The organism is Globicatella sp. PHS-GS-PNBC-21-1553 (assembly GCF_033564055.1).
GTDB lineage: Bacteria > Bacillota > Bacilli > Lactobacillales > Aerococcaceae > Globicatella > Globicatella sulfidifaciens.
Genome location: NZ_CP085470.1, coordinates 1,903,155 through 2,018,497, shown reverse-complemented (window position 1 = coordinate 2,018,497; position 115,343 = coordinate 1,903,155). Strand labels below are relative to the sequence as shown.

102 protein-coding genes, 1 tRNA gene, 5 pseudogenes and 1 other annotated feature (2 of these 109 cut by a window edge) are annotated in these 115,343 nt (G+C 36.0%); of the genes and pseudogenes, 25 read left to right on the top strand and 83 right to left on the bottom strand.

Features of this window, described 5'->3' with window-relative positions; all coding sequences use genetic code 11:
• From rpe to atpC, 12 genes and pseudogenes are all read right to left on the bottom strand, one after another.
• Window positions 1-313 (bottom strand): annotated as a pseudogene (rpe, locus tag LB888_RS09690) (ribulose-phosphate 3-epimerase) (it extends 328 nt beyond the left edge of the window).
• 4 nt (window positions 314-317) lie between these two features.
• Window positions 318-1,259 carry a ribosome small subunit-dependent GTPase A gene (rsgA, locus tag LB888_RS09685; protein ID WP_078756031.1) on the bottom strand — a complete coding sequence of 314 codons (942 nt, stop codon included), beginning with the start codon at window positions 1,257-1,259 and terminating at the stop codon, window positions 318-320.
• A 76-nt stretch (window positions 1,260-1,335) separates the two neighbouring features.
• A complete protein-coding gene (gene pknB, locus LB888_RS09680) occupies window positions 1,336-3,324 on the bottom strand; it encodes a Stk1 family PASTA domain-containing Ser/Thr kinase (protein ID WP_318752785.1) in 1,989 nt (662 codons plus the stop codon).
• Window positions 3,321-4,073 carry a Stp1/IreP family PP2C-type Ser/Thr phosphatase gene (locus tag LB888_RS09675; protein ID WP_318752784.1) on the bottom strand — a complete coding sequence of 251 codons (753 nt, stop codon included), beginning with the start codon at window positions 4,071-4,073 and terminating at the stop codon, window positions 3,321-3,323. The genes pknB and LB888_RS09675 overlap by 4 nt, the downstream gene beginning before the upstream one ends.
• Window positions 4,074-4,100: 27 nt before the next feature.
• Window positions 4,101-5,468, bottom strand: a complete 1,368-nt coding sequence (gene rsmB, locus LB888_RS09670; RefSeq protein WP_276646706.1) for a 16S rRNA (cytosine(967)-C(5))-methyltransferase RsmB — start codon at window positions 5,466-5,468, stop codon at window positions 4,101-4,103.
• Between the two features lie 11 nt (window positions 5,469-5,479).
• Complete coding sequence (gene fmt, locus LB888_RS09665; RefSeq protein ID WP_318752783.1) at window positions 5,480-6,430, bottom strand: methionyl-tRNA formyltransferase; 951 nt, start codon at window positions 6,428-6,430, stop codon at window positions 5,480-5,482.
• A gap of 14 nt (window positions 6,431-6,444) precedes the next feature.
• On the bottom strand, window positions 6,445-8,862 hold the full coding sequence (priA, locus tag LB888_RS09660) for a primosomal protein N' (RefSeq protein ID WP_318752782.1): 2,418 nt from the start codon (window positions 8,860-8,862) through the stop codon (window positions 6,445-6,447).
• Between the two features lie 171 nt (window positions 8,863-9,033).
• The gene (locus LB888_RS09655) at window positions 9,034-9,840 is read right to left on the bottom strand and encodes a hypothetical protein (RefSeq protein ID WP_318752781.1); all 807 of its coding nucleotides are present in this window, start codon (window positions 9,838-9,840) and stop codon (window positions 9,034-9,036) included.
• A 312-nt stretch (window positions 9,841-10,152) separates the two neighbouring features.
• Window positions 10,153-11,004: a sugar ABC transporter permease gene (locus LB888_RS09650; RefSeq protein WP_311920907.1), complete on the bottom strand. Its 852-nt coding sequence runs from the start codon at window positions 11,002-11,004 to the stop codon at window positions 10,153-10,155.
• Between the two features lie 5 nt (window positions 11,005-11,009).
• The gene (locus tag LB888_RS09645; RefSeq protein ID WP_318752780.1) at window positions 11,010-12,317 is read right to left on the bottom strand and encodes a carbohydrate ABC transporter permease; all 1,308 of its coding nucleotides are present in this window, start codon (window positions 12,315-12,317) and stop codon (window positions 11,010-11,012) included.
• Between the two features lie 91 nt (window positions 12,318-12,408).
• Window positions 12,409-13,650: an extracellular solute-binding protein gene (locus LB888_RS09640; RefSeq protein WP_318752779.1), complete on the bottom strand. Its 1,242-nt coding sequence runs from the start codon at window positions 13,648-13,650 to the stop codon at window positions 12,409-12,411.
• A 569-nt stretch (window positions 13,651-14,219) separates the two neighbouring features.
• On the bottom strand, window positions 14,220-14,669 hold the full coding sequence (gene atpC, locus LB888_RS09635) for an ATP synthase F1 subunit epsilon (RefSeq protein WP_257876905.1): 450 nt from the start codon (window positions 14,667-14,669) through the stop codon (window positions 14,220-14,222).
• A 515-nt stretch (window positions 14,670-15,184) separates the two neighbouring features.
• Between atpC and LB888_RS09630 the strand changes: the two genes are divergently transcribed.
• The gene (locus LB888_RS09630; protein ID WP_318752279.1) at window positions 15,185-16,438 is read left to right on the top strand and encodes an IS110 family transposase; all 1,254 of its coding nucleotides are present in this window, start codon (window positions 15,185-15,187) and stop codon (window positions 16,436-16,438) included.
• Between the two features lie 149 nt (window positions 16,439-16,587).
• Here the strand turns inward: LB888_RS09630 and atpD are convergent, their stop codons facing one another.
• The 8 genes and pseudogenes from atpD to atpB form a co-directional block, all read right to left on the bottom strand.
• The gene (gene atpD, locus LB888_RS09625) at window positions 16,588-18,045 is read right to left on the bottom strand and encodes a F0F1 ATP synthase subunit beta (RefSeq protein WP_318752778.1); all 1,458 of its coding nucleotides are present in this window, start codon (window positions 18,043-18,045) and stop codon (window positions 16,588-16,590) included.
• Window positions 18,046-18,062: 17 nt separating this feature from the next.
• A pseudogene (atpG, locus tag LB888_RS09620) lies at window positions 18,063-18,985 on the bottom strand (ATP synthase F1 subunit gamma).
• Between the two features lie 20 nt (window positions 18,986-19,005).
• Window positions 19,006-20,499: a F0F1 ATP synthase subunit alpha gene (atpA, locus tag LB888_RS09615; RefSeq protein WP_318752777.1), complete on the bottom strand. Its 1,494-nt coding sequence runs from the start codon at window positions 20,497-20,499 to the stop codon at window positions 19,006-19,008.
• 11 nt (window positions 20,500-20,510) lie between these two features.
• A complete protein-coding gene (locus LB888_RS09610) occupies window positions 20,511-20,861 on the bottom strand; it encodes a F0F1 ATP synthase subunit delta (RefSeq protein WP_318752776.1) in 351 nt (116 codons plus the stop codon).
• Entirely contained in the window at window positions 20,858-20,992 is a 135-nt protein-coding gene (locus tag LB888_RS09605) for a hypothetical protein (protein ID WP_318752775.1), read from the bottom strand. The genes LB888_RS09610 and LB888_RS09605 overlap by 4 nt, the downstream gene beginning before the upstream one ends.
• Window positions 20,992-21,501: a F0F1 ATP synthase subunit B gene (atpF, locus tag LB888_RS09600; protein ID WP_318752774.1), complete on the bottom strand. Its 510-nt coding sequence runs from the start codon at window positions 21,499-21,501 to the stop codon at window positions 20,992-20,994. The genes LB888_RS09605 and atpF overlap by 1 nt, the downstream gene beginning before the upstream one ends.
• A 43-nt stretch (window positions 21,502-21,544) precedes the next feature.
• Window positions 21,545-21,757: a F0F1 ATP synthase subunit C gene (gene atpE / locus LB888_RS09595; RefSeq protein WP_066125333.1), complete on the bottom strand. Its 213-nt coding sequence runs from the start codon at window positions 21,755-21,757 to the stop codon at window positions 21,545-21,547.
• A gap of 27 nt (window positions 21,758-21,784) precedes the next feature.
• Entirely contained in the window at window positions 21,785-22,504 is a 720-nt protein-coding gene (gene atpB / locus LB888_RS09590; RefSeq protein WP_276649735.1) for a F0F1 ATP synthase subunit A, read from the bottom strand.
• Window positions 22,505-22,879: 375 nt separating this feature from the next.
• Between atpB and malQ the strand changes: the two genes are divergently transcribed.
• Entirely contained in the window at window positions 22,880-24,526 is a 1,647-nt protein-coding gene (malQ, locus tag LB888_RS09585; protein ID WP_318752773.1) for a 4-alpha-glucanotransferase, read from the top strand.
• A gap of 41 nt (window positions 24,527-24,567) precedes the next feature.
• Window positions 24,568-26,832, top strand: a complete 2,265-nt coding sequence (locus LB888_RS09580) for a glycogen/starch/alpha-glucan phosphorylase (protein WP_318752772.1) — start codon at window positions 24,568-24,570, stop codon at window positions 26,830-26,832.
• Window positions 26,833-27,154: 322 nt separating this feature from the next.
• Here LB888_RS09580 and LB888_RS09575 read toward each other — a convergent pair whose 3' ends face one another.
• Window positions 27,155-27,661 (bottom strand): PTS glucose transporter subunit IIA, encoded by a 507-nt coding sequence (locus LB888_RS09575; protein WP_276649741.1) that lies wholly within the window; start codon window positions 27,659-27,661, stop codon window positions 27,155-27,157.
• Between the two features lie 275 nt (window positions 27,662-27,936).
• On the opposite strand from LB888_RS09575, the gene LB888_RS09570 reads away from it, so the two are divergent.
• Entirely contained in the window at window positions 27,937-28,155 is a 219-nt protein-coding gene (locus LB888_RS09570; RefSeq protein WP_318752771.1) for a hypothetical protein, read from the top strand.
• 241 nt (window positions 28,156-28,396) lie between these two features.
• On the opposite strand, the gene LB888_RS09565 is transcribed toward LB888_RS09570, so the two are convergent.
• From LB888_RS09565 to pyrR, 11 genes and pseudogenes are all read right to left on the bottom strand, one after another.
• Entirely contained in the window at window positions 28,397-28,645 is a 249-nt protein-coding gene (locus LB888_RS09565) for a UPF0236 family transposase-like protein (RefSeq protein ID WP_318752770.1), read from the bottom strand.
• The gene (locus LB888_RS09560) at window positions 28,576-29,556 is read right to left on the bottom strand and encodes a UPF0236 family transposase-like protein (protein ID WP_318752769.1); all 981 of its coding nucleotides are present in this window, start codon (window positions 29,554-29,556) and stop codon (window positions 28,576-28,578) included. The genes LB888_RS09565 and LB888_RS09560 overlap by 70 nt, the downstream gene beginning before the upstream one ends.
• Window positions 29,557-29,691: 135 nt before the next feature.
• Window positions 29,692-30,315 carry an orotate phosphoribosyltransferase gene (gene pyrE, locus LB888_RS09555; RefSeq protein WP_318752768.1) on the bottom strand — a complete coding sequence of 208 codons (624 nt, stop codon included), beginning with the start codon at window positions 30,313-30,315 and terminating at the stop codon, window positions 29,692-29,694.
• 2 nt (window positions 30,316-30,317) lie between these two features.
• A pseudogene (gene pyrF / locus LB888_RS09550) lies at window positions 30,318-31,008 on the bottom strand (orotidine-5'-phosphate decarboxylase).
• 3 nt (window positions 31,009-31,011) lie between these two features.
• A complete protein-coding gene (locus LB888_RS09545; RefSeq protein ID WP_276649745.1) occupies window positions 31,012-31,923 on the bottom strand; it encodes a dihydroorotate dehydrogenase in 912 nt (303 codons plus the stop codon).
• The gene (locus tag LB888_RS09540; RefSeq protein WP_318752767.1) at window positions 31,923-32,699 is read right to left on the bottom strand and encodes a dihydroorotate dehydrogenase electron transfer subunit; all 777 of its coding nucleotides are present in this window, start codon (window positions 32,697-32,699) and stop codon (window positions 31,923-31,925) included. The genes LB888_RS09545 and LB888_RS09540 overlap by 1 nt, the downstream gene beginning before the upstream one ends.
• Before the next feature lie 2 nt (window positions 32,700-32,701).
• A pseudogene (gene carB / locus LB888_RS09535) lies at window positions 32,702-35,889 on the bottom strand (carbamoyl-phosphate synthase large subunit).
• Complete coding sequence (locus LB888_RS09530) at window positions 35,882-36,973, bottom strand: carbamoyl phosphate synthase small subunit (protein WP_318752766.1); 1,092 nt, start codon at window positions 36,971-36,973, stop codon at window positions 35,882-35,884. The pseudogene carB and the gene LB888_RS09530 overlap by 8 nt, the downstream one beginning before the upstream one ends.
• The gene (locus LB888_RS09525; RefSeq protein WP_318752765.1) at window positions 36,973-38,247 is read right to left on the bottom strand and encodes a dihydroorotase; all 1,275 of its coding nucleotides are present in this window, start codon (window positions 38,245-38,247) and stop codon (window positions 36,973-36,975) included. The genes LB888_RS09530 and LB888_RS09525 overlap by 1 nt, the downstream gene beginning before the upstream one ends.
• A gap of 12 nt (window positions 38,248-38,259) precedes the next feature.
• Complete coding sequence (locus LB888_RS09520) at window positions 38,260-39,138, bottom strand: aspartate carbamoyltransferase catalytic subunit (protein WP_318752764.1); 879 nt, start codon at window positions 39,136-39,138, stop codon at window positions 38,260-38,262.
• Window positions 39,139-39,526: 388 nt separating this feature from the next.
• Entirely contained in the window at window positions 39,527-40,072 is a 546-nt protein-coding gene (pyrR, locus tag LB888_RS09515) for a bifunctional pyr operon transcriptional regulator/uracil phosphoribosyltransferase PyrR (RefSeq protein WP_318752763.1), read from the bottom strand.
• Window positions 40,073-40,396: 324 nt separating this feature from the next.
• Here pyrR and LB888_RS09510 point away from each other — a divergent pair, with 324 nt between their 5' ends.
• The gene (locus LB888_RS09510) at window positions 40,397-40,633 is read left to right on the top strand and encodes a hypothetical protein (protein WP_318752762.1); all 237 of its coding nucleotides are present in this window, start codon (window positions 40,397-40,399) and stop codon (window positions 40,631-40,633) included.
• Window positions 40,634-40,809: 176 nt separating this feature from the next.
• Entirely contained in the window at window positions 40,810-41,652 is an 843-nt protein-coding gene (locus tag LB888_RS09505; protein WP_318752761.1) for an undecaprenyl-diphosphate phosphatase, read from the top strand.
• 167 nt (window positions 41,653-41,819) lie between these two features.
• Here LB888_RS09505 and LB888_RS09500 read toward each other — a convergent pair whose 3' ends face one another.
• From LB888_RS09500 to LB888_RS09445, 12 genes and pseudogenes are all read right to left on the bottom strand, one after another.
• Entirely contained in the window at window positions 41,820-42,404 is a 585-nt protein-coding gene (locus tag LB888_RS09500) for an ATP-binding cassette domain-containing protein (protein WP_318752760.1), read from the bottom strand.
• Window positions 42,385-43,407 carry a hypothetical protein gene (locus LB888_RS09495; protein WP_318752759.1) on the bottom strand — a complete coding sequence of 341 codons (1,023 nt, stop codon included), beginning with the start codon at window positions 43,405-43,407 and terminating at the stop codon, window positions 42,385-42,387. Before LB888_RS09495 ends, LB888_RS09500 begins: the two co-directional genes overlap by 20 nt.
• Window positions 43,408-44,304 (bottom strand): hypothetical protein, encoded by an 897-nt coding sequence (locus LB888_RS09490; RefSeq protein WP_318752758.1) that lies wholly within the window; start codon window positions 44,302-44,304, stop codon window positions 43,408-43,410.
• 20 nt (window positions 44,305-44,324) lie between these two features.
• Window positions 44,325-44,771, bottom strand: a complete 447-nt coding sequence (locus LB888_RS09485; RefSeq protein WP_318752757.1) for a hypothetical protein — start codon at window positions 44,769-44,771, stop codon at window positions 44,325-44,327.
• A gap of 317 nt (window positions 44,772-45,088) precedes the next feature.
• Entirely contained in the window at window positions 45,089-46,519 is a 1,431-nt protein-coding gene (gene zwf, locus LB888_RS09480) for a glucose-6-phosphate dehydrogenase (protein WP_318752756.1), read from the bottom strand.
• Between the two features lie 289 nt (window positions 46,520-46,808).
• Window positions 46,809-46,991 (bottom strand): hypothetical protein, encoded by a 183-nt coding sequence (locus LB888_RS09475; RefSeq protein WP_318752755.1) that lies wholly within the window; start codon window positions 46,989-46,991, stop codon window positions 46,809-46,811.
• A gap of 86 nt (window positions 46,992-47,077) precedes the next feature.
• On the bottom strand, window positions 47,078-48,028 hold the full coding sequence (locus tag LB888_RS09470; RefSeq protein WP_318752754.1) for a DEAD/DEAH box helicase: 951 nt from the start codon (window positions 48,026-48,028) through the stop codon (window positions 47,078-47,080).
• A 69-nt stretch (window positions 48,029-48,097) separates the two neighbouring features.
• A complete protein-coding gene (locus LB888_RS09465; RefSeq protein ID WP_311920893.1) occupies window positions 48,098-49,114 on the bottom strand; it encodes a Gfo/Idh/MocA family oxidoreductase in 1,017 nt (338 codons plus the stop codon).
• An 11-nt stretch (window positions 49,115-49,125) separates the two neighbouring features.
• Window positions 49,126-49,703, bottom strand: a pseudogene (locus LB888_RS09460) (TIGR01906 family membrane protein).
• A gap of 37 nt (window positions 49,704-49,740) precedes the next feature.
• Window positions 49,741-50,511 carry a TIGR01457 family HAD-type hydrolase gene (locus LB888_RS09455; RefSeq protein ID WP_318752752.1) on the bottom strand — a complete coding sequence of 257 codons (771 nt, stop codon included), beginning with the start codon at window positions 50,509-50,511 and terminating at the stop codon, window positions 49,741-49,743.
• Window positions 50,512-50,523: 12 nt separating this feature from the next.
• Window positions 50,524-51,231: a YutD family protein gene (locus LB888_RS09450; RefSeq protein ID WP_318752751.1), complete on the bottom strand. Its 708-nt coding sequence runs from the start codon at window positions 51,229-51,231 to the stop codon at window positions 50,524-50,526.
• A gap of 595 nt (window positions 51,232-51,826) precedes the next feature.
• Window positions 51,827-52,450 carry a hypothetical protein gene (locus LB888_RS09445; protein WP_318752750.1) on the bottom strand — a complete coding sequence of 208 codons (624 nt, stop codon included), beginning with the start codon at window positions 52,448-52,450 and terminating at the stop codon, window positions 51,827-51,829.
• Between the two features lie 283 nt (window positions 52,451-52,733).
• Between LB888_RS09445 and LB888_RS09440 the strand changes: the two genes are divergently transcribed.
• On the top strand, window positions 52,734-53,579 hold the full coding sequence (locus LB888_RS09440; protein ID WP_318752749.1) for a DegV family protein: 846 nt from the start codon (window positions 52,734-52,736) through the stop codon (window positions 53,577-53,579).
• A 334-nt stretch (window positions 53,580-53,913) separates the two neighbouring features.
• Here the strand turns inward: LB888_RS09440 and LB888_RS09435 are convergent, their stop codons facing one another.
• Together LB888_RS09435 and gorA are read right to left on the bottom strand one after the other, a co-directional pair.
• Window positions 53,914-54,132, bottom strand: a complete 219-nt coding sequence (locus LB888_RS09435; protein ID WP_200803007.1) for a GlsB/YeaQ/YmgE family stress response membrane protein — start codon at window positions 54,130-54,132, stop codon at window positions 53,914-53,916.
• Between the two features lie 142 nt (window positions 54,133-54,274).
• The gene (gorA, locus tag LB888_RS09430; protein ID WP_318752748.1) at window positions 54,275-55,621 is read right to left on the bottom strand and encodes a glutathione-disulfide reductase; all 1,347 of its coding nucleotides are present in this window, start codon (window positions 55,619-55,621) and stop codon (window positions 54,275-54,277) included.
• A gap of 138 nt (window positions 55,622-55,759) precedes the next feature.
• Here gorA and LB888_RS09425 point away from each other — a divergent pair, with 138 nt between their 5' ends.
• From LB888_RS09425 to LB888_RS09410, 4 genes are all read left to right on the top strand, one after another.
• Complete coding sequence (locus LB888_RS09425; RefSeq protein ID WP_318752747.1) at window positions 55,760-57,139, top strand: MATE family efflux transporter; 1,380 nt, start codon at window positions 55,760-55,762, stop codon at window positions 57,137-57,139.
• A 100-nt stretch (window positions 57,140-57,239) separates the two neighbouring features.
• On the top strand, window positions 57,240-57,506 hold the full coding sequence (gene rpsP / locus LB888_RS09420) for a 30S ribosomal protein S16 (protein WP_066126553.1): 267 nt from the start codon (window positions 57,240-57,242) through the stop codon (window positions 57,504-57,506).
• A 144-nt stretch (window positions 57,507-57,650) separates the two neighbouring features.
• Entirely contained in the window at window positions 57,651-60,230 is a 2,580-nt protein-coding gene (locus tag LB888_RS09415; RefSeq protein WP_318752746.1) for a DUF1002 domain-containing protein, read from the top strand.
• 345 nt (window positions 60,231-60,575) lie between these two features.
• Window positions 60,576-61,979 carry a hypothetical protein gene (locus LB888_RS09410; RefSeq protein WP_318752745.1) on the top strand — a complete coding sequence of 468 codons (1,404 nt, stop codon included), beginning with the start codon at window positions 60,576-60,578 and terminating at the stop codon, window positions 61,977-61,979.
• Between the two features lie 344 nt (window positions 61,980-62,323).
• Here the strand turns inward: LB888_RS09410 and LB888_RS09405 are convergent, their stop codons facing one another.
• The 23 genes from LB888_RS09405 to LB888_RS09295 all read right to left on the bottom strand — a co-directional run bounded on the left by LB888_RS09405 (window position 62,324) and on the right by LB888_RS09295 (window position 91,125).
• Window positions 62,324-63,595: a toxic anion resistance protein gene (locus LB888_RS09405; protein WP_318752744.1), complete on the bottom strand. Its 1,272-nt coding sequence runs from the start codon at window positions 63,593-63,595 to the stop codon at window positions 62,324-62,326.
• 3 nt (window positions 63,596-63,598) lie between these two features.
• On the bottom strand, window positions 63,599-64,642 hold the full coding sequence (locus LB888_RS09400) for a 5-bromo-4-chloroindolyl phosphate hydrolysis family protein (protein WP_318752743.1): 1,044 nt from the start codon (window positions 64,640-64,642) through the stop codon (window positions 63,599-63,601).
• Between the two features lie 70 nt (window positions 64,643-64,712).
• Complete coding sequence (locus LB888_RS09395; protein WP_311920881.1) at window positions 64,713-65,984, bottom strand: competence/damage-inducible protein A; 1,272 nt, start codon at window positions 65,982-65,984, stop codon at window positions 64,713-64,715.
• Between the two features lie 262 nt (window positions 65,985-66,246).
• On the bottom strand, window positions 66,247-66,447 hold the full coding sequence (locus LB888_RS09390) for a cold-shock protein (RefSeq protein ID WP_066123681.1): 201 nt from the start codon (window positions 66,445-66,447) through the stop codon (window positions 66,247-66,249).
• Window positions 66,448-66,887: 440 nt separating this feature from the next.
• Complete coding sequence (locus LB888_RS09385) at window positions 66,888-67,163, bottom strand: JAB domain-containing protein (RefSeq protein WP_318753976.1); 276 nt, start codon at window positions 67,161-67,163, stop codon at window positions 66,888-66,890.
• 519 nt (window positions 67,164-67,682) lie between these two features.
• The gene (gene radC / locus LB888_RS09380) at window positions 67,683-68,204 is read right to left on the bottom strand and encodes a RadC family protein (protein ID WP_318752742.1); all 522 of its coding nucleotides are present in this window, start codon (window positions 68,202-68,204) and stop codon (window positions 67,683-67,685) included.
• Window positions 68,205-68,267: 63 nt separating this feature from the next.
• The gene (locus LB888_RS09375; RefSeq protein WP_318752741.1) at window positions 68,268-69,578 is read right to left on the bottom strand and encodes a bifunctional folylpolyglutamate synthase/dihydrofolate synthase; all 1,311 of its coding nucleotides are present in this window, start codon (window positions 69,576-69,578) and stop codon (window positions 68,268-68,270) included.
• A gap of 528 nt (window positions 69,579-70,106) precedes the next feature.
• The gene (locus LB888_RS09370) at window positions 70,107-72,833 is read right to left on the bottom strand and encodes a cation-translocating P-type ATPase (protein ID WP_318752740.1); all 2,727 of its coding nucleotides are present in this window, start codon (window positions 72,831-72,833) and stop codon (window positions 70,107-70,109) included.
• A 678-nt stretch (window positions 72,834-73,511) separates the two neighbouring features.
• Window positions 73,512-74,279, bottom strand: coding sequence for a 5-oxoprolinase subunit PxpA (locus LB888_RS09365; RefSeq protein WP_318752739.1), 768 nt, complete (start codon window positions 74,277-74,279; stop codon window positions 73,512-73,514).
• A gap of 12 nt (window positions 74,280-74,291) precedes the next feature.
• Window positions 74,292-75,638 carry an acetyl-CoA carboxylase biotin carboxylase subunit gene (gene accC / locus LB888_RS09360; RefSeq protein WP_318752738.1) on the bottom strand — a complete coding sequence of 449 codons (1,347 nt, stop codon included), beginning with the start codon at window positions 75,636-75,638 and terminating at the stop codon, window positions 74,292-74,294.
• Window positions 75,639-75,665: 27 nt separating this feature from the next.
• Entirely contained in the window at window positions 75,666-76,094 is a 429-nt protein-coding gene (gene accB, locus LB888_RS09355; protein WP_318752737.1) for an acetyl-CoA carboxylase biotin carboxyl carrier protein, read from the bottom strand.
• Between the two features lie 13 nt (window positions 76,095-76,107).
• Window positions 76,108-77,112, bottom strand: a complete 1,005-nt coding sequence (locus tag LB888_RS09350) for a biotin-dependent carboxyltransferase family protein (protein WP_318752736.1) — start codon at window positions 77,110-77,112, stop codon at window positions 76,108-76,110.
• On the bottom strand, window positions 77,102-77,839 hold the full coding sequence (pxpB, locus tag LB888_RS09345) for a 5-oxoprolinase subunit PxpB (RefSeq protein WP_311921100.1): 738 nt from the start codon (window positions 77,837-77,839) through the stop codon (window positions 77,102-77,104). The genes LB888_RS09350 and pxpB overlap by 11 nt, the downstream gene beginning before the upstream one ends.
• A 336-nt stretch (window positions 77,840-78,175) precedes the next feature.
• The gene (locus tag LB888_RS09340) at window positions 78,176-79,375 is read right to left on the bottom strand and encodes an NRAMP family divalent metal transporter (RefSeq protein WP_318752735.1); all 1,200 of its coding nucleotides are present in this window, start codon (window positions 79,373-79,375) and stop codon (window positions 78,176-78,178) included.
• Between the two features lie 210 nt (window positions 79,376-79,585).
• Window positions 79,586-81,019 (bottom strand): Asp-tRNA(Asn)/Glu-tRNA(Gln) amidotransferase subunit GatB, encoded by a 1,434-nt coding sequence (gene gatB, locus LB888_RS09335; RefSeq protein ID WP_318752734.1) that lies wholly within the window; start codon window positions 81,017-81,019, stop codon window positions 79,586-79,588.
• 12 nt (window positions 81,020-81,031) lie between these two features.
• Window positions 81,032-82,489 carry an Asp-tRNA(Asn)/Glu-tRNA(Gln) amidotransferase subunit GatA gene (gatA, locus tag LB888_RS09330; protein WP_318752733.1) on the bottom strand — a complete coding sequence of 486 codons (1,458 nt, stop codon included), beginning with the start codon at window positions 82,487-82,489 and terminating at the stop codon, window positions 81,032-81,034.
• A gap of 1 nt (window position 82,490) precedes the next feature.
• Window positions 82,491-82,787, bottom strand: a complete 297-nt coding sequence (gene gatC / locus LB888_RS09325; protein ID WP_311921104.1) for an Asp-tRNA(Asn)/Glu-tRNA(Gln) amidotransferase subunit GatC — start codon at window positions 82,785-82,787, stop codon at window positions 82,491-82,493.
• Window positions 82,788-82,802: 15 nt separating this feature from the next.
• A complete protein-coding gene (locus tag LB888_RS09320; protein WP_318752732.1) occupies window positions 82,803-84,014 on the bottom strand; it encodes a CamS family sex pheromone protein in 1,212 nt (403 codons plus the stop codon).
• 18 nt (window positions 84,015-84,032) lie between these two features.
• The gene (gene ligA, locus LB888_RS09315; RefSeq protein ID WP_318752731.1) at window positions 84,033-86,039 is read right to left on the bottom strand and encodes an NAD-dependent DNA ligase LigA; all 2,007 of its coding nucleotides are present in this window, start codon (window positions 86,037-86,039) and stop codon (window positions 84,033-84,035) included.
• 1 nt (window position 86,040) lies between these two features.
• Complete coding sequence (locus tag LB888_RS09310) at window positions 86,041-88,458, bottom strand: UvrD-helicase domain-containing protein (RefSeq protein WP_318752730.1); 2,418 nt, start codon at window positions 88,456-88,458, stop codon at window positions 86,041-86,043.
• 453 nt (window positions 88,459-88,911) lie between these two features.
• Window positions 88,912-90,405 carry a signal recognition particle protein gene (gene ffh, locus LB888_RS09305; protein ID WP_318752729.1) on the bottom strand — a complete coding sequence of 498 codons (1,494 nt, stop codon included), beginning with the start codon at window positions 90,403-90,405 and terminating at the stop codon, window positions 88,912-88,914.
• A gap of 19 nt (window positions 90,406-90,424) precedes the next feature.
• Window positions 90,425-90,727, bottom strand: coding sequence for a YlxM family DNA-binding protein (gene ylxM, locus LB888_RS09300; RefSeq protein ID WP_376713562.1), 303 nt, complete (start codon window positions 90,725-90,727; stop codon window positions 90,425-90,427).
• 35 nt (window positions 90,728-90,762) lie between these two features.
• A complete protein-coding gene (locus LB888_RS09295) occupies window positions 90,763-91,125 on the bottom strand; it encodes a metal-dependent transcriptional regulator (RefSeq protein WP_318752728.1) in 363 nt (120 codons plus the stop codon).
• A gap of 168 nt (window positions 91,126-91,293) precedes the next feature.
• Between LB888_RS09295 and LB888_RS09290 the strand changes: the two genes are divergently transcribed.
• The 5 genes from LB888_RS09290 to LB888_RS09270 all read left to right on the top strand — a co-directional run bounded on the left by LB888_RS09290 (window position 91,294) and on the right by LB888_RS09270 (window position 95,168).
• Window positions 91,294-92,208, top strand: a complete 915-nt coding sequence (locus LB888_RS09290) for a metal ABC transporter solute-binding protein, Zn/Mn family (protein WP_318752727.1) — start codon at window positions 91,294-91,296, stop codon at window positions 92,206-92,208.
• Window positions 92,209-92,341: 133 nt separating this feature from the next.
• Window positions 92,342-93,094: a metal ABC transporter ATP-binding protein gene (locus LB888_RS09285; protein ID WP_318752726.1), complete on the top strand. Its 753-nt coding sequence runs from the start codon at window positions 92,342-92,344 to the stop codon at window positions 93,092-93,094.
• Complete coding sequence (locus LB888_RS09280) at window positions 93,075-93,944, top strand: metal ABC transporter permease (RefSeq protein WP_318752725.1); 870 nt, start codon at window positions 93,075-93,077, stop codon at window positions 93,942-93,944. Before LB888_RS09285 ends, LB888_RS09280 begins: the two co-directional genes overlap by 20 nt.
• A complete protein-coding gene (locus LB888_RS09275) occupies window positions 93,941-94,789 on the top strand; it encodes a metal ABC transporter permease (protein WP_318752724.1) in 849 nt (282 codons plus the stop codon). The genes LB888_RS09280 and LB888_RS09275 overlap by 4 nt, the downstream gene beginning before the upstream one ends.
• An 88-nt stretch (window positions 94,790-94,877) precedes the next feature.
• Window positions 94,878-95,168 carry a KH domain-containing protein gene (locus tag LB888_RS09270; RefSeq protein ID WP_318752723.1) on the top strand — a complete coding sequence of 97 codons (291 nt, stop codon included), beginning with the start codon at window positions 94,878-94,880 and terminating at the stop codon, window positions 95,166-95,168.
• A gap of 306 nt (window positions 95,169-95,474) precedes the next feature.
• On the opposite strand, the gene LB888_RS09265 is transcribed toward LB888_RS09270, so the two are convergent.
• From LB888_RS09265 to LB888_RS09260, 3 genes are all read right to left on the bottom strand, one after another.
• Complete coding sequence (locus tag LB888_RS09265) at window positions 95,475-95,777, bottom strand: metallophosphoesterase (RefSeq protein ID WP_318752722.1); 303 nt, start codon at window positions 95,775-95,777, stop codon at window positions 95,475-95,477.
• The gene (locus LB888_RS12230) at window positions 95,774-95,986 is read right to left on the bottom strand and encodes a TOBE domain-containing protein (RefSeq protein WP_412928332.1); all 213 of its coding nucleotides are present in this window, start codon (window positions 95,984-95,986) and stop codon (window positions 95,774-95,776) included. Before LB888_RS12230 ends, LB888_RS09265 begins: the two co-directional genes overlap by 4 nt.
• Before the next feature lie 96 nt (window positions 95,987-96,082).
• A complete protein-coding gene (locus tag LB888_RS09260; protein ID WP_318752721.1) occupies window positions 96,083-96,388 on the bottom strand; it encodes a hypothetical protein in 306 nt (101 codons plus the stop codon).
• 29 nt (window positions 96,389-96,417) lie between these two features.
• On the opposite strand from LB888_RS09260, the gene LB888_RS09255 reads away from it, so the two are divergent.
• Entirely contained in the window at window positions 96,418-97,128 is a 711-nt protein-coding gene (locus LB888_RS09255; RefSeq protein ID WP_318752720.1) for a tyrosine-protein phosphatase, read from the top strand.
• 274 nt (window positions 97,129-97,402) lie between these two features.
• On the opposite strand, the gene LB888_RS09250 is transcribed toward LB888_RS09255, so the two are convergent.
• Both LB888_RS09250 and LB888_RS09245 read right to left on the bottom strand, forming a co-directional pair.
• A complete protein-coding gene (locus LB888_RS09250; protein ID WP_318752719.1) occupies window positions 97,403-100,426 on the bottom strand; it encodes an SEC10/PgrA surface exclusion domain-containing protein in 3,024 nt (1,007 codons plus the stop codon).
• Between the two features lie 222 nt (window positions 100,427-100,648).
• Window positions 100,649-100,774: a hypothetical protein gene (locus LB888_RS09245; RefSeq protein WP_318752718.1), complete on the bottom strand. Its 126-nt coding sequence runs from the start codon at window positions 100,772-100,774 to the stop codon at window positions 100,649-100,651.
• 184 nt (window positions 100,775-100,958) lie between these two features.
• On the opposite strand from LB888_RS09245, the gene LB888_RS09240 reads away from it, so the two are divergent.
• The 5 genes from LB888_RS09240 (at window position 100,959) to LB888_RS09230 (ending at window position 103,934) form a co-directional block, all read left to right on the top strand.
• The gene (locus tag LB888_RS09240; RefSeq protein WP_318752717.1) at window positions 100,959-101,576 is read left to right on the top strand and encodes a LexA family transcriptional regulator; all 618 of its coding nucleotides are present in this window, start codon (window positions 100,959-100,961) and stop codon (window positions 101,574-101,576) included.
• Between the two features lie 14 nt (window positions 101,577-101,590).
• Complete coding sequence (locus LB888_RS09235; RefSeq protein ID WP_318752716.1) at window positions 101,591-102,748, top strand: hypothetical protein; 1,158 nt, start codon at window positions 101,591-101,593, stop codon at window positions 102,746-102,748.
• Window positions 102,749-102,861: 113 nt separating this feature from the next.
• Window positions 102,862-102,966, top strand: coding sequence for an Arm DNA-binding domain-containing protein (locus LB888_RS12225; RefSeq protein ID WP_412927943.1), 105 nt, complete (start codon window positions 102,862-102,864; stop codon window positions 102,964-102,966).
• Between the two features lie 60 nt (window positions 102,967-103,026).
• Window positions 103,027-103,308 carry a phage integrase central domain-containing protein gene (locus LB888_RS12220; protein WP_412928331.1) on the top strand — a complete coding sequence of 94 codons (282 nt, stop codon included), beginning with the start codon at window positions 103,027-103,029 and terminating at the stop codon, window positions 103,306-103,308.
• 50 nt (window positions 103,309-103,358) lie between these two features.
• Window positions 103,359-103,934 (top strand): site-specific integrase, encoded by a 576-nt coding sequence (locus LB888_RS09230; protein ID WP_318752715.1) that lies wholly within the window; start codon window positions 103,359-103,361, stop codon window positions 103,932-103,934.
• A gap of 61 nt (window positions 103,935-103,995) precedes the next feature.
• On the opposite strand, the gene serS is transcribed toward LB888_RS09230, so the two are convergent.
• The 5 genes from serS to LB888_RS09205 all read right to left on the bottom strand — a co-directional run bounded on the left by serS (window position 103,996) and on the right by LB888_RS09205 (window position 108,659).
• The gene (serS, locus tag LB888_RS09225) at window positions 103,996-105,270 is read right to left on the bottom strand and encodes a serine--tRNA ligase (RefSeq protein WP_318752714.1); all 1,275 of its coding nucleotides are present in this window, start codon (window positions 105,268-105,270) and stop codon (window positions 103,996-103,998) included.
• A gap of 48 nt (window positions 105,271-105,318) precedes the next feature.
• Window positions 105,319-105,542 (bottom strand) — a binding site (T-box leader).
• A 317-nt stretch (window positions 105,543-105,859) separates the two neighbouring features.
• A tRNA-Val gene (locus LB888_RS09220) sits at window positions 105,860-105,932 on the bottom strand.
• 335 nt (window positions 105,933-106,267) lie between these two features.
• A complete protein-coding gene (locus LB888_RS09215) occupies window positions 106,268-106,795 on the bottom strand; it encodes a tRNA (cytidine(34)-2'-O)-methyltransferase (RefSeq protein ID WP_276649647.1) in 528 nt (175 codons plus the stop codon).
• A 3-nt stretch (window positions 106,796-106,798) separates the two neighbouring features.
• Window positions 106,799-107,980, bottom strand: a complete 1,182-nt coding sequence (gene queG / locus LB888_RS09210) for a tRNA epoxyqueuosine(34) reductase QueG (protein WP_318752713.1) — start codon at window positions 107,978-107,980, stop codon at window positions 106,799-106,801.
• Window positions 107,981-108,044: 64 nt separating this feature from the next.
• Window positions 108,045-108,659 carry a 50S ribosomal protein L25 gene (locus tag LB888_RS09205; protein WP_318752712.1) on the bottom strand — a complete coding sequence of 205 codons (615 nt, stop codon included), beginning with the start codon at window positions 108,657-108,659 and terminating at the stop codon, window positions 108,045-108,047.
• Between the two features lie 146 nt (window positions 108,660-108,805).
• Between LB888_RS09205 and LB888_RS09200 the strand changes: the two genes are divergently transcribed.
• Window positions 108,806-109,213, top strand: a complete 408-nt coding sequence (locus tag LB888_RS09200) for a NusG domain II-containing protein (protein WP_311921205.1) — start codon at window positions 108,806-108,808, stop codon at window positions 109,211-109,213.
• A 160-nt stretch (window positions 109,214-109,373) separates the two neighbouring features.
• Here the strand turns inward: LB888_RS09200 and mgsA are convergent, their stop codons facing one another.
• Entirely contained in the window at window positions 109,374-109,766 is a 393-nt protein-coding gene (mgsA, locus tag LB888_RS09195) for a methylglyoxal synthase (RefSeq protein ID WP_318753975.1), read from the bottom strand.
• 725 nt (window positions 109,767-110,491) lie between these two features.
• On the opposite strand from mgsA, the gene LB888_RS09190 reads away from it, so the two are divergent.
• Both LB888_RS09190 and LB888_RS09185 read left to right on the top strand, forming a co-directional pair.
• Window positions 110,492-111,418 (top strand): nitronate monooxygenase, encoded by a 927-nt coding sequence (locus tag LB888_RS09190; protein ID WP_318752711.1) that lies wholly within the window; start codon window positions 110,492-110,494, stop codon window positions 111,416-111,418.
• A 461-nt stretch (window positions 111,419-111,879) separates the two neighbouring features.
• Window positions 111,880-113,280, top strand: coding sequence for a DUF2130 domain-containing protein (locus tag LB888_RS09185; RefSeq protein ID WP_318752710.1), 1,401 nt, complete (start codon window positions 111,880-111,882; stop codon window positions 113,278-113,280).
• Window positions 113,281-113,904: 624 nt separating this feature from the next.
• Here the strand turns inward: LB888_RS09185 and LB888_RS09180 are convergent.
• The 3 genes from LB888_RS09180 to LB888_RS09170 all read right to left on the bottom strand — a co-directional run.
• The gene (locus LB888_RS09180; RefSeq protein ID WP_318752709.1) at window positions 113,905-114,219 is read right to left on the bottom strand and encodes a pneumococcal-type histidine triad protein; all 315 of its coding nucleotides are present in this window, start codon (window positions 114,217-114,219) and stop codon (window positions 113,905-113,907) included.
• Window positions 114,183-114,569: a pneumococcal-type histidine triad protein gene (locus LB888_RS09175; RefSeq protein ID WP_318752708.1), complete on the bottom strand. Its 387-nt coding sequence runs from the start codon at window positions 114,567-114,569 to the stop codon at window positions 114,183-114,185. Before LB888_RS09175 ends, LB888_RS09180 begins: the two co-directional genes overlap by 37 nt.
• A gap of 62 nt (window positions 114,570-114,631) precedes the next feature.
• Window positions 114,632-115,343, bottom strand: partial view of a pneumococcal-type histidine triad protein gene (locus tag LB888_RS09170; protein ID WP_318752707.1) — the 3' portion only. It continues 212 nt past the right edge of the window; only the last 712 of its 924 coding nucleotides appear in the window; its start codon lies off the right edge, out of view; its stop codon occupies window positions 114,632-114,634.

Below are 115,343 nucleotides of genomic sequence, written 5' to 3'. Positions count from 1 at the left end.
ATTGTTTAATCATTTGAATCACGCGATGTAAATGATGAGTGGCTTCGACATGTACCGTAATAATATCGGCCCCGGCATTGGCAACCATTTCGACATATCGTTCTGGTTGTTCGACCATCATATGCACATCAAATACTAAGTCGGTATGAGGTCTTAACCATTGATAGACCATCGGCCCAAAAGAAATATTACCGACAAAGTTACCGTCCATTAGGTCTATATGTAAATAATCTGCACCATATTGTTCAATTTCTTTAATTTCAGCTAATAATTTGGTAAAATCCGCACTCAACATTGAGGGAGCTATTTTCATTTTTTTATTTCTCCTTTTTACGATAAACCGGTTTTCTTTGTTCAATTTTTTGTAATATTTGACTATAATTTTCATATCGAGAGGTGGCAATTTCGCCGGTTTCAACCGCTTCTTTGACTGCACAGTTAGGTTCATTTTGATGTAGACATCCTCTAAAGCGACACTCGGCACTCTTACGCCAAATTTCAGGAAAATACTGACTCAGTGCTTCTTTTTCAATTTGTGGAAAGTCAATTGCACTAAATCCAGGCGTATCTGCAAGAAGTCCTTGATATAAGCGATATAAAGTGACTTCACGGGTCGTATGACGTCCACGATTTAAATAATCACTAATTTCACCGGTAGCAATATCGGCTTTAGGTAATAAATCATTTAATAAAGTCGATTTGCCCACACCTGATTGGCCCATCACGATGTAAATAGCATCTTTATTGACTACTGATTCTATTTCCTCTGCAAAAGCACTAATTTCATTTTTTACGATGACTTGATAGCCAATCTTTTGATAAACGTCTTTAATTTCTTTCACTTTTGATTCAGCTGTCGCTTCACCCATCGATTTTACTAATAAATCATATTTGGTAAGTAAAATAATCGGTTCAATTTGATGAGACTCAATCGATACTAAAAAGTAGTCTAATAAATTATATGAAAAATCTGGTTCGACCAGTGACATCACAATAAACGCGTCATCCACATTGGCCACCGGGGGTCTCACTAAACTGTTTTTTCTTGGAAATATCGTCACTAAACGACTTTCTGATTGACTATCATCAAGATCGATTTCGATTTCAACATGATCCCCAACCAATGGTTTTACTTGTTGATGTCGAAATTTCCCTTTAGGTTTAGTGGCATATGAATGACCTTCAGACCATACATAATAAAAACCACTAATCGCCTGGTAAATGAACCCTTCTTTCGTAATGATTTGCTTTTCTTTCATAGATTCCCTCCTCGTTTTATAAAAATAGACCACTACTGCCGACTCTAATCGGTCAATAGCAGTCCTGTCACTTCAACTATTGTTCTGGGTAAACAGCATTACTTTCCATATAAACTTCACCATCTCTTAAAATACGATACTGACCGACACCATCATTCTTAATAAAGAATTTTAATTGAACGGTCGTTGTTTCGGTTATTTCAAAACTACGATGTAAAGTATTAATATTGTTTTGTGAATCACCAATATAAACATCGATTACATTTGGTAATGGATTTTTCATTTCCAAATCAGTATCTGCATAAGTCGGTAAATATTCAAGCGTGATCGTCTCGGTATGTTGTAGAACCACTTCTTCTTGTGCACCTTGTGAGACAACGACTGAAATAGTATCACCTGGAACTAAAGCTGTACCACTCACAGGGTCTTGGCTAATAACTTGATCAACTGAGATATAATCATCATAAGCATAGGTGACATCAACATTTAAACCATATTCATCTGCAAAGTTTTGCACCATGGATAAAGGTAAATTATTAAAATCTTGCATAGAAATACTATCCGACATTTGTCCTACTGTAAAGGTAATCGTTGTATCTGTTGGCACTACTTTTGATCCAGGATCAACGCTCTGGTCTAAAATAACCCCTACTTGGCTTTCATCATTGGTCGCCATCCCGCGTCGCACTACAATAAAGTTAGCGTCCGTCAATTCTTTACGAATCGGTTCATAAGCTTCGCCAATATAATTACCAATTTCAACTTGCTCTTTGCCATTACTTACTACTAAGTTAACAGCACTATTTTTTTCAATACGTGAATTGGCTTCCGGTTTAGTTTCAATAGCCGTTCCCGCTGGTAAGGTCTTATCCCACTGGGGAATAATTTGATTGACGTTTAAATTATTTTCTTCTAGTAACTTTATCGCTTCTTCTTGCGTTTTATTGTATACATCCGGTATCGTTACAAAACGGGTGGTCTGAGCATAGACATAATAAGCACCAAGTACTAAGAGTACTAGTAATAATAGACCCACTAACCAACGTACGAAACGATAATTTTTGCGAACAGGTTCAATTGGTGGGACTACATCAAAACTAGGTACTAATTCTTCATCCAAAGGTTCTGGCGCTTCCATTTTTTTATCTAAAGCTTTATGAGCTGAAGATATAGGTTTAATTGGTTTTAAAACCGTCGTCTCAGACATATCCTTTGGTACAAAAAGTGCTTCATTCATACGATTAGCACTTAAACTAGTGGTCAAGTCTTGATGCATTTCTTCGACAGAATTATAGCGATCGGCTGGATTTTTTGTTGTCGCTTTTAAGACCACATTTTCCAAACTTTGTGGCACATAATCGACTGTATCTTTCACACGGGGAAATGCCTCTTGGAAATGCTTAAGAGCAATTGACACCGCCGATTCTCCATTAAAGGGAACGGTACCTGTAATCAGTTCATATAGTACGACCCCAAGGGCGTATATGTCTGATTTAATCGTTGCACTACTACCACGCGCTTGTTCAGGCGATAAATAATGAACCGAACCTAATAATGTATTGGTTTGGGTAATGCTGGTGTCCGATAAGGCAATCGCAATCCCAAAGTCGGTAATTTTCACTTCATTATTTTCCGTGATTAAAATATTTTGTGGTTTAATATCACGGTGAATAATCCGGTTTTTATGGGCAATTTCAATAGCTGACAAAATTTGACTCATAATCGAAACCGTTAATTCTAATGAAAGTGGCGCATTTTGTTTAATAAAGGATTTTAAATCTGTTCCCTTCACATACTCCATTACAATATATTGTTGTTGATCAGTTTCATCGACATCATAAACTTCAACAATATTATGATGCAGTAATTGACTGGCAGACATCGCTTCTCTTTGGAAACGACGTATCGCATCTTTATTATCTTGGAAGTCAAAGCGTAAAACTTTAACAGCTACATCACGATCAAGTATTAAATCACGCGCTAAAAATACATTAGCCATGCCACCTTGACCGATAACATCATTTATCTGATAACGATCCGAGAGTTTATCTCCTATTTCAATCATGCTGACACCTCCTCATTTGAGAATTCAGATGCTAAAATAACGGTAATATTATCAGTGCCTCCCGCATTATTTGCGGCTTCAATTAATTTTTCAGGAAAATCATCTGCAAGACGATCCTGATTAAACATTTCAAGTAATTGTGTATCTTCTACCATATTGGTTAAGCCATCTGAACAAAGCATCAGCATTTCTACTTGTTCCACTGGAATTAAGTTGCTTTCAGCTTCAACATCAGGAGTGACACCAATTGATTGAGTCACCACATTGCGTTGCGGATGCATTTGGCCTTCTTCTTTTGTAATTTCACCTGTTTTAATCAAGACATTGACTAAAGAATGGTCTTCGGTCACTTGTCGTAATTGGCCTTCTTTGTAGACATATGCCCGGCTATCCCCTACATGTACGATAACTAATTGATCCTCAACTACAATAGCCGCGACTAAAGTCGTCCCCATGCCTTCCAGTTGACTTTCTGACTTCGATTTTTCATAAATATATAAGTTAACGGCTTCAATCTGTTCTTTTAACCACGTTTGAACATTGGTTAAATCAAATTTTTCATCAGTTTGAACAAAGCGCTCCCCTAAAAATTGAGTGGTTTGTTTACTCGCGACATCGCCCGCTTGATGCCCTCCGACACCATCACATAAAATAAATAATACTTGCTGATGTTGATTCGTAAAATAATCAGCATAGTCTTGATTTGATGAACGTTTTCGTCCAACATTTGAACGGACTTTGATTTTCATCCTTTCACCTCTCATATAAACCTCTGTTTATTTTTTAACGAAACGACTAATAAAGAAGCCGTCTGTATGATATTGATGCGGCCAAACTCTAATTTGACCCGCTGAATTAAGTAAATCTGCTGGTAGTAATTCTGTTGGTTGGATTGGATCTAATTGAAAATCTGCATGAGTGGCTAAAAATTGATCAACTATTTGCTCATTTTCAATCGGTGCTAGTGTACATGTACTATATACTAACACCCCTCCAGGTTTTAATAAACTTGCGACATGATTCAATAATTCAGCTTGTATCTTTGCTAATTCAACTAAATCTTGTGCTTGTTTTTCATATTTTATTTCCGGTTTTCGACGCATCAAGCCTAAGCCAGAACATGGAGCATCCAAATATATTGTATCATATAATGCATTATTTTTCGGCAAAAATTTTGACGCATCGGCCTGTTGAGTGGTCACTTTTTCACTTAAACCCATTCTTTGTAAATGTTGATCCACTTTCTTTAATTTATGGCTCGATAAATCTAACGCCGTCAGATGGCCTGTTGTTAATAATTGGGCAATATGCGTCGCTTTACCACCAGGAGCTGAACAAGCATCCAATATCTGCTCTGCTCCAGTTAGTTTTCCTAATGGTGCGACTAACATACTGGACTCATCTTGAATGGTCACTCGTCCTTCCTTAAAGACATTAGAATGAATCAAGTCACCACTTTGTACGATTAAGCCATAGGGTGACACCTTACTAGGTTCAGTAATCACTTGTTCGGTTTGTAATTGTTGCTGAATCTCTTGACGCTGATCAATATTTGCGATCACTCTCGCTGATAAATGGGGTGTCTCTAATAGACTCTTTAGTAATGATTCCAGCTGATCACTTTGATCCCCTAACCAGTGTGAAAGTTGCTCGACTAACCATAATGGCATGCTATATTGAATACTCAAATAGTCATAGAATGCCGTTGCTTTATCGGGTAATTCCCTTAAAGGTTGGCGATTGAATTGTCTCAAAATGGCATTAACAAACTTGCCTAAGCCACCATGCCCATTCGTTTTAGCAATTTCGACTGCTTCATTTAAAACGGCATGATCTGGGACTTTATCTAAAAATAATAGTTGATAAATACTTAAGCGAAATAAAGAAGCAATCCAAGTATCGATTTTCTTGCCCTTGAGATAAGGTTCTAAATAATAATCTAATGTTAAGCGACGTTGCACAACACCATAGACTAATTGCACTAATAATTTTTGGTCCAATTCATTCAAGTGAGTATGTTGTAAGGTTTGATCGATTAAAACATTAGAATATTGATTTTCATATTCAATTTGATGAATCAGTTTGAGCGCCTGCCATCTAACATTTTTAGCTAATTGTTTTTCACTACGTTGTTTTATTTTCATTGGCTGTCACTCTATTCAAATCGTTGCCCGATTAAATCTTCAGCATCCATTCCGTTTAAGAAGGTAGTGACATCCATTCTTCTTTTGCCGCTTGGTTGTAATGAGGTAATCGCATAATAGCTTTCTTCACATTGGACAATTACTTGGTCATCTTCTGCGGCTACAATCGTCCCTGGTGCCACCATTTTCGGTTTAGCATAAGCTATCGGGTGACCTGCCCACACTTTTAAGCGTTGACCATTCCACATAGTATAAGTGGAAGGAAATGGTCGAAAAGCCCGGACATGATTATGTACTGCCGTTGCCGATTGAGACCAATCAATTTTTTCTTGTTCCTTAGAAATAGTGGGAGAGAATGTAACTAACTGCTCATCTTGTTTAATGGGCGTTATTTCCCCTGCAAATAAAGATGGTAATGTTTCTAATAATAAATCGCGCCCTATTATTGCTAAACGTTCGAATAATTGACCAACGTCATCAGTGGAATGAATAGGTGTCTTAGCTTGTGCTAAAATATCACCCGCATCCATTTCTTTTTCCATATACATAATAGAAATACCTGTTTCCTCTTCACCTTGCCAAATCGCATAATGAATCGGTGCCCCACCGCGATATTTTGGTAATAGTGATGCATGCACATTAATGGCTAAATATTTTGGATGTTTTAATAATTTGGTCGGCACAAATTGACCATAAGCGGCCGTGACAATTAAATCAACGTCCATGGCTAATATTTGTTCCATCTCTTCTGATTTACCTAATTTTTCCGGCTGGAAAACAGGAATTTGATGACTCAATGCCACTTCTTTTACTGGAGAAGCGGTTAATATTTTTTTACGACCAACAGGGCGATCTGGTTGAGTCACAACGGCAATCACTTCATATAATGAGGATTGTGCTAAAATCCCTTTTAAAACTGTTGCTGAAAATTCAGGTGTCCCCATAAAAATAATTTTCTTCATATAATTTACCTCCTCTAAATAAAATGATAAGGTTCATGGTCAATTGAAACATAAAGACCTTGCCGTGATTCATTTTGAGCTTGATTGACAATTTCACTAATTTTATTTTGAATGAATTGCTTATCTTTATACTTGAGTAATAATTGAAAATAATAAACGTCGTTGATGCGAGCAATAGCGCCTCTTGATGGGCCTAACAATAGTAATTGTTGTTGTTGCTCCAGTGATGGATTGGATAATAATTGTTTCAACTGATGGATTTTACGTTCAGCCATCCCTTGATTTTTACTGGAGACAGTGACTAAAGTTGTAAAATAATAAGGGGGATAATTCCCAATATGACGCCGTTTCATCTCGTATTTAAAGAAATTCTCATAATCGTGCTTCTTGACCAATTGCATCACATAATGATCAGGATTGTAGGTTTGAATGATGACTTTACCCCTTAATTGACCACGTCCGGTCCGGCCCGCTACTTGCGTTAATAATTGAAAGGTCTTCTCACCCGAACGAAAATCAGGTATGTTAAGGGCCGTATCCGCATTGATAACACCGACTAAAGTGACATTTTCAAAATCAAGCCCCTTAGCAATCATTTGTGTTCCCAATAAAATATCGGCTTCTTTATTAGCGAATTGTTTTAATATCCGTTCATGGTCCCCTTTTCTTCTAGTCGTATCATTATCCATGCGTAAAATTCGCGCATGTGGGATTAATTCTGTTAAAGTCTCTTCAATTTTTTGAGTTCCTGAACCTAAACTACGAATATGTTGACTACCACATTGAGGACATTCAGTTGGTACCATTTGTTGATAATCACAATAATGACATTTCATGCGATGTTCACTCTTATGATAGGTCAAAGAAATATCACAACGTGGACATTGAACGACATGTCCACATTCACGACATTGCATATACGATGCATAACCACGACGATTTAATAACAATACGATTTGTTGTTTTTGACTAATGGCTTGCTCAATTGCTTGTTGTAAGGATGGCGATATCTCGGTATAGGTCTTAGAAACTAAGACATTGGTCATATCGATTAATTCTACTTCCGGTAATTCAGAAAAGTTAGCTCGTTCACTCATCATAACGAGTTGATAATGATTGACCTGAGCCCGAGCTCGGCTTTCTAATGATGGGGTGGCACTTCCTAAAACAACCGGACATTGATGATATTGGCTCCGCCATAAGGCGACATCACGCGCATGATAACGTGGATTATCGGATTGTTTATAAGTCGTTTCGTGTTCTTCATCAATGATGATAATACCAATGTTTTTTAATGGTGCAAAAATTGAAGAACGGGCTCCTACCACAATCGTCGCTTCACCTTTAATAATTCGCTGCCATTCATCGTATTTTTCCGTAGTAGACAAACCAGAATGTAAAACTGCCACTCCTTTTTGGAATCTGCCTACCACTCGATTGACCATTTGTGGAGTCAAGGCAATTTCTGGTACTAATAATAAGGCCGACTGCCCTTGTTGACGGGCTTTTTCCATTAATTGTAAATATACTTCGGTCTTGCCACTACCGGTAACGCCTTCTAGTAGAAAGGTTTTAGCTTGCCCTTTTTCTACGGAAGCCACAATAGTATCATATGCGCTTTGTTGATTAGGTCTTAATGTTTTGGCTGTCGTTTGAAGAAATTCCTGGTCCTTTAATGGATTACGGTAAACAGCCACTTCAGATTTGATTAACCATCCTTTAACAATAGCGGTATTTACAACAGTACGACTGAGACCGGTTATTTCACAAAAATCTTGAATCGTAATCGGATAAGCTATTTTCGGATGATGGATTAAATAGTCAAGCAATTGTTGCTGTTTTTTAGCGGCTTTACTTAAAGTTTCAGAAACGGCTTTATATTGTTGTTCATCCAAGGCTTTATCGATCACTTGCATCATTTTGGTTGATTTCCGATCTAAAACTCGATTTTCTAGTTCGATGGCCTCTTGATCAATTAATGCTTTTATTTGATTCGGTGTTAATATCGTTTCGAGCACCGTTTTTTCAATTTCATGATTTTCAATCACAGTATTGGTCAAGGCTTGAATTTGAGCATGGTTATGTATTAGAAAATACGATTCATATTTTACTTTTAATAAATTAGGTAACATTGTTTGTAAAACAGCAATTCTAAAAGCCTGCAAATGATTGGCTAAATAATCACTCAATTCGATTAATTCTTCATTCAAAAAACTACGATAATCTAATAATTTGCTAATTGGTTTTAAAGTTCCAGTAAAACTAGTTTCATCTGAAAAACCAACCACAAATCCCAGTAATTGCCTTGGACCAAAAGGCACTTCAACACGCATACCTAATTGAATGGCTTCTTCCCACTGTTCGGGGACTAAATAGTCAAATTCTCGATTAACTTGAGCGACTGGAATATCGATAATCACTTTAGCAAGCATTAAATCACCACCTTCATAACTATATATGCTATCACAAAAAATCGTTTAAATATAGATATAAATACATTTGCTTAGAAAAAAGCCATCAAATTATCTTTATTAACAATACCCTTATCCAAGATAAAAAAACTACCCTCATCATATTACTAAGGATAGTTTAACAGAAATATTTTATAATACAGAAATTTTACTCGCTGTTTCCACATAATGATCATTAAAATGCGTTTTCCAATAAACCCATAAAAGCAATAAAATATAAAGGGTACTCTGTGTTAAAGCCATCACATTAGGATCTTTCAATAAGAAGCCCATTAGCATCGCGATCAAAGTGGGAAGGCCAAAAGTATTGAGTGATAACTGTAAAGCCTCATTAAAGTTAGCAATCGTAAATATTTTTCCAAACTTCGTTAACCAAAGTAAAAAGGCTGTTCCTAATAATAAACCGACGAAGTTAAAAAACATTAAAAACCATACATTAATAAAATTAGTTAACACAATCGATAAGCGATTAGCTTGAAACCAATGTTGAGACAATAAAGCTATCAGTGCTTCTTTATCTGCCACCGTGGTTAATGGTAGCTCTTCATCATAGGTTTGTTTAATCTCGGGATTCTTTCCTTCTTTAATAATAAAGCCATCTGGTGCAATTAAGATAGAGTTTTCTACTAGAGAATCACTATCTACCTCATCGATAGAAAGAATAAATTGACCGGTTTCAGCAACTGTTCCCTGTTCTACCATTTGATTAAATTGTTGAACAGTGTCGTCATTCATCGTTGCTAGAGCATTTGGTACAAAATCATTTAAATTAGCCGATTGAATTTTTCCTAACTGAACCGATAACGGCATCAACATTAAACCATTAAGCAACAATACAATTAACAGTATTTGCCACCAAGTCAATTGTTGACGATTTTTAAAAATTTTCTTGGCTGAAAAGATATTTATAAAGTAATTAATTGGAAATGCTTTGTTCATTATACTCACCTCATTCTACATATTATAGCACTAAAAAAGAAAATAGTGGACATGAAGTAGAAAATCAAAAGATTTTCACTTCGTCTGTCCACCCTTAAATCCTTATCAGATATTAACTCAATCATCAATTATGTTTATTTAAAAATTACAAGCAGTGAAAGACTAGGAATTGAACCAGAAGTAGAAAGTCAAATAATATTCGATTAATCTGGTCACCTTGCAAAGTTGAAACCTCTCAACCACTGTCTTTTAATTAACGAACAATAACTGACTAAATTTATCAAGTTTATGCCCAAACTCACATTCGATTGATTAACCCTTTGTTCCACCTTTAGTCAAACCAGTAACAAAGTTCTTTTGTAAGACAAAAAATAGAATTGAAATTGGCACAGCAATTAAAATAGAACCGGCTGCAAACAATGCTACTTTTTGGTTACGTTGGTCATTAATAAATGTTTGTAAACCAGGAGCTAAAGTATATAATTCTTCTTTACGTAATAAGAATTTTGATAGCATAAAATCACCAAATGGTCCCATAAATGCCCATAAAGCTTGTACAGCAATCATTGGACGTACTAATGGTAACACAATTTGCCAGAATCTTCTAAAATGTCCTGCACCATCTAAATTGGCTGATTCGTCTAAATCATAAGGAACTGTATCGAAGTACCCTTTCATTAACCAAGTATTCATTGGAATACCACCACCAATATAAATTAATGATAGGAACCAGAATTGGTTAATAGCTTTCATCAAGAGTGCCATTACGAAGAATGCCGTCAAAGCAGCCATCGTCGGCACCATTTGTACAATTAAGAAGAACATTAAACTATTTTTACGACCAAAGAAGTTGTAACGGCTATAAGCATAACCAGCTAGGGTTACTGCCATAACTTGCACTACCATGGTACTAACTGCAACGATTAAAGTATTTTTATACCATTGTAAGTAATAGGTCTCTTCAAATAATCGTTTAAAATGATTCAAGGTCCATTTTGAATTGAAATTTAAATCAAATGCAGTAATATTCCCTGCTCTAAAAGCAGAACTAGTCGTAATTAGTAATGGATAAATAATGATAATCGATAAGAGAATCATATAAAAATAGGTAAAGAATTGTCCCAAAAACTTTTTGAATTTGGCAGATGCAAATAATTTTTTCATGTTGATTATCCCTCCATTTCAAAAGCTTTTGTACGTTTAAAGACAATTAACGATACTGAAATAACCACTACTGAAATAATCAGTGTCAAGGCTGCCGCAAATGAGAATTGCGGTGAAGTTCCAGTTGTTAACTTATAGATCCATGAAATTAAAATGTCGGTTGCACCAGCGCCGCCACCCACTGATCCAGGTCCTCCATTGTTAAATAGATAAATCATCGTAAAGTTATTAAAGTTACCTGTATATTGAGTTAAAAATGTTGGAGCAGCAACAGAGAAAATTACAGGTAAAGTAATCGAAGTGAAACGTTTAAAAGCATTCGCTCCATCAATTTTGGCTGCTTCATATAAATCTTCGGAGATAGATTGAAGAATACTGGTTACCATTACATAAATATAAGGGAACCCTAGCCAACCTTGAACCATAATAATCGCAACTTTGGTCCAAAACGGGTTGGTTTTCCAAGCGATTTTTCCAATTTCAACAAATGGAATTAATTTGTTAATAAACGGAATTACTTGTGTATTCATCGCACCAATTGAGTCATTAAACATATTTGAGAAAGTCAAAATCGTAATGAATGCCGGTACAGCCCATGGTAATAAGAAAATTACCCCAAAAATACGTTTGAATTTTATAAATGGTTGGTGAGCTACAACAGCTGTGAAAATACCGAGCACAATTTGTAAAGTAGTCGCACATAATGTCCAAATTAACGTCCACATAAATACGGATGTAAAGGCATCTCTAAAGGTGCTTAATGTAAAGATATTCGCGAAGTTAGCAAAACCAATCCAGTCTAATAATTTTGCTGGTGGCATATTTTTAAAATCATAATTTAAAAATGCAGTAAATAAAGTGACTAAAACTGGGAAAATAATAGCAAAAGTCATAAAAATATATGCCGGGATAATTAATAGATACGGGAACCCCTTATCTAAAATATTATCTTTATGTTCTTCAAATGTTTGATTAACTTTAAATCCTTCATTCCAAAAATTTGCAATGCGTTTTGCATCTATCATATTGAAAATCAAGAAGATTAAGAATACAATCGTAATGATAATTTGTAAAGTACCGATAATCATTAAGAATAGGGAGTTATCTCCTTTTACCCCCGGAGTATCCCCTAATGTAATAAAGTCAGTCAACGCACCAAAACCAAAACTAACTAATTCATAAACAAACAACCCGGTAATTCCTAAAAAGGTGAATCCTTTGAACAATTGTTTATTATAAATTTGACCTAGTCCTGGAATCAACGACAAGAGCATTGCTAATGTCGGATTTTGTTTTTTGGCTGTCTGACTCATAAAATCACTCCTTTAAATAAAATGCTGTTTAACTATTAATATCTGGCAGAAGATCAACCTCTGCCAGATAAAAATAACGATTCACGAAATTTTAATACTTTTGTTCGATTGATTGTTTGATTAATTCAACAGCAGCATCAGCAGCTTCTTGAGCTGATTTATTACCTGAACCAGCATCGAACATTAAGTTTTCAGCACCTGTCCATACTTCACTCATTTGTGGAATATTTGGCATTGGTACAGCGTTTGAATAAACATCGATAACCGCAGTTGTTAATTCATTTCCAGCTTCAGCTGCAACTTCACGAGCTGCTTGGTTAGCAGGGATTTGTCCACTTTCTTCATACATAGCTGTTTGCATTTCTTCAGATGTTACCCAATTTAAGAATTCTTGTGCTAATTCTTGTTTGTCAGTAAATGCTGAAACTACCCAACCTTTACCACCAGCAAATGGTTTGTATTCTTCACCATTTGGTAATGTAGGGATTTTAGCAACACCGAAATTAACGCCTGCTTCTTTAATTGCAGCAGCTTGCCATGGTCCGTCAATAATCGCAGCAGCTTTACCATCAGTAAATTGTTGCATTACAAAGTCACTTACTGAAGAAACATCTAACATACCTTGTGGCCATACATTTTGGAACCAGTCCACTGCATAGTTAATACCTTCTACTGCCCCTTCAGAGTTTAATCCTAAGTCTTCATAGTTAGTACCATCTTCACCGAATACATAACCACCATATCCAGCTAATAAACCGTAGCTATGGTAGAAGTTAGTCCATTGAGCTAAGAATGCTGTAGATTTTCCATCTTCCCCAGCAAAAGCATATTTTTCATCTTTAGTCAATTCACGTAATTCATCAAAAGTTTTTGGCGCTTCAGGTAGTAAGTCTTTGTTATAGTATAAAACAATTGTTTCGATAACAGCTGGCGCACCATAAACAACACCATCTGTTGATACTTGTTGTTTATCTGTATCATCATAACCTGCTTCTTCATTTAACGTTACTTCGTTAATTAAACCTGTTTGAGCTAATGAACCGATACGGTCATATGGTGCAATTAAAACATCTGGAGCAGTTCCAGCAGGTCCATCTAATGCTAAACCATCAATTTTCTCAAACATATCGGCATCTAATAATTCTACTTTCACACCATATTCTTCTTCAAATTTAGCGATGTGATTTTTGACATAGTCATATTCTCCGGCTGCAGAAATAACTAATGTTTCTTCTTGAGCATCAGCTACTAATACACCAGTTGATACTAATGTAGATAAAGCTGTAACTGTAGACAAAGTACCAATTGCCAATTTTTTCAAATTCAATTTCATAATTGAAACCTCCTAAATTTTGCGTAAATCGCTTTCTTGTCTATATTATCTTATATTTTTGAAAGTAATACAATAGGTTTTTAATTCTGTTACCGTTAACAGAATTATAATCATTATTAAAACCCATTATTGTATCGTGACTCGATTTAAAATTTAGCTATTTAATCATATTTTTATGAAATTTTTTTATTTGTTTCAAAAACTTTATGCATATTTTGCTTTATTCGGATAAATTATCATCAGTTTTCATCAGCGAAAAAAAGAGCGGGTAAGCAATATAAAATCAAAAGATTTTATATTGCTTACCCAGACCGCTCAGTTGGAGTGGATCAGAAGTCGAAAATGAATAGTTTTGTTTCGTCTGCCCAAACTCTTTAAGACCTAGTTTGAGACCAGTCAACGACTGCACTCTCAATTAAAGATCGGGAATCAAAAAATTTAAAATTTTTGCCCCTAATTTCTAGGGTTTTATTTATTCGTTGTGTTGTATTAAGTAGAGATCAACACCTTATGTGTTAACCAACCTTTGCTGCTTAAAAGAAGATAGACGCTATTGGCAACTCATTATCTTATAAACGACGATGTTGACTAACAGCAATTTTATTGATGGCTCTTTCTAGTGATATTTTTGCTCGCTTAAATTTACGAGAATCTTTCTCTCTTAAGGCGGCAGCCATATCTTCTTCAGCTTGTTGTTTTTGTATTTCAACGGCCGCTTCATCAATGTCACGAGCACGAACAGCATAATTAGAGATGATTTCTAATTGATTGTTCGCCATTGATAAAATACCACCATTAATCGCAATATAATCAACTGGTTCTCCATCTTCCACTCGTGTTACTTTAACAGCCGAAATGACTAACGGTGTTAAAATAGGAATATGATTCGGCATAATGGTCAAGCCGCCTTGGGTTGTCTTCACATTACAACTATAGGAACGGTGTTCATAGATAATACCATCAGGTGATGAAATGGTCACAGTCATATATGGACGACTATTATTTTCATTATTTGCCAATTCATTCACTCCTCGTAATATATATTTAGAAGGTCATTTCACACCCTTCTGATCGTCTCTGTTTCTCTTGATTTACCGAACATTCTGTCATAAATAAGGGGCTATCCGTTGTTAGACTGGACGATTTCGAAGAAATCGAACAGGATGACAATGGCAAGCAAGCGAAGCGCGCTAGCTCAGCCTCATTTCAATTCATAAAATGTTCAATTGTCCCTTTATATTGCTTGGTTACTGTGAGATATTGTAGGATAATAAGTCTTGGAAAGGGACTTACGGGAATATGCTGTTCACTCCTGTGGCTTTGTCTACTTCTTAAGTCTGTAACCCAGACCATTGATGTCACAACCAACACACTAGCTGTTTCCACCCTGGTTCACACCCGCTAGTAGGCGAGTGGCAGCTTGAATCAGCGTGATAAGTATTCTATTAAGCGAGGCTGTTATAGGCAATGGTATCCTGGGATATCCCACAGTAACCAAGCAATTTCCAAATATTATCGAAAGGAGGTCCCTCACATGAACTTATATGTCGGTTTAGATGTTAGTCTAGCTAAGCTAGATGTCTGTTGTTTAACGGATGATGAACAATTTTCTGTTTTGTTAGAACGTTCTTTTAAAAATGATCACGACGGTGCCACTGAACTGAAAGAATGGATTCTTCAAGCTTATCAGGACTATCACTTTGATCGAATCGTCATCGGCATGGAATCCACATCAGCTTATAGCTTTCATCCCGGTTACTTCTTCAAAGAAGACCCGGAGCTGAGTGAGCTGAATGTGGTAGTCACAATTGAAGAACCAAGCAAAATCAAGAAATATCGTGAAGTTTTCTCCGAAAATAAAAACGATGCTTTAGATGCGTTCTATATTGCTGATTACTTGCGAATCCAAAGGTTTAATCTCTCTTTCTTAAAGGAAGACCAATACATCGCCTTACAGCACCTTACACGGTCTCGCTATCAATTAATCAAGCAACTCACCACAGTCAAGCAACACTTCCTAGAAAATCTTTACTATAAATGTAATACGCTTTCGATGAATCTTAAGGAAGATGGGCATTCCACGACTGCCCTCAGTGCTACCGTCATCTCACTCATGACCGAAGACTATTCACTGGATGACCTGGCTAATATGCCTTTAGAAGAACTTGGGCAATTAATTCAAAAACTAGGACGGGGACGCTTCAAAGCACCCGAAGACTTAGCTAAAACAATCCAAAAAGCCATTCGTTCTAGTTATCGTCTCTCTAAGGTCCATGCCCAATCCATTGATATCGTGCTGGCTGTCTTAGTCCGTGAGATTCGATCACTTGAAAAAGCAATCAAAGAGCTCGACAAAGGGATTGAAGATATTGTTCAAACCCTACCAGAATATCAGTGCTTAACTTCTATTCCTGGTATTGGTCCGGTCTATGCTGCTGGAATCATCGCTGAAATCGGACAGATTGAACGCTTTGATTCTCAAGCAAAAATCGCCAAGTATGCCGGGTTATCCTGGAAGGAAAATCAGTCGGGAAAACGTTCGTCCCAAAACACACCGATGATTCATCGGGGCAATCGGTTCTTGCGTTATTACCTAGTTGAAGCTGCCAACTCTGTTAAACGTTATTTACCTGAATATGCCCAGTTCTATCATAAGAAATTCCAAGAAGTACCTAAACATCAGCACAAACGTGCCCTCGTCTTAACCGCAAGAAAATTAGTGCGTCTGGTGGATGTGCTACTACGCAATCACCAACTCTATACGCCACCGGAGGTGTTGCATAGATAAAAGACGAACAAAATAGAGCTAATTATTAATAAAGTTCGTGAAAAAAACGCGATTTCACGAGTGTTTATTTAGTGCGCCCTTAAACATCTAAATGATCAAAAGCCGAGTCTAAAATAATTTATTTTTCTCTTGACTTATTACCACTAGACTTATTCTAATTCTTCCGGTAGACTTGCACCTAATTTTTTCGCTTTTGCAATCACTTGATCAATATTTCCAACATTACGGAAAGCTTCTTCTGGGAGTGTATCGTATTTACCATTTAGAATACCTTCGAAGCCATCCAATGTTTCTTCAATGGTCACAAATGATCCTGGTAAACCAGTAAAAGCTTCAGCCACATGGAAGTTTTGCGATAAGAAATATTGGATACGACGGGCTCTTTTCACCGTAATCTTTTCCTCATCTGATAATTCATCAATCCCTAAAATGGCAATGATATCTTGTAATTCACGATAACGTTGTAAAACAGTTTGCACTTGACGGGCAATTTCATAATGACGTATACCCACTATTTCTTCAGATAAAGCACTCGAAGTAGAAGCCAATGGGTTAACAGCTGGGTAGATACCTTGTTCTGCTAAATGGCGCTCTAAGTTGGTAGTCGCATCTAGATGGGCAAAGGTTGTCGCAGGAGCAGGGTCCGTATAGTCATCGGCTGGTACATAAACGGCTTGGATCGACGTAATAGAACCATGTTTTGTTGACGTAATGCGCTCTTGCATTTGTCCCATTTCACTGGCTAAAGTTGGTTGATACCCTACCGCTGAAGGCATACGACCTAATAAGGCTGACACTTCGGAACCTGCTTGAGTAAAACGATAAATATTATCAATAAATAATAAGACGTCTTGTTTCAATTCGTCACGGAAATATTCCGCCATTGTAAGTCCTGTTAAGACAACACGCATACGTGCTCCTGGTGGTTCATTCATTTGACCGAAAACCATGGCCGTCTTCTTGCTTACACCTGACTCACGCATTTCAAAAACGAGGTCATTCCCTTCACGTGTACGTTCTCCAACCCCAGTGAAAACGGAGATACCTCCTAATTGTTCTGCAATATTATGAATTAATTCTTGAATTAAGACAGTTTTTCCAACTCCGGCACCACCGAATAGACCGATTTTTCCCCCTTTAATATAAGGAGCCAATAAATCGATGACCTTAATTCCAGTTTCTAAAACGTGAAAACTGTTATCTAGGTCTTCATACTTAGGGGCTTCACGATGAATACTTTTGCGCTCAACATCATCGCCAACCGGTTCTAGTTCATCAATTGTCTCACCTAAGACATTGAACACTCTTCCTAAGGTGGCTTCGCCGACTGGTACTTTAATCGGTGTTAAATAATCCACAACTGTCATGCCGCGTTCCAAACCATCGGTTGATTCCATCGCAATGGTCCGAACCATTCCATGACCTAAGTCAAGGGCAACTTCAAGGGTTAATAATTTTTCTTCATCCGAAATATTTTCTTGCATTACATCCGCCATATCAGCGTTCGTTACAATTAATGCATTATGAATGTCAGGACCACCATTTTCAATTGGGAAAGTGACATCGACTACGGGTCCAATAACTTGTTCAATACGACCAATTCGCATGTACAACATTCCTCCTTCTAATCATTCAGTGCTTGTGCACCACTAATTATTTCAATAATTTCATTGGTTACTTTTAATTGTCTTTTTTGATTATATTGTTGTTTTAAATTTTCAATCATTTCCTCTGCATTATCCGTCGCACTACGCATTGCACTCATACGACTAGCATGTTCAGACGTTTTTGCATCAATAATCGCACCATATATTTGACTTTCAGCATATTGAGGCAATAATACATCTAGTAGTTCGTTTTCAGAAGGTTCAATTAAAAACTCAACTTCTGTTTCGGTATTTTCTAATTCTTCCTCTAACTCTAAATCGGTAATGGGTAAAATTTGTTCAGCCCGAAATTGAGAAGTCATTGGATTAATATGATGGTTATAACAAACATATAAGGCATCAAAGACTTGTTCTTTAAATAATTCGACCGCTTTTTTTACAATCTTCGACACTTCAAAAAAGCTAGGGTGATCGGTTAAATTATGAATTTCATAAGCGACTTCATACCCTTCATCGCGACAAAATTTTACGATCGGTTCACCTATTGCTAACACTACCACTTCGCTTTTATCTTGATGGTCTTGCTTAAACATCGTTTCGGTTGCTTTTAAAATCGAATGATTGTAGCCACCTGCTAAACCTTTGTCTGATGTAATAATTAAATAACCGGTTTTCTTAATCGGTCTTTCAATTAACATATCATGAAAATCAATATCTTTTACTTCATTGACATCCATAGGTACACCATCATCTAATAAATCAAATTGTTGTTTACCTAAACGGGCAACCATTTTCTTTAATTTTTGGCCATAAGTAAAATAACGACTCGAAGTTTGCACCATTTTATTATATTTAGAAGCAGAAACCATCTGCATCGCTTTAGTAATTTGAGCTGTTTTGCGAGTGGAGTCGATTCTTTTTTTATTTGGTTTAATGACATACCACTACCTCTTTCTAAATCTATTGTGCTATTTGAGAATGTTCTTCTAAAATGGTTTGTAATAAATCTTCTTCAGGCATTCGATGGTTACGACTAATATCACGTAAAACAACATCATAACGTTCTTCTAAGAAATTATAGAGTGATTGTTCATACTCTTTTAGTTTATCAATCCCAACACTATCAAGATAGCCATGATTTAAGGCGTAGAATAAAATGATTTGTTTTTCAACACTGACTGGTTTATGTAAAGGTTGTTTTAACACTTCAACCGTTCTACGTCCTCGATTTAATTTTTGTTGTGTTAAAGCATCTAATTCTGAACCGAATTGTGTAAAGGCTTCTAATTCACGGTAACTAGCTAAATCAATTCGTAAAGTACCGGACACTTGTTTCATTGGTTTTAATTGTGCCGAACCACCTACACGCGATACCGATAAACCGGCATTAATAGCGGGTCTAACACCAGAGTGGAATAAATCACTTTCCAAGAATATTTGTCCATCGGTAATGGAAATGACATTCGTTGGAATATAAGCCGAAATATCCCCTGCTTGCGTTTCAACTATTGGCAGTGAGGTAATCGATCCTCCGCCTAACTTATCAGATAATTTTGCAGAACGCTCCAATAAACGGGAGTGTAAATAGAAAACATCTCCAGGGTAAGCTTCACGACCTGGTGGACGTTTTAATAATAAACTCATTTCCCGATAAGCCGCTGCTTGTTTTGATAAATCATCGTAAATAATTAAAACATGCTTGCCTTCATACATAAATTCTTCGGCCATTGCCGTTGCAGAGTATGGTGCTAAATAAAGTAATGGCGCCGGTTGTGAAGCACTTGCACTCATTACAATTGAATAGTCCATCGCACCATGTGCTTGCAATGTCGTCACGATGTTTTTTACAGTTGATTCTTTTTGACCAATCGCGACATAAATACAAATAACATCTTGTCCCTTTTGATTTAAAATCGTATCAATCGCTAAAGATGTTTTTCCGGTCTTACGGTCCCCGATAATCAACTCACGTTGACCACGTCCGATTGGTACTAAAGAGTCAATTGCTTTAATACCTGTTTGCAATGGCTCATTAACACTTTGACGTTCCATAATCCCTGGCGCATCTGCTTCAACAGGTCTTGTTTTTTTATAGTCTATTTCACCAATACCGTCAATCGCTTCACCTAGAGGATTAATAACACGACCTAATAGGCCATTTCCTACCGGTACTTCCATGATTTTATGTAAACGACGGACTAAATCACCTTCGTGAATATTCACATACTCACCAAAAATAATAATCCCGACATCTTTGGTTTCTAAATTTTGAACCATCCCAATTGTTCCATTGGCAAATTCAACCATTTCTCCGACCATGACATTTTCTAATCCATAAGCACGGGCAATCCCATCCCCAATGTAAGAAACTGTTCCAATTTCTTCAATTAATTCTTCACTGTGGAATTGACGAATTTGTTGACGAAGACGTTCATCTAATCTTTCTAAACTCATTTCAATCCCTCCTAATAATGCCAATTACGATCTAAATGACGTCGTAATTCTTTTAAAGTCTTTTTACCTGTTACTTCATAATAGTAACTTTCACTTTGAATACGGACACCCGTAATTAAACTTGGATCGACGACTGTCGTAATACGACGTAATGGCTTTTTGGTAATATCTAAAAATTTACGCACAATGCGCTCTTTTTCCTCGTCAGTTAAAGGTACCGCAGAGGTAATCATTAACATTTCACTTTGATTTTGTTCTTTTTTAAGAGAAGTTCCTTCATCATTCATCATGTTTAACATGATTTTTCCTAAAAGTTCATCTTCAAAATGCTCACGATTCTCATCAGGATTATCATCGTTCAATTTTTGAATCGAATCACGAATACGTTCTTGATTGATTTTTTTAATAAAGCATCTTCTTCGTTTTTAACTTTTTTATTACGCGTTAACGATTCATTAACACTTGTTTGATTTAAAGTTTCATTTTCACTCATCATGCTATATCATCCATTCCTGCAATGAAATCATCAACCAATTTATGGTAATCTTCCTCTTTAATTTCACGGCGTAAAATTTTCTCTGCAATTTCAATAGCAATATCAGATACTTCATTTTTAATTTCATTTAAGATGCGTTCACGATCTTGTTCAATTTCTTGATTAGCAGCTTCATGAAGACGTGCTATCTCCTCTTTTGCTTCTTTAATCATATTATCTTGAATTTGTAAGCTTTGTTTTTTAGCTGCTAAGATAATTTGATTGGCTTCCGCACGTGCATCTTTTAATGCTTGTTGAGCATCTTCTTTCGCTTTAGTACTCGTAGCTTTCTCTTCAGCTGCTTGTGCTAAATCTCCTTCGATAATTTGACGACGTTGTGCCAACATCGACATAAAAGGTTCCCAAGTGAATTTCTTAATAATCATTAGTAAAGCGACAAACGCGATCATCGTAACGATCGTATTGCCTAATGCGGTGTTTCCACTTGATGCATATACAATTAACATTTTAATCCTCCTTCATTTAGTATCGTCAGCTTAATTAGTTTAATTATCTGAAAACTAAAATAAAGGCGATAACCACGGCCATAATCGGCACCGCTTCAATTAACCCTACTCCAAGGAACATGGTCATACGTAATTTACCTTCTAATTCTGGTTGACGAGCAATTGATTCAATTGTTTTTGAAATAACCATACCATTACCAATTGATGCAGAAAGAGCAGCAATCGCAACAGCAATAGCAGCAGCAATAGCGTTCATATTTTATATTCTCCTTATCTTTAAAAACTATATTTCTTCTTTTTCAACTTTATGCGACAAATATACCATTGTTAAGGTTACAAATATATAGGATTGAATAGCACCTATAAATACTGAAAATCCTTGCCATACCATTTGTAATGGTAATCCTATTACCCATGTAAAGACACCTTTAGCATTGGCTAAATTAGCAATTAAACCTAATAAGACTTCTCCAGCGAAAATATTACCATATAGACGAAGTGCTAATGTCAAAGCATTAGTAAACTCCTCGACTAATTTTATCGGGAATAAAAATGCTGAAGGTTCTAAATAGCCATTCACCACATACCCCTTCATTCCTTGTTCTGTAATCCCTAGGAAATGAGATAACAAAATCATTAAAAGTGCTATCGATAAACACACAATTGGATCGGCTGTCGGACTTCTCCAAAGTGATAATTCACCCACATGTAATATTAAAGGTAAACCTATCATATTAGAGGTAAAAATAAATAACAATAATGTCAATCCTAATAATTGATAATTTTGTGCCCCTTTATCATCGATTGCTCCCCCTACTACGCCTCGAACAAATTCAATAATCGTTTCCATTAATAGTTGAGGCTTATTTGGTTTATCCACCGATAAATTATGTGAAGTCCAAACACAAAGCACTGTGATGATAGCGACAGTTGCTAAAATAGCTAAAAAAGTGTTCAACCCAAAAGAAATACCTAATAGTTCAAACACAATCGTTTCATCCAAGAGTGACCCTCCTTTTTTTGGTAATTGACTGTTGTCAATGAAATTTTGTTGACATTTATCTTCTCGAAAATGACACAAATCCATAACCTAGTTTACCACTTAATTTTCTATAAAACAAACTTTGAAAGGGGTTAAGTAAATATTTTTTTGTTATAATTTAAATATAAAAATATTGATATAAAAACATCTTTTTGGCAATTAATGACTAACTTTTATGTCATCATTCGTCAGTTCATCAAAATTGAAAACATTGCTATCATCGCCTTTTGAGACTGTTATCCGGTAACAGAATTTAGAAAAACGCCAAAATCATTTGTAAGTATTTTTTATTCCTTATATAATGAATGCGACAACAAAATTAAAGGAGGTCGTGTTATGGCCCGATCAAGTGGCGTCTTAATGCATATTTCATCATTACCAAATAAATTTGGTATCGGTACATTTGGACAATCAGCTTATGACTTTGTTGATTTCCTAGTTCGTACCAAACAAGCCTATTGGCAAATTCTTCCTTTAGGTACAACTAGCTATGGTGATTCACCCTATCAGTCATTTTCAGCTATCGCTGGGAACCCTCACTTTATTGATTTTGAACTATTAAGTAAAGAAGGTCTTCTAGAACCAGCTGATTATGAAAAAGTTGATTTTGGTGATGATCCGGAAAATGTGGACTATGGTACCATATTTACTAACCGTCGTCCTATTCTAGAAAAAGCCGTCGCAAACTTTTTAAAACGCGGCAAATTAGAAGGATACACACAATTCGTTGCCGAAAATGCACATTGGTTAGAAGACTATGCAGAGTTTATGGCAATCAAAGAAGATTTCGGTTTAGTTTCTTGGACCGAATGGGATGAGGATATTCGTTTACGCGATAAAAAAGCATTAAATGAATACCGTAAAAAATTGGTGAAAGAAATTGAATTCCATAAAGTAACTCAATATTTCTTCTTCACTCAATGGTTACAATTAAAAGCTTATGCCAATGAAAATGATATTCAAATCATTGGTGATATGCCAATCTATGTTTCAGCTGACTCTGTTGAAATGTGGACGAATTCAAAATTATTTAAAGTAGATGAATTCAAAATGCCGATTGTTGTTGCTGGTACACCACCGGATAACTTCTCTGATGACGGTCAATATTGGGGGAACCCAATTTATGACTGGGAATATATGGAGAAAGATAAATATTCTTGGTGGATTCTACGTATGAAAGAAAGTTTTAAAATCTATGATATGGTTCGTATTGACCACTTCCGAGGTTTTGAATCTTATTGGGCAGTCCCTTTTGGCTCCCCTACTGCTGCCGATGGCCGTTGGGAAAAAGGTCCAGATGTTAAATTATTCAAGCAAATCAAAAAAGAATTAGGCGATTTAAATATTATCGCTGAAGACTTAGGCTTCTTAACCCAAGAAGTAATTGATATGCGCAATGCTACTGGTTTCCCAGGAATGAAAATCTTACAATTTGGTTTTGATGGTACAGACTCTATGGAATTACCACATAACTATGTGCGTAATACGATTAGTTACTTAGGGACTCATGATAATGAAACCATCACAGGATGGTATCAATCAGTTCCTGAATATATCCGTCAGAATGCTGATAAATATTCTAATCGTAAAGAAGATGAAACCATTGCCGAAGCTCTAAACCGTACATTATCAGCTTCAGTAAGTGATTATGTTATTTTCACGATGCAAGATTTATTAGACTTAGATAATTCTGCACGTATGAATGAGCCTTCCACCATTGGTAAAAACTGGAAATGGCGCATGAAAGAAGATGCTATTACAGAAGCGGTTGAAAGGAAGTTGACCGATTACACCGTCACCTACTTCAGAGCAAACCAAAACATTGTAAAAAAGAAGCAGAAAAAGCTAAAGCTGCTCAAAAAGAAAAAAGCAAATCAACTAAAAAAGCTGTTTCTAAACCAAAAACTAAAACTACCAAATAAACTTAGTTCATTTGGGAATCGACAATTTTCTACTATTCAATATTTTGTTAAATTACCATAGTTTTATAACATAGCTAATTTACATTTAAAAAGGAGAAACAAATGACTTTATTATCAAATTATACAAACAAACTTTTCAATAAGCCTGTTGCGGAGTGTACTGAACAAGAATTATATAAGGTTTTATTACACCTTGTTCGTGACAAATCAAAAGATCAACCAACTAATGACACAAAGAAAAAATTATACTATTTCTCAGCTGAGTTTTTAATTGGTAAATTATTAAGTAATAACTTATTAAACTTAGGTCTATATGATGAAGTACAAGCAGAATTAACTGCTGCGGGCAAAAATATGATGGACATCGAGCAAGCAGAAAATGAACCATCATTAGGAAACGGTGGTTTAGGACGGTTAGCAGCATGTTTCGTTGATTCAATCGCAACATTAGGATTAAACGGAGACGGTGTTGGTTTAAATTATCATTACGGTTTATTCCGTCAAGTATTTAAAGACAATCAACAAACTGCTATTCCAGATCCATGGTTAGTTGGCGACGACTGGGTAATCCGCTCAGAACATTCTTATGTTGTGCCATTCAAAGATTTTGAATTAAAATCAACGCTTTACGATATTGATGTACCTGGTTACAAGCAAGAGAAGAAAAACCGTCTACGTTTATTCGACTTAGATTCAGTTAACTCAGAAATTATTACTGATGGTATTAACTTTGATAAAGGTAATATTTTAGAAAACTTAACTTTATTCTTATATCCAGATGACTCTGATCATGCAGGTGAATTATTACGTATTTACCAACAATATTTCATGGTATCGAATGGTGCGCAATTAGTTTTAGATGAAGCAATCGCTAAAGGAAGTAACTTACATGACTTAGCAGACTATGCGATTATTCAAATCAACGATACTCACCCTGCTTTTGTTATTCCTGAATTAATCCGTTTATTAGGTGAACGGGGTATTGAATTTGATGAAGCGGTGAAAATCGTTCGTTCGATGACAGCTTATACTAACCATACAATTTTAGCAGAGGCATTAGAAAAATGGCCATTGTCTGATATTGAAGAAGTAGCACCACAGTTATTACCAATTATTCACCGATTAGCTGAAGTGGTTGAAGAAGAATATCCTGGTAATGAAGCAGTCGCAATTATCGATAAACAAAACCGTGTTCATATGGCTCATATTGCGATTCACTTTGGTTACAGTGTTAACGGGGTTGCTGCCTTACATACTGAAATCTTAAAAGCTTCAGAATTAAAACATTTCTATGATATCTATCCAGAAAAATTCAATAACAAAACGAATGGTATTACCTTCCGTCGTTGGATTATGGATGCTAACCCTGAATTAGCGAAACTATTAGATAATACTATTGGAACAAACTGGCGAAATGACAGTGATTTAACTGCATTATTAGATCATATTGATGACGAAAATGTAATTAAAGCTTTAAATGATATCAAACATGATAACAAGAAGAAATTACAAGAAAGTCTAAGAAAAACACAAGGTGTTGAAATTAACAACAACTCTATTATTGATGTTCAAATTAAAAGAATTCACGAATATAAACGTCAACAAATGTTAGCTTTATATATTATTCATAAATACTTTGCAATTAAAAATGGTGAAATTCCTGCTACACCAATTACAATCATTTTTGGTGGTAAAGCAGCACCAGCTTATACAATTGCACAAGATGTGATTCACTTAATCTTAAACTTATCTGAAATCATTGCTAATGACCCAGATGTGAGCCCTCACTTACAAGTCGTAATGATTGAAAACTATAATGTAACAGCGGCTACGTACTTAATTCCTGCAGCAAACATTTCAGAACAAATCTCATTAGCTTCTAAAGAAGCTTCTGGTACAGGTAATATGAAATTCATGTTAAACGGAGCATTGACCTTAGGAACAATGGACGGTGCTAACGTTGAAATTCATGAATTAGTTGGTGATGAAAACATTAAAATCTTTGGTAAATTAAGTGATGAAATCATCGAATTATATGACACCAATGGTTATGTTGCTAAAGACTACTATGAGCGTGAAACAATCAAACCTTTAGTTGATTTCATTGTAAGTGATGAAATGATGGCAATCGGTAATGAAGAACGCTTAACTCGTTTACACAATGAATTAATCAATAAAGACTGGTTCATGACCTTAATCGACTTAGAAGAATTCATCGATGCTAAAGAAGAATTATATGCAGAATACGAAGATCGTGAAAATTGGTTACGTCGCTCATTGGTGAATATTGCTAAAGCTGGCTACTTCTCTTCTGACCGTACAATCAATGATTACAACGAAGATATTTGGCATTTAGAAAAAGCTTAAATATAAGATAATTTAACTATTGGTTTATCAGCTACAAACCAATCCCCAAAATAAGACTGGACAGAAACAAGTAAGTTTCTGCCCAGTCTTATCTCTTTATTTAGTAACATAAGATTTGAGTTAAGTGTTCCGAACTATGTCATGGGAAGCAGATACTTTTCACATTATCTTATTACCCCATCAGCAACAAGGAGCGGCAAAAAGTATACAATCAAAGAATTATCATTTCGTCTTTTTACACCATCAAATACTAGCTATATTTTTTAAGTATCAGAAGACAAAAAAGAGCCCCTCTCGGGACTCTAACACTCTCAATATATGATTATTTTAAAGTGATATAACCAATTTCTTGACCTTTGGTCACATTACCTGAAGCAGTTATTTTATACTCTTCAATCACTTCTGAACCATTTGTAAAGATAACGATCATCGCATTATCTTTCCCTTCAGTTGCTAAAGCATCTAAATCAACTTCAGATATTTTACTTGAAGCGGTGACTTTGTCGTTTTCATTGACATCCGTTTCGAATGGTTCACCATTTAACGAAACAGTATCAATGCCCATATGTAATAAAACTTCTAACTCACCCGCTTTAAATCCTACTGCATGTTGAGTCGGAAAGACATTGACAATCGTACCTTCTACTGGTGATGAAATTGAGCCATTCGTTGGAAGTACAGCAAAACCGTCCCCCATCATTTTTTGAGCAAAAACGACATCGTTTACTTGTTCAATATTGATTAACTCACCATCAGCTGGTGCATATAATTTTATTTCTTTAATTACAGGTTCTTTTTCTTGTTGTTTTTTCTTAAAAAATCCAAACATTTATATTAGCTCCTATCATAATATAGTAGCTATATTATAACATACCAAATCATAGTAGTAAAAAATAATCGCTAATTTTTTCAAATAAGTGTATAATATAATAGGTATGAAAGCGAGGTTAAAAAATTTATCGGGAGTATGACACTTTCTTTTTATAAAACAACCCTTCAAGCCAGTAATGGCTTTATTTTTTTGTCAAATTTCATATTATTTTATTGAGTACTATTTAGTGCTATGATATAACTAAATTATCTTAAATGATTGGTGAGGTTACTATGCGCATTAAAAAAAGTGTGTCCAAGAATTCTGTTTCTTACTCCGTCATAGATAACGTGAGAGATATAAATGGGAAATCAACGACTAAAGTCATTGAAGCTCTTGGGAACGAGGAACAAATACGAGAAAAATATCCAGGGGTAGATCCTGAAGAATGGGCGCGTGCCTACGCTAAAGAATTAACGGAAGAAAAAAGGCCAAATCAGAAACTATCATAGTGAAACATGACCCTAATAAAAGGTTAGATAAAGGGAAACGCAAATCATTTAATATTGGCTATCTCTTTTTACAATCGATTTACCATCAACTTCATCTAGATAAAATATGCAAAGAAATATCAAATAAACATTCATTTACATATAATTTGAATAAAATTTTGTCTTTATTAATTTATATGCGTGTACTCCATCCAACTTCTAAAAAAGGTACACTTGAGCGTGCAGATGAGTTAATTGAAACTCACGAGATTGAATAACAACACATATATCGTGCTTTAGCGATGTTTTCTGCTCCTGTTGTACTCCATCCTAGCGGTCGCGAACTTAAACGATCACTTAACCAATGGCTGACGTGACCTTCGGCACTACAACCGATATAATGAGGGGCCCTTTGTCTTTGGATAGAATCCCAATTACCTATTAGATAGCGACGAACCTTTTGAAGCGTTTGTTTCGAAGAGTCGGGTAACGACGGATCGTTGAGTCGCACTTTGAAATAGTCCTGAAGATAGCCTTTTTCACCTGTATAAAGCCAACGATGTAAAGTGGCGTATAAATGATACCAACACATGCCTGACGAAGGTATTTAACCGTATGATAAGGGTCAAGAACAAAGCTCGTCTGAGTCGGTAGATAGTCCAACCCTTTCTTAATCCAGTGAGCCCCGTCACCACTTAAATAAAGGGTCGGACAGGCTGCTAAATCGTATTGTTGGTCGAGATAGTAATAAACATCTTCCCACAATTCCTCGCTATCTTCGTATAAACCTGTGAATATGCGACTAATATTTAATTCTTTTCGATCACTTGATCCTAAATTTTCTTTGTATCCTTCGTGAACATACGCCAAGCGCATTTCCCGATTCTTCCCATCTTGATAAGCTACATGGTCTTCATCGGCTTCAATATATAAGCAGTCTACCTGACGTTTTGCTCCCACCGGCAACGCAACAGAATCCGGGCTATACTTATGCACAATATTCTGGACTGTCTGGCGACTATAAATCCCGATATGTTCGAAGCTATCAATGGTCTCTTGATAAGAATGCTTACTAGCCTTCTCGTAAACGGCTGCTTCTAGATTGATATCCACGCGCTGGTGAGGCGTGAGCGATGAGAAGTCATCCAATAAATAGCAGAACTCACCCGTTTGTTTATCTTTGTAATAACGCCTTGAGAGTTTAATGTCACCAATCAGTGTGGAGATTGTTTTTTCATCATCGCTACGATGAACGCTATATCTTGCTTTTCTTCCAGGACTTTCAAAGAGTGATTCCTCAATTGTTGTACAGAGATTTTCTCCTAAATCGACTGAGAGTTGACGCATCGTATCACTAATGGTTTTAATGCATGTTGAAAAGTCTACTTCACCTTTAATCGCTTGATTATATAAATCTGCCATCATTTCATTAATTTATTGCATAATTTGTGTTATAATACTCATGGATAATCCTCTACCTTTCTGCGTGTTTTACCTACTTACAGTACAGCAGAGGATTATCTTTTTTGCTTTTAGCTGACCAACAATTATTTTACACTAAGCCCACTCTTCAGGATTTTCTCTCCAATTTTCAAGTGTTTCTATATCACTTATTTCTACATATCCTTTTTCTACAGCCGTTTGTAATAAAGCACTATAGTTTGTTAATGCTTCCGCTTGTAGATTTGCTTCAGCTAAACGTTGATGACCTTTTTCTAACCCGTAAGTGAAGATCGCCACAATTCCTAATACTTCACAACCTTCATTTCGTAATGCTTCAGCTGCTGTAATGGCACTTCCACCAGTTGAAATCAAATCTTCCACGACAACAACTTTTTGACCTTTAGAAAGTTTTCCTTCGATTTGATTACCTTTACCATGGCTCTTTGCTGATGAACGAACATAAACCATTGGTAATTGTAATACATCACTAACCCATGCTGCATGTGGAATTCCTGCTGTTGCTGTACCCGCAACTACATCAGCTTCTGGATAATGTTGCTTGATTAATTCTGCTAAACCAACAGCGATTTCTTTACGTACTTGTGGATATGATAATGTTAGACGATTATCACAATAAATCGGTGATTTTATTCCTGATGCCCATGTGAATGGTTCATTTGGACGTAAAAATACTGCTTCAATTTCTAATAAGTGGCTTGCGATTTTATCTTGACTCATATTTACACTTCCCATTCCTTTTTTACACGTTTATAAGCTTTACTCGCATCATCTGCTTTAGTAATTGAACGACCTACTACAATATTTCCCGTGCGTCACTAGGGGTAACCACACGTTTTTGGTCATTTACATCGTCACCTCTCATTCGAATCCCCGGTGTAATGCGTAGAAAATCTTCACTTGTCGCATCACGAATCACCCCTGCTTCAAGTGCAGAGCAAACACGCCATCAAGTCCTGCTTCATAAGCTAATGTAGCATAATGGATAACAGATGTCTGTAATGACTCTTTAATTAATTGTTCATTTTGCATTTGTGCTTCTGATGTACTTGTAAGTTGGGTAACAGCAATTAATTTCGGACGTTGTTTTCCTTCTGGTGTACCTTCTTCTAATCCTTTTAACGCTGCTTCCATCATTGCTTTTCCGCCAGCTGCATGTACATTTACTAAATCAACACCTAAACTTGCAAGAATTTTCATCGCACTATATACAGTGTTGGGGATATCTTGAAGTTTTAAGTCTAAGAAGATTTCATGTCCAACTGCTTTTAATTCTTGTAAAAATGGAGCACCTGCTTGATAATATAGCTCCATTCCAACTTTTACATATAAAGATTCATTTTCAAATTGGGATAAAAATTCCGTAGCCGAAGAAGCATTTGGAAAATCTAAGGCAATGATTGGTTTTGTCATTGCTTATTTCCAACTCCTTCCAACTAATTCAGAGATATGCTCTACTTTTAATTCATCTAATTTCGTTGGCAATTCATCAATAATTTTCGGACAAATAAATGGATCTGTAAAGTTTAATGTTCCAACCGCAACCGCACTTGCACCTGCATAGAAGTATTCTATTACATCGTCAGCTGATTCAATACCGCCCATCCCGATAATTGGGATATTCACTTGTTGACTTACTTCATAAATCATTCGAATTGCAACAGGTTTAATTGCTGGTCCAGAAAGCCCACCACTTTTATTTGCTAAAATGGGTTTGCCTGTTTTTAGATCTAAACGCATGCCCATTAATGTATTAATCATCGTTAACCCATCAGCTCCTGCAGCTTCTACCGCCTTTGCCATTGTGACGATATCAGATACATTCGGTGATAATTTTACATATACTGGAACAGCAGACACTTCTTTTACTTTTTTCGTTAAATCATGAGCAATTTCGGGAACCGTCCCAAATGTAATACCACCTTGCTTTACATTTGGACAAGAAATGTTTAACTCTATTGCATGTACATTCGGTGCTTTAGATATTTGTTTAGCAACTTCTACATAGTCTTCTGTCTCGGAACCAGCTACATTTGCAATAATTGGCGTATCAAATTGTTCTAACCAAGGTAATTCATTTGCTAATACATGTTCTAATCCAGGGTTTTGTAAGCCAATCGCATTTAGCATTCCACTTGATGTTTCAGCTACTCGTGGGGTTGGATTCCCATACCTTGTTTCTAATGTTGTTGCTTTGATCATAATCGCACCAAGTTGGTTTAAGTCATACAATTGACTGAATTCTTTTCCGAAACCGAAACAACCTGATGCGGGCATAATTGGATTTTTTAATGATAATCCAGGTAGTTCAATTTGTAAACGATTCATTACAATACCACCTTTCCAGCTGGGAACACAGGACCATCACTACATACTTTTACATAATCTGTTTCCTTTGAATCTTTCAAATGACAGACACATGAAAAACATGCACCAATCCCACAGCCCATACGTTCTTCTAAAGAAATAAATCCTGTTTTATTCGCATATCCTTCGCTTAAGGCTTTTAACATGGGGATTGGTCCACATGCATAAAACAGATCGAAATCAAGCTGTTCATTTGTAATACAATCTGTTACAAAACCTTTTGTCCCATTTGTGCCATCAACTGTTGCGATATACGTATCACCCAATTGACCAAACTCTTCTTCGTAGAAAACTTTGGCATCTGTTTCAAAGCCTAATACGTGAATCGTGCGAACACCTTGTTGATTCAATGCTTTCGCAAGCTCATATAATGGTGGGACTCCAATTCCACCACCGACTAATAAAGCCGTTTCGCCAGCTTTAGCAGCATCGACTGGGAACCCATTCCCAAGAGGGCCAAGTACATCGACTTGTTCGCCCTCTTGATAAGTGGATAGAAGTTTTGTTCCTTTTCCTTCTGCACGATAAATAATTGTTATTTGCTTATTATCTTCATCAATTGAAGCAATACTAATCGGTCTACGTAATAGGGGATCTACACCTTTAGATGTACGGATATGAACAAATTGTCCAGGTTCCGTTATTTGTTCTACTAAATGACCTTCCAATACTAGTTCGAAAATATTTAATGCAATCTCGCGATGTGCAACGACACACATCTCTTCTTGTACAATCATACTTATTCTCCTTCTGTCATTGATTCTGCTGAGAAGACCATTGATTCTAGTACATCTAAAATCGCTTTTGCTGTATCAAGTGATGTAAGACAAGGTACTCCATTTTCTACTGATTCACGACGGATTCTAAATCCATCACGTTGTGGCGTTTTACCCTTCGTTAATGTGTTAACGATTAATTGTGCCTCACCTTGACGAATGACATCTAGTAATGTTGGTCCCTCAGATCCGATTTTTCCAACGACATTCACATGAATGCCTGCATTGGCAAATGTTTGTGCTGTTCCGCTCGTTGCGAGAACCTTGTAACCAATTGCTGAGAAACGACGTGCTAATGCTGTTGCTTCTTCTTTATCTTTATCTGCTACTGTAATTAACACTGTACCATGTGTAGAAATATTCATTCCTGACGCTACTAATCCTTTATACAGAGCTTTTTCCATCGTTTGGTCTTTCCCCATTACTTCACCAGTTGATTTCATTTCAGGCCCGAGTGATATATCTACTCTTCTTAACTTAGCAAATGAGAATACCGGTACCTTCACAAATACCCCTTTTCTTTCTGGTGCCAAGCCTGTTTTATAACCGAGATCTGTTAATGATTCACCTAAAATAATTTTTGTTGCTACATTCGCCATTGGAATGTTGGTAATTTTACTTAAGAATGGAACCGTACGACTTGAACGCGGATTTACTTCAATAACGTATAATTCCCCTTTTGAAATAACATATTGAATATTAAGTAATCCAATAATTTCTAATCCTTTTGCTAAGCGGATTGTATAATCAACAATTTTCTCACGCATTTCATCACTAATATTTTGTGGTGGATATACTGCAATTGAGTCACCGGAGTGAACACCTGCACGTTCGATATGTTCCATAATTCCAGGAACTAGTACATTTTCACCATCTGAAATGGCATCTACTTCAATTTCCTTACCAACTAAGTAGCGGTCGACAAGAACCGGATGTTCCGGATTGATTTTCACCGCATTTTTCATATAGTGAAGCAATTCTTTTTCCTCATATACGATTTCCATTGCACGGCCCCCAAGTACATATGAAGGTCGAACAAGTACTGGATAACCAATTGAGTTCGCAATTTCCACTGCACCTTCTACCGAGAATGCTGTTTTCCCTTTTGGTTGTGGAATCTCTAATTGTGATAATGCTTGTTCGAATTGGTCACGGTTTTCCGCACGATCTAAACTTTCCAAGCTTGTTCCTAGAATTTTCACTCCACGTGCTTCTAAATCAGCCGCTAGGTTAATCGCTGTTTGTCCACCGAATTGAACAACGACTCCTTCTGGTTGTTCTAAATCAACAATATGCATAACATCTTCAATTGTTAGTGGTTCAAAATATAATTTGTCTGAAATACTAAAGTCTGTAGATACAGTTTCAGGGTTATTATTGATAATAATCGCTTCATAACCTGCTTCTTGAATTGCCCATACACAGTGTACTGTTGCATAGTCGAATTCAACACCTTGTCCGATACGGATTGGTCCAGAACCTAGTACAACGACCTTTTTCTTATCTGTTTGAATTGTCTCATTTTCAATTTCATATGTTGCGTAGAAATAAGGGGTATCTGACTCGAATTCACCTGCGCAAGTATCGACTTTTTTGTATACAGGTACAAGCCCATTTTCTGTTCTCCAGTCATATACTTTTCTTTCTTTTTCATTCCATAGTTTTGCAATGGTTTTATCAGAGAAACCAAATTGTTTAGCTTTTCTAGCTAGTTCTAAATCGAATGGGCTTTCTGCTAGTTTTTTTCTAATGCAATGATTCTTTCAAATTTATATAAGAAGAATAAATCGATTTTACTCCACTCATGGATTTGTTCAATTGTTACACCTTGACGCAAAGCCTCACCTAGATAGAATAGACGCTCATCTGTTGGTTTGGTAATTTGCTTTTCAAGTTCTTCCATTGAAATTGGCTTTTCGATATCCAATTCTAAGTGATAGACATCACTTTCTAGTGAACGAATCGCTTTTAATAATGATTCCTCTAATGAACGACCAACGGCCATTACTTCACCTGTCGCCTTCATTTGTGTACCTAATAAACGATTGGCAGATTCGAATTTATCAAATGGCCATCTTGGAATTTTCGTTACAATATAATCAAGTGTTGGTTCAAAGCTTGCATAAGTTTTTTCTGTTACTGGATTCATAATTTCATCTAATGTATATCCAACTGCAATTTTTGCAGCTAATTTTGCGATTGGGAAACCAGTTGCTTTAGATGCAAGTGCTGATGAACGACTTACACGTGGGTTTACTTCGATTACATAGTATTGGAAGCTTTCTGGATCTAATGCTAATTGAACATTACATCCACCTTCGATTCCAAGTGCACGAATTAATTTTAATGATACATTACGTAATAATTGAATTTCACGATCACTTAATGTTTGACATGGCGCAACAACAACGGAGTCACCTGTATGTACACCAACCGGGTCAATGTTTTCCATATGACAAACGACGATTGCCTGGTCATCTGCGTCACGCATCACTTCATATTCAATTTCCTTATAGCCCGCAATACTTTTCTCTAGTAAACATTGTGTCACTGGGCTGTTTTTTAAACCACTTGCTACGATTTCTTTTAAATCCGCTTCATTTTCACAAATTCCGCCACCTGTTCCCCCTAATGTATAAGCAGGGCGAACAATAATCGGATAACCAACTTCATCAACAAATTTCTTAGCTTCTTCAAGTGTATGAACAATCTCACTTTCAGGAACAGGTTCATTTAGATTATTCATTAATGTTCTAAACTCTTCGCGGTCTTCTGCTTGTTGAATCGCATCTAATTTTGTACCAAGTACTTCTACTCCACATTCTTCAAGCACACCCGCTTTTGCAAGTTCCATCGCCATGTTTAATCCTGTTTGCCCACCTAGTGTAGCTAAGATTGCATCTGGATTTTCTTTACGAATAATTCTAGTTACGAATTCTAATGTAATTGGTTCAATATAAACCGCATCGGCAATTTCCGTGTCTGTCATAATTGTTGCAGGGTTTGAGTTAATTAAAATGACTCGATAGCCTTCTTCTTTTAATGCAAGACAAGCTTGTGTTCCCGCATAGTCGAACTCAGCTGCTTGTCCGATAACGATTGGACCTGATCCAATTACTAAAATACTTTTTATATCTTCGCGTTTAGCCATTATTCTTCACCATTCCCTTATGTTGTTTCATTAATTTGATAAAATCATCGAATATATATTTTGCATCCTCAGAACCAGGAGCTGCTTCTGGTTGGAATTGAACTGAAAACGCCGGTAAATTTTTATGTTGTAACCCTTCAATAGATCCATCATTAATCGCACGATATTTCACTGTCAATGCTTCCGTATTTAAGGTCTCTTCCTTCACTTCAAATCCATGGTTTTGTGATGTAAAGATGACTTGATTGGACTCAAGATCTTTCACTGGATAACTTGCTCCTCTATGACCATGTTTCATTTTTACGACTTCACTATCATTTGCTAGTGCAAGGAGTTGGTGACCTAAACCAATTCCAAATACAGGTACTTGTTCTTGAACTTCTTTTACCATTTCAATTGCATTTGTTAATAGATTTGCATCTCCAGGTCCATTGGATAATAACACTCCATCTGGGCTTAAAGATAAAATTTCATCAGCTGATGTACAAAACGGAACAACTGTAACATCACTTCCACGTTTCGTTAATTCGCGTAAAATACCATGCTTATTTCCAAAATCAACAACAACAACATTATCTTCACGACCTGGCACTGGGTATGGTTTTGTAGCTGCAACTTGTTTCACTTCATCCTGTGGGAAGCTAACTGCTTTCAGACGCGCTAAAACTTCTTCAAGATTTTCTAGTTCTCCACAAATTGCTCCTTTCATTGTCCCATTTTCACGAATATGACGTGTCAACATTCTTGTGTCGATCCCAGCAATCCCAGGAATATTTTTCTGTTCTAAGAACTCCACTAGTGAACGTTCATTTCTCCAATTTGACGGGAATTCTGCTACTTCTTTTACGATGATTCCTTTAATAACAGGTTGAATCGTTTCAAAATCATCGCGATTAATGCCATAATTTCCAATTAAAGGATAGCTAAATGTTAAAATTTGTCCGTAATTTGATGGATCTGAAATCACTTCTTGGTATCCTGTCATTGTTGTATTAAAAATGACCTCTCCAATTGTTTCTCCTTCTCCACCAAAAGCTTCTCCGATAAATACCGTACCGTCTTCTAAAATTAATTTACGTTTCATTATTGCATATCCTCCTCAGCCCATCTTAAATCTCCATCAACAAATGTTGCTACTGGCCAACCATTACATACCCAGCCACCAAATGGTGTATTTTTACCTTTTGAAGCAAATTCTTCAGGGTTAATTTCTTTCTCTTTATTTAAATCAAGCAATGTAATATCTGCTGGTTTACCAACTTCTAATGTTCCAGAATCTAATTTAAATGTGTTTGCTGGAATATATGTCATCCAACCAATTAATTGTTCTAATGTACAAATCCCTTTTTCAACAAAATGGGTATACAGTAATGGGAATGCCGTTTCTAATCCAACAATACCGAATGGTGCACGTTTCATCCCTTGTGCCTTTTCATCCTCCGCATGTGGTGCATGATCTGTTGCGATGAAATCAATCGTTCCATCTAATAAGCCTTCAATCAATGCCTCGCGGTCGTCACTCCCACGTAATGGTGGATTCATTTTAAAATTCGTATCTAAGCTTGGAATATCTTCATCACATAATAATAAATGATGTGGTGATACTTCTGCAGTTACACGAATGCCTGCTTTTTTCGCATCCCTTACCGCACGAACAGATTCTTTCGTACTAATATGGCAGACATGGTAATGACAGTCGGCAGCTTCTGCTAATAAGACATCGCGTGCGATATGAACAGCTTCACAAATTGATGGAATTCCTGGTAAATCATTTGCTTTTGAAAAAGTACCTTCATGTACCGCTCCACCATAAATAAGTGAATTATCTTCACAATGTGCAACAATTGCCATGTCTAATGCCGCTGCTTGTTTCATCGCTTCATACATTGTTCCAGCTTCTTGTACACCTACCCCATCATCAGTGAAGGCAAATGCACCAGCTTCTTTTAGTGCTTTAAAGTCAACTAATTCTTTACCAAGTTGGCGTGTCGTAATCGATGCATATGGTAATACCTTCGCTTTTCCTCTTTTATCGATTTGATCAACTAACCAGTCCATTTGTTCTTTATTATCCGGAACTGGACGAGTATTTGGCATGGCTGCTACTGTTGTAAAACCACCTCGAACAGCTGCCATCGTTCCAGTTTCAATTGTTTCTTTATGTTCTCCACCCGGCTCACGTAAGTGGATATGTACATCGATAAAGCCTGGTGAAATAACTAGCCCATTTGCATCAAATTCTTTTTCACCTTTATTTTCTAGGTTTGTACCCGTTTCAGTTATGATTCCATTTTCAATCCTTACATCCATCTGTTCTGTTTGATCGACTGTCGATGCATTTTTAATTAACCAGTTCATTTCAATCTCCCCTTATGATTGTAGTAGTTTTTGTAAAATCGCCATTCTTGTAAATACACCGTTTTGCATTTGCTTAAAAATTCTTGATCTTTCACATTCTACAAGTGCATCAGCAATTTCAACATTGCGATTCACTGGAGCTGGATGCATGATTATGCTCATCTTTTTCATTCTTTTCTCACGTTCAATCGTTAAACCAAATTGACGATGATATTCCTCTGCGGCTCTTTCCATTGCGTCTTCATGTCTTTCATGTTGGATACGTAAAAGCATAACAACATCAGATGTTTCGATCGCTTCATCTACATCTACATATACCTTAGATTCATCTCCAATAAACCATTCTTTTGGTCCAGAGAAAACGACTTCTGATCCTAATGATGTAAGTGCATCGTAATTAGATTTTGCTACACGGCTATGACTGATATCACCAATGATGGATACACGTAAGCCTTCAAATGTGCCAAACTCTTGTTTGATAGTAAATAAATCTAATAATGATTGTGAAGGATGTTGGCTACAACCGTCCCCACCATTAACTATTTTCATATTTACATGGTTTACTAACTCATTGTAATAGGCATCATCATTATGTCTAATTACCGCTAAATCGACACCAATTGATTCAAGTGTCTTCACTGTGTCATATAATGTTTCACCTTTTAATACACTTGATGAGTCTGTTTCAAATGGAAGTACATCTAAGCCAAGTTTTCTTTCTGCCATTTCAAAACTTGTTTTTGTTCGAGTACTTGGTTCAAAGAATAAATTTGCTACATACTTTTTAGCAGCTGGTGTCCAAACTTTTCCATCAGCAAAAGCTTGTGCTCTTTCTAAAATATCTGCAATATCATTTGGACTTAAATCAGTCATTGAGACTAGATGATTCATATCACATCCAACTCCTTTATCTCTCTGTTGTTATAAATAATGTGTGCCTACCTGTAAAAATTGTGACATTGCCTTCATACAAAGTATTTGTTTACTACTATCTTGTAAAACTTCTTGCGAGATAAAGGATACAAAGTAGCGGGTGCAAGTATTCATTTGCGGATTCCCTACTGCACTCATATTAACCTATCATTAGAAGTTTCATTTTGTATGACATGTCCAGATTTTTAATCATTAGGAAAATTCTGCATGTTTGTTCATGTTTCGTGAATAAAAAAACTCTCTGTCTGTGATTTCTGACAAAGAGAGCATAGTGAATAAAAATGACCTGGGTCATTTCTATCTTCTACTCCCTTTGTTAGCCTCTCGGGACTACATTTAAAAGGGATTATTCATTTTTGTAAATACATACTTGATCATTATTATCAGATTCTAGTAATTCCACAGCAATTCGTTCTTGACTTGAAGTTGGTATATATTTTCCGATAAAATCAGCACGAATTGGTAATTCACGATGTCCACGGTCAACTAAAACAGCTAGTTGAATCGATGATGGTCTACCCACATCTACAAGAGCATCCATTGCTGCGCGAACAGTACGTCCTGTGTAAAGTACATCATCTACAACAATTACTTTCTTGTTCGTAATATCAACTGGGAATTGTGAGCCTCTCACTTCTGGTTCCATGGAATTCGTGTGAAATGTTAGATCATCTCGATATAAAGTAATATCGCGCTCACCAACTGGAATCGACTCACCTTCAATTTTTTCAATGCAATCTCTTAAACGTTTGGCTAAAAAGATGCCTCTTGTTTTGATTCCAACTAACCCACATTCTTCTATCCCTTTATTACGTTCAATAATTTCATTCGCGATACGAGTTAATGCTCTTTGAATTGCTTTTTCATCTAAAACGGTTGTCTTTTGTTGCATTTTCGCACCTCATTTGTTTTTTCTAATCAAAAAACCCTCTCACCTACAAGATGAGAGGGTTGGATACGCATAGTTAAATACACGGACAGCATAGAGTGTCCGCCATCGTCTTACCTTCTCAGTCTCACAGGACTAAATTAAAGGAATCTGTTATTCAAGTTATTTATACTCTACACTTTTGATCCCTTGATGTCAAGATTAACATTTTTAAAAATAAAATAAAAAAACGCAAGCGCCTTGGTCAGCTTATAGTGACCCCAAAAAGTTAGATCCAAAATCTAACTTTTGGGGGTCACTATATTTTCTTGTTTGTTTTTATCGTTATTGATCTATCGTTTACTAGAGCAAAAAATTAATGAATCAGCTACCTGTGAAGAAATTATTTCTACACTACGTGAAATGAATGTCCTAGAAAGCAAAAATGAAGGGTATATTCCGACGTACATTCGAACAGATTTAACCGATCAACTCCATGAAACATTTGGTTTTCGGACAGATACAGAAATTATTACAATAAATAAAATGAAGAAAATATTAAAAAGCATTATAAAACAAAAATAGTACTCACTTTTGAGCAATAAAAAAATGGCACAAACCCTTTTGTATATTGGGTTTGTGCCATTTTTACTGTCAAAGATGAGATTATAACATACCAAATCATAGTAGTAAAAAATAATCGCTAATTTTTTCAAATAAGTGTATAATGTAATAGGTATGAAAGCGAGGTTAAAAAATTTATGAATTTTGATATTGATATTTTAGAATTAATCCGTATTTTAATCTTGAGTATAGTTCAAGGGATTACGGAATGGTTACCGATTAGTAGTACAGGTCATATGATTATTATTGAAGAGTTTTTCTCACTGACTTCTAGTCCAGAATTTAAGGAATTATTTTTTGTCTTAGTACAACTTGGATCGATTATGGCGGTAGTCTTACTTTACTTTAATAAGTTAAATCCTTTTTCATTTAAAAAATCCGCACAAGAACGTAAAGATACTTGGTTTATCTGGTTCAAAGTCGCAGTGGCGAGTATTCCAGCCGTCCTGTTTGGACTTGTTTTAGATGATTATATGGAGATGTATTTTAATAAACCTCTAGTGGTTGCCGCTATGTTAATTGTTTATGGTTTTGCCTTTATTTGGATAGAAACACGCCAAAAGAGTCGTCACGCTCATGAGATTAATAATTTCCAAACCTTAACCTTTAAAGACGCCTTTTTAATCGGATGTTTCCAAGCATTAGCCATTATTCCAGGAACCTCTCGTTCCGGTTCTACCATCTTAGGGGCGTTGTTACTTGGTACTTCTCGTTTCATCGCAACTGAATTCTCTTTCTATATGAGTATACCGATTATGTTTGGCGCAAGCTTGAAAAAACTGCTAAAATTTGGTTTTATCTTTAGCCAGGCAGAATTAATTTATTTAGGTGTCGGAATGTTTGTAGCATTTATCGTTTCAGTTATTGCGATTAAATTCTTACTTAATTATATTAAACGAAACGACTTTAAAGCCTTCGGTTATTACCGTATTATCTTAGGATCCATTATCATATTATACTTCTTGTTTACTGGCAGATAGATCATGTAAAACTGACCGCTATTTAACCGATTGTTCTCGGTTAAATAGCGGTCTTTTGTTTATTATTGATTTAATTTCTTAAAAATGAAGTAGCCCACTTTTAATTATTATCAGATAAATAAAAGGATGAATAAATTTAATAAAATGGATAATGATTACAAAAGTCACTATTCTAGACTAATAAGTTCTCCCATTTGCATAATGTACTCATCATGTGAAATGAAAATGATAAATTTATCGTGGTACTGATTTATAATATAATTGACAATAAATTTTTTGTACTCAACATCTAAGTTAGATGTGACTTCATCTAATAATATAATCTCACGATTTAATAACAACATTCTTAAAATTGCAATTTTTTGCTGTTGTCCACCAGATAATTCTTTAACTGGTATATTTAAGTCAAAATCAATCTTAATGTCACTAGCTAAATTCAAAATAACTTCATTATTGATTCTCTCATTATTAATTTCAAATGGTAAACGACAATTCTTGATTCCACTATAATATGGAACCAATTTTAAATCTTGAAAAACTCTACTTACCAATGGTTTAAAATTCATAGAGGGTTTGATAATAACATTTGGGTGTTTTTTTAAACCCGAAAGAAAATTAAAAATTGTAGTTTTACCTGACCCGTTTGGTCCCGTAAGAATATAGATGCGATTGCGGTAAAAGGTATATTCAAAATTTAGCAATTGGTTCTTATTAAGAGGAAAATTTCTAATACTAAGATAAATAGCATTCATCCTTCGTAACTCCTCTTATATTTTGTATGATTTGCAAAAATAATGCTCCGAACATTAATACATGAACAAATAATAATAAATGTATTGAATCTGTATTCAATCCTCTTGTAAGTAATAATCTATTTACAAAATATGATAAACAAAAAATAGTGACACTTTGATATATCTTTGCTATCTTAATTACTTTCAGTTCAACACCCAAAACAAAAGCCGTCTTTAATATAAATGAATTAATAATAAAGTTCGCCCACAAATGACCTAAAATAATTGAAAGAATGATTCCTACTGACAGAATTAGGAAGATTAATGTCAGATAAATCATTAATCCTTCTAGATTATTTCTTAATATATCTGTAGATATTAATCTTACATGGCAATAATCAGCAAGTTTTTGTAAAGATTTTTTAAGGGATTGAACCTCTTCCTTTGAGAGATTAGATAATTTGATATTATTCAAAAACTCTTGTATTGCGGTTCCTCTACCATATTCATCCAATAACAACATTTTTAACTCCTTATTATCAATACTATAGAATATTGAATTTTCAAGTTGATACATAATCTGTGGCTTATCACCGACGTTAGAATTAAAATTATAGTGATTATCTTTTACATACAAAATTGGTAAAGATAAAACGCCTAAATTATTTTCGTGAAAGGATTCTCCTGTTTTCGATTCTGAAGAGTGATAATAAAAGTACTGGCCAAATACCTCACTATCAAATACTTTTGGCCCAATGGTAACATAAGTATCATACTCTTTTCCTTCAAAAAATTCTAAAAGTGTTAATATTTCTTGCTCTGTTAACGTTTTAGAAATCGCAGCTCTTATTTGGTAGGTTAAAGGTGTTTTGAATGACTCTAAAACAGTCGGGGTCTGATACCAGATAAAATTCCCTATTATAACTAAACTCAAAATAATAACATTAAATGATGTAATAGTGATGATAGATAACCATTTAGTTTCTCTAAAAAATTTTAACCATAACTTCAAAGAAACCATTTAAATCACCTTTCTTAATGTAAAATAATTACTCATTATCATAAGTAACCAAAAAACAGAAAAAATGATTAAAAGTCCGTTTATTGAATAATTTAGATTTGTGCTTTTAATCAAGAATAAACCTAAAATTAAAGCGCAAAGTAAATGATCTAACAATAGACTTTTAGCTTGTTTGTTTGTTAATAAATATATAGAAGGGATTTTTGAATATATTCGATACTGAGCGAGTTCGTCCCGATACGTCATGTGAATTACTGAAAGAATTCCGTAAAATAGTATCTGAAATACAATCATAATGATTAACAAAATTCGATTTAAAAATGGTCTCAATTCAAATTTTGGCCAACTTAATTTTAGTTCTTGTCTCAAATTTCTTTCTGTCGCTTTAAATATCTTATTCAATTTGGCGATTTGTGACCCATTGACATAATAGACACGAACAGGTTTATCGGAGATGTAATGATTTAATGGTAGAATTTCATTTATCGATTGATTGTTACTATTTAACTCTGAAAAAATACCTGTCACGTATTCATTGACCAAATTAGATATATTTCCATCAGTAGGTATCGTCACTAATTTATGGTTACTATGTGACTGTTGCGATTCTTCTAAAGTAAACATCCTACCTTCAACAACCAATAAATCTTGAATATATAAATCAGGGTCATAAACGAATAATTGATGCTGTTCTTGAACAACAACTGTTCCTTCTACAATTGATTGATATATTTCATTTAACATGTCGTTATTTAGCTGTTCAATTTCCCAATAAACATAGTTACGTGTGTATAAAATATTTTCATTATTCAAGTTAAAGTAAAATGTTAACAATAAAAAAACAGTAGAGATACCTACAAAAAAATAAAATGTTATCTTAAAATTTTTTTCACACATTAAATTCACCTATCTATAAATTAGTGTTCAATAAATCCTCCAACAGAAAAAGTATTCTCTATGGACCAATTATTCTTCTGTTCATCTAATGATAAGCGATACATTGGCCAAGCATTTGTTGGTGCAACATTAAAATTGTAATAAAAACGAGTCTTAGGAGCAATTGGATTCATAGTATCCCATTGACGATAAGACCTTGAATATACTGTGCCATCAGAAGCACTCTTACCTGGTCCGACATATATTCTGCCAGAATCAATTGATGCATTATTCGTATATCTCATATGACCATTATAGACATGTCCACCGAATTCCCAATCATAATATGCAGATTGCATTTGAATATAACCATCATAATATAGCTGATATGTTTCTTTAGATGATGCATAGTTAGGTCCAGCAGCTGTAACGAGAACACAATTTTTTAGTATCAATATATTTATCAATACAAAAAGTAACTTTTTCATTTAAACTCCTTTCCAAAATTTTAAGATAGCCACAAACAAAATAAAGAAAATATAATTGTTAATTTTAATCTAAAAATCGAATACTTTTATATTAGTAAGTACTCAAAAACTGAAATTTTCTGAAAATGAAGGCTTTTATTTAATTACTTAGCTTCAACACATAAAAATTGACAATTATATAATTTAAACTTAAATTCATTAATTTTATTTATATTATAGTTTTTTTTTTTGAAAGTCAAGAATACTTTGATTTTTTCTACCCAAAATAAAAACGCTACTTAACCGATTGTTCTCGGTTAAATAGCGGTCTTTTTTTGTTATTGATGCCATTCTATATGGTGTTTAGCCAATAAATCATCAGCTGCTTGTGGTCCCTTAGAGCCAGCTTCGTAATTAGGGAAATCTGGTTCTATCTTTTGCCAATGACTAAATAAATTATCGATATATTTCCAAGCGTGTTCCACTTCTAAGTAATGGGCAAAGTGACTCTTGTCGCCTAAGATACATTCCAAAATTAGACGCTCATAATCTTGCGGTGTTTGTGCTAATTGTTCATCTGTATAATAATATTCAAACGGAATGCTATAAGTATCATGTGAATAGCCAAATACTTTTTGGTTAACTAATAAACGATAACCTGTACGCGGTGCAATTTCAATTCGTAGATGATTGCCGGCAATACCTTCCATCGTCGGTTTAAATTGAACATCTATTAAAGTCGATTTTGAATTAACACGTTTTCCTGTTCTTACGAAAAATGGTACGCCCTTCCATTGAGGTAAATCCACTTCAACTTTCGCTGCTAAATAGGTTTCTGTATTGGAATCACTGGCCACATTCTCTTCCTGACGGTACCCTTTAAAATCCGCGGCAGGACCATATTGTCCACGAACAAAATTAGCTTTAACTTCTTCGGTTGTCTTCGGTAAATGAAGTGATGCAAGTATTTTAATTTTCTCTTCTTGAATCGCTTCTGCCGAATTATCTTTAGGTGCATCCATCGCTAACAAAGCCAATAATTGTAAAGCATGATTTTGAATCATATCACGAGTTGCCCCTGAGTGATCATAATATTCCCCACGGTCTTCCACTCCAACCTCTTCTAACAAACTTATTTGGAAATGATCAATTCCCTTATTATTCCAAATATCACTGAAAAGACGGTTGTCAAAACGAATATTGCGAATCGCTTGTACCATTTCTTTGCCTAAATAGTGGTCAATACGGAAAATTTGGTCTTCATCAAATGCTTGATTTAATTTTTGTTGGAGTTCTTGCGCTGACTCGGTATCATGTCCAAATGGTTTCTCAATTATTAAGCGATTATACCCATTTTCGGTAATCAAGCCTTCCGTTTTTAAATGTAAGGTAATGGTTGGGAATAATGTAGGTGATAATGAAATATAGAAAATACGGTTCCCATCGGTTTGGTATTGTTGATCAAGCTCTGCTTGAAAAGCTTTTAAATTTTGATAATGTGCTTTATCATTCACATCATGGGATAAATAATACATATGTGTTAAGAATTCGTCCAAATGTGTTGGATCTTCTACTTCTTTTGCGACACTTTGTCTAACAGTTTGACGCATATCTTCGTGGCTCCACTTAGTTCTTCCAGTTCCTATCAAGGCAAAATGTTTCGAAAGATGACCATTCTTGTATAGTCGATAAATTGCGGGATATAATTTACGCGACGCCAAATCTCCAGTCGCGCCAAATAGTGTCAAAATTAATTTATTTTCAGTCATGATACCCCTCCGATATATTTACTCATTATATTATAATCTATCACTCACAATATCTCAATTATATCTTTTAATAACAAATAAGAGAAGAAATTTGATTACAATTAGAGCTTAATCAAAATTCTCCCCTTATCGATATGGATTAAAAATCTGTTAATTGGGTTTCAATGAGCTTTTATTATTGTTACCTATTTTTTACTATTTATACTTTGAGATCTCTCTTTTATATGGTTATGCCTAATCGATTAAATGGCATATAATAGTGATGTAAGAAGCCGTATGAAATGATTGACTATTTGCCACGTCGTTTGCCTTTGTTTCTAGTCTCACGCAAACGATTTTTCTTCTTCACAACTTTCTTCTTAGTTTTTGGTTGATTGGCTCTACTTTTTGCTAGTGCTTTGCGTTTAATACTTTGCTCTTTTTCAACTTCAATATTCGCTAATCGTAACGCATCACGTTCATCAATGGTCACGAGTTTTCCTTGATAATAAGCGCGTTCTTGTAAGTTAACCCCTTCATTTTTTAATATATGAGCTAAATCCCTGAACTCTTGCTCATTTAATAATGATAAGACGGTTCCCTTTTACCCATGCGACCAGTTCTACCAGAACGGTGGAAATAGGTTCGAGCATCATTGACGCGATTATAGTGAATCACACACGGTAAGTCTTCGATATCTAAACCTCGTGCTGAAACATCGGTTGTCAATAAATAAGTAGCTTTGCCTTCTCTAAAGGCATTAATAGCATGTTCACGCTCTAATTTTGACAATTGCCCATGTAACAATACAACATTAAGACCATCATAAATTAATTTCGCTGCCACTTGATCTACTTCATTCACTTGCTCAAAAAAGACGATGGCTTGCATTCCTTCAACATGCGACAGACGTTTTAAATATTGAATTTTTTGACGATTTTGCACCACCAAACCAAAATGTTCGATATTAGCTAATGGCTGTTGGTCTGCGTTTACGACCCGAATACTGTCCCCCATCTCGGCTGCCACTTTAACTAGCGCTGGACCAAAAGTAGCCGAAACCCAAATTTTTTGCACATCACGCATTAATTTATTAGTAAACTTGTCAATGGTAATAGCTTGATCATCTTCATATAAATAATCCGCTTCATCATAAACAATGGCTTTTACTAAATGCAATTTCAATTTACGAGATTGTTCGCTTAACTCATATAAACGACCAGGAGAAGCCACAATGACTTCCGGTTTGTCTTTTAAGGCATTAATTTGGCGTTGCATATTGGCACTACCCAAAATTGTTAGGACTTCAAGTTCTTTGGCTCGCCCCCAAAGTTCAGCTACCTCTCCGATTTGCTTAACTAATTCTTGTGATGGCGCTAAGACGATTAATTGCAAAGTATTATTTTTTTCAACTTGCGTAAATAACGGTAACAGATAGGCTAATGTCTTACCGGTTCCCGTTGGTGAAACAGCTATTACTGATTCACCGCTTTGAATGATGGGATATAATGCTTCTTGAATGGGACTCATTTGCTCGAACCCCTCCTGGTCCCATATCTTTTTAAAAGGTTCTTGAATAAAATTTGTCATATTGACTCCTTAATTAAATTTTAGATTGGCTGATTTTCTTAATTGTTCCATGACTTGTGCAACTTGTAAACTCATCTGCTTCCAGTCCTCATAACGAACTTGTTGCTGAATATTATCGGGATCGGTCAATACTTCTGCAAAAGCAATTAGTTCATCGTACATAACATTTTCTGGGCGATAATCGATTACTTTAGCCTCTTGTCCCGCTTTATTAATTAATTTAACACTCGCAATTCGAGTAATGCCCTCAATCACCACTGTTTCATCATCGAAGTAAATCTCAGATGGCATAATCGAATGAACGCCTTTAGACATAAAAATATTTACTTGAGAATTTTTGTATTTTAAAATCGCATTACCAAATAAGTCAATTTGATTTGGTCCTTTTACGGTATGGTAACTGACACTATCAGGCATACCGAATAAATCCAAGGCTACATATAAAGGATAAACACCGATATCCATTAAAGTACCACCAGCAAATTCAGGATTAAAAATATTCGGTAGCTCTTCTTGACCCGCCATCGCTTGAATATATTGTTCATAACGAGAAGAATATTGACCAATATTAAAATTAGCCCCTAAAAATGGTTGTGAATGTCCCTTTTGTAAATTACGAACTAATTGTCTTAAACGTCGATAATTACGATTATGGTAGTGTAGTGCTGCCTCAAACACTTTAACCCCTTGCTGTTCAGCATATTGATGGATTTGATACCATTCACTAACCGAAGCAAAGGCCGGTTTTTCAACAATCACATGTTTCCCCGCTCGAATCGCTTCTTTCGCATACCGAAAATGCAAACTATTCGGACTCGCAACATAGATAACATCAATGGCGGGATCATATAATAAATTATTTAATTGATCACAATAATAATCAGCTTGATAAAACTTAGCAATATCACGGGCATTTTTAGCGTTACGAGAATAGATTCCCTTAATATGATAACGTCTCGTCAATTTTAGAGCTTGAATAAATTGTTCGGTAATCCAAGAAGTACCAATGGTGCCGACATTTAACATGGTCATTCCTCCTATTTCATAATGCGTCGATAAATCGCTAATAATAATTCATATAAAATAATGACACTGACAAAATAAATTAAAAATAGATTTTCTGGTAAGACTAAGATAATCGGATCGACTAAAGGGTCGAATAACCATAAATCGTTTCGAAAAAAACTTGATGGAATAACAAGAAGATTTGATCAAAGGCAATGACCATTAAAAAAAGTAAAAGAAGTGGAAAATAAACCGCTAATTTAGAGAGTTGATATTGCAATTTTTTGACACCTAATTTGTTAGTAGATTGATAATTCCATCCTAAAAATATTAAGCCACAAATAGTCAAGACAAAATTTGCTTGCATTAAATACTTTACCTCAACAAAATGTTGGATACCAGCAGCAGAACTAGAAAAATTAGGAAAATTAAGGGTATTGACTTGAGGGAAAATTAAAAAGTCCATCATATGATCGATATTGATTAATAATTGTGATTTGGTTAATCCGACTGGCGTAGCTAAATCAACAAAACTTAAATAGCCACGATAAATAAGCCCGCCTGATAAGATGACAATAGAAATTGCCAAACTTATAAATGCAACAATCATCAACAGCACACGCATCAATTGTTTGAAATGAATCATATTAAAGCTCCCATTGCGATAAATCTTCCACCACATAAGTAGGTGGAATTGGTAAATTGGCAACATCATCCGGATGAGTCACACCCGTTAATACTAACAGTGTATCCATCCCATTATCAATCCCAACCCGGATGTCAGTTTCATAATTATCTCCCACCATTAACACTTCATCAATTGTCAATCCTAATCGATGTAAACAGCCTTCTAATATAGGACGGTGAGGTTTCCCCATAATAATCGGATCTACTTCCGTCGTATATTGGATAAAAGCAGTTAATGCTCCTGAACTCGGCATCATACCGTTTTCCGTTGGTATACGACGATCGGTATTAGTCACAATGAATGGTGCGCCTTGGCGAATAGCATTGGCCGCTGTTGCTAGTTCATGATAGGTTACTTCACGATTCAGTGCTTGCACGACTACTTGCGCATTTTCTGTTTGGTCAATCTGATAGCCGGCATTTTCAATCAATTTTTTAAATGAAGGCTCACCCACTACATGGACTGTTTGTCCCGGATGATGTGCATTTAAATAATCAATTAAAGCTAATGATGAAGTATAAACATTTTTTGGTTCAGCTGGTAAATGATAATTATTTTGTAAATTTAAGGCCACTTCTTCCGGCGTTTTCGTTGCATTATTCGTCATAAATAAATAGGGTATCTCTTTTTCATGCAACTTTTTAATAAAGGCTTCTGCCGTTGGAATTCGTCTTTTTCCAAAATATACGGTTCCATCTAAATCAATTAAATAAGCTTTATACTTTTTCATTGAATGCTCCTTCTAAGGTTGTTGTTTAATAATAAAATTTCGTTTGTTAGTACGCTGAGTTTGTTTTTGTTTTGATTTCACCACTTTATTGGCTTCAAAATCAGCTTTTTTGTTCTGTGGTGTCTGTTGCTTTCCTAATTGCTTAATTTGAAACGCTTGATTTTGTTCACGTTGATTATGACGTTTATGGCGTGATTTCCGTTTATTTTTCTCATTATTCGTTGTCAATGAATTTTGTTGTTTTTGATGAATCGTATTAATTGGATTTTTTGTAGGTCGCTTAGACTGTGGCTTAGCATGGCTCATTCGTTCGCGCAATTGATTGTATTTTACCAATGCTTCTTCTTTTGCTAAAACAAAATAACGGCAGCCGAAATTACAATATTCCTTTAAATAATCATCTAAGTAATCAATGATTTGTTCACGAGGCACCTTACGACGATTAATTTGATAAAAACCTCTTAAACGTAATTGTTCAAAGCCCCAATCGCCTACAATAAAATCAAAACGATCAAAATAATCTTGATAGCGCGTTTCAAAAGCACTAAAATCAAAGCCTTCGCGATAATTGGTTGCAACATGATAAATTTGTTCATTGATTTGAATGGTCGTTTCATCAATTTGGTGAATATTTTTTTCTGATACATCTTCATCACGAATAATCGATGTTAGGATAGATTCAATTTGATCAGAAATCGTATCGATAGATTTTTTAGACATCAAAAATCTCCTTTCAAGGATAATATGGATAAATATAGTAATTATATTGAGTTAACATTCTTTATTATAACAGTAACCGCACTAGAAATGAAGAACAACTAAATAAAAAAGAATCGTGATTGAATAAGGAGGCTGGGCATAAACTTGATAAATTTAGTTAAGATTATTGTTCAATAATTAATAGCATAGTGGTTGGGTGCTATCAAACTGCTTTAAATCAATAGACAACATAGCCATTCTTTTCCCAAAGCAAAAGTTCTCGTATTAAATCGATTGCTTAGCAAATAAAAAGTAATTTGAGAATTACTTAACTGTCGACTATGATCTTTTATCGCCATCCTACGCTTATTGATTCTTGCCAGATTTGTTAGGATACTACACTCCGTGTCACTATTAAATATAGGCAGCTCAACTAATTCTATTTACATTTGTTAAGAAACTATACTGTATATCACAATCCAAACATCAATAAAGCTGGATAGAAATCATCAATTTCTGTCCAGCTTTCAGTTTTATCCTAATCTTTATTAAAAAGTAACGAAAAGTAAGACACGGCAGTACTTTCAGTCCATCTTCAGTTTTATCCCAATCTTCATTAAAATTTTATCGGTCCTTGAATTAATAACAATCCTAATGCAAATGCCCCTAATGCTAAAATAGCAAAAATAAAATTTGCAGGAATTCTAGGAAGTTCAATTTTTAATATAAAGCCCACTAAACATAATCCAAATACTAAAATCCAAAGATACATCACCAAGGTGGTGGGTGCTATCCAAGTTAAGATTGATAATATTGGTAACACCATCGCAATCGACACTAACGGTAAACCATAAACAGAACTTTCTTCTACTTCACCTTGAAGCTCTAATGGCCGATTATAATGAGCAATTCGAGTCGCTACTGCTAATAAATAAAAAGCAGCCACCATTACCGAAACCACGCTTTGATTAGTAATCTGCACTAACAAAACGCTGGGTGCTAAACCATAAGTCACCATTTTACTTAAAGAATTCAATTCAATGGCAAACGATAATTCTTCCTCTTCTAAATCTTCTTGGTATTGATACGCTCCATTAAAAAAGTGGATGATTGCGCCAATAATAATCGACATAATGGCATAATGAGTCTCACCAATCATCGTAAATCCTACTGATACTGACCCAAAAAACAGAAAAATAATGACCAATAGATTTGCTTTATTTAAATTTCCTAAAATCATTGTATCCCCTCCTAAATCCTATTTACACCTATATTTTATCTAGTTTTGAAAACTATTTCAATCAATCTGCTAAAAATTGCCATAGAAATATTTTTTAATAGATCAAACAATAAATACAGTTTCATTATTGCCCTTAAGAATATTTTTGACAGCTAACTCTTAAGCACGCTTAAGATTTTAAATAGAAATGTTCTTGATAGCTAAGTCATTAAATCCCCCTAAATAATTGCACTTTCATCATTATTTTTATATACTTAGGTAAAATCCAAGGAGGTAAAAAAACATGAAATGGAAAATACTTGCTGACTCCGGCTCATGCGTCAGACATGAAGCAAAAATAACCGATGAGATTGGTTTTCAAGTGGTCCCCTTATTAATTAATATTGGTACCGAGTTATTTATTGATGACGATCTTAGTAAGGTTCCGGATTTAATGGACTCTATGGAACATAGCAAATTAGGTTCTTCAACCGCTTGTCCGTCACCTGATACTTACGCATCAGCTTTTATGGATGCAGATAATGTTATTTGTTTTACAATTTCGGGTGCATTATCAGGAAGCTTTAATAGTGCTCAATTAGCCAAAAACCTTGTTTTAGAATCACACCCTGAAAAAAACATTCAAATTATTGATACTCTTTCTGCTGGGACTGAAATGGATATTTTAGTAGATAAGTCGATTGAATTAATACAAGCAGGCAAATCATTCGATGACGTCGTGACAGAAGTAGAAAATTATCATCAATCAACTGGTTTAGTCTTTATGCTAGAGTCAGTTGATAATCTAGTAAAAAATGGTCGCTTAAACCGTATAGTGGGTGGGATGATTGGTTTACTGAATATTCGCTTAATTGGTGTCCGTAGTGACGTTGGTCAAATCGAAGTCGTTCATAAATCAAAAGGAGAAAAACGTGCACACAATTCAATTGTTGACGTACTTACTGAAGCTAAATTTAATAATGGACGCATTGATATTTCACATTGCTTAAATGAATCTGGTGCCTTAAAACTAAAAGAGGTCATTTTAAAATCATTTCCACAGGCAACCATTAACATCCGTCCAACTAGTGGCTTATGTAACTATTATGCGCAACGTGGTGGCTTAATGGTCGGTTATGAAACAATATAATAATAGTGTTTCAAGTGGGAAAATTCTTGTTGAATTCAATCAAGTTATTATTCAAAACTCATCAGCGCAATGGGTGTGAGGTCTATTCCCAACTGTGCGGGGGTGGGCAGACGAAGCGAAAATCGAATGATTTTCTACTTCTTGCCCACTCCCTGCCTATTTTTTGTTTGAGGCGAAATCAAACGCTGACATAACAATCTAACGCTTTGCTAGTGCGTATTTATCTGATAATCTGAACGCTTGGTAATCAACTTACAAATCGATAAAATAAAAAATGGACAAGGTCTAAAAGTTTTAACACTTTAAGCTCTTGTCCACTTATTTAATACCTTATTTATCTTCTATTTTTGTTGATAAAGCTAAAGACAATAATTAAAATAACTGCTCCTAAAAATGAAGCGATAAAACCTGTATCGTGGAATAAATATTCTCCAATAGCTGACCCTAATAAACCGGCAATAATGTTACCAATAACACCACCAGGAATGTCTTTACCTAAAAGTAAGCCAGCTAACCAGCCAATAACTCCACCAACAATTAAATTTACTATCATCGTAACCTCTCCTCAAATTGAATGTAACGCCATTATACCTAATAAAAGCACAACAAGCTAATAATTATCATGGTTAAAATCATTATTATGACATGTCAAGCTGTTCCATGAAGCTATCCTATTAACACTCCCTATCAAGATGTTAACGCATCGTTACAAATTCTTCACTACCGGTAGGATGAATCGCAACGACTGCATCAAATTGTGCTTTAGTAGCACCCATCTTCATAGCAACACCGAAACCTTGAATCATTTCATCCACGCCTTCACCAATGCCATGTAAGCCAATCACTCTTTCTTCTTCACCTACACAAACTAATTTAAAATAACATGGTTCACGATGCCAAGCGGCACTTGCGTACATTGAGAAAAATTTAGTACGGTACACTTTAACGGCATCTTTTCCATATTGATCAACTGCTTCCTGTTCAGTTAAACCAATCGTTCCAATAGCAGGATGACTAAAAATAACCGTTGGAATCATGTCATATGAGATGGCAGAAGTTGTCGCATCATTAAACAAATACTCTGATAATTGACGTCCAGCTTTAATGGCTACCGGCGTTAAATCTGCTTTACCGATTACATCACCTATTGCATAAATAGTTGGCACTGTTGTTTGATGACCATCATCGACTTTAATATGACCCGATGGCAATAATTCAACATCAGTGTTTTCTAAACCTAATTGGTCGGTATTAGGTTGACGTCCAATCGCCATAATTACTTTATCAACGGTTAAGATGACTTCATCCCCGACTAAACAATCAATTTTATCCCCATTTTGACGATATTCTGTTATCGTGGTATTAGGTACTAAAGTCGGACCATTTTGAGCCATTGCTTCTACTAAACTCTCGCCTAACATTTGATCAAATTGTCGTAATGGACGGTCATATCTGACCACTAAATGTGAATTAACACCTAATGAATGTAATGCACCCGCTAATTCTACGGCAATATAGCCGGCACCGACAATTGCCACACTCTCTGGTAAACTGTCCCAATTGAAAAAGTCGTCAGAAGTATTAACTAATTCAATCCCCTTAACCTCAGGTAAAGTCGGACGGCCACCGGTTGCAATCACAATATGTTTCGCTTCTAATACTTCACCATTAACTTCAACTTGATTATTATTTAGAAATTTAGCAAAACCTTGATAAAGATCAATGCCATTTTTTTCAAACCGAGTGCCATAACCATTACGTGAACGGCTAACATAACCATCACGCGCTTCTAAAAATTTATGATAATCAAATTGTACATTATCAGCAGTAAAACCATATCCTGGTCCATAATGACGAATGGCCTCATTTACTCTGGCGGCATACCAAGTTACCTTTTTAGGTACACATCCTAAATTAACACAAGTCCCACCAACCAATCCACCTTCAATGACTGCAACTTTGGCTCCATATTCAGCTGCACGATTGGCTGCTCCACTGCCACCACTACCGCCACCGATGGTAATTAAATCATAATGTTTCATACTCATCCCTCTTTCATTCACTTTCAAAATAACGATAGCATATTTTAACAATAACTGAAATATTTTTGCCTAAAAAAATTACTTAACAGGTGCAAATAATTCATGAAACTGCTATAATACCGTTTGGTGATAAAAAATATGGAAAAAACAAAACAAAATATTATGTTGGAGGGCAACATTACGAAAACCATTATTGCCCTTTCAGCACCATTGATGTTCAATAATTTAATTCGAACCCTTTATAATTTAACGGATGGTCTCTATGTGGCCCAGCTCTCTTCAGATGACTTTGCTGCTACTGCTTTTGTTTGGCCACTAAATTTTTTATTTATTTCTTTAGGTATGGGAATTGGCATCGGTGCCACTACTTTAATTGCACAACGCTTAGGTGCTCGACAATATGAAAAAGCCAATCAATTTGCCCAAAATGCGCTCAACCTTTCTTTAGCTATTGGATTACTGGTTTCAATCATCGGTTTTATCTATTCAGCAGACTTTGTTAGTTGGATGGGTGGAACGGGAGAATTCGCGCTTAAAAGTACAACTTATTTAAAAATTAATTTTATCGGTCTCTTTTTTGACTTTGGTTATTTTGCCTATCAAGCGATTCTCAACTCTGAAGGAAATAATAAGACCATCACGATCATTAGTACTATTTCCTCTTTGATCAATGTGATTTTAGACCCGATCTTTATTTTTAAAACTATTCCTTTAATTAATTTACCTGGTTTGGATATGGGGATTGCAGGTGCCGCTTGGGCGACGATCATTTCTAAAATGATTCTTTTAATACTAGCCGCTTATGTGGTTAAACGTCAGTCACAAATTAAAGTACACTTGCTAAATCGCGAATACCATTTCCCAATTATTAAAGAGTTAACAAAAATTGCTCTCCCTTCCGCCTTAGGTTATAGTGGTGCTGCCATGGGATTTACTGTTTTAAACGGCTTAATCCAGTCCTATGGAACGGATACTTTAGCAGCTTTCTCGATGGGCAATCGATTATCTGATTTATTAACACAACCGCAAATGGGGATTGGGATGGCTTTAACTTCTTTAATTGGCCAAAATATCGGAGCACAACAATTTGATCGTGCCAAAGCAATCTTTAAACGCACTAATTTTATGATTGGCTTCATTTCAATTATTTCTTCATTTGTTATTTATTTCTTTAAACAAGATTTACTGTCACTCTTTATAACTGATATGAGTAATCAAAATCTTTGGAATCAAGCCATTGAATATTTGATGTATAGTACGTTCATTATCTTTTTTATGGGGTTCTTCTCTTCTTATAACGGGGTCTTCCAAGGGATGGGTAAAACTAATTATTCGATGTTCATGTCAATCGGACGTCTATGGTTATTTCGTTTGCCATTAATCTGGCTATTCAGTAACTTTAGTAATCTTGGTTCAACCGGAATTTGGATTTCAATGCTGTTATCAAATGGATTAACCGTTTTAATTGCAGCATTTGTCTACCGTAAAATTGATTGGAATCAATTGCAAAAATATTAATTAAAAAAATTTTAAGGTGTAAAGGAAAAATACTTTACAGGGTGATAATAATCTGATACAATACATACTTGTGAATGATATTTATGGAGGTGAAATGAACATGGCAGTTAAAATCCGTTTAAAACGTATGGGTGCAAAAAAACAACCATTCTACAGAATCGTTGTTGCAGACTCTCGTTCTCCACGTGATGGTCGTATTATCGAACAAATCGGTACTTACAACCCACTTACAGAACCAGCTACTTTAGACATTAAAGAAGAATTAGCTTTACAATGGTTAGCTAATGGTGCACAACCATCTGATACCGTTCGTAACTTATTCTCTACAAAAGGTATTATGACAAAATACCACGAATCAAAAAAATAATTGATTAAAAATGGAAGTCTTTTGACTTCTTTTTTTTACAAAAAATTCGTAAACGGTTCACATTTTCAAATTTTATTCAAGCCTTTTTCACCCACTCCAAAATAATTAATGATATAATTAAATCATAAAGAGGAGGAGTTTATTATGAAACTTATGAAAAAAATGACCGTGGTCTTAGCGTTAAGTTCCTTAGCAATTGTCCCAATTAGCTCTAGTGTCATCTCATTAACAGAAGTTCAAGCAACAACCCCAGCCACTGCACCACAACGTGAATTATCATTAGGTGCATCTTTAACTGCACAAGAAGCTGAGCAAACAAAACAACTATTAGGTGCCAATAATTTACCTATCGATAATACTATTTATGTTGATGGTACTGTCGTTAACCAATATTTACAAGATGGGTCCAATCAAAATACCGGTGTTTTCTCAAGTGCTTTAATTGAAAAATTACCAGAAGGTTCTGGTGTACAAGTACAAGTTATTACCCCACAAAATATTTTAGTGGTCAAACCAACTACATATCAAAATGCAGCCATTACTTCAGGTGCTAAAGACGTGCTCATTAAAATCGCAACTGTTAAACCGGTAACCGGTGAAGGTGCGTTAGCAGGTGTTTATGCTCTCTTTGAAAAAGCCGGCTTAAAAGTTGATCAAAAATCAATCATCGTCGCTGAAAAAGAGATTCAATTAGTAGAACAAGCGAAAAAAGAAAATCAAGTAACGGATGTTCAAATCAATAAAATTATTGTTGAAATGAAAACCCAAATTACCAATACAGTGGTAAATAATCAAGAAGTTAACATCGATACTATTGTTCAAACTATTATCAATAACAATCCTGATATTAAGTTATCAAATGAAACAATTGAGTTCTTAAAACAAGTCGCAAAAGATTACTCAGAAACTGAAGCGGCTAAAAATAAAGACACCGTGGATCAATTAGATAAAAGTATTAAAGAAGATGCTAATAAGCCATATGCCGTAGACCTAAATCAATTCGGTGGTCATGCGACATTTAAACGTGATGGCGATGGCATCCCACACAATATTCAAGTCTCATTATTAGATAAACGTGTTTACCTGATGGACAGCAACGCTACTTATGAATTAACAACCGAGAATATTGACACTAAAGAATTGACAGCTATTGCTCAAGATGGCTCAACTCGTCAAGTAAAAGTCAACACCGTTTTAAATTTAAAACCTGTTGCTGATACTGGCGCTAAAGAATCCGAAGATTTATACTTATTCTTCAATAATTCTGGTACGATTTCATTATTAACACCAGATTACAGCGGACAAGCTGGTCAAGAAGGTATGTTAGAATATGTTCTAACTGAAACACCTACTCAAACTGATGTTGAAGAACCTAGTTTAGAAGACTTCCCATATATGGTTGATTTAAATATTTTACAAGATAAAACTTACTTCGTACGTGAAGGTATGAATATTCCTAACGGATTAAACTTAGCTAAAAATGATTTAACCTTAGCTTACGATTATCGGGAACAAGAATCACAAGTATCAAATATTGAAATTACCAATATTCCAACTCAAGACATTCGTGTCTTCTCTGCCAATGGTTCTGGTATTCGCGATATTAAAGTAAATACAGTAATTCGTTCAAAACAAGGTAGCGAAAATCTATTCCTATTTGTTAATAAAGATGGTGGTATCTCATTAGCTACACCAAACTACGCTGGTAATGTTGACGAATCCGAAAAAGACGTCATGTTAGAATACCTAGTGGGTACTCAACCTGAAGCGCCTGCTGAGGAATCAACTGAGGCGCCTGCTGAAGAAACAACTGAAGCACCTGCTGAAGAAACAACTGAAGCACCTGCTGAAGAAACAACTGAAGCACCTGCTGAAGAAAATACAGATGATTTCCCTTACATGGTTGATTTATCACATATAGCTGGTGAAACACCATTCTTTAATCCAGGAATGAATATTCCAAATAATATTATTATCAATACTGACGATAACTCTGTTACATTTAAAGCTTCTGATGGTAGCGAACCAGCTGGAACAGCAACCTTTACTAATATTCCAACCAAAGAAATTCGTATTTTCTCACATGATGGATCAGGCATTCGTAATGTCAAAGTCAATACCGTCATTCAAATTGAAGGTACTGAAGGGGATTTCGCAAATGAAATGTATCTTTTCCAAAATGCGAACGGTGGTGTCTCTCTTGCAACGCCAAATTACGCTGGCAATGTAGAAGAAGCAGATAGAGATGTAATGATTGAATACTTAGTTGGTGAATATGACCCTGAAGATAATTCAGGAAATGAAGAAGCTGTTGACCCAAGTCAATATCCATTTATGGTTGATAAGAGTGAAGTATCAAGTGACACTCTCTTCGGTAATGACGGCATGAATATTCCAAATGAAATCACATTAAATTCATCAGAAGGAACCGTGAGCTTTGTCTACCCTGATACTGAACCTCAAAATGGCGAAATAAAATTTGAGGTAATCCCAGAAAAAGAAATTCGTGTCAATTCACATGATGGCTCTGGTGTCCGTAATGTTAAAGTCAATACCGTTATCAAAGTATCGGAGCTTGAGGGAGATTTAGCTAAAGACATGTATCTTTTCCATAATGCTCAAGGTGGTATTTCTTTAGCAACACCTAATTATGCTGCTAATACCGATGAAGCAAATCAAGATGAAGCAAATCAAGATGTGATGATTGAATACCTAGTGAAATAACCATCTCAATCATTTGCTACCAATTATACAATAATTGAATAACTTAATTTTTAATTAAGAAGCTTAAATCGAAAACGACTGGAATTATCCCATTTCCGGTCGTTTTTATTTTTCTTTTCACAAAGATAAGATTGCTTATAAACCATTTAAACGTTCTATTATCATTGATTCCACCACTCTTTTGACTCTTCTTTTTATCTAACTTTGTGAAAAACATATAATACTAACAAACTCATTCACTAAAATACTTATTAATTTTTTAAACATTTTAAAAGCCTTATCATTTTACTTTGAATTTAAATTTGGCTATGCTTTAAGTAGTTAATATGAGAGGAGAGAAGTAGAATGAAAAAATCATTATTAGCTAGTACACTGATATTGTCGTTGTTAGCCGGTACTTTCGTACCAACACTTGCCCCTGCTTATGCAGAGGAAACAACAACGGTGTCCGAAGATGAAGAAGAAACTACAGCAGAAGAAACTACAGCAGAAGAAACTACAGCAGAAGAAACTACAGTCGCAGAAGAAACAAGTAACGCAGAAGAAACAAGTAACGCAGAAGAATCTTCCGAAAATAATGAAAGTTCTGACGAAGACTCCGATGATACTGATGACAATGAAACAAATAATGAAGAAACACCTGCCAATGATGATGCAGCCGATGATGATGCAGCCGATTGGGAAGCTTTTCAAGCTAAGTTACAAGAAATATTAGAAGCTGAAAAAGTAGATGCTTTATATAAAAACTTAAAACCGATCAATTTAACTGAAGATGTTGAAGGCATTGATATTATCATCAATGGTTATTACTATTATGAAATAAGTAATTTCGATGTTGACTGGGAATATGTTTTTGGAGATCAAACAGAAAAAGGTGGCGTAATCGTCTATGATATCACCTTAAAAAACACAGGTGATCAAGACCTTTACCCTGTTCCTACCTTCAATACGACGGTGACCGGTAATGAAGATTATATTACGCATAATAATTCTTTAGTGAAAGAATCTCAATCACTCAATTGGTTATTCCATACCGATAATGAAGGTGTCTTAGAAGCAGGCAAAGAAATTCGTGGTTTCTATCCATTAGCGATTACACCAAATACAATGGAAAAAATTGAAGCCGAAGGTATTGGTCTAATGGAAACACCAGCTGTTTATACCTCTGAAGATTTTGAAACTGAGACTTTATTAGCTCGTGGAACTAACATTCGTATTCCATTTACTACTAAGGGTGAAGAAATTGCAGCCGCAGCCGCTGATTTCTATCCTGACGTCTACACATTAGAAAATTGGGGGAATAAAACGTTAGTTGATGAAGTTGAATTAAGTGAAACAATTGAGTCGCAAGGTTTAAGCATTACGATTGATAGTTACCAATTAACAGAATTAGAGCCAAATGAAGATTATAAAGATCGCTTTGCTGACTTTGAAGATGGTGCCTATTTATTAACAGTAGCTGTAACATATGACAATCAAACTAAAAAAGATTTACAGTTAGATATGGTTTCAGGTACCTTAGCATTAGCTGATATGATTAGATACTTCAGCGAAGGTTTATTAGAGCCACGTTTAGAAAATCGTGAATTACCTGCTGGTGAAACAGCCTCACGTTACCACACATTTTTAATGGATGGCAAAACTTATGAAAAATTCGCAGAAGATGAATGGGTATTAGAATTAAAACCTCAAGATACTGATTTTGACCGTTTAGGTGAAAAGGACGCGTTCTTCTTCGAACTTAAATAATAATGTTTAAATACTTCTGGCTTTGGACACGAAACAACGTATTGCTTGCCAACGTTAGTAATCGATATTGACAATTTAATAGCTGAGTAGTCTTAAACAGTGTCCTATCAAATGACTTAATAGCTACTCGTTTCGGGAGTGAGAAGACGTAGTGAAATTCAAATAATTTTCTACTTCTAGCTCACTCCCATTTTTCTGTACCACTTCGGTACATTCTTCCACTCGCTAAGAAGCCGATGGCTATTGCCTATATTTTTTATAATAATATTAAGCATCATCAAGCCCTTTTGACTCACTTGAAAAAAAAACGGAAAGAAATCAGCATTTCTTTCCGTTTTGTTATATTAAAATTGATAATTATCATCCTTAGTGCGATTAGCTTCTTGTTGCTTTTGTTCGGCCGTTATTTGCAATAATTTATCTCTTAAATCAAGCTCCATTGCTTGTAATTCTTGTTCAGCCAAGGCACGTTGACGTCGCCCTTCTGATTGAATTTGCAAGGTTTCTTCTAAAGTTTCAATTAAGTTAGCTTGCGTTTTTTGTAGGGTCTCAATATCAATCACACCACGTTCAGATTCTCGCGCGGTGTCAATAGCGCTTTGTTTTAACATATCAGAGTTCTTTAATAATAAATCATTCGTTGTTTCCGAAACTTGACGTTGAGAAACTGCAGCATTTTGTTGTCTTAATAAGGCTAAAGCAATGGTTATTTGGTTTTCCCATAATGGAATCGCCGTATGCACTGATACTTGGATTTTTTCAGCTAATGCTTGGTTCGTATTTTGAATCATACGAATTTGAGGTGCTTGTTGAATCGTCATTTGGCGAGTTAATCGTAAATCATGCGTTCGCTTATCCAAACGATCTAAAAATTGATTTAAATCATTGACGACTTGAACATCCATTTGACTATTACTTTTTTTAGCCTTTTCAATCGCTTCAGGAATAATTTTTTCTTGTAATTCTTGCATTTTGACTTCACCGGCAGCGATATAAATATTGAGTGCTTCAAAGTAATCTTTATTCTTCTCGTATAATTGTTCTAACATTAAGTTATCGTTTAATAACTCATTTTTCTCACGTTCTAAACGGATGGCTACTTTATCAATTTGGCTACCAATTTTTTGGTATTGTATTTGCGTTTCGGAGATTGAAGCTTTCACCTTTCCAAATAATCGTTTAAAAAGATTAGGTTCAGCAGTTAAATCTTTTGGGTTAGATTTTTGTAATTGAGTCATCAATTCGGTTAATGAATCACCAATTTCTCCAGTATCTTTTAATTGAACACGATTTAACATTGAATGTGAGAACTCACTTAATTTCTTTTGGGCATTGGAACCATAAGCAATGACAGCATTCATATTGGTTTCGTCAATTTGACTAGCTAAATCTTTCGCTTGCTTTTGACGATGTTCAGGTAAACGGTCAATCAGTTTACTATTCGTTATTTGTCGCTTCGATAACATTTGAGCATCTAATAAATCTTTTTGAACACTTGTTAATTCATCACGGGTTGTTTTTTCATCAAAAGGATTACTAATTAATTCCTCAACTTCTGATGATGTCGCTTCGCCAATTAATTCATCAAATAAGCTTTCAGTATCTTTTTCAGCCATATATTATTCCTCCTCAAAGTTAAATGGGTCGCTCACTAACTCATCAATCGTATCTTGATTAGTTGTGTTATCTATTTCCTTATTAAGCGCACGATTCGCTAACTTTATTTCATCTTGTAAATCATTATATAATGATTGATGGAAATGGACATAGCTCTCTGTAATGGATTCACAAATACTGTCGATTGTCAGAGCACTTTTTTCTAAGATTAAATAGGTTTGTTTATTTTTGGCAACGTGATCGGATATCTCGGTATATTTAGCGGTTAAATCTTCTAATGATGGTAATAATTTATTTAAGAAGATACCTGCTTGAGCTACCCGTTCAGGTTCTTTAACAATATCTTTGAAATATTGTTTTGAAACGGCTACTACATTGTGTCGATTTTCAATGACTCTTAATTTAGCCACTTTATTCATTTCCACTTCAATATTTTCAATCCGCTCCTTGGCTTCGGCCATTTGTTGACGGAAAAAGACAATTTCTTGTTCCGATAAACCATGTTCACGATAATGATTTATCTTATCTTGTGTCGGTTTAAATTTATAATTTTTAGGCGCATGATGACGCATAGTGAAAAAATCCATTAACAACGCCATTCCAAAGAAGGGAATAGTACAAGCTACCACTAAAGAACAAATAATAACGGTCGTTCCTATCATACCATCTATCGGTCGTGCCGCATAGGTATCAACTCCAGCATAGTAACTGGTCAATACGACAAATCCCATGCCAATATAATAAATCACTCTTAACCAGTTTTGGTGGAAACGACGATCTAATAAATCAAACAACCAGGAAATGAGTGCATGTCCCGCAAAAATTCCGGTTGATACTACGACGATATTGGTTTCAGGTACATCTGAATAACGACCGAAAATAATCGCAGACAATAAATTCGCAAACAGGACAATAATCAAGGCACCGCTTGAAATTTGAGTTACCTTTTTATATTTAAATGTTGCTTGCTTAGTAAAGATACTTGCTAGTAAGGCGAAGTAAATTAACACTAATAATACATAAGGTAATTGATATATCATAAGCATTTTAAAGACCTCCTTTATTCTATATTATTATTATACAGGTTGAATGTTATTCTTTAATCGGCCTCTAGACCTATTTATCTTTGACGCGATTGATCATTAATCTTAATTGATTCAAGGCGTTTTTAGCCGCACGGTCCCTAATAAGCGCCCGGTCGCCAAAGAAATGATATTCTTTCACTTCAATTTGCCCCTTATAATAAGTTCCTACATACACCAGGCCAACTGGTTTACCACTTTCATCACTTTCAGGCCCAGCTAAACCCGTCGTTGCGATTGCCACATCAGCATTGAGTCTTTGCACGACTCCCATGACCATCTCTCTTGCGACTTCTCTACTCACTGCACCAAATTGGTTAAGCGTTGATTCTTTCACGCCAACGGTGTTTATTTTTGATTCATTGGAATAACATACAATCCCTTCTTTAAACACTTGTGAAACACCACTTTGTTCAATTAGTAATGACGCTACATCCCCACCTGTTAGTGACTCGGCTACACTAATAGTTAATTGTTTGTCAATCAGTGTTCGAGCTAGTACACGATGCATTTCGGTTTGTGTTTCAGATACTTCCGAAGTACCGACTAAATAGATATATTCACCTACCCGTTCTTTAATCGGTTGGAGCGCCGTCTCTATCAAAGATAAGCACTCTGCTTCATTTTGACCAGATGCGGTAACTCTTAATAATACTTCTGCTGTTTTAGCATATAAAGCCATCGTTGGATTCGTTTGCTGATCTAAAATATCTTTAATTTTTGTTTCTAATAATGATTCACCAATGCCAAAAAAGCGAACATAACGTGATGCAAAAACTTGACGACTCTTTGATTTCAAATAAGGTTCTACTTGTTCGTGATACATTCGTTTCATTTCTCGAGGTGGCCCCGGCATTAAAATAATTCGCCGTTCGTCTTTATCTAAGATTAATCCCGGCGCAGTACCAATCGGATTATGTAAAATAATAGCGCCTTGTGGCACCATCGCTTGTTTGCGGTTATTGTCAGCTAATTGATAATTAGGATTTTTTCCCATTAAATAATCAACAATCTCTTGCCAGACCGATTCTTGAAATTCAAGGGGCATTCCCATAAATTCGGCAGCAACATTCCGCGTTAAATCATCATCAGTAGGTCCTAACCCTCCCGTAATAATAACAGTATCAGCTGCTTCAAAGGCTAATTCTAATGCTCTTTTTAATCGTTCAGGATTATCTCCTACTGTTGTTTGTTTATAAATATTCACACCAATATTAGCTAATTCATTTGCTAAATAAGCCGCGTTGGTATTAATAATATCGCCTAATAATAATTCTGTTCCACATGATATTAATTCTACTTTCATTTCGACACCTCATCTCCTCTATATTATACCAATTTTTTACTATTGCTTACAAAACAAATTCATTCACTAATGGTTAAATCGAAGCTTTCAGTCCCTTCAATGTACTAAGTCACCTAGAGGTTAGCAATTGCTTTGTTTGCTTGCTTTGTGTTATCATTACGAAACATTCAATGCACTAAGGCATCTAGTGGCTAGCGATTGTCTTAATAATACAAAAACGGTTAGAACCGAAGTCCTAACCGCATCATTGATTTAATTAAAATTAAGCTTTCTGTACGTTAGCTGCTTGAGGTCCACGAGCGCCTTCTTCAACGTCGAAAGTAACTGATTGACCTTCTTCTAAAGTTTTAAACCCTTCACCTTGGATAGCTGAGAAATGAACAAATACATCATCAGCAGATTCACGTTCGATAAATCCAAAACCTTTTTCTGAATTAAACCATTTAACTGTTCCTTGTTCCATTAATAATGAACTCCTTTGTGCCTATGCACGTAAATATTTATTTCTGTGAATGGTAAAACTAAATATAAATCAACTTTCCCTTATGGTAAAACAAATTATAATTCAAACTTTCCCTTAACAAAAACATACGTCTATTGTAACACGTTTTCATTTTGTTAACAAGCTATAAGACTTAAATTTAAGAATCCCTTCACAATAATAATGCAAAGACGATATCAATTCAATCAAAATAGATGCCACGTAGACGCGTTGAAAACAAGCCTAAAATAATTCAATAACTTTTTTCTTTAAATTTAACTTTTACAATATCAATTTGGTCAATGTATTAAAATGTCTAATTTAATCGTTTTAACTGCAAGCCTAGCATTTTTAGTTGTTCTATTGATAATATCTAGACTGGTTATAGATAATTCTAATTTCTTAAAATTACTTAATTAAACCTAATCAAAAATAATGGTAACTTCTCTTAAACTTAAATAATTATCTTGTCCAATAATAATATGATCCAGTAATTCAATTCCCATTAAATTACCACACTCAATCATTCGTTTAGTAAAAATTAAATCCGCTTGCGATGGCTCTGGATCGCCGGACGGATGATTATGTCCAATAATAATTCGCGCAGTTGGATATTTTACGGCTTCTTTAAATAATTGTGATAGGTAAATTTTTGAAGTTATCGCCAATTTTTCCCCCACACCACACGGTACGTGCAGCTTTCACCGCATACCGCGTTCCATCAATTATGTTTTATAGCATACTCTTTTACACAATTGACTGAAGGCTATTCCTCCTTGTGGATTAGACAGATCAATGGTCATGCCTTCGCTCTCACAGAAGTTAATGACTGTCACCAATCAACTAGTTTAGCGAACGTAAATTCTACCTAGCTTCTGCTTTCAATGTTGACTTATTTCTATCATTTAGGTTAACTTAGATGGCTACTTTCAATAAATAAGTTCGCTATTTCCTGTAAAAATAGAAGGTCTTTCATAGCGAGACTTCTTACTCAACCTCTACTTACTTATTGGTCCACATAACTTCGTTCTCCTCATCTTATTAACCGACTTCCGGCATATCAAATCACTGCTAAATTTTTCTGCCGACTTTACCGCGCTTCATACCATCTATTATTTACGTAACAAATCGCATGGCGGAGCTTAAAGAAAGCATTTCCGGACGTTACCCCTTCATTCTACTTTTCGAAATAAGCCTTCTCTTATAAAATAAGAGCCTTAGCTTTTCACTAAGGAACATTTCGCACTCTCACGCGGGTGCGCAACTGAACTGTTAACCGTCCCTTTAAAAATATCTTTTCGTCGTATAATCTCATTTTTCGTATTCAAAAAGAGTGCTGTTAAATGTTCTTGATGAAATTGTCTCATCTCGCGCAAAAGCCATTCTCCCACATCCTTAGTCGACGTAATCTTACCATACTTCGGAATGGTACTCGTAGCGATTCTTAAGCCAAGCTCCATCGTCGCTTTTAGCTCAATGGCCTTTATTGGCCCAATCCCTGGAACACTTTGTAATTCCTCTAAGCTTGCTTGATTTAACCCATATAAAGTTTCGAATTCTTGAATTAAACGTAAAGCCAATTCAATGACATTTTCTTGTCTGGTACCGGTCCGTAATAAGATTGCCAGCAATTCATGATCAGCCAGTGCCTTTTCACCAAAATATAATAAGCGTTCTCGTGGTCTACTTTGTTTGGGGACTTCCTCTATAAAAAGATTACGATTTTTACTCACTTCCATATAAAAACTCCTTTCAGTGATAGATACACCAAAAGGAGTTAAAATACTTTAATTCAATCTTTTTTATACGTCACTCAGTAACAGCTCTTTATTTAAGTAATGAGCTCGAACTTGTGCGATAAAGTATAGTGAACCCGTCACCACTAACATATCTTGGTCACCTGGTGTTAGTTCATGTTCCCAATCAATACTAAAACGCGTCGGAATGTTTATTTCAGAATGTTGTTTAATCAGCAATTCAAAATCATCCACTAACATAGAATTTGGATGTTCAAACTCCGTAAAGACAATTTCTGCTAAAGGCATTTTCAATAATAAATTAACGTGTGATAATTGATTTTTTGTCATTAGACCTGAGTATATTAACTTAATCTTTTTGTCTGCTAAATAGGTCTGCATCGTATCTGCCAAAGCATTCAAACCGGCTTCATTATGAGCGCCATCAATGTAAATTAATGGCTGATCACTTAATTTTTCCATCCGGCCAATCCACTTGGTTTCAAATAAGGCTTGGTGTTCGAGCTGAGTATCAATAACATGACCATATTTTCTCATCCAATGTTGGAAAAATAATAACGATAAGGAAGCATTATGAATTTGATGTTTTCCAATCATATTAATGCAATAACTATCTTGGCTATTGAATCGGAAAATACTACCTTGAGTTAATGATTGGCTTTGAATTTCATAGGTTGCATCTTGCCCCAATCGATAAAGTGTTGCCCCTTCGATGGCACAAATTCGTTCGATTTCTGCTTCCGCTTCAGCAGGTAATTCACCAATGAAGACATCCGCATCACCATGAATAATACCAGCTTTTTGTTGTGCAATTTCACGATAAGTATGACCTAATCGTTCCACATGATCTTTGCCAATCGTGGTAATCAAAATATCTTTAGAGTCAATCACATTGGTACAATCGTTTAAACCGCCCAATCCGACTTCAATTAAACAAATATCCGGTTGAACTTCATTAAAATATAAAAACATCATTACCGTATAAAGTTCAAAAAATACCAATCGACTATAGGGGGTCGTAGCCATATACTCATTAAGTTCTACCATTTTGTTCACTAAACGAATGACCGTTTCGTCGTCAATAGCTTCTCCATTCAAACTAATTCGTTCATTAAATTTCATGATATGTGGTGAGGTAAAGCCTCCCACAGTAAATCCATGTTTCATAAAAAGATTTCGTAAATAAGCAGTCACGGATCCTTTTCCATTTGTTCCACCGATATGAATTGTCTTTAAACCTCTTTGAGGATTACCAACAAAGTCTAATGCGACTTGAATTTTATTCAGTCCTACACGATGTACTTCGGTTTGTTGGTCATCCATCCATTGTATTGCTTCTTCAATTGTCCTTATCACAGCGCCACCTCTAATTAAATTAATAAAGGAATTGTATAATAGGGTCTAATCGTTTAATCGTTTAATCGTTTAATCGTCTTATCTGCTATCCTTACGTTTCCATCGCCTATTATACGACATTTCTACCAAAAAAGCGTGGTTTTGGTAAAAATTTTCTTCCTAAAGATGAAAGTCAATCTTATTGATGAATTTCGTTCAATTATCGCTCACTTAACAAAGAAAGATGGAGTAAAATAATATAAAATGATTCTCTCTTCTTCATTGGCCCCGTACAGATTCACAACAACTAGCAACTGATTTGATTATTCTTTATTGGTAAGTCCACACAGATTCACAACAACTAGCGACCCTATGACCCTTCTGTCGCCACCTCAGTCCAGGCGCGTTAAACGATGCGATCTTTTAACAGAGACTCTTCAATCATCTTTTTTCATTATAAAAATACAAGGCCAAACAGATATAATCTCTGCCCAGCCTTGATTTTAATCACTCTTAGTCGAGTGGGTTTATTTAAATTGTCTTACTCAATTATTTAACAGCTTTAAAGTCTGCTCCTGATTTTTCATATTTAGCAGCTACACCGGTTGCTCGTAAAATAAATTTGATGATTTCAACGAAGACAACGATACTTAGACCCGCTAAAATAACTAATAACCATTGAATACCAGTTAAATCATGAACGCCAAATAATGATTGTAAACCTGGAATTAACACAACCATTAATAATAAAACACCAGAACCAACAAAGGCCATATTTAAGTATTTGTTGTTAAATGGATTAGTACTGAATAATGATTGGAATACTGATTTCACATTATATGAATGGAATAATTGTAACATACCTAATGTTAGGAATGCGACCGTTTCAGCTAAGACATGACGTTCATCCCCTACTAATTGAGTTGGGAATGGTCCGTAAGCAGCTAACCAATACATGAATAAAGTAATTCCACCCTCTAAAATACCTTGATAAATAATACTTGGAAACACACCAAATGATAAGAAACTATCTTTTGATGTACGAGGAGCATGTTTCATTGAACCTTTTTCAGCGTCTTCTAAACCTAAGGCAATCGCTGGAAAGACGTCTGTTACTAAGTTAATCCATAAAATATGAACGGGCTCTAAAATTGTCCAACCTAACAAGGTTGCAAAGAATAAAGTAAATACTTCACCTAAGTTAGCAGATAATAAGAATTGAACAGCTTTTTGAATATTAGCAAATACTTTACGTCCTTCTTCTACCGCTACTACGATTGTTTCAAAGTTATCATCCGCTAAGACCATATCTGAAGCACCTTTTGATACTTCGGTACCAGTAATTCCCATACCAACACCGATATCTGCTTGTTTTAATGATGGCGCGTCATTAACACCGTCACCCGTCATTGAAACAACCACATCATTGGCTTGCCATGCTTTGATAATACGTACCTTATGTTCTGGAGAAACACGCGCATAAACAGAATAATTCGCTACAGAACGTGCTAATTCTTCATCAGAGATTTCATCTAATTGCGCACCATTTAAAACATGTGTTTCATTATTGGTGTCATTGGCATCTAAGATACCTAAACGTTCAGCAATCGCTTGCGCTGTTACAGCGTGGTCACCGGTAATCATAACGGTACGGATACCCGCTTCTTTAGCCACAGCAATGGCATCGCCTGCTTCTTTACGCTCAGGGTCAATCATCCCTACTAAACCAGCAAAGATTAAATCTGTTTCAATTGTTTCTGATTTAACATCCGCAGGAATTTCATCAATAATTTTGTAAGCACCCGCTAAGACACGTAAAGCATCTTTCGCTAAATTTGTATTATATTCTAAAATTTCATCCACTTGATTGTCAGCTAAAGTAGTAACTTCACCATTGTTATCAACTTGTGTACAACGTTTAATTAATTGGTCAGGTGCCCCTTTAACAGCAACGAAATAACGTCCGTCTTCTAATTGATGAATCGTTGACATTAATTTACGATTAGAATCAAATGGTACTTCATCGACACGTGGAGATTTTGTTAATTCGCCTTTTAAGTCGAATTGTTTATCTAAAGCATATTTAATCATTGCCGTTTCAGTAGGATCTCCTAATAGTTGGCCTTGATCATCAATTTCTGTGTCATTAGCAAATCCGATTGATTTTAATAATGGTGTATTTAAGTCAATCGCTTCACTTGCATCATGCAATTCACCATTATAGTAAACTTTTTCAATCGTCATTTTATTAACAGTAAGGGTACCTGTTTTATCCGAACAGATTACTTGAGTACTTCCTAAGGTTTCAACCGCTGGCAAAGTACGAACTAAAGCATTACGATCAGCCATCGTACGCGTACCTAGTGATAAGATAATGGTTGAAATAGCAGGTAAACCTTCTGGAATAGCTGCAACCGCTAATGAAATAGCCACTAATAACATATCCAATGGTAAACGTCCACGTAAAATACCCACTAAGAAAGTAACCACAGCAATCCCTAAAATTAACATCGTTAAGGTCTTACCTAATTTTTCTTGGTCACGTTGTAATGGTGTTAATTGTTTTTCAGTACCTGATAACATGGTCGCAATATGCCCGACTTCAGTTTGCATACCAGTGCCGGTTACGACCCCAACACCACGACCATAAGTAACGTTAGTACTTGAGAACCCCATATTACTACGATCACCAATACCAACCTCATCGTCAGCTTCTAAGGTGGCTGCTGCTTTTTCACTTGGAACAGATTCCCCAGTTAAAGCTGCTTCTTCAATTTGTAATGAGCTCGATTCAATTAAACGAACATCGGCAGGTACTACGTCTCCTGCTTCTAGGATAATAATATCTCCGGGTACTAATTCAGTACTTTTAACATTTTTAATGGTACCGTCACGACGGACTTTAGCACTCGGTGAGGCCATTTTACGTAAAGCATCAATCGCTTCTTCAGCTTTAGCTTCTTGGAAAACACCCATTATCGCGTTTAAAATAACTACCAATAAGATAATAAAGGCATCGGTTAAACCTTCCATCCCTTCAGCAACAACCGATACAGCCGCCGCCACTAATAAGACTATAATCATGAAGTCTTTAAATTGCTCAATGAACTTTTGTAGCAATGTTGTTTTTTCTTCTGTCTCTAATTCATTGAAACCATATTCTTCTTGCCGTTTTTTGACTTCAGCTTCGCTTAAACCTTGCGAAACATTCGATTCCAACTTTGAGACTACTGAGTCACTAGACTCAAGATATGGGACAAAATCTTTCTTTGTCATGTTTTTCCTCCTAAATTTTAATTTTCATATTCTCATTAGAAGTTCTTTTAAAAAAATGAGACTTCTACGCCAACTCACCTAATAGTAATTGAACGCACAAGTCTCACTTTTTAAGTACAGTACCAGCAGATATACCTACTTGACGATGTTGATACTGACAAGGTATTCAAACCTTAAGTTACTCCCTCATGGATATGAAATTATAATATTATTATACCAAATCAACTTCAAATTGCAATTAAAATCATTATTATTTTTATTAATAATTTTCTTCTTTTGTAAACTATAGGGAGTGGGCAAGAAGTAGAAAATCAGTTGATTTTCGCTTCGTCTGCCCACCCCCGCACAGTTGAGTAGGCCTCAAACAAGTCGAAAGACGTAGGTTGAGGCCACTCAACCACTGCGCTTTGAATTAAATAGATATGCTTGAACAGTATTTAAAAAATTTTTGCCCAGCCTCAATAACATTAAGTGATTAAAATATTATTCTCAACTCGATATGACTCTGCAATGAAAATAGGGACCGTCACTCATGAAATCTATCTACCTTAAAGACTGGAAAAGTCCGATCTATTTCATTGCCATGTGTTCTTAGTGAATGATTGACAGCCTCAGACAGAAAACTTAATGTTTCTGTCCAGTCTGTCTAGACTAAATAATCACTCAAAAAATTTGCTCTTAAATCAAATTTTGCAACGAAACAATTTGAATCCCTTCAGCAATTAATCGTTGATGGATTTGTTTAGCAAACGTTTCTGCATTGGGACCATCTCCATGTATACAAATCGAATCGGCTTCAATCGGAATAACATTACCATTAATACTGATAACAGTACCTTCTTTAATCATTTGGATAACCCGATTAATTGCATCATCGGGGTCTTCAATCATGGCACCTGGTAATTTTCGATTCACCAATAAACCTTCATCCGTATAAGCACGATCAGCAAACACTTCCGAAGCAACTTTTAATCCACAAGCCTTTGCTGCTTTTAACATCTCACTACCAGATAATCCTAAGAAAACTAAATTAGCATCAAAACTGGCAACTGCCTCGGCGATGGCCATGGCTAATTCAGCATCCTGAGCGGCCATATTATATAAAGCGCCATGGGGCTTTACATGATGTAAGGTCTTCCCTTTTGCTTTAGCAAAGGCACTTAACGCACCTAATTGATATAAAACATCATTTTTAGCTTCAGTAGGAGTAATAGACATTGGTCTGCGGCCAAATCCGATTAAATCGTTCAAACCAGGATGAGCTCCAATCGCCACCTCCTCTTTAACCAATAAATCGACCGTTTTTGCCATGACATTGGGATCGGCAGCATGGAATCCACAAGCTACATTTGCTGATGAAATATACTGTGCCAGTGCTTGATCGGACCCAATTTGATAAGCACCAAAACTTTCGCCCATATCAGCATTTAAATCTACTTTTAGCATGTCTTTCCTCCTCTAATCAAGATGTAACATACGATTCACAAAACCAGTATCCACATTACCTTCAACAAATAATGGATGACGCAATAATTGGTACTGAAAATCTAAATTCGTTTCGACACCTAAAATAACCGTTTCGTCCAGTGCCGCGCGCATCTTCATAATGGCTGCCTCACGCGTTGGGGCATGAACTAAAATTTTGGCAATCATTGAATCATAGTCTGGCGGTATGACATAACCACTGTATAAAGAAGTATCGACTCGCACACCATTACCTGCGGGTAAATGTAAATGGGTGACTTTACCAGGATTCGGCATAAAGTTCTTCTCCGGTATTTCGGCATTAATACGACATTCAATCGCATGGCCACGTAATTGTACTTCTTCTTGTTTAAAACTTAATTTTTCACCATTGGCGACTCTTATTTGTTCAATAATTAAATCCGTGCCAGTCACCATTTCAGTCACACCATGCTCTACTTGTATACGAGTATTCATTTCCATAAAGTAAAAATTTCCTTCATTATCTAAAATAAACTCTACTGTTCCTGCGTTGACGTAACCAACGGTGGTGGCTGCTAATACAGCTGCTTCATTCATTGCTTGACGGATTGTATCATCAATTGCGGGTGAAGGGGCTTCTTCGATTAACTTTTGGTGGTTACGTTGGGTAGAACAATCACGCTCACCTAAAGCGACCACATTGCCATGCGTGTCGGCAATGATTTGAATTTCAACGTGTTTTGGATTGACGATAAATCGTTCTAAATACATCGCATCACTACTGAAAGAATTAACGGATTCCAGCTGTGCCATATTAAACAAACGTTTAAATTCACTCGGCTCATGAGCTACTCGCATCCCTTTTCCACCACCACCGGCAGCTGCTTTAATCATAACCGGATATCCAATAACTTCTGCTGCTTTTATCGCATCATCAACATCGTGAACAGTACCTTCTGTACCAGGAACAATTGGGACTCCAGCAGTCTTCATCGTTTGACGGGCATGAGATTTATCCCCCATCTTTTCCATCACATCCCCTTCAGGACCGATAAAAATAACGCCATGCTCTTGACAAAGTCTAGCAAAATTAGGATTTTCTGATAAAAAGCCAACCCCTGGGTGAATGGCATCGGCTCCGATATTAATCGCGGCCGTTAAAATACTATCTTGATTCAAATAACTATTACGTGCAGGACCTTCTCCAATACAGATACGCTGATCAGCCAGTTTAACATGAAGACTATCTTTATCTTCAACAGAATAGATAGCCACACTACGGATTCCCATATTACGACAGGCACGAATGATTCGTACAGCTATTTCGCCACGATTTGCTACTAATAATTTTTTAATCATTGTACGACTCCTTCCGTTCCACTGTGATTATATTTTTTTCACGCGGAATAATGGTTGGCCGTATTCGACTTTTTGTTCATTACTTACTAATACGGCATCAATAACACAATCATAGTTGCATTGAATTTCATTCATTAATTTCATCGCTTCGACAATACAGACAGTTTCACCTTTTTTAACAGTATCTCCTACTGACACATAGGCTGGTACATCCGGACCTGAAGCTGAATAAAAAGTCCCGACAATGGGAGAGGTGATATACAAGTCTTGATCTGACTCCTCATTATCACTATCTTTTTCAGTTTTTTCTGCTTGTGTGCTAATAGCAGCTGTGGGTTGTCCCATTTCTCCTTTGCGACTCATTTTAATTTTAGTGTCACCATCTTCTATCATAAATTCTAATAAAGATGATTCTTCAACAATTTGTACTAGTGCTTTAATTTTTTCTAAATCCATTATTCGTTTCCTCCTATTCAAATAACGTCGTCAAGCGTTTAGCCACTAAACGCACATCCAACACCTCTTGACAAGGTTGATGGATAGTATGGCGCATTTGACTAAATTCCCGTTGTTCTGCCAATAATAATTGTTGCGCTTTTTCGACTGAAATCGCCTCAAAACGAATTTTATGGTCTGTTTTACGTTGGACTAGTTTCGGGATATCCACCGAAGCAACTGTCGCGATTTTTGCATAGCCTCCGGTAGTTTGACGATCCGCTAACAATATAATGGGTTTGCCATGAGCGGGCACTTGGATAGAACCAAAGGCGGTACCGTCTGAAATGATATCTGCTTTCCCCTTATGGGCAATATATGGACCATCTAATCGACAACCCATGCGGTCAAAATCACTGGTCACCGTATATTCTTCATTTAAAAAGGTCCTTAATCCATCCGAGGTAAACATATCACTTTGAGGCCCCATCACTACCCGAATGATAGCTTCTTCTTGATCAAATTCATCAATATCTAAAGTCCGTGATAAGAAATAAGGTAGATAGCGACGTTTTATGCGGAAGCCAATAAAATCATTTTCTTTTAGACGACGCCCTTTGAAGCCCCCGATACCACTTTTAGTATTGGTTGAGCGACTGCCCATCACTACGGGAATGCTTAAATAACTGGAAAAAGCGATATAACCTCTCGTCCCAGTACGGGCTCCTCCAAATGATAAAACATCCCCTTTATAAACATAAATGGCGGTATACATCGGTACTGACTCATCATTAATCTTCGGCTGAAAATCGCCACCAGTAATCGCGATAATGGTTTCGGCTGTAAATTCAAGTGTTGGTCCCGTTAATGCAAACTCCAAAACAGCCTCATTTTCAGGATTATCAATTAATAGATTGGCAATTTTGAAAGAACGAACATCCATGACGCCCGAAACCCCGAACCCCTGGCTTTGATAGCCCATTCGGCCACTATCTTGAACTGTTGTATAAATTCCGGCCTTTAATACTCTAATGCCCATGCTTCCCCTCCTGTACGACATTAACTTGGTAATCACCAGCTGCAACTGCGGCTTCAATTTCTTGATAGGTCGCTTGGTCAACTGGTACAAAACGGATATAATCTCCAGCTTCAAACAAAATGGGTTCTTCACGCTCTGGATCATATGTTTTGATTGGCGTACGTCCTAACAATTGCCAACCACCTGGGGATTCTAGGGGATAAATCCCTGTTTGTGATCCACCAATCCCTACACTCCCGGCTGGTATTGCTTTTCGTGGATTATTTAAACGCGGAGTATGAATCCGATCATCTAATCCCCCTAGATAGCTAAAGCCTGGTAAAAAACCTAACATATAGATTAAATAGTCAGTTCCAGAATGAATTTGAATTAATTCCTCCTTGGTCAATTGTGCGTTTTTTGCAATAAACTCTATATCAGGTCCATACTCACCACCATAACAAACGGGAATTTCAAAAATGCGTTTTTTTAGCTGATTATTACTAATTTCAATGGTTAATAAATCTTCAGTAATCTTTTTTAAACGTCGAAAAGCAATAATACGCGGATCATAATTAATTAATAAGCTAGAAAAAGCTGGTATAAAATCAATGACCCCTTCAATTTTTTGGTCTTTAAACAATGAAACCAAACCGGTAATCTTTTGATTAATTTTTGGATCAATAACAGCTCCCCATTCGACTAACATCGAAGCGTCACCATGTGGTACAATTTTTACTTCGCTCATTTTTTCACCTCATCTTCAATTGCTGTCACTGCTATATTGATAACAGCCTTTCATTAAATCTTCATATTCTAATATTATCATAATTGGGAGTGAACCAGAAATAGAAAATCAAATGATTTGCGCTTCGTCTGTTCGCCCCCGCACAGTGGAGTAAGACTCAAACAAGTCATTAAGACGCAGGTTAAGACCACTCAACCACTGCGCTTTTAATTAACGGACAATCACTTGATTGGTTTTATCAAGTTAATGCCTATCCTCATTAAGAATTTTTGAAGTTACTATACTCAAAACAAATAAAGGAGCAAGCACTCGGCTCAATACTCCTTTATACTCATTTTAGCTAAATAATTGACCCAAATTTCCCAACGATTGAATACCCATATAAGCAGTTAAAATAACCACTATAATACCTAATCCCCATAAAACTTTAGGGTGCTTGTAGTTGGGTCCCATAATTGCTGGATTATTGGCTGCTAATAAACTGATACCTAAAGTAACGGGTAAAATTAATCCATTAAATGAACCGGCTACTACTAATAGGGTCGCTGGATTACCTAAAAAAGCCATCACCAAAGTCGATACCGCAATAAAACCAATGATAACTTGTTTTTCATACTTAGCTACCGATTTACTTAGTGTTTTTAAGAAAGAAACAGAGGTATAAGCCGCACCCACAATCGATGAAACTGCTGCTGATAATAAGACTAAACCAAAGAAACGATAGCCAATTTCGCCGGCTCCTTGTTTAAAGGCATCGGCTGCTGGGTTGTTAGGATCAAGTGAAACACCTTTACTAATCACACCAAAGATAGCTAAGAATAAAAATACACGCACAATCGAAGCAATTGAAATCCCCATAACAGAACTTTGCTTAATATGTGGCAAGTTTTCTTCAGAGGTAATGCCGGCATCAATTAAACGGTGAGCGCCAGCAAAAGTAATATAACCGCCAACTGTTCCCCCTAATAAAGTTAAAATCGCTGAAAATAATGAATCACTCGTTGCTGTAGGAAATAGCGATTCTTTTAATGCTGTCCCAATCGGTGGTTGCACAATGATAATGACAAGGAAAATAACGACAATCATAATCGCTCCCAATACTTTAGTAAAAGTATCCATCGCTTTCATGGCATCTTTAAGTAAAAAAACCATGATCGCGATGGCGCCAGCTAAAAAGTAACCAAACTGAGTTGGAATCCCTAATAAAGTATTAAAACCTAATGCTCCACCACCTACATTACCAATATTAAAGACTAATCCACCTAATATGACCAGAGCCGCGACAAAATATCCTAGACCTGGTAATACTTTATTCGCGACATCTTGACCACGTAGTCCAGTAACACATAAAACACGCCACACGTTTAATTGCACTATAGCTGCTAAAATAATGGTAATAATAATAACAAAACCAAAGCTACCCTGCAGGTCATTGGTAAATTTAGCTGTTTGCGTTAGGAAACCGGGTCCAATTGCTGAAGTCGCCATAATAAAGGCTGCTCCAATTAAAGCACTTGTTTTCTTCTTCGTATCCATTTGAAAAATTCCTTTCTAATATAAAATGATTTAAACTTATTATAATCAAATTTTAATTTATTAGCAAATTCTTTTTAACAACTCATGTTACATTATCTAACATCCGCAATAATATAACCTGCTTTCTGCTTCTTCAGCCAACAATATCTTAATTATATTAAAAAAAGATGAGAATCGTGTTCTCATCTTTTAGGACTGTTAAGAAAATTTTTATTTTAATTTATTCAAAGTCTCCATCAATAATTTATTTACGACTTGAGGATTCGCTTGACCACGCGTTTGTTTCATCACTTGTCCAACGAAGAAACCAACTGCACGATCTTTACCATTACGGAAGTCTTCTAAAGAAGATTCATTTTTTGCAATGACTTCATCAATAATCGGTTGTAATTTAGCTGGATCACTCAATTGAACCATTCCACGCGCTTCAACAATTTCCGTCGCATCGCCACCTTCTTCAGCTAAAATCTTGAATAATTGTTTGGCGATTTTTGAAGAAATGGTGCCATCTTCAATTAATTTAATCATTTGTGCTAAATTCTTCGGTGTTAACTTGATTGCTTCTAGGGTACTTTTCTCACTGTTTAAGTAAGCTGACACATCACCCATTAACCAATTAGAAGCTAATTTAGCATCAGCACCACTCGCCACTGTTTGATCAAAGAAATCTGACATTGTTTTCGTTAAAGTCAAGACCATTGCATCATACTCAGGTAAGCCATATTCTTTCGTATAACGTTGACGACGAACGTCTGGCATTTCAGGAATCGTGGCTTTCACCGATTCAATCCATTCTTCATCGATGGTGACCGGTGGTAAATCGGGTTCTGGGAAGTAACGATAATCCGCTGCACCTTCTTTAGTACGCATTAAAATGGTTTTACCAGTTGCTTCATCATAACGACGAGTTTCTTGTTGAATTTTACCACCTGCTAGTAATATTTGCGCTTGACGTTTTTCTTCAAACTCTAAACCTTTACGAACAAAGTTAAAACTGTTTATATTTTTCAACTCTGTTTTGGTCCCAAATGCTTCTTGGCCAAATGGACGAATGGAAATATTACCATCACAACGTAATGATCCCTCTTCCATCTTCACATCCGAAACTTCAGTATACATAATTTTTTCACGTAACGCTTCTAAGAAAGCATACGCCTCTTGAGGAGAACGTATATCCGCTTCGGTTACAATCTCAATTAAAGGTGTTCCTTGACGGTTAAAATCCACATAAGAATAGTCGTCAGTACCGTGAGTGTTTTTACCCGCATCTTCTTCTAAATGGACACGTTCAATGCGAATACGACGAGGATGCCCTTCTACTTCGATGTCGATATAACCATTTTGTCCAATTGGATAATCGGCTTGCGAAATTTGATAAGCTGTTGGATTATCTGGATAAAAATAATTTTTACGGTCAAAACGCATTTCACGATTAATCTCACAGTTTAATGCCAATGAAGCACGCATGCCAAATTCAATGGCACGTTTATTCATAACGGGTAACGCTCCTGGATAACCCCAGTCTTTTTCATTGGTATTCGTATTCGGTTCGGCACCAAAATGAGCAGGTGACGTACTGAATATTTTAGAATCAGTTTTTAATTCAACGTGGACTTCTAATCCAATAACAGTTTCAAAATTCATTTGTCTTACCTCCTATAATGTTGGTGCTTTTTGAACAAAGTCATGATTTTGTTCAAAATTATAAGCGACTTGATATAAGGTTGCTTCTGCTAATGGTTTAGCCATCATTTGTAAACCAATAGGCAATCCTTCGTGATCAAAGCCAGCCGGTACTGAAATCCCCGGTAAACCAGCGATATTCGCCGTAACAGTTAATAAATCTTCCACATACATTGCGATTGGATCTTTAACCCGTCCACCAATTTCAAAGGCGGTACTGGTTGTAGTAGGTCCCATAATAATGTCATATTCTTCAAAAACTTTATTTAATTCATCTTTAATCATGGTACGCACTTGCGCCGCTTTTTTAAAGAATTTATCAAATTGTCCTGAACTTAATGCATAAGTTCCTAACATAATACGACGTTTCACTTCTTCACCAAAACCTTCAGAACGCGACTTAACATAAACCTCTTCTAAAGTATGAGCGGATTCAGAACGGTATCCATAACGAACGCCGTCAAAACGTTGTAAGTTAGAAGAAGCTTCTGCTGATGAAATAATGTAGTAAACATTAATACCATATTTAATCAGTGGTAGCGATACTTCTTCAACAATCGCTCCTTGACTGGTAAAGTAATCAGCTGCTGCTTGCATTGCTTGACGGATATCTTCAGCAATAACCTCGTCCTTATACTCTTTAGGAAAAGCGATTTTCATCCCAGTTAAAGGTTGTCCGATTTTAGCACCATAATTCATTGGTAGATTAGGTAAGCTGGTTGAATCATGACGATCATGTCCAGCAATTACCTCTAAAATCAAGGCATTATCTTCAACTGTTAAGGTCATCGGTCCAATTTGGTCCAATGAAGAACCAAAGGCAATTAAACCATAACGTGATACAGTACCATAAGTAGGTTTTAACCCAACTAAACCATTAAAGGCTGCTGGTTGACGAATAGAACCGCCAGTATCCGAACCTAATGAAGCTGGGACTTGACGACTCGCTACGACCGCAGCTGAACCACCTGATGACCCACCAGGTACTCGGTCCAAATTCCAAGGATTGCGTGTTGTTTTAAAAGCTGAACGCTCCGTACTTGCACCCATCGCAAATTCATCTAAATTCACTTTTCCTACAATAATAGCACCCGCATTTTTTAATTTTTCAACAGCTGTAGCATCATAAGTAGGATTAAAATCTTCTAGCATTTTACTTGCTGCCGTGGTTGTTAAATCTTTGGTGACGATATTGTCTTTGATGGCAATCGGAATACCATTTAAAACCGGTGCATCTTCACCATAGCCGCGCTCATCAGCGGCTTTCGCGTCTGCTAAGGCTGCTTCTTTATTTAAAGCTAAAAAACTTTCAACTTTCGCATCAATGGTTTCAATTTGGTTAAATGTGTGTTCCACTAACTCAACCGCTGTAAAATCGCCCGCTTTTAGGCCAGCTTTCATTTCTTTAATTGTTGTTGGAAATACCGTCATTTTATGCCTCCTCACTTTCAATAATAGCAGGTACTTTGACAAATCCATCTTGACTTGTTTTAGTGTTTTTCAAGAAGGCTTCACGCTCAGTACCACGAATGACTTCATCTTCACGGAACACATTAATTAAGTCATTGCCATGATAAGTTGGTTTGACACCTGTTGTATCAACCTCTTCTAAATGTTCAACAAATTCTACGATACTATTAAATTCTTTCGCAAAAGTATCTAAACTTGAATCATCAAAAGCGAGTTTGGATAAATTCGCTACACGGATGATTTCTTCACGTTCTGTCATATTAATTCTCCTTTTCTATTGCTCATAAACATACGCCGTAAATTGACTATTTTCACCAGTACGCGTAATGATCGCTTCTGGACCATGAGCGGACACGATGCTAATTTCTACTGGTATGTTTTCTGGCAAGTTCTTTGTCGCCACATCTGTAACATGTTGTGTTAGAGCGGTGATTTCAGATTGTTGATAGAATTGTGAGACAATTTCAATAGTTAAAGATGCTAAGCCGTTATCAATATATAAGGCTTCACCGGTCACTCCATTTAAATGTGGGAAGAAGTTACGCACTTCATCACTAAAATTGTCAAAGAATGCATATTGTTCGCTATAATCGTCCGAAGACACTATTGGTAAAGCGACTCTATATTCATTTTGTTCAGTCCAATCAGAAATATAATTGCCTTCTCGTGAAATACCGTTCATCACATAAGTCCCACCAGCAATTTCATTGTTCGCTGTTTGTCTAAATAAGCCAACGACAATCGGCACATTACGTAAAGCTTCGGTATTACGTAAACGTCCTACGATAATATTAGCATATTGACGACCCCGTTCACGCATTTCACCTAAAGAAATTTCTTGTTCATAAGAAACACCTTCATCATCGGTATATTGATAAACACTATTCATCGCTAAACCAATCACCACGCCCGCTAATTGATAGCCTTCATCGGTTTCAACCATAATATTTTTCTCCATCACTTGCGTTAAGTAAATCGGTGTTGAAGTCGAATCAACGATTACTTGATTTTCTTCAGCAGCCATAGTGGTCTCCTCACCTTCGGCCATGGTCGTCTCCGTGTCTGGGGCTGTTTCTTCTTCATTGGCTGCCAAGGCGGGGTTAAGTCCTTCTGGGTTATCACTCGACTCACGCGCTAGCCAATTAGTCATAGTATCCTCGTCAATAATTTGTCCTTCTTGTAGGAAATATTGATCAGTTGGGAAAATCCCTTTACTAATACGTAATAGCCCTTCTTCAAAAGCGATTGTACTTCCAGCAGAGCTTAAATTAGTATTACTACTGGAGGCAATTCCCATTTCATAGCGACCATCGGTAATAACCGCACGGTAATAATCCATTGAAAGTTGATTAGCAGTCGTTTGAACTGCTACTTGATCGGGTGCTATCGTCTCTTCAACAACTTCCTTATCTAATTCGCTTAAACACCCTGATAGTAAGCCGACAATTGAAAACAATGTCGTGACTTTCATTATGCGTTTATTCATTCAGTTAATTCACATCCTTTATATTCGTTCCAATAACTGAGCCTCATTATAGATCGTGATGCCTAAATCCTGGGCTTTCGTTAATTTACTTCCGGCCGCTTCACCAGCAACGACAATATCGGTTTTCTTTGAAACACTACTCGTTACTTTAGCGCCTAATGATTCTAATTTCGCTTGTAATTCTTTGCGGTCGTAATCAGCAAAACTACCGGTAATGACCACCGTTTTGCCGGTCCATTCCGTCGATAAATTTGCTATATCCTCTATTGTAACACCTTGATACGACATTTGCACTCCCGCATCTTGTAATCTTTGAATTAATTGATGCGAACCCTCTTCAGCAAAAAAGTTCACTAAAGATTGACTAATCATGATTCCTAATCCTTCAATACTGCTAAAATCTTCTAATGTTGCGGTCATGATTCGTTCCATGGTACCAAATTTTTGGGCCACTAATTGGGCTGCTTTAGCACCAACATGGCGAATTCCCAAACCAAATAATAAGCGTTCAAGTGATTGTTGTTTACTCTCTTCAATTGCTTGTAAGATTTTATTAGCTGAACGATCTTTAATTTTGTCAAGTGTTAATAATTCTTCAAAAGTTAAATAATATAAATCTGCCGCATCCTTTACTAATTCTTTATTCAATAGTTGTTCAATAACTTTTTCACCTAAACCGACAATATTCATCGCATTTCTTGACACAAAATGACTTAATTGGGCTAATTGTTGGGCCGGACATAAAGGATTTTGACAACGTAATGCCACTTCATCATTAATTCTAATTAACTCACTTTGACAAGCAGGACATTGATTCGGAATGGTTAAAGGTTGTGAATTGGCTGGACGTTGGTCCATTAATACTTCTAAAATTTCTGGGATAATGTCACCCGCCTTATGCAGATGTACCGTATCTGCTATACGGACATCTAAATCAGCAATAATATCGATATTATGTAAGGTGGCTCGTTGGACGACTGAACCCGCTAAATTAACCGGATCCATCACTGCCGTAGGCGTGACTACCCCTGTTCGCCCTAAGGTCCATTCGACGTCCCTAACGACCGTAGTCGCTACTTCCGCCGGAAACTTATAAGCAATTGCCCAACGTGGTGCCTTAACGGTAAAACCTAATGCTTCTCTTAATTGGAAGTCATTAACCTTGATGACCACGCCATCAATATCATAAGGTAAATCATGTCGTTTAGCGCCTACTTCATGAATAAAGTCCATTACTTCATCTTTGGTTTGACATAAGCGACGTAAAGGATTCGTTCTTAACCCCACCTCACTAAATTGATTAAATAACTCTTCTTGTGACATAGGATTAAAACTTTCCGTTAATATCGAATCATAAATAAAAGCATTTAATTGTCTTTGCTTAGCCATTTTAGGGTCAATTTGTCTTAGGGCTCCGGCAGCCGCATTACGCGGATTAGCCAATGGTACTTCCCCTTTTTCATCGCGCGCGGCATTTAAAGCCGCAAAGACCGCTTTAGGCATATACGCTTCACCACGAACTTCCGTTGAAATGGGACGACGTAGTTGTAAAGGGATCGAATTGATGGTGCGGATATTGTGCGTAATATCTTCGCCAATCGTCCCATCGCCACGCGTAGCCCCTCTGACTAATTTACCTGCTTCATAGGTTAAAGCAATTGCGAGACCATCGATTTTACATTCACACATAAAACTCACCGGACCGCTGGCGGCATTTGTTACTCGTTCAATAAAGGCTGCCACTTCATTTTCATTAAAAGCATTGCCTAAACTATACATTGATTGAGCATGACTCACTTTTTTAAAACCTTCTAACAATTGTCCTCCCACCCGTTGAGTAGGCGATTCAGGACGAATCCACTCGGGATGGAGGGTTTCGATATCAACTAACTCACGATACAGCTCATCATAATCATGGTCTGAAGCTATCGGTTTATCTAACACATAATAATGATAGGCATAATCATTTAGTAGCTCAATCAACTGCTCTAAACGTTCAATTGAATTTGGTTGCATATTTTTCATCCTATTCTTCTACTTTGGTAATGGGGGCATAAGCCGCTAATAATTCTTTAATACCTTGAGTTTGAAAGGCAATGGTTAATTTAGTATCACCTTTATCCTCGACAACTTGTACGACCGTTCCAACGCCCCATGCTTTATGTTGGACCTTGTCACCAGCCTTCCAAGTTACCGGGTCTTCATTCGTACTTGAACTCGTTTTGGCTGCAGAAAGGGGACGTTTATTGGAAAGCGCTGCTTTGTTAGCACTTCTTAAAGCCGCTGTTCCACTGTGACTTGCTCCTCCTATTGAACGCGCTCGATTGAAACGGCCTAAACCAGGGTTAATCACACCACCTTCGCTAATTGATGGACGGGTATAGACACGGGAACCGAATGATTGATTGTCAATTAAATCAGAATCAATTTCATCAATAAAACGGCTTGGCAAATTATTTTGATAACGTCCATATAAAAGGCGCGAGCGGGTGGCTGTTAAGAACAAGCGTTTTTCAGCACGGGTCATCCCCACATATGCTAAGCGACGCTCTTCTTCTAATTCATCATCATCTTCCATTGCCCGTGATAACGGGAATAAGCCATCTTCCATTCCGACAATAAAGACAAAAGGAAACTCTAACCCTTTAGCAGCATGCATGGTCATTAAGGTCACTTGATCTTCAAATTCTGTTTCCTCATTGGTATCACTAACTAAAGAAACATCGGTTAAAAAGCGTGTTAATGTAGAAGGCTCACTCGTTTCTGCTGAATCTTCCGTTAAGGATAAGATTAATTCAGGTTGTGCCGTTGACTCAGGCGTTGTCGTTGGTAGAGCAAAATCGGGATCGATTTCAACCTCCTCGACCGTTCCTGCCTCATCAAACTGCTTGGTAACGGAAGCGAACTCCTCTAAGTTTTCGATACGATTGGCCGATTCAATGTCATTTTGTGCCCGTAATTTTTCAATATATTCCGTTTGTTCCCAAACTTGTTCGACTAATTCACTCATATTTAAAAATTCAGCTTGTTGTTGTAAAGTTCGAATCATCGCCGCAAAATGGGTTAATTTCGTTTGAGCTGATTTACTAATATTAGAATGAGCTAAATGATCAATTGCTTTAAACCAAGACATTTGTTGACTATCAGCAAATGCGGCTAATTTTTCTATTGTTGCTTGACCAATACCCCGTTTCGGTTCATTGACAATACGGTTAAAACTAATATTGTCATTAGGATTATCGATTAAACGTAAATAAGCTAAAGTATCTTGTATCTCTTTACGTGAATAGAATTTTAACCCCCCAACAATTTTATACGGTAAGTTAGCATGAAGCAACTGGTCCTCTAAGCTACGTGACTGAGCTTGCGTACGATATAAAATAGCAAAATCACGATTTTTATAAGCTTCATCATTTTTAAGTTGATGAATTTTTTGAATCACAAACTGGGCTTCTTCACGATCACTATCCGCTTGATAGAAGACCACTTTCTCACCGACTTCTTTGTCAGACCAAAGTTGCTTTTCTTTACGTTTTTTATTATTAACGATAACGCTATTCGCTGCTTTTAAGATGGTTTGGGTCGAACGATAATTTTGTTCTAATATAATCACTTTGGCATCGGGATAATCCTTTTCAAAGTTCAAAATATTTTCCATATTCGCTCCACGCCAACCATAAATACTTTGGTCAGCATCCCCTACAACACAAACATTACGCAGTAAACCCGCTAATAATTGCACTAATTGATATTGACTATGGTTTGTATCTTGGTATTCGTCGACATGAATATATTGGAACTTCTGTTGATAAAAATGACGTATTTGTTCGTTTGATTCCAATAATTTAACCGTTAATAAAATTAAATCATTAAAATCCATCGCATTTGCTGCTTTTAAACGTGACTGATACTGACGGTAAACATCAGCATGAATTCTTTCAATATAGCCATCGGCTAACTCCGCATATTCTTCAGGTAGTTGACCTTCATTTTTGGCTTCATCAATCACATGTAATAACACCTTATAATTGAAACGTTCACTATCTAAATTTAGATCTTTCAGTACTTGTTTCATTAAGGTTTGTTGTTCACCAGTATCAATAATCGTAAAATTACGTTCATAGCCAATATGTTCTGCTTCACGTCTTAAAATACGCGCACACATCGCATGAAAGGTAGATACCCAAATTTGTTCGGCAGCTGGACCAACTAATTGTTGCACCCGCTCCCGCATTTCTGTCGCGGCTTTATTGGTAAAGGTAATTGCTAAAATATTCCATGGATTAACCCCGATTTCTTCAACTAAGTAAGCAATTCGATGAGTTAAAACTCTCGTTTTCCCACTACCGGCTCCGGCAGCGATTAAAACTGGGCCCGTCGTTGTTAATACGGCCTCTCTTTGTTTATCATTTAAATTTTTAATATTTTCTTGTAATGTTGACACGTTTGTCCCTCCGATTCTGTCTTATGGATCTGTGTCACGAAATTCACACACCGTATAAAATTATATCAAAAAACGATCGACTATTGTATTAAAATCGCCAACTTTCTCGGTTTTTTCAAGAATTGAACCTCTGTTGACATAAACCTATGAAAGGCTGTTCTTGATGAAGCTTTCTCTATTATTAAATAGCAATAGTGGTATGGCGTGACAGTATTTTGTTTTTGATATGGGAAAAATTACCTTCTCTAAATTAGCCAGCTATTCCATAGTGACACATTGCTGGTTTTTAGTGCAGGACTTGCTAATATAATTCGACTAACTATTCCACATTATTGATATATTGTTACTTGATTACACGTATCACCAAATAAAAATAACTCGCCTCTTACGAAACGAGTTATCTGAAAACAGTCTTAAGGTTATTTTTACTAGTTAAGACGGTTCATCCATTAACTAACGGCGTTTTTTCTTTTTCAATAAACGTCGTAATTTTTTCTCTTCATTAGCTGCTTTAATTTGTTCTGGAGTCATGAAGTCGCGGTCACTCATTTGTGGCATTCCGCCCATACCCGGTAATCCACCCATACCTGGCATACCGCCTTGCATTTGTTGCATTTGGTTCATCATTTTCTTCATACCGCCCATTTTACCATTTGATAATTGACTCATCATATCACGTGTTTGGTTGAATTGTTTGATCATGCGGTTCACATCCATTAGGGTTTGACCACACCCCGCTGCAATCCGTTTACGACGACTTTGAGAAATAATATCAGGATTAGCCCTTTCTTCAGGTGTCATCGAATAAATAATCGCTTTAACACGTCCCATATCTTTTTCATCAATATTCACATCATTTATACCTGGTATTTTACTCACACCTGGGATCATTTTTAAGATGTCTTTGATGGGTCCCATCTTATTGACTTGATCCATTTGTTCTAGGAAGTCATTAAAGTCAAAAGTAGCATCCTTCATCTTTTCAGCCATTTCTTGAGCTTTCGCTTCATCGAAATCTTTTTGGGCTTTTTCGATCAAGGTCATCATGTCCCCCATACCTAAAATACGGCTAGACATACGATCTGGATAGAAAGGTTCTAAAGCATCTAGTTGCTCTCCTTGACCGGTGAATTTAATTGGTTTGTTGGTAATGGAACGGATAGACAAGGCCGCTCCACCACGGGTATCTCCATCTAACTTCGTAATAACAACCCCGGTAATATCCAAGGCTTCATTAAAGGATTGAGCGACGTTAACGGCATCTTGTCCAGTCATCGCATCAACCGTTAATAAGATTTCATGAGGTTGTACCGCAGATTTAATATTGCGTAACTCATTCATCAATTCTTCATTAACATGTAAACGACCAGCCGTATCGATAATGACAACTTCATTACCTTGTATACGCGCTTGAGCTACTGCATCACGTGCAATATCTACGGGATTCGCTTCTGTCCCATAACTGAAAACATCAAATCCTAATTGATTCCCAATCGTTTTTAATTGGTCAATCGCTGCCGGACGATAAACGTCAGCAGCTACTAATAATGGACGTTTTTTACCTTTTTCTGTTACATATTTCGCTAATTTACCAACCGTGGTCGTTTTACCAGCCCCTTGTAAACCAGCCATCATAATAATGGTTGGCGGAGCTGATTGAAGATTTAACTCTTCTATTTCACCACCCATTAAGGCCGTTAATTCTTCATCAACGATTTTCAATACTTGTTGTGCTGGTGATAATGAAGCTAATACATCCGAACCTAATGCACGCTCATTTACTTTTCTGACGAATGTCTTAACTACCTGGAAGTTAACATCCGCTTCTAATAACGCAAGACGAATCTCACGCATCATTTGTTTTAAGTCTGCTTCAGTAATTGTCCCTCCTGCACCTACTTGGCTAATAGCCGATTGGAGGCGTTCCGATAACCCTTCAAATGCCATATTTAAATCTCCTCTTTACTTATTCATCATATTCTTTTAATTGGTGGATAATGTTAGTTGCTTGTTCTTTTTTATCAAGATTCAATAATAACTCATCCAATAAAATCTCTCGTTGGTTACGTTTTTTCAATAGTCCAAGGTTGGCTTCATATTGTTCTAACGCTTTTTCACTACGCTTAATTGTATCATGGACCGCTTGGCGACTAATTTGATAATGTTCGGCAATTTCACCTAATGAATAATCTTCTTCATAATAAAGTGCCAACATTTGTTGTTGTTTTTTAGTTAATAAACTTTGATAGTAACTAAACAACATATTCATTCTAACCATTGCTTCTAGTGACAGTTCAATCACCTCTATTCAGGATATTGAATATATTTGGCTAAACGATCGGCTAACTCATTAGGCGTTGAATGCTCTAAAACTTCCGCTAAATCATGAACCTCTTCTTTGGTATAACCCAATTCTTTTTCTAAGAAATACTCCCAAATTTCATGTTTTCTAATTAAGTTTCTAGCCATTTCAATTCCTGTTGGCGTTAGCTCTGCACCCTGATAAGGCTGATACTCTAACAACCCTTCAGCTGCTAGTTTGACAATCATTTCCGAAACGGAAGGTGCAGATACTTGCAGCCCCTTAGCAATCATTTTATTTGATACCAATTGTGAAGCACCATTTTCATAAATGAATTTCACATAGTCTTCTCTACTCTGAGACATCTTACACCCTCCTAAAGTTCATCAACTTATTTTAACATTATCTTAGTGATTAGACAAATTTTTAGCTGAACCTAAAAAAATTTAGGCAAACCTATTGATTTACTTTTTATGACATTATATACTATAGCCAGCAAATAAATTAGGTATGCCTAAAAAGGAGGCTTTTAATTGAAAAGAATTATTTTTAGTATTTTGTCGTTTGTCATAGGGTTGGGATTTTGGAGCCCAGTTGTCAGTGCTAATGAAAAACCAAAAGTGACGGTCACTACTTCTTTCTTAGCAGATATGGTTCAAAATATCGCGGGTGATGAAGTGGAGCTAGAGCTTTTAATTCCAGCTGGCAGTGATCCACACTTATATCAACCGAAAGCACAAGATTTAAATAAAATTTCAACAGCTGACATTGTTTTATATCACGGTTTACATTTTGAAGGTAAAATGGTGGATGTTTTAGAACAATATGGTGTGGCAGTAACGAAAGATTTTAAAGAAAATCAAATCGGAGAAATGGAAGAAGATGGTCAAAAAGAAATCGACCCTCATTTTTGGTTTGATATTGATTTATATAAACATGCAACTATTACCGCTAGCAATGCTTTACGAGAAAAATTCCCTGAATTAAAAGAAACATTCGAACGCAACACCGAACAATATTTAAATGAGTTAGACCAATTAAAATCATGGGTCGCTACAGAATTAGAAAAATTACCGGTTGAACAACGTAACTTAGTTACCCCCCATGATGCTTTTAACTACTTTGCCAAAAGTAATGATTTTGTCGTCTATGCCCCACAAGGTGTCAGTACCGATTCTGAAGTTTCAAATCAACAAATTTCAGAAACCGTTGACTTTATTATCGATAATAAAGTACCGGCAATCTTTGTAGAGTCTACCACTAATCCGGATAGAATGAAAAAATTACAAGAAGCTGTTAAAGCAAAAGGTGGTTCAGTGGAAGTGGTAATGAATGAAGACGAAGCATTATTCTCTGACTCATTAGCACCAGCAGGCCAACCTGGTGATAATTATATCGCGATGTATCAGCATAATATTAAGGTCATTATTCAACATTTAGCTAAATAACTTTTAGATTTTAGTTAACTAACGAGTGCGGAAGTGGACAAAAGAGTTTAACATACACTTCTCTTAGTGCCCGCTCCCAACTCGTTTATTTTTGCATTAATCATTATCTTACTACTTGAAAGGAGTGCTTTATATGAATCCTCTAATAGAAACGGTCAATTTATCCGTTCAATATAATAAAGTAAAAGCTTTAAACAATATCAATATACAATTACCACAAAATAAAAAGATTGCCATTATCGGCCCTAACGGTGCCGGTAAATCTACTTTCATCAAAGCCTGTCTTGGTCTGATTCCTTATGACGGCCAAGTGAGCGTACTAAACCAAACGATTAAACAAAGTCGTCAACAAATTGCTTATGTTCCACAACGATCCAATGTGAATTGGTACTTTCCAACAACGGTCGAAGATGTGGTCAAAATGGGTGTCAGTAGCAATCGCTTCATCTTTTCACCAATATCCAAAGAAAAGAAAGACAAAGTGGAACAAGCGTTAGCCATCATGAAATTAACCGATTTAAAAGATCGCCAAATTAACCAACTTTCTGGTGGACAAAAACAAAGAGTCTTTTTAGCACGGGCCATTGCTCAAGATGCACAAGCCTATTTTCTTGATGAACCACTAGCAGGTATTGATCGCACCAGTGAACAACTGATTATGCAACAATTAAATGATTTCCAAAAACAAAATAAATCAAGTATTACCGTGCACCATCAATTAGAAACATTAAAAGACTATTTCGACTATGTTGTCATGATTAATCAACAACTAATCACAGCAGGGCCCATTGACGAAGTGCTAACCAAAGATAATCTGGATTTAACCTACTATGGCATCAAACACTCACAACTGGAGGCGAATAAACATGAGCATCTTATGGAATAATCATTACCTATATCTAGTGGTCGCCATCGGGCTGAGTCTACTAGCCGTTGCTAGCTCAATTGTTGGGAGCACCCTGGTCTTAGAAAAACAAAGTCAATTAGGTGATGCAATCGGTCACTCTTCTTATCCAGGTGTCATCATTGCCTATATGATTTTCCAACAACGTAATCCCATTATTTTATTAATGGGAGCAGTCGCTGCCAGTTTATTGTCAATCATGATTATTCACTGGCTAAGTCGCGAAAAAGCTTTTCATTTTGAAAGTATTCTCGCACTGGTTCTTTCATCCTTTTTTGGATTAGGGATGGTCTTAATGAGTTATATTCAAGGTAATCCAAACTTTGCTAAAACAGCACAAGCTGGTCTTAATAATTATATTATGGGTCAAGCAGCCTATTTAATGAGAGATGATGTGATTACTATCGGGATTGTAGCTATCTTTACAATCTTTGTCTTTTTGATTAATTATCCTAAAATAAAAATTGTATTATTCGATAAAGACTTTGCCACTAGCATTGGCATTAATGTCCCATTTTTTAAATTTCTCAATTTATTGCTAGCGATTGTGATTATTGCTGTTGGACTAAAAGCGGTAGGTGCTTTACTGATAAGCAGTTTATTAATCGCCCCTACTATTATTGCCTTACAATGGAGCAATCAATATGAAAAGGTATTGATTATCGGCAGTATTGTCTCTATTATCGCTGCGATTGGCGGGACTTACCTTAGTACCACTATTGAAAAATTAGCCACTGGTCCGACCGTCGTTCTCTGTTTATTTATTATGACCATTCTCTCCCTCATCATCGGTCCAAAAAGTCCCTTATTTAAGCGAGGTGAAGCAAAGTGATTGAATCACTATGGATTTTATTATTAGTCGGAATATCCAGTAGCCTTTTAGGTAATATATTGGTTCAAAAGCAAACCGTCATGGTAGCCGATGCTATCTCTCATACTATTTTATTAGGGATTGTTTTAGCCTATTTTATAGTCCAAAATTTGGACTCACCACTACTGATTATCGGAGCAACCTTATTTGGTGTATTAACAGTTTACGCGATTGAGTGGTTAACCTATCGAACCAATGTTCAAATCGATGCCGCTATTGGGATTGTCTATACTTTCTTCTTTGCTTTAGCGGTAATCTTAATTTCTAAATGCTTTGACAATGTTCACCTGGATATCGATGCCGTTTTACTAGGAGAAATTATCTTTGCCCCTTTAAATCGAGTCGAATTATTAGGACATAGTTTCCCTGTTGCTTTGATTCAAAATACGATTTTACTGGGCATCATCCTATTGTTTCTATTCTTTTTTTACCACCCTTTAAAGCTGATTTTATTTGATAGTACTTTTGCTAAAACAACCAATATTAAAGTCTCCTTAATCAATTTTTTATTAATGACTTTAGTGGCCTTACACTGTGTGATTGCCTTTCAAAGTGTCGGTGCCATTTTAGTCATTGCTTTAATGGTTGCACCTGCACTGAGCGCTCAACTATATGCCAAAAGTTTTCCACAATTACTGATTTTTGGAGCAATGATTGCTTGTATTAATAGCGCCATTGGTTATCAGTTAGCCATCCACCTTAATGTTTCCATGTCTGGGATGGTAGCGGTCGTTAGTTTTATTGTCTTTATTATGGTTTTTATTCTAAAACATCATATTTGGTCACTATTTCGTCGACTATCTTAGTTTGACCGAAAAGGGTTTCTATGCTATTATAAAACAGAAATCTTATTGTAGTTTCAATAAGAAATGAAACTTTAAAGGAAGAATTTAGATGGCAAATATTAATCAATTAATTCGTACAATTGTTGAACCTTTAATCGAATTTCCTGAAGAATTAACAATTGAAGAAGTAGATACAGATGAATTCTACGAATATCACTTATTTTTAAACCCAGAAGATATCGGGCGTGTCATTGGTAAAAAAGGACGTGTCGCACGCGCAATCCGTACGATTGTTTACAGTGTTCGTACAAATAACCGTAAACGCACCCGCTTAGTTATCGTCGATGAAGCAAATGATCATGGCGATAATGACGTCGATGATATGAACGATGATGAATAATTAAATCATAAAAAAAGCTGAGTAACATTTAACGTATGCAATGACCCCCAAAAGTTAGACAAAAATCTAACCTTTGGGGGAGCTCGTTGGCTCAGCTTTTTTTGATGCTACTCTTTTCCTTATTTACTTTAAAATGATAATTTATTGATTCACATTCATTCGATATCAAGGTAACTTCAGAATAAATATCTCCACGAAAAAACTCGTATCAAAGGCTTTACCTAATGATACGAGTTTATTTACTATTATTTGATTGTGATTAAAGATTGGTTCTAACTTTACTTAAGACCGTTACGACTTCCTCTTTCAAACGCGCGACTTCATTACAGGATGATTTGTATCATGGTTACCATAAGTAATCGCAATGGGAACAGCTAACTCATGACAAAATGTGATAAATTGTTGGTAGCTCACTAATGGATTATTAGTTAAAGTCGCCCAAATCATATCACCGGTAAAAATAACTAAATCAGCTCGATAGCGTTCCACAGTCTCTTTAATATGAATAAAGGTCTGCTCATCAGCAGGACTCCAAGGATAATCTTTTAAATGTAAATCTGTTATTTGTAAAATTTGAAAGGAATGATTGGCATGTAAATGGAGCTTCATGACGCCTGTCCTCCTTTAAAATTTAATAAAACGGATTGATTTTTATGGAAAGCTTGTGGCTGATTGCTGGAAATAACTAATTCTTGACCATCTTCTAATTGAATACCATATTGAGTCTCACGTCCTAAAAACTGTTGATCAAGTAACTTGCCGACAATGCCTTTTCCTTGAACGTGATAGTCACGTAATTCAAATTGCTCGGGTAAGATTGGTAATGTAATAAGTTGTTTAAAATGCGCATCAATATATGGAGCGCTCCAACTATCACCATTAACGGCTTGATTAGGGAAAAATTCATCCCCTTTCTAGATGCCTTTATTTATTTGAGCTTTACCTACAAAACGTGCTACGAACTCGGTCTTAGGATGATGATATAAATTATAAGGCGTATCAAACTGTTCGATTTGACCTTGGTTCATCACTATCAAGCGATCTGCTAAGGCCATTGCTTCCTTTTGATCATGCGTAACATATAATGTGGTCACATTCGACGCTTGGTGAATTTTTTTAATTTCTCGTACCATGCTTTCTTTTAGATGAGCATCCAACGCAGATAAAGGCTCATCCATCAATGTAAAATTCATGAAAATAGTTTTATAAGTAATTTCCATATGGTATTCTGTTATGGAGGTGAAGTTACATGGGAAAAAGAATAAAATTTAAAGGAATTAACAATTTTCGTGAATTAGGAGATTTTAATACGATTAATGATCAATTAACACAGAATGGACGCATTTATCGTTCTAGTATGTTATTTGCAGACGAAGCAGCCGATGTCGAAAAAATGAAAGATTTGGGGATTCAAACAATCTTTGACTTGCGTTCGCCAAAAGAGATTGAACGCCATCCCAATCAGTTTAAAAAATTAGTCCCCCACTATTTAACGATTAATTTAAGTGGTGGTGCCGATGCTGGGCGATCCTTAGAAATGAGCAAAACAACCGATGATCCTTACTTTATGAAATTTCGCTATATGGAATATTTAGAAGACGCTAAAGATGAAATTGCCAAATTATTTAGACAGTTAATTCAGCCAGATAGTTTACCGGCGGTAGTTCATTGTAGTGCGGGTAAAGACCGAACGGGTGTCATTAGTTATTTGTTATTAAAAATGGCAGGTGTCCCAATTGAAGAAATCGTGGCAGATTATCAAGTAAGTTATGGTTACATTAAAAATGATGTACGCATTATTAAAGAAGGCCATCAACAAAATATTTATCATTCTTATCCGGAAATTATGGAAGGCTTAGATCAATTATTTACCGCTCAATATGCTGATGTGGCAGACTACTTTGTTTCACTGGGCTTGAATGCTGATGAAATTAAGTTAGTACGTGGTTTATTATTATAGTTATCACTATTATTTTGCTTGTTATTCATCTGTAGAAATGTTATTCACCGAAAAATACTGAGGCGTCTTTTCTCCTACAAGAAATAATTGTAGAAATGACTGCAATTTATCCCTCACTATAAAAGACTGAGTATAAACATGATAAATTTAGTAAATGTTTTTTCGTTAAAAGCGCTGTGGTGGAGTGGTTTCAAACTGTGTCTTAAAGACTAGTTTGAGATACACTCCCTAACTATAAAAAACGATTGACCGTCGGGCCAATCGTTTTTTTAAATTATGCGTCTTCTTTACGTTTAGATAAGGTAATAAAACCTAATCCTGTTGTTAATAAAATAGTAACTGCCGGTAAAACATTACGATCTTTTTCACCAGTTTCAGGTAAGACAGCACTCTTGTTAACAGATGTTTGCGTTACCTTTTGCACTTTGTCGGATTCTTTAGATTTTATTGAAGCAACTAATTGTTGACGTTTTTCTTTCAATTCAGCTAAATTATCCACCAGTTCTTCACAATTGTTTTCTAAAGCTGTTAATTCCTCTTTTAATGGAGTGAGTTCAGCTTCTTTGTCATTCAATTGTTTTGATAATGCTGATAGATTAACTGCATGAGTATGTAAAGTTTGTTGTTGTTGTTCTATTAATGCTGGTAAATCATCCAAAGCTTTTATTTCTGTTTCCACATCAGCCACCTGAGTCGTAATCAAGGCATATGTTGCTTCTAATTCTTTAATTGTTGCGGACAAATCAGTAATTTTAGCATTCAAGTGCTCAATAAAATCATTGATTACTGTTAAATTAGACGCTTGTAACGCTTGATTATTTTTTGCCTCTTTTAATGCTTCTTGTGCTTCCGCAATCGCTTGTACTAAGTTAGCATTTTCTTCTGATAATGACTCTAACAAAGTATTTACTTCTACCAATCGTTCTTCTTTTGACGTTTGGGTTGTTGCTAGTTGATCTGCTTGCGCTGATTGTGCTGCTGCTAGTTCTTCTTTTTGAGCCTTTTGTTCAACTAAAGCATCACGCTCAGCTTTTATTTGTGCTCCATGCGCATTGTTGGCTTGCATTTTATTGTCATTTTGTGTAAGCTCTGTATTTACTTTCTCATATTGAGCTAAAGTTTCATTTAAAAGCTGTTCAACTTCTTCATTTTCTTGACTAACCAAGTCTAATGTAAAATCAGCATTAAGATCAAAAAGATTTTCATCTCTAACTTGTGGTTTGGTTACCGTAATAAAGTGATGACGTGTTTGATAATAGTCATCTTCTTTAACATTTCCCATGGAGAAACCAAAGTGCCCTTTTGTATCATTCGCAATATTGGCTAATTGTTCGTTATACCATTCAGGTTCAGTTTCTTTATACTCGCCATTTACTGCTTCGAATTCTTTATATGCCATATATTCACTTAAGCCAATCAATGAATATAAATGACCATAATTCGGTTCGCCACCATCGTCAAACATCATATTTAACACACTTGAATAAATAGCTCGTTTAATATTTGACACCGGAACATTCACATAGCCATCTTCCGTTAATTCGCCACCACCGGTCTCTGTATGTTGCCCCTCATATTCCATGTAGCCCCAACCTAGATTCTCATAAAAGTTGCCATAAGTATCATCTAATCCATTGTTACCAGCCTCTTCAGAAATGGCTTTATCATAATGACCGGCAGCACTTTTTCCATTCTGAATGTCTAGACGACTTTGTGCATATGTATAGGCATCATTAACATAACGTTTTGCTATATCATCAGCAAATTTAATGGTACTATAATTAGCTACTAAAGGAGAAATTCCAACAACTTGACGAATTTGATTAATGAGATCCAATGAATAGAACGTTAATTCTTGAATTAATTGATCGCTAACATCATTAATATCTGGAACGATACGTTCTTTATCGTCTGGATTCATCACAAATTGATTTTTTGAACCTTCTAATTGTGAATAAGGTTTGGTCATCGCATCAAATTCAGCTCCAGACATTTCACCAGTATATAATTTGTAAATATTTTCCATCGTAAATTCAGCGGGTATTAAAATACTATTTTCGCCTACTATTGGTGGAGTGCCTAATAATTCCCGGTATTGATTAATTTTATCATCCAAATCTGATTTTTGTGCTAATAGTTGATTCTTTTGTGCATGTAGTGCATCGGCGACACGTTTCCATTCATCCAACGCTACCGTTAGCTCCTTAGTACGCTCATCAATCGCGGCTGTATCAGCATTTTTTGCACTTTGTGCTCGTAAGTCTGCAATTTGTTGGGTTAGGGTTTCAATCTCTTGTCCTAATTTTGCTTTTTCAGTTTCTAAGGCTTTAATTTCAGCTGCGACACCTTCACTAGTTAAACGTTCTAAAGCAGCTTCTTTGTCAGTTAATGCCTTATCAGCGGTCGCTAATGCTTCTGCGGTTTTTTCTTTATCTGCTCCAGCTTGTTTTCTTTGTTCTTCCGATAAAGCCCGTTCTTCTTTTTTCGCATCTAAATCGGATGCTGTCTTTGCCATTTCAGTAGTCAATTCTGATTGCTTCGCAACTAGTTCAGCACGAATTTGTTCAACATTGGCTAAACGTTCCTTTAATTCAGTCAGATGTGCTTCATCGATTATTTGTTGTTCTTCAACTTGTTTAATGGCAGCTTCAAGTTCTGCGATTTCACGTTCCTTTATTATAATCTCATCTTTCAATTCAACCATTTGAATTTCACAGGTCTGACATTCCGCTTCTTTTTCTTTGATTTTTTCATCTAAGTCAGCAATCTGCTCTTCAATAGTTTTTTCTCTTGTTTCTTCGGTTGTGTCTTCTGCTGATGACTCGGTCGTGTCTTCTGTTGGTGCTTCAGGTGTTTCCTCTTCTACTGGTTCAGTTGAGACTTCAACTGGTGCTCCAGTCGTGTTTTCTGCCGGTACTTCGGTCATGTCTTCTGCCGGTGCTTCGGTCATGTCCTCTGCTACCGCTTCGGTCGTGTCCTCTGCTGGTGCTTCAGTCGTGTCTTCTGCTACCGCTTCAGTCGTGTCTTCAACTGGTGCTTCAGTCGTGTCTTCTGCCGGTGCTTCGGTCATGTCCTCTGCTAGTGCTTTGGTCATGTCTGTCACTGATTCAACAATATCTTCGCTTTCAACCAATGTTGGTAGTTCTTCATCAATATTGTTTTCTTCTAATACTGCGGTTGGTACTGATACAGTTTCTTCGGCTGATACAATTTGCCCTGCTCCCATAAACCCAGACATTATGGCCACAGCAACCCATACGCCTTTTACTTTCCTTAAAAGCTTCAGTCCTCCATTCATTGTAATCCCTCCCATTCTCTCTCATAAGTCTATTATAAAACATCCAGGTTATATTACAAATGAAACATTTAAAATTTGACCTTATTTACAATCTAATCAAAGATTTCCAAAAATATAAAACTCTATCAATTTGGTAACCAGCGATTTAAGCTAGTTAAGGCCCATCATTGATAGAGAAAATTGTTAACTTTTATATAATTCTGAAATAGCGAACATTTCATTCTATTTGAATTGACTTTCTCCACGTTCTTTTGCTTGGTATGTTCTTAAATCAACGTTTATAATCTTAGTCATATCGCTTTGAGTTAACATTGAACCATGACGAATAGCGATTAATTTATCCTGCATTATTGTGTCACCTCTCTTTCAATAATTTCGTAATACATGAAGTTTTGGATAATACCAACAATCACCTTCTTAATTTATGAATTTTTCCTCTATAAAAACGATATTTAAACCGTAAATAAGGTGTTTTCTTCTTGTTGTATGAAGTTGTTTCCTATATAATAGTATTAAGCAAGAGGTGTTATTAATGAAAGATGTATCAAGTTATTTCGGTGCTAAATTGAAAGCTTACCGAAAAGAAAAGAATTTAACCCAAAAATCATTAGGCGAAATGGTAGGTGTCGCACATAATACTATCTCTAGTTATGAGAATGGTACAAACGAACCGGATCAAGATATTTTATTTAAACTGGCAGATGCTTTAGAAGTTAGTATTAATGATTTCTTCCCTATGCCTACTAATTTGGTAAAGATAAAATCAACCAAACTAATCCCAGTCATTGGAACTATTGCTTGCGGCAGTCCGATATTTGCTGAACAAAATGTTATTGATACAGTGGCATTTCCGGTTGAATTACTTCCGAGCGGAGAAGTATTCTTCTTAAGAGCTAATGGCGATTCAATGGAACCCGATATTAAAGACAGTTCTTATGTTATGATTAGAAAACAAGAAGATGTTGAAAACGGAGAGATTGCTGCAGTACTATTAAATGGTGATGAAGATTCCACGTTGAAACGAGTGCGTAAAATGGGAGGTACAATTTTATTAGAAGCAATTAATGGTGCTTACGAACCTTATTTAGTAAGCGAAGATAACCCAGCTAGAATTATCGGTAAGGCGGTTAAAGTGTTGAATGATTTATAAAATGAGGTGAAATAATGAAATTTGGAGTAAGAAAACCGAGCATAAAACGAAGTGTTAAAGCACGCACAACTGGTAGATTGAAGCGAACAGCTAAAAAGGCGGTTAATCCTTTATACGGTAAAAAAGGTATGGGATTGATTAATAATCCTAAAAAGGCTGTCTATAATAAGGTGTATAATAAAACAACCGTCGATATTTTGAAACCTTTAAAAACCAATTCCTCCAAAAGACCAAAACAAGAAAAAGTAACCACCGCAATCACCAAGTCTCCTCCGACCAAAAGAAAAGTTAAAAAGAGTAATGGCGGTGCTATAAATACATTATATGTGGTGTTAATTATTTTTATATTGATTTTGGCTTTATCATATTACGGAAACAACGATAACGAAATGACATTTGTTATGCTATTAACAGCCGGATTGATTTATTATTTTGGAATTAAAGAGAAACGAAAAAATTCCAATACTATAGATCTACAATCCACTGTGGATACAATGAAAGTTAGTCATATTAATAACGAGAACAGCGAATATGGTGAAGCAGAACCAATGTTCGCAAATGCTTCAATCATCTCTTCGTATAGTAATGAATATCTAAGTTTAATGGAAAGGCGACCACGCTTTGCTCAATATATTGGTAGACCGATGGACTTCCCTAAGTACACTGACGATTACGAAACGAACGAAAAATATTCATTAAGAGAATTATTATTATTAGTTTGGTGGGGTAATACAAAGAGCGGAAGAAAAATAGATACTACTATACCTCAATATTTTTTCCGCAACTACAATTTGAATGCTGAAAAACTAACTAGAAGATTTTACAAAGAAGAGTTATTAGAAAACGTAAATGGAAAGGTTAAATTGACAGATGAAGGAAAAAGGTTATACGAAAAATTTAAAGAATTGTGGGAAATACATTCGATTAAAAATTACCCGTCTTGTTTAGATATTGATTTTGAACATTGGGATAAAGATAGATTTTATCAAATGTATTATGCAGCGAATCGTGATTTTTATAAAGATTCGGCACAATTTGAGCAATTAGCAATTGATATAGCCAACAAACAAAATGATAAATCATTGGCACTTCATCACGCAAAATGGCGAGATGAGTACATAATAAAAGCAAATGATTTTAACGAAAAATATAATTTAATGATTAATAAATAAAAAAACATCCCACACTCCTGTCGCCAAACTGAAAGTGTGAGATACGCTAAAATTACCCTTAAATAGGGCTCTTTTACATGCCCTATTTTACCACAAAATAGGAGGTTATTACAATGCCGGCGTACAAAGATAAAGTAACAGGCACATGGACAGCTCGGTTTTATTACGAAACGCACAACGGGTTTAGAAAACAGAAAAACAAGCGCGGTTTTGCCTAAAAAAAAGATGCAGATAAATATGAAAGAGATTTTCTCGCAAAACTAAAAGGAAACCCAGATATTACCTTTGAAAGTGCAGCTAGGAAATATTTAGATGATATGCAGCATCAAGTGCGGGTATCCACTTTTGAGATTAAAAAGAGTATATTCAGAAATTACCTAACGCCATACTTTAAAAATAAATCGATAGCTAAAATCACCCCAAAAGATATTAGATCCTGGCAAAAAAATATATTATCAAAAAATATAGCCGATACCTATTTACGGCGTATAAACACGGAGTTAAGCGCCATTTTTAATTACGCAACTAGATATTATGGATTAACCGAAAAATCCGCATAAGCATGTCAAAAAATAGGTAAAGAGAGACGAATAACCTCGAGTTTTGGACGTTGGAAGAGTTTAACAAATTTATTGATTACTTTAAAGAGGATAATAAAACTCACATACAATACAAAGCTGTATTTAACTTATTATTTTACACGGGCATGTGGATAGGCGAACTTGAGGCACTAACACTAAATGATATCGATTTTACAGCCAGAACGATAAATATAAACAAAACCTACCAAAGGGTAGCCGGTAAAGACTTAATTGGACCACCAAAAACTGTCTCTTCTAACCGTACAATTGCCGTCCCTGAATTTGTGCTCGACCGTCTGCAGGAATATATAGACGTACTTTACGAACCTGACCAAGACATCAGAATATTTATGCATTCTAGAGAAGCTTTTGCCAAGATGATGAAAAAAGTTGCACCCGTACAAGGTGTAAAAATAATTAGAATACACGACCTAAGGCATAGTCACGCTTCTCATTTAATCGAAATGGGCTTTAATCCGCTAGTAATACAAGAACGGTTAGGACATAAAAATATTGAGATTACGCTTAACACATACTCCCACTTATACCCCCATAAACAACAGGAGGTAGCCGACAAATTAAATAATCTTTTAAGACCAAATTAAGACCAGCAATAAAAACAGACCTCTGTAAAACATTGATACAGAGGCTTTTTTCATTATATTATTATCTAATTTCAGTAACCCCGCCCATATATGGAACAAGCACCTCTGGGATTTTCACACTGCCGTCTGCTTGTTGGTAATTTTCTAAAATAGCTACTACGGTACGTCCGACAGCTAAGCCAGATCCATTTAAGGTATGAGCTAATACTACACGATCTTCTGAGTCACGGAAACGAATTTTGGCACGTCTTGCTTGGAAAGCCTCACAGTTTGAACATGAACTAATCTCACGGTAAGTATCTTGTCCCGGTATCCATGCTTCAATATCATAAGTTTTCGCTGCTGAAAAGCCCATGTCGCCGGTTGATAAAGCTAACACACGATACGGAATATTCAATGCTTGTAGAATACCTTCTGCATTGGCAGTCATGGCCTCTAATTCTTCATAAGAATGGTCGGGATGAGCAATTTTAACAAGCTCTACTTTATGAAATTGGTGTAGACGAATTAAACCACGAGTGTCACGACCCGCACTACCCGCTTCAGAACGGAAAGAAGGTGACATAGCAGTCATTTTAATTGGTAATTGGTCTTCCGATAAAATTTCATTGGCAACATAGTTCGTTAAAGGCACTTCAGCTGTTGGAATTAAAGTAAAGCCACGTTCATCAGTTAATTGGAAGGTATCTTCAACAAATTTAGGGTATTGGCCAGTTCCAAACATTGATTGATCATTAACCATATAAGGTGGAATCATTTCAGTATAACCATTTTTTTCAGTATGAGTATCTAACATAAAATTGTAGACTGCACGTTCTAAACGAGCACCTAATCCTTTATAGAAAACAAAGCGGCTGCCGGTTACTTTTGCGGCACGTTCAAAATCTAAGATACCAAGTTTTTCGGCGATATCCCAATGATTCAATGGTTCAAAATCAAATTGGCTAGGTTCACCCCAACGACGAATTTCCACATTATCTTCTTCATCTTCACCAACTGGTACACTGTCATGAGGAATGTTTGGTAATCGATGTTCAATATCCTCTAACTTTTCATCAATAGCCGTTAAAGTTTCATCTTTTGCTTTAATGGTTTCCCCTAATGTTTTCATTTCAGCAATTTTTTCATCAGCATTTTCTTTATTGCGTTTCAATTGGGCAATTTCGCCTGAAACAGCATTACGCGTTTGCTTTAAATGTTCTACTTCCACTAACAATTCACGGCGTTGAATATCTAATTCACGATACTCATCCAAAGTCTCACGAGCTACACCACGGGTAGCTAATTTAGCCGCTACTTCTTCAAACTTATCTCTTAATACTTTACGATCTAACATATCGCTTCCTCCTCTTTAGCTTTAAAAAAATACAGAGCCTCATCCACTATCTGGGACGAAGGCTCTGTTCGCGGTACCACCCGATTTCAAATATGATAATCATACTTGCTCTCAAATCAAATCGTTAACGGGATTACCGGCACTACTTACTCAATAAATTGTTTTCATAGGCATACCGATTCGTGGATTCACTAATTAATTCGCGTGATTTGCACCGACCATCACGTCTCTAAACAAATACCTTAGTTACTATTCGAATCTGTTACTTTAAATTATAATCATCTACTAATCAAAGTCAAGTTCCGCTTCATTTTGTATAATGGTGTGTGGTTTGCTTATGATTGTGTGGCTTCACTATATTTACGGAATTATGCGAAATCGGTAATCAATATTGTTTTAATGACATTGGGATTAATTTGATAAGTAATAAAAAACCTAGCATATTAGCTAGTCCATATTAATAGTCTATAGGGGGTTTATGTATCCAGGAAAACCAGGACACTTTTTGAATTCGAAATTATATATTTTAGTGAAGAATGTTATATTATCAATTTTTTTGAGTCTTAAGTAAACCTTAAAAAATAAAAAATGGTCCCTACTGGGTTCGAACCAGCGACCCCTACCTTGTCGAGGTAGTGCTCTCCCAGCTGAGCTAAGGAACCGATTACTGCTATCATACCATATTGCTACGAGAAGGACAATAACATAAGAGTGGGTAAGGAGTAGAAAACCAGATGATTTTCAATCCTTCTGCTCTATCTCATCATGATAGACTCGCTTAATAAAAGAGTAGTTTCCGTTGCAGCATTAATGACTCGCTTCACTCGCACAATAAAAGAGTCTTATGCTTTGCAAAATTAAAGTCTCGTTTTCGTTGCACAATTGTAGAGCCGTTTCGTCGCATAATGATATAGCCGCTTCCGTCTCATCATAATAAAAGAGTGGGGACAAGATGCAAAAACAATTGTTCTGCAATTTCTTTTCCTCACTCTTTGTATTACCACTCTAGTTGGCGTGCTTTTTCAGTATCACGATAATGGTGAACTTTCTCTAAGCCTTTAAATTGTTGTTGGCGTAAAGCCTCAAAAATAATAATATTAGCGGTGTTAGATAGATTTAAAGAACGCACATGTTCATCATTCATTGGAATCCGCAAACACTGATCTTGATGTGCTTCCATAAACTCAATCGGTAAACCCGTTGTTTCTTTACCAAAGATAAACACTTGTTCCTCAATACTTTCATCGGCTAGATTTACCTCACTATAGACATGAGGGGTAAACTTGGTGATTAAATATAATCGGCGTTCACCTAGCCATTCCATGAAAGCATCTAAATTTTTATGATAATAAATTTCGACATTATGCCAATAATCTAACCCAGCACGTTTTAACATTTTATCATCGGTACTAAAACCTAAAGGCTCGATTAAATGTAATGCCGTGTTCGTTGCAGCACAAGTACGGGCAATATTACCGGTATTGGCTGGCATTAAAGGTTCAAATAAGGCGATATGATTTTTCATTGATTACTCTACTTTCTTCTCATCTCGAGGCATCCGTTTATTCTTTAATGTTTCTAAAGCCTCAGTCATTTCTTGTATTGTTTCGGGGTCGGTTTCCTTCTCCAATTGATCCGCCACGCATTGTATCATTGAAACATTGTAATAACGTTGAATTTGGGCAATCGCCCAAGCGGCTGTACCTCTTATCATCGGTCTTGGATCTTGTTCCATTATTTCTAATAATAATGGCAAAGCGGTACGGTCACGATAATTGGCTAATGCTATAATCGCATTTCTTTGTAATGGTTTCTTCCCACGCCAAGAACCGGCCATTTCACCAAATTTAGCATTAAATTCTTTATTCGACATCGTTAACATCGGTTTCAATAAAGGTTGAACTTGGTCAGGATTTGGCTCCATTTCTGGATGAATGTGTGAATCAATGCCTTGATTATAAGGACAGACAATTTGACAAATGTCGCACCCATAAATAACATGAGTGATTTTTCGACGAAATTCTTTCGGCATATAACCTTTAGTTTGCGTTTGATAGCTAAGACAAAGTTGGGCATTCATCCGACCATCACCAAGCAGAGCATTGGTTGGACAAGCATCGATACATCGGGTACATGCCCCACATCCATTTTCAACAGGAGTATCCGGTTCAAACTCAATGTCGGTAATAATCTCACCTAAATAGACATAAGAACCAAATTCTTTGGTGATCAGCAGACCATTTTTACCGATAAATCCTAGACCCGCTCTTTGGGCAGCTGCCACATCAATTAATTCACCCGTATCAACCATTGGTTTAAAATTAGTCGTTTCGGTCTTAGTCTTAATGAAGGAAATTAACTTATCCAAACGATCTTGTAAAATATGGTGATAATCTGTTCCCCATGATGCTCTGGCAAACATTCCTCGGCGGTTTTCACGATCTTGAGGGTAAGGATTTTTAATCCGACTTGGATAAGCTAAAGCAATCGATATAATCGACTTTGGTCCGTCGAAAATTAATTCTGGGTAAAGTCTTTCATCGATATTAGGATGTTCAAAACCTGAAGTATGACCTTTAGCTTTTTGCTCCTCAAGTGAGGCTTTCAGATGAGCAAAAGGTTCAGCTGTTGAAAAACCTATTTTATCGATGCCAATTTCTTTTGCGGCCGCAATTATTTCTTCTTTTAACTGAGCACTTGCTGTTACCATCACCATCCCCCTTTCAATAAAAAAGGTTGAGACTTGCGCCCCAACCTCCATTTCCTACTAGAAATTATTCTTCTGTTGCTTCTTTTTCACCGATTACTTCTGGTTCCGCAACTTCATCTTCGTCAGTTGTTTCTTCTGGCTCTTCAGTTGGAGCTACGACTGACACTAATGATTCTTCTGCATCTGTAACTAATTCAACATTAGCTGGCATTTCTAAATCAGAAGCGTATTTAACGTCACCAATTTCCATACCTTTAACATCAATTTCAAATGATGAAGGAATGTTTGCTGGTGTTGTTTCAACTAAAACAGTTGTTAATGTTAAGTCCACGATACCTTCTTTAACAGTTTCTTCATTAACTAATACCACTGGAATTTCAACTTGTAATTTATCATCTGCTGAAACAGCTTGTAAGTCTACTGAGTAAAACTCATCTTTTAATGAAGCTTTAACAAAGTCTTTGATTAAAACTTGTTGTGTTTTACCATCGATGTCAACATTAAATACCGCGTTAACACCTTCTTTTTTCAAGATATTTTCGAATTCACGACGGTCAATTAATAAAGATTGGGTTTCTTCCCCTTTTGAATACATTGCTACTGGAATTTTACCTTCTTGACGTGCTTTGCGAGAAGCTGAAGTTCCGGTAGTTGTTCTTAATTCTGCTTTTAAATTCATATAAATATAATCTCCTTACTATTCCTAATTTAATAGCGCTAATAGTTGCACACTCAATATGATACCAAAATTTTCAACAAAAGGCTAGCAAAAAGTGTGTATTTTGTATACAATAAACAAGTAAGATCAATGAAAGGAGTGATAGAATGAAGAAAATAATTACTTTTCTAAAACCATGGGATTATATCTTAATTACCTTCGCTGTATTTCTCTCCTTTTTACCAACCATCGTTACCGCGATTCAATATTCAATGCAACCAGAAGTGACCAATTATGCGATTGTCAAAATACATGGAAAAGAAGTCGATCGTTTTGAATTATATGAAGGCGCCGAAAACGTACAAAAGACTTATTATCCCGGTGATAACCAATATAATATTATCGAACGCGAAGGTGACCACATTCGCATTAAAGAAGATAATTCTCCTGATCAAATCGGGGTTAAGACCGGTTGGATAAAACGTCCCGGTCAAACTGCAATTTGCTTACCACATGGCTTAATTATCGAAGTCTTAGGTGAACCTGAAGAAGATGAATTAATCCTTCCTTTGTGACACATACTTACTATAAAAAATCAGGCTTAACGGAAATGGCATTCCTTAATTGGAATACCAATTTTCCGTTATTTTTTATAATGCGATACCGCCTTCTATCATTAAAAGACGATTTTTATATTTAAAGGTCACCTTCTATAATCAATGCCACCTTTTTTCATTAAAGGGCGCCTTCTTCAACTGCTTCTACTAATGGTAACGCATTTAGTAATACTTCGGCCGTTCCAATGTTCGTGGCCAATGGAATATTATAGACATCACACAAACGAATTAACGCATTGACATCCGGTTCATGCGGTTGTGCTGCCAATGGATCACGTAAAAAGATAACCAATTCAATTTTTTGTTCGGAAATCATCGCACCAATTTGTTGGTCGCCACCTAATGGACCTGAGTTTAAACGCTTGACAACTAACCCTGTTTTTTCATTGATTACTTTACCGGTAGTTCCAGTAGTATAAATCGTATGTTGACTCAAAACATCTAAATATTTTTCTGTTAATTCAATCATGATAGGTTTCTTTTGATCATGGGCAATTAAGGCAATATTCATCATTAGTTAACCTCACTTTATTTATTTTCTCATACTTATATTATACCATATTACGCAAAGTGAGCGCTATCGAAAGAACACTCTCTGATAATGCATGGACATGCTAATTTATTATCTCACTTCTAAAACGACCATCACCCCACTTTTGATAATTTATTTAATTAACCAGACAATATTTTGGGATGATTCCCCATTTTTAAATTGATACTCCTTCTTTTGCATTCTCATTCTCCACTTAGTACCACTGAGCGACTTTTATAAAGATTTAATCCGTCTGATTTTATGAATGGCTTTTCTTCTCGTAGATGGTAAAAACTTGATGAATTTGCTTAATTATATGCACAATGGCAAAGTGACATAAAACAATGCTTACATAGGCTAAGTATCAAATTGATTATTCTAAATAAAGTATTGCTCATACATTAAAAGTGCCGGCGTTGAGAAGGAACAACTTTTCGGGAGGTCGGCAAACGAAGTAAAAACCATTTGATTTTCGACTTCTGCTCCACTCCCAACATTTTGGGACAGACACATCAAAATAGCATCCGATTGTCTATTTCATGCCAAGTCTAAACTGTGACAGCGTTCGGTAGATAGAATGAAAACCATCTATTCTTCTTCAGGCTCCTTCTTCATAAAATTATCCAGCGAAATCTATTAAAGTGATAAATTTTATGATACGATTAACTTGTGAAATATAAATCAAACTTTAAGGAGGATGCCTTATGACCATTACACAACTTTTTAATATTCAATATCCCATCTTTCAAGGAGCGATGGCGCAAATTGCACGCTACCCCCTAGCCGCTGCCGTTTCACAAGCTGGTGGACTTGGTATTATTGCTTCAGGTGGCATGTCCGCTGAAACTTTACGTCATGAAATTCGCGAGTTAAGAAAAATTACTGACCGCCCTTTTGCCGTAAACTTGATGTTGATGATGGAAAATATTCCGGAATTAGTCCAAGTAATTATTGGTGAACAAGTGCCAATCGTCACAACCGGTGCCGGCACACCCAAACATGTCATGCCCTACCTAAAAGAAGCCGGGATTAAAGTCGTTCCTGTAGTTGCGAGCGTCAAACATGCCATTAAGATGGCAGAATTAGGAGTAGATGCGATTATTGCAGAAGGAACCGAGGCAGGTGGTCATATTGGTACCACCACCACTATGGCACTGATTCCCCAAATCGTTGATGCCGTTAAAATCCCCGTCATTGCGGCCGGTGGAATTGCAGATGGTCGCGGCATGGCCGCTGCTTACACCTTAGGCGCGCAAGGGGTTCAATTAGGAACCGTCTTCTTAGCGAGTGAAGAATGTCCGATTGCCCAAGGCTATAAAGAAGCAATACTCAAAGCAATCGATACCGATACGGTTGTCACTGGTACACAAGCTGGCGCACCAGTCCGTTGTCTTCGCAATCAAATGACTGAGAAATTTATTGAACTGGAAAATAAGGATGCTAGCCGTGATGAATTAGAAAGCTTAACACTTGGATCATTGGCAAAAGCTGTTAAAGACGGTGATCTTGAGAACGGTTCGCTAATGGCCGGCCAAATTGCAGGAATGATTCGTGAAATTAAGCCGGTTCACACAATTATTGAAGATATTTATCAAGAAGCAAAAGCCGTCTTAAATCGAACAGTCATTTAATCGACAACATTTTCGGTGAAATAGGAATCATGATGTTGAAGAAGTATAGCTGTTGAAGCAATATAGCTGTTGAAAAATGGTATACCGCCTTTCAGAATCATAAAATTTCAACCAATACTTCTGTTCATAAAATGATATACGGACATTCCGAACTGTGAATTTTATTTGGTCAGTTAGTGATGCAAAAAACGGATGCATTTTCAGTTACAAAGGTTAAATCTTACTAGACAACTTATCTATTAGAGAAGTGTTTTACAATTGCGACTTATTATAATCTGGGCTTGGTAATTGACTGAGTCTGGATTTTTTACTAGGTAAATTTATTACAATTAAAGTTTTATTGGTTTAACCGGGATAACTGTAAAGAAGTATTTGTCAGCAAATTTGCGTATTTTATACAAAGATGAAACTTGACCACACCCTATGATACAATACTATTGACAAACAAAGGAGTTGAGTACATGCACCAAATTAAATGTCCACATTGTGGTGAAACTTTTCAAATTGATAAGACAAGTTATGCGAATATAGCAAGCCAAGTTAGAACCTCAGAATTTGATCAAGAACTACATAATCGTTTAGTACAAATTAATGAAGAGCATCAAAAAGATATTGCCCTTGCCGAAGAAAAAATTAGTAAACTATTAACTGAACAATTAAATGATAAAGAAAAAGAGTTAGCACAATTAGCAGTCGAAAAAGACCGTGAAATTACCCAACTAAAGAACGACAAAGAGCAAGCTTTAACCAAATTAATCGCTGAAAAAGAACAGGCTTTAGCGAAGTTACAAGCACAAATTGATTTACAAAAAGAAAAAACTGCCGCTTCCTTAGTTGAAAAAGAAACGCAAATTAAAGCTGATTTAACCGAACAATTGACCCAACGCGACAAACAAATTGCCGACTTGGAAGCTCAATTAAAACAAATTGAGAATACGCATAAGATTTCATCGATGGAATTGGTAACAGCCAAAGATAAAGAAATTAATGAATTAACCAATCGCTTGCAATTACTAGAAAAAGAAACTTTAATTGAGCAGAAAAACTTAAAAGAACGCTATGAAATTCAATTAATGCAAAAAGATGAAACCATCGCCTTCTATAAAGACTTTAAAGCTAAACAATCCACTAAAATGGTCGGTGAAAGTCTCGAACAACATTGCGAAATTCAGTTTAATGAGATTCGAGCTACCGCCTTCCCTCGTGCACAATTTGGGAAAGATAATGATGCCCGTTCAGGAAGTAAAGGCGATTATATTTATCGAGAATATGATGAACACGGTACTGAAATCATTTCGATTATGTTTGAGATGAAAAATGAAAATGACGAAACAGCTACTAAAAAGAAAAATGAACATTTCTTTAAAGAATTAGATAAAGATCGTACTGAAAAGAAATGTGAATATGCTATATTAGTCAGCTTACTAGAAGCGGATAATGAATTATATAATAATGGAATTGTTGATGTTTCCTATGCTTATGAAAAAATGTATGTCATTCGCCCGCAGTTCTTTATTCCGATTATTAGTCTACTTAGAAATGCCGCGATGAACTCACTACAATATAAACAAGAGTTAGCTTTAACTCGAGAACAAAATATTGATATTGCACACTTTGAAGAAGATTTAGAAGAATTCAAATCAGCCTTCGCACGGAATTATGACCTGGCCAGCCGCAAATTCCAAACAGCCATTGATGAAATTGACAAAACCATTACGCATTTGGAAAAAACTAAAGCTGCTTTATTATCTTCTGAAAATAACTTACGTCTAGCAAACAATAAAGCTGATGATTTAACGGTGAAAAAATTAACGCGCAATAATCCCACCATGCGCGCAAAATTTGATGCATTGAAAGACTAACTGTTTAACAAGTCAAAATATAAAACCGTTCGATTATTTCTATCGGCTAGCTATTTGCACGGTGTCTACACCATCAAAAAATGCTAGCGAATAGAACGTCTTAAATTTGATATACACTGTGCTATCGATAGATTGATAAAAAATTGAAAAGAAATCATAATGTTTTAGCTTATTATTCACTTATGAGAGGCGCCACAAAGTCCAACAATAAAAACCAAGCAACCGCTCAACTTTTCGAGATGTTGCTTGGTTTTTATAAAATTTTTTTGCTTAAGATTTCACATCCTAAAAAGCGTTGAGGTTCCTTACTAGAACCCCAACGCTTTTTCTTATTTCTATTTGGTATCATTGAACCCGATTAGTCTGATAGCACGGATAAAATAAAGTATTAATTCATTGGAATAGATTAGAGGATTGGTTCAATGTAGCAACATAGATTTTTATCGCTTCGTCTTCTCACTCCCGCACAGTTGGGGGAGACTAGAAGTAGAAAATCAAATGATTTTTGCTTCATCTATCCACTTTACACTGTTAAGTAAGTATTATTTAAAACAAAGCTTGAGCCTACTGTGCTTTGAATTACCGAGCAATACTTAATTGAATTTATCAAATTTATGTCACCCTCTACAAGAAGCCGTTTGAGATCACCCTATCACATGTTGCTATTAAGACATAACCAACTTGTTCATTTTGTTTTTCTTTTCTTAACACTGCTTTAGCATTAAATGGTATTTCTTGCGGTGATGATGCTTCGTTTTTATCCTTCTTACCATTTTCATTGACTAAAATTAAATCAATACCGAAATGTTTATTAATGTACGTTTTAGCCGCTTGTAATTCTTTTTTATTTAAATCAGTAAAAGGTACCCAGTGATAATGACTTCCATGTTTAGCAATACGTTCTACTTTTGTAATGGATTCAACGGAAAAGACATACATATCACTGGTGTATAAGGTTTGTTAGAATCGGGAAGTTTAACCGTTATCGTATTGTCATTAGCGTGACCATTTTGATTACCGTGGTTATTTTGGTTATTTTGATGATTGTTGCCAAATTGACCGATATTATCAGATGTCAAAGGTTTAGTGTTACCATTTTTACCTAATACAGCTAACGCAATTTGTAACTCTGCAGCAGTAAGGTCAAATTTTGGAATAAAATGAAAATGATTGCCATGCGGTGCGATAAATCCAACGCCTAAGTCTTGAATAACATCATAGGGGCTGAACACATAACCATCACTGGTCACATAGCTACCACTAGCATCTCTTGAACCTGATCCACCCAAAATTCGCCTTCTTTTACATGATTCACTTTTTCTCATTTTTCATGTTGGGATACATCTTGTTCTTAAAATTCAGCGAACGATTTTTTAACTTGTTGAAGAATCGTGTCGATATCAATAATATGGTCATTATTTTTTTCTTGATAGAGTTTATATTGGTCATTAACTTTTACGATAAAACCGTCTTTAATCGCTTGTTTAACATCAGCATCTTGTAATTGATAATCGCTCGGTACTAATAATAATTCACTAAAATAAGCTTCTTCTGCTACGTCGCCACTGAATACATATAAGTCAATGCCAACTAACAGTACATATTCTTTTTCAGTAATATAAACGATAATCGGTTGACCTTCAAAGTCTACGTCTTTTAATACTTCTTTAGAAGTTTTATCTACAACCGGCATAATTAAGCTCTCGTCAGTTAAGTGATAATCTTTTCTCAATTCCACGATTGTTTTAGCATCCTTCGGGTCAAGACCATTCGCTTGTAATAATAATTCATCGGTTGAACGTACAGTCGATGCTTTTTTGCCCTCTTCTAACCAAACATAATATTGGTCGTCTTTTTTAACAATCCAACCATTCGCAATTTCACTCACTTTTTCAAAAGAATCAAGGTCCTCCTCAGTCACAATACTTTCTAAGAAAATAGAGTCCTCAGGCACTTCACCATTGTAATAATGATAATGGTCACCATGAGAGGTAACATAACCTTCTTCGGTAATTGTTACAATAATTTGTTCTGCGACAATGCCTTCATCTAAATTGACTTCT

Bases quoted from the DNA above. Each gene is read 5' to 3' on its own strand.
- rsgA (WP_078756031.1), bottom strand. From the start codon at position 1,259: ATGAAAGAAAAGCAAATCATTACGAAAGAAGGGTTCATTTACCAGGCG.
- pknB (WP_318752785.1), bottom strand. From the start codon at position 3,324: ATGATTGAAATAGGAGATAAACTCTCGGATCGTTATCAGATAAATGAT.
- LB888_RS09675 (WP_318752784.1), bottom strand. From the start codon at position 4,073: ATGAAAATCAAAGTCCGTTCAAATGTTGGACGAAAACGTTCATCAAAT.
- rsmB (WP_276646706.1), bottom strand. From the start codon at position 5,468: ATGAAAATAAAACAACGTAGTGAAAAACAATTAGCTAAAAATGTTAGA.
- fmt (WP_318752783.1), bottom strand. From the start codon at position 6,430: ATGAAGAAAATTATTTTTATGGGGACACCTGAATTTTCAGCAACAGTT.
- priA (WP_318752782.1), bottom strand. From the start codon at position 8,862: ATGCTTGCTAAAGTGATTATCGATATTCCAGTCGCTCAAGTTAATCGA.
- LB888_RS09655 (WP_318752781.1), bottom strand. From the start codon at position 9,840: ATGAACAAAGCATTTCCAATTAATTACTTTATAAATATCTTTTCAGCC.
- LB888_RS09650 (WP_311920907.1), bottom strand. From the start codon at position 11,004: ATGAAAAAATTATTTGCATCTGCCAAATTCAAAAAGTTTTTGGGACAA.
- LB888_RS09645 (WP_318752780.1), bottom strand. From the start codon at position 12,317: ATGAGTCAGACAGCCAAAAAACAAAATCCGACATTAGCAATGCTCTTG.
- LB888_RS09640 (WP_318752779.1), bottom strand. From the start codon at position 13,650: ATGAAATTGAATTTGAAAAAATTGGCAATTGGTACTTTGTCTACAGTT.
- LB888_RS09630 (WP_318752279.1), top strand. From the start codon at position 15,185: ATGAACTTATATGTCGGTTTAGATGTTAGTCTAGCTAAGCTAGATGTC.
- atpD (WP_318752778.1), bottom strand. From the start codon at position 18,045: ATGCGAATTGGTCGTATTGAACAAGTTATTGGACCCGTAGTCGATGTC.
- atpA (WP_318752777.1), bottom strand. From the start codon at position 20,499: ATGAGTTTAGAAAGATTAGATGAACGTCTTCGTCAACAAATTCGTCAA.
- LB888_RS09605 (WP_318752775.1), bottom strand. From the start codon at position 20,992: ATGAGTGAAAATGAAACTTTAAATCAAACAAGTGTTAATGAATCGTTA.
- atpF (WP_318752774.1), bottom strand. From the start codon at position 21,501: ATGTTAATTGTATATGCATCAAGTGGAAACACCGCATTAGGCAATACG.
- atpE (WP_066125333.1), bottom strand. From the start codon at position 21,757: ATGAACGCTATTGCTGCTGCTATTGCTGTTGCGATTGCTGCTCTTTCT.
- malQ (WP_318752773.1), top strand. From the start codon at position 22,880: ATGGCCCGATCAAGTGGCGTCTTAATGCATATTTCATCATTACCAAAT.
- LB888_RS09580 (WP_318752772.1), top strand. From the start codon at position 24,568: ATGACTTTATTATCAAATTATACAAACAAACTTTTCAATAAGCCTGTT.
- LB888_RS09575 (WP_276649741.1), bottom strand. From the start codon at position 27,661: ATGTTTGGATTTTTTAAGAAAAAACAACAAGAAAAAGAACCTGTAATT.
- LB888_RS09570 (WP_318752771.1), top strand. From the start codon at position 27,937: ATGCGCATTAAAAAAAGTGTGTCCAAGAATTCTGTTTCTTACTCCGTC.
- LB888_RS09560 (WP_318752769.1), bottom strand. From the start codon at position 29,556: ATGGCAGATTTATATAATCAAGCGATTAAAGGTGAAGTAGACTTTTCA.
- pyrE (WP_318752768.1), bottom strand. From the start codon at position 30,315: ATGAGTCAAGATAAAATCGCAAGCCACTTATTAGAAATTGAAGCAGTA.
- LB888_RS09545 (WP_276649745.1), bottom strand. From the start codon at position 31,923: ATGAATCGTTTACAAATTGAACTACCTGGATTATCATTAAAAAATCCA.
- LB888_RS09540 (WP_318752767.1), bottom strand. From the start codon at position 32,699: ATGATTGTACAAGAAGAGATGTGTGTCGTTGCACATCGCGAGATTGCA.
- LB888_RS09530 (WP_318752766.1), bottom strand. From the start codon at position 36,973: ATGAAACGTAAATTAATTTTAGAAGACGGTACGGTATTTATCGGAGAA.
- LB888_RS09525 (WP_318752765.1), bottom strand. From the start codon at position 38,247: ATGAACTGGTTAATTAAAAATGCATCGACAGTCGATCAAACAGAACAG.
- LB888_RS09520 (WP_318752764.1), bottom strand. From the start codon at position 39,138: ATGAATCATCTAGTCTCAATGACTGATTTAAGTCCAAATGATATTGCA.
- pyrR (WP_318752763.1), bottom strand. From the start codon at position 40,072: ATGCAACAAAAGACAACCGTTTTAGATGAAAAAGCAATTCAAAGAGCA.
- LB888_RS09505 (WP_318752761.1), top strand. From the start codon at position 40,810: ATGAATTTTGATATTGATATTTTAGAATTAATCCGTATTTTAATCTTG.
- LB888_RS09500 (WP_318752760.1), bottom strand. From the start codon at position 42,404: ATGAATGCTATTTATCTTAGTATTAGAAATTTTCCTCTTAATAAGAAC.
- LB888_RS09495 (WP_318752759.1), bottom strand. From the start codon at position 43,407: ATGGTTTCTTTGAAGTTATGGTTAAAATTTTTTAGAGAAACTAAATGG.
- LB888_RS09490 (WP_318752758.1), bottom strand. From the start codon at position 44,304: ATGTGTGAAAAAAATTTTAAGATAACATTTTATTTTTTTGTAGGTATC.
- LB888_RS09485 (WP_318752757.1), bottom strand. From the start codon at position 44,771: ATGAAAAAGTTACTTTTTGTATTGATAAATATATTGATACTAAAAAAT.
- zwf (WP_318752756.1), bottom strand. From the start codon at position 46,519: ATGACTGAAAATAAATTAATTTTGACACTATTTGGCGCGACTGGAGAT.
- LB888_RS09470 (WP_318752754.1), bottom strand. From the start codon at position 48,028: ATGAGTCCCATTCAAGAAGCATTATATCCCATCATTCAAAGCGGTGAA.
- LB888_RS09465 (WP_311920893.1), bottom strand. From the start codon at position 49,114: ATGTTAAATGTCGGCACCATTGGTACTTCTTGGATTACCGAACAATTT.
- LB888_RS09455 (WP_318752752.1), bottom strand. From the start codon at position 50,511: ATGAAAAAGTATAAAGCTTATTTAATTGATTTAGATGGAACCGTATAT.
- LB888_RS09450 (WP_318752751.1), bottom strand. From the start codon at position 51,231: ATGTCTAAAAAATCTATCGATACGATTTCTGATCAAATTGAATCTATC.
- LB888_RS09445 (WP_318752750.1), bottom strand. From the start codon at position 52,450: ATGATTTTAGGAAATTTAAATAAAGCAAATCTATTGGTCATTATTTTT.
- LB888_RS09440 (WP_318752749.1), top strand. From the start codon at position 52,734: ATGAAATGGAAAATACTTGCTGACTCCGGCTCATGCGTCAGACATGAA.
- LB888_RS09435 (WP_200803007.1), bottom strand. From the start codon at position 54,132: ATGATAGTAAATTTAATTGTTGGTGGAGTTATTGGCTGGTTAGCTGGC.
- gorA (WP_318752748.1), bottom strand. From the start codon at position 55,621: ATGAAACATTATGATTTAATTACCATCGGTGGCGGTAGTGGTGGCAGT.
- LB888_RS09425 (WP_318752747.1), top strand. From the start codon at position 55,760: ATGGAAAAAACAAAACAAAATATTATGTTGGAGGGCAACATTACGAAA.
- rpsP (WP_066126553.1), top strand. From the start codon at position 57,240: ATGGCAGTTAAAATCCGTTTAAAACGTATGGGTGCAAAAAAACAACCA.
- LB888_RS09415 (WP_318752746.1), top strand. From the start codon at position 57,651: ATGAAACTTATGAAAAAAATGACCGTGGTCTTAGCGTTAAGTTCCTTA.
- LB888_RS09410 (WP_318752745.1), top strand. From the start codon at position 60,576: ATGAAAAAATCATTATTAGCTAGTACACTGATATTGTCGTTGTTAGCC.
- LB888_RS09405 (WP_318752744.1), bottom strand. From the start codon at position 63,595: ATGGCTGAAAAAGATACTGAAAGCTTATTTGATGAATTAATTGGCGAA.
- LB888_RS09400 (WP_318752743.1), bottom strand. From the start codon at position 64,642: ATGCTTATGATATATCAATTACCTTATGTATTATTAGTGTTAATTTAC.
- LB888_RS09395 (WP_311920881.1), bottom strand. From the start codon at position 65,984: ATGAAAGTAGAATTAATATCATGTGGAACAGAATTATTATTAGGCGAT.
- LB888_RS09390 (WP_066123681.1), bottom strand. From the start codon at position 66,447: ATGGAACAAGGAACAGTTAAATGGTTTAATTCAGAAAAAGGTTTTGGA.
- radC (WP_318752742.1), bottom strand. From the start codon at position 68,204: ATGGAAGTGAGTAAAAATCGTAATCTTTTTATAGAGGAAGTCCCCAAA.
- LB888_RS09370 (WP_318752740.1), bottom strand. From the start codon at position 72,833: ATGACAAAGAAAGATTTTGTCCCATATCTTGAGTCTAGTGACTCAGTA.
- LB888_RS09365 (WP_318752739.1), bottom strand. From the start codon at position 74,279: ATGCTAAAAGTAGATTTAAATGCTGATATGGGCGAAAGTTTTGGTGCT.
- accC (WP_318752738.1), bottom strand. From the start codon at position 75,638: ATGATTAAAAAATTATTAGTAGCAAATCGTGGCGAAATAGCTGTACGA.
- accB (WP_318752737.1), bottom strand. From the start codon at position 76,094: ATGGATTTAGAAAAAATTAAAGCACTAGTACAAATTGTTGAAGAATCA.
- LB888_RS09350 (WP_318752736.1), bottom strand. From the start codon at position 77,112: ATGGGCATTAGAGTATTAAAGGCCGGAATTTATACAACAGTTCAAGAT.
- pxpB (WP_311921100.1), bottom strand. From the start codon at position 77,839: ATGAGCGAAGTAAAAATTGTACCACATGGTGACGCTTCGATGTTAGTC.
- LB888_RS09340 (WP_318752735.1), bottom strand. From the start codon at position 79,375: ATGGATACGAAGAAGAAAACAAGTGCTTTAATTGGAGCAGCCTTTATT.
- gatB (WP_318752734.1), bottom strand. From the start codon at position 81,019: ATGAATTTTGAAACTGTTATTGGATTAGAAGTCCACGTTGAATTAAAA.
- gatA (WP_318752733.1), bottom strand. From the start codon at position 82,489: ATGACGGTATTTCCAACAACAATTAAAGAAATGAAAGCTGGCCTAAAA.
- gatC (WP_311921104.1), bottom strand. From the start codon at position 82,787: ATGACAGAACGTGAAGAAATCATCCGTGTAGCGAATTTATCCAAACTC.
- LB888_RS09320 (WP_318752732.1), bottom strand. From the start codon at position 84,014: ATGAATAAACGCATAATGAAAGTCACGACATTGTTTTCAATTGTCGGC.
- ligA (WP_318752731.1), bottom strand. From the start codon at position 86,039: ATGAAAAATATGCAACCAAATTCAATTGAACGTTTAGAGCAGTTGATT.
- ffh (WP_318752729.1), bottom strand. From the start codon at position 90,405: ATGGCATTTGAAGGGTTATCGGAACGCCTCCAATCGGCTATTAGCCAA.
- ylxM (WP_376713562.1), bottom strand. From the start codon at position 90,727: ATGAATATGTTGTTTAGTTACTATCAAAGTTTATTAACTAAAAAACAA.
- LB888_RS09295 (WP_318752728.1), bottom strand. From the start codon at position 91,125: ATGTCTCAGAGTAGAGAAGACTATGTGAAATTCATTTATGAAAATGGT.
- LB888_RS09285 (WP_318752726.1), top strand. From the start codon at position 92,342: ATGAATCCTCTAATAGAAACGGTCAATTTATCCGTTCAATATAATAAA.
- LB888_RS09280 (WP_318752725.1), top strand. From the start codon at position 93,075: ATGAGCATCTTATGGAATAATCATTACCTATATCTAGTGGTCGCCATC.
- LB888_RS09270 (WP_318752723.1), top strand. From the start codon at position 94,878: ATGGCAAATATTAATCAATTAATTCGTACAATTGTTGAACCTTTAATC.
- LB888_RS09265 (WP_318752722.1), bottom strand. From the start codon at position 95,777: ATGAAGCTCCATTTACATGCCAATCATTCCTTTCAAATTTTACAAATA.
- LB888_RS09260 (WP_318752721.1), bottom strand. From the start codon at position 96,388: ATGGAAATTACTTATAAAACTATTTTCATGAATTTTACATTGATGGAT.
- LB888_RS09255 (WP_318752720.1), top strand. From the start codon at position 96,418: ATGGGAAAAAGAATAAAATTTAAAGGAATTAACAATTTTCGTGAATTA.
- LB888_RS09250 (WP_318752719.1), bottom strand. From the start codon at position 100,426: ATGAATGGAGGACTGAAGCTTTTAAGGAAAGTAAAAGGCGTATGGGTT.
- LB888_RS09245 (WP_318752718.1), bottom strand. From the start codon at position 100,774: ATGCAGGATAAATTAATCGCTATTCGTCATGGTTCAATGTTAACTCAA.
- LB888_RS09240 (WP_318752717.1), top strand. From the start codon at position 100,959: ATGAAAGATGTATCAAGTTATTTCGGTGCTAAATTGAAAGCTTACCGA.
- LB888_RS09235 (WP_318752716.1), top strand. From the start codon at position 101,591: ATGAAATTTGGAGTAAGAAAACCGAGCATAAAACGAAGTGTTAAAGCA.
- LB888_RS12225 (WP_412927943.1), top strand. From the start codon at position 102,862: ATGCCGGCGTACAAAGATAAAGTAACAGGCACATGGACAGCTCGGTTT.
- serS (WP_318752714.1), bottom strand. From the start codon at position 105,270: ATGTTAGATCGTAAAGTATTAAGAGATAAGTTTGAAGAAGTAGCGGCT.
- LB888_RS09215 (WP_276649647.1), bottom strand. From the start codon at position 106,795: ATGAAAAATCATATCGCCTTATTTGAACCTTTAATGCCAGCCAATACC.
- queG (WP_318752713.1), bottom strand. From the start codon at position 107,980: ATGGTAACAGCAAGTGCTCAGTTAAAAGAAGAAATAATTGCGGCCGCA.
- LB888_RS09205 (WP_318752712.1), bottom strand. From the start codon at position 108,659: ATGAATTTAAAAGCAGAATTAAGAACAACTACCGGAACTTCAGCTTCT.
- LB888_RS09200 (WP_311921205.1), top strand. From the start codon at position 108,806: ATGAAGAAAATAATTACTTTTCTAAAACCATGGGATTATATCTTAATT.
- mgsA (WP_318753975.1), bottom strand. From the start codon at position 109,766: ATGAATATTGCCTTAATTGCCCATGATCAAAAGAAACCTATCATGATT.
- LB888_RS09190 (WP_318752711.1), top strand. From the start codon at position 110,492: ATGACCATTACACAACTTTTTAATATTCAATATCCCATCTTTCAAGGA.
- LB888_RS09185 (WP_318752710.1), top strand. From the start codon at position 111,880: ATGCACCAAATTAAATGTCCACATTGTGGTGAAACTTTTCAAATTGAT.
- LB888_RS09180 (WP_318752709.1), bottom strand. From the start codon at position 114,219: ATGTATGTCTTTTCCGTTGAATCCATTACAAAAGTAGAACGTATTGCT.